We start from the raw sequence: 113,565 nt of genomic DNA on the forward strand, positions 1-113,565 counted from the left end.
TAGATGGTTGCGCGGTGACCGAATGCCGGGTCGCGATCGATGGAGTTGAACAGCCCCATCCTCGTCAACCACAGCGACGCGCGAACTACCTCGTCCTCGGTCAGCGATTCTCCCGGCCAACAGACCGACGCCCCGACGACGAAGGCGCCGAGGACCGGCACCGGGTTGTCGAGGACATCTTCGTTGTGCGCCCATTTCAGCACCGCCTCACGCACCGCCCATTGCCGGTCGGAGTAGCCCGGTGTCGTTCGCGCGGCACTGTCCATCCGCAGCATCGCAGGCTTTTCCATCACGTCACTCCCTATTTCCGAACCGAACGGCCCGTGTCATCACGGCCCGCCCATATCGCTGAGCCGACGGGCCCGGCCGGTCCACCGGCCGGGCCCGAATACGCGAGCTGTCAGTCCTGCTCGGCGGCGCGCTGACGTGCTTCGTTGGCCGATGCCTCCAGCCGTGCCTTCTCGGCTTCGGCTTCCTTCTCCGCGACCTCGCGCTGTGACTCGGCCTTGTCCTGCTGTGCACGGCCTTCGCGCAGCAAGGAGTCGTCGCCCACCACGGCACCCGCGACTTCCTTGGCTTTGCCCTTCACACCCTCGACAACGCCCTTGACTCCGGCCCCTACTCCACTGTCGTTCTCAGACACGTCTGTCCCTTCGATCGGCCCAACGTTTCCCCGTGTGACGCGAGCGCAACCCGGGGCACGGCAGCTCACGACTGCCGTTTACAAGATAAACATATATCCGTTTACCTTGTAAACCACTGTGTCGAAATCTGCAGGGCGGGGTGCGTTGAAAACGGCCGGAACATCCCGGTACCCTGGGGTTATGGCGGCGTGGTGGAGTACCAGAGCCGGAAGATTTTGACAGGAGCTCTGCCCTGAGCGAGGACACGATCGACTCGGGCGCCGAGCTGCGCGACAACGGTTCACGGGACGGGGACGCTCGACGCGCCCCGCGCCTGGACCGGGTCCTGATCCTGGAATCAGCGATTGCGCTGATCGACCAGGAAGGCCTGGGGCATCTCACGATGCGCCGTCTGGGCTCGTGGCTGGGCGTCGAAGCCATGGCCCTGTACCGCTACGTTTCCGGGCGTGACGACCTGCTGGCCGGTGTGGTCGATCACCTCGTCGACCAGCTCTACGAGCAGAACCTGATGGAGCCCGACGAAGAGGGCGGCAGCTGGCAGGGGTATCTGCAGCGCCTCGCGCACGGCGTGCGCCGCGTCGCGATCGAGCACCCCGAGGTCTTCCCGTTGATGGCCTCTAGCCCACCGCAGGCGCCCTGGTTGTGCCCGCCGCTGCGCAGTCTGAACTGGATGGAATCCTTCCTCGAAACCATGCTCCACTATGGCTTCGACGATCGTCAGGCAGTCCAAATCTATCGGTCTTTCGCGACGTTCCTGCTCGGCCACCTCCTCCTCGAGGTAGCAACCAGGGGGGTCGAGCTGAGCCCGATCACCACCGCCGAGCCCGGACAGCACGAATCATCGGAGCTGGCCGACTACCCCCACGTCTATCGCCTGCAGAGCCACCTGGCAACCAACCGCTCGGCCGATGAATTCGAAGAATCTCTCGAGGCATTGCTCGATCGGCTCGAAGGGATGCGCCGCGCTCGACAACGCCCGTGAGTGGTGGTTCGACATGCCGTAGCCGCGGTCCGATCGGTATGAATCAGTGGCTCCGGCGCAGGACAGCCTCGTAGAAGCGGATCCCCTGTTCGAGCGCGTCGACGGTGAGACGCTCGTCGGTGGCGTGGATGAGGCCCCGTGCTTCGGCGTCGAGCTCGAAAGGGTAGAAGCGGTAGACATAGTCGCTGATCTTGGCGAGGTGGCGCGCGTCGCTGGCGCCGACAACGAGAAACGGTGATGTCACCGTGCCGGGAAATGTTTCGGCTACAGCCAGTTCGACCCGTTCGAACGCGGGACCTTCGGTGGGAGAGATCGGGGTCGGTTCGGAGGAATTGAGAATATCGAGCCGGACTTCGGGGTCGTTGATCAGCTTGCGGACGCGTTCGACGGTTCCGGCGACGGTTTCCCCGGTGAGGATGCGGATATTCAGTACCGCGCGCGCTGATTCGGCCATGACATTGGTGCCCTTGCTGCCTTCGAGCACCGTGGGCACCGCGGTGGTGCGGATCATCGCGTTCATCAGCGCACCGGAACGGGTCATGAAGGTGGTGGTCAGCCACTGCAGCCTGTCGGCTCGTGCGAGCACCGCGCCGAGTGGGCCACCGGAGTGTGCGCCGATGATGGCGAGCATCTCCCTGATCGGCGGCGTGAGCTGGGGCGGAAAGGTGAAGTTGTCCAGCTTTACCAGGGCACGTGCGATGCGGGTGGTCGCCGGATGCTTACCGGGCATGGAGGCGTGGCCGCCGGGGTCTACCGCGGACAGTTGGAGGTCGAGCATGCCTTTTTCGGCAGTGCCGACCGCGGCGATCTTCTCCTTGATCGGGAACAGGTCCCCCGCCACGCCGCCGCCCTCGTCGATGACCAGGCCGGGCACGATCTGCTGTTGGCGGAAGTACTCCACCACGGTGGGGACGCCGTCGCCGGCGACTTCCTCGTTGTGCCCGAACAGCAGATAGACGTCGCGATCGGGTGTGAACGCCTGGGCGAGAAGGTCTTCGACGGCTTCGCAGATGCAGACAAGCGGGCCTTTGTCGTCGATGGCGCCGCGGCCCCAGATCGCGCCGTTCGCGACGGTGCCCGCGAACGGCGGGTGCGTCCAACCGTCCGGATCGCCGGGGGAGACGACGTCTTGGTGCGCCATGAGCACGATCGGGTCCGCGGTGGACCCGGTGTCCCAGTGGTAGACCAGCGTGTGGTCGGCGAAGATCTGCTTGCGCAATTTTGTGGCAATCAGTGGGTACAGGGTGTCGAGTGTCTCGCGGAATGTCACGAATTGGGCCCAGTCGGTGTCCTTCTCGTCCTGGGTGGTGACCGTCGGGATCTGTAGCAAGGTGGCGAACCGCATTACCGCGCGGTCGATGTCGATGGTGCCTTCCGGCATACCGATGTCCTCTCCCGAGAATATGCACCCTCTGTGTGTCTATCCCGGCTCCGAGCCTATACCTCGACATTGTGCACAACCGCTGTTCCGCGGCTACCGACGGCGATATCGCCGGGTTCTGGCGGTGCGTGGGGTGGACCTCTTCCCTTGGTTCGGGAGGCGGAGCTACCGTAAATAGATGACCGAATCTGCTGACGTCATCGTCGTCGGAGCCGGACTCGCCGGATTGGTCGCCACGGCTGAGTTGGTCGACGCCGGCAAACGGGTGCTCGTCGTCGAGCAGGAGAACATCAACAATGTGGGCGGCCAAGCATTCTGGTCATTCGGCGGACTGTTCCTGGTGAACAGTCCGGAGCAGCGCAGGGTCGGCATCAAAGACTCATATGACCTTGCGATCCAGGACTGGATAGGCAATGCCGGATTCGACCGCGAGCGCGAGGACAAATGGCCACGCGCATGGGCGCAAGCCTTTGTCGAATTCGCCGCCGGTGAAATGCGCGGTTGGTTGGCCGAGCGCGGCTGGAAGGCGTTTCCGGTCGTTGCCTGGGCGGAACGGGGTGGCTACGGCGCGTACGGGCCGGGCAACTCGGTGCCCCGTTTCCACATCACCTGGGGAACCGGGCCACGGATCGTCGAGATCGTCGAGTCTCGCGTTCGGGCCGGCGTCGACCAGGGGTTGGTGGAATACCGGTTTCGACACCAGGTCGACGAACTCGTCGTCACCGGCGGCACGGTCAGCGGTGTGCGTGGCACCGTCCTCGAGCCCTCGGACGCGGCGCGAGGCGTCGAGTCGTCGCGGAAAGCGGTGGGCGAGTTCGAGTTCAGCGCGCAGGCCGTGATCGTCACCTCCGGCGGTATCGGGCACAACCGCGAGCTGATCCGGCAGAATTGGCCCACGCGCATGGGCCGCGTGCCCGAGCACATGCTGGCCGGCGTTCCCGCCCATGTGGACGGTCGGATGCTGGCGATCTCGGAGTCCGCGGGCGCGAGCGTGATCAACCGGGACCGGATGTGGCACTACACCGAGGGCATCATCAACTACGACCCGGTGTGGCCCAACCATGGCATCCGCATCGGTCCGGGACCGTCATCGCTGTGGCTGGACGCGACCGGAAAGCGGCTCCCCCCACCGCTGTTCCCCGGCTTCGACACGCTCGGCACGATGCAGCACATCAACCGGACCGGATTCGACTACACCTGGCTGGTCCTGGACCAGAAGATCATCGAGAAGGAGTTCGCGCTGTCCGGCCAGGAACAGAACCCTGACCTGACCGGCCGCAACATCAGGTTGTTGCTGGAACGGGTGAAGAAGGGGGCGCCGGGTCCGGTCGAGGCGTTCAAACGCAGAGGTGCCGATTTCGTGGTCGAGGACACCCTGGACGACCTGGTGCGTCGGATGAATGAGCTGGCAGGCGACAACGTGCTCGATGTGGCGAGTGTGAAGCGTGAGGTGACCTCGCGGGATCGCGAGTTCGGCAACGCGTTCAACAAGGACCTGCAGATCGCGGCGATCCGTGCCGCGCGTGCCTACCTGCCCGACAGAATCACGCGAGTGGCCGCACCACACAAGCTGCTCGATCCCAAGGCAGGCCCGCTGATCGCCGTCCGGTTGCATCTGCTCACCCGAAAGACGCTGGGCGGCTTGGAGACAGACCTCTCGTCGCGAGTGCTGGGGCCGGACGCAGCGGTGGTCGAGGGCCTGTACGCCGCTGGTGAGGTCGCGGGGTTCGGCGGTGGGGGAGTGCACGGGTATCGCGCGTTGGAGGGCACCTTCCTGGGCGGATGCATCTTCTCCGGGCGTGCCGCGGGCCGGGCGGTCGCTGGTCGGCTGTGAGGCCTCCTGGCGCGGCAAGAATGCGCCGAGGCGAGTTGGAGCTGTCGGCAATTGCAGGGCTTCTCACCGGGTCCGCTGACGCCACGATCCGCCCAGCTCAGCAGGGCGAATCAACTCGGACCGGTAGGCGGTTGAGGTACGTCGCAGCCGAAAAGTCTTCCCGTCGCGGCAGACAGCGGAGACCCGAAACTGCTGGCCGCCGACCGACAGTGGACAGAACCTTGAGTCGAGGTGGCTGGCAGCGCAGTGTGCGAAACGGTTGTTCCGCAGGGGGTTCACACCGGACCGGGAACGCGCGGAAGCCGCCTGATCACGAAGTTGTCACGCCGAAGCAGGAGTCTGTGCACCGGTGTCGACCTCATGACATAAGCTGTGGCCCCGGCACCGTGATGTCCGTGCCGTGTTCTGTGCTCGACGGAGATGCCCGCAGTTTCGATTTAGATCTGTCGGGTCGAACATCACGCTCTTCTGCTCACGATCCGCTGACAAGCGGTGTTGCGCTCCATCCGTGGCGATTGTGCTGTTCGGTTCGATAGCTGCCCTGGACGGATCACCTCGCACGAAGGATCGGTATGAAGAGCGGAAAACGCGCGTGGATTGCAGCACTCACGGGAACCCTGGTGGTCGTTGCCGCCGGGGTCGTGGCCACACCGACGGTAGGGGCCCAGCCGCCGCAGTTGAAGGTGGCGGGGGGTGACATCGTCCGTGCCGATGGTTCGGCGACGGCGGTCACGATTCCCGGCCCGGGCGGGCCGATACCGGCACGATCCACCCGCCTCGTCTACACCAGCAACGACACCCACGGCGCGCCGAAGACGGTGGTCGGCACCTATCTGGAGCCGACTCAGCCCTGGACCGGCCCGGGCCCGCGACCACTGGTGGCCTACGCGGGCGGCGCACAGGGGCAAAGTGCCGACTGCTCGCCGTCGGCGATGCTGGGGCAGGTGATCCGGTACCAGCCGCCTGCCGACGTGGTGTTCGAATACGACATCATCGCGATCTATCAAATCCTGGCGAGCGGGATGCCGGTGGTGATGACCGATTATCACGACTTCGGGGTACCGGGAGTGCACGACTTCCTGAACCGCAGGACGCAGGCGTACGCGGTGCTGGATTCCGCGCGCGCCACGCTGCGGCTGCCCGGTTCGGGGCTCGGCCCGGATTCACCGGTCATCATCTACGGCTACTCCCAGGGCGGGATGGCCTCCGCTGCCGCCGGCGAACTGCAGGCCGAGTACGCACCCGAACTCAACGTGCGCGGGGTGCACGTGGGCGGGCCGGTGGTGGGGCCGCAGGATTTCATCGTGCGCAGCGACGGTAACCCCGGCGTCGCGCCTGCGATCGCGTGGGTGCTCAACGGAATCGCCGCCGACTACCCCGACACACGCCCGGTACTCGACGCCGAGCTCAACGACACCGGTAAGGCGATCCTGCACGACTCCATCGGCACGTGTGGGGGCGGTCTCTCCGAGACTTTCGTCCAGCCCCAGGACACGGCGCGGTGGACGACCAGCGGACGGCCGCTCACGGCCGTGATCGACGGTTCCCCCGAGTTGAAGAAGGCGTTCGACGAGCAGCGGCTCGGCGGGTCCGCTCCCGCGGCGCCGGTGCGCGTCTACTCGGCCAGGTACGACGACAAGGCCGCGTACCCCGCCGCGCGTGATCTGGTCGCGCGATGGTGTGGTGGTGGTGCGGCGGTACTGCTGGATGCGGACGACACGGTGCCCGCGATGTCGGGCGTCTTGGGCACCCACGATCTGGGCTTCTTCCCGTCGCTGACGAGTTCGCAGCCCTGGATGGTCGATCGCCTCGCCGGCGTGCCCGCTCCGGTGAACTGCGCGGCGCTGCCCTAGCCGCGCCGATCTCCATCGACCTCGAGCCCACGCCGGTCGGCCGCATCGCCCCACTAGCAACTCCGGTGGCTGCGATGCGGTCAGGTGAGGATGCGGGGAATGAATCTGACTTTTTCGGACGGGGCGGTCTCAGCGGGTCGCTGACAGGCCGCGATCGCTGCGCCCTGCCCCAGCGTCCCATCTCGGCCGGCAGCGTCATCCAGGCGCTGCCGCGCACACCGCGACGGGACTCGGTCGGATCCTCTTGTGGCGGGTAAGAGTGTCGATTTGCACGGCTCCCGTTCGACCTAGGTAGGAGATGGCCTGGTGAGGGCCGGACAACTACTCGAGCGAGGAACCACATGACGATCAACGATCTCGATGTTCTGCTCGGCTCCTGGGAACTGACCGGGCGCACCCACACGTCGGACCACGACGACATCGCCGGGGTTCTCACCGCGACCCGCATCCTCGATGGCGGGCTCCTGCAGCTCGACGGCACCATGCTGATCGGTGACACGCAGATCCACAGCCTCGAATTGATCTGGGCGGAGGAAACCACCTCGGACTTCGCCGCGCATGTCTATTCCGGTTCCGCTGCTCCGCTGAGCTACCGGTGGAGCCGTCGAGGAGACACCCTCGTCCATGCCGGTCTGGGTATGACCTACACCGGCACCATCAGCTCCGACGGTGCCACGATCACCGGCACCTGGTTGCCCGACCCGGACCGTCCGGACATGGCCGGAGCTGCCTACGACGCCACCATGCGCCGGGTGGATCGCGCGGTGCTGTCAGGAGAATGACCAGCGATGCGGCTACCAGTTCCCGGCGGGCGAGCCTGAGCGGCTCGCGCGCAGCATGCGGATGGCGCGCAGGGCGTGGGGCGGTTCGCTTCCGAAACTTGCGGATCCGCCGAGGTAGTGAGTGACCAGGTCGGGGGCGGAGTGGTCTTCGAGGCTGGTGAAGCCGAGGGCTCGCAGCTGGGCGGCAATATCGTCGGGCGTGAAGTAGCTGTACACGGGTTCGCCGACGTCGGCCAGTCGATCAGCACGTGCCTGCTGGTGCGCACTGTCTTCGTCGGTGTTCGCGGGCTGTAGGTAGTCGAAGACGACCTCGACCGGCTGGCTCTGACCGGCGATGTATTCGAGAGTGGTGTGGGCGGCGTCGGGAGTCAGATAGAAGACGACGCCGAGCCACACGAAGACGGCCGGTTCCGTCCGTGTGAATCCGGTGGATGCCAATCCTGCTGCCAGCGTTTGTGTTTCGAAATCGACCGGCACAAAGGCCAATGTCTCAGGGCGGTCGATTCCGGCGGCGGTCAGACGTTCGCGTTTCCACGCTTGGGTGGCGGGGTGGTCGACCTCGAAGACACGCAAGTCCGGAAACGGATTGCGATAGGCGAACGTGTCCAGGCCTGCGCCGAGGACAACGACCTGCCGCACACCCGCGGCGACGGCCGCGGCCACGACGTCCTCGGCGAAGCGTGCGCGTGCGGCGAAGAACAGCCGACGGGGCCGATCGCTGGCCCCGTCACCGAGGTGATCGGTTGTGGGCGTGCCCAATTCGGCCAGTTCCTCGGCGGTGACGCCGAGCAGACGTGCCGCCAGAGGATCGGTGAAGATCAGCGGTCGGTCAACGACCTGGTGATAGGCGCGGGCGTAGGCGGTGATGAGCGCTGTCCGGCTGGGTCCGTCGTTGTCCATGTTCAGAACCTACTTGCGAATGCGGCACACGCTCTATGAACTCACTCACGCCATCCGTGACAGTTCTACTGATCCGCTGCGTGCACTGGATCCAACTGCCGGACAAAGACGCAGCGGCCGACCTCCACACCGAGGCCGACCGCCGCGAAGTTCAGTCCGAGATTCGTTTCTCGGGACCATCCAGACGCAGATCAGGCAGACGCAGATCAGGCAGACGCAGATCAGGCAGACGCAGTTCGGACCGACTGCCAACGAAGCGGATGCTCAACACCCCGTCCGTGACAACGACTTCCGGCTCACCACCCGGTCCAGCCCGGCAGCGCTGGTCGGGTGGTCCCAGGTGGTTACAGACCTAATCCGGTGCGTAGGGTCGGCCAGGAACTGTGGAGTGCGTCTTGCCAGTAGGGCCATGCGTGGGTGCCGAACAGGGTGTAGCGCACGGTCGGTGTGAGGCCGGCGGTGCGCATGGTCTTTTCGACGGTGCGGGTGCAGTTGAGTGCGCCTTCTTCGAGGCTGATCGCGCCGAACAGGTCGATGGGGTAGGAGAAGCTGGGGTCGAAGTCGACGTCGGCGGGGCCTGGGGTGCCGCTGCCGACCGACATGTAGACGGTGGTATCGCGGAGTGCGTCGAGGTGTTCGGTCGGGTCGTGGGCTGCCCATCCCGGGTCCAGCGATCCGCCCCACATGTTGTCGGGGTTGCCACCTCGGTTGTGGACGGTGGCGCGCACCATCGGTTGTCCGACGCCTGAGGTGAGCAGGCAGCCGCTGTAGACGCCGACGGCTCGGTAGAGTCCGGGGTTGCGGAAGGCCAGGGTGGCTGCCGCGTGGCCGCCCATCGACAGTCCCGCGACTGCGTTGTTGCCGTTGCCTTTCAGTTCTCGGTCGATCAGTGGTGGTAGTTCGTGGGTGAGGAAGGTTTCCCAGCGGTTGTGTCCGAGGACGGTGTCGTCGTCGAGCCAATCGGTGTAGAAGGTGCCGCCGCCGCCGATCGGCATGACCACGTTGATGTTCTTGTCGGCGAAGAAGCGGGTGGCGTCGGTGCGTAGGGTCCAGGTGCTCTGAGTTTGGTTGTTGTCGGCGCCGGTGCCGTCGAGCAGGTACAGCGTCGGGCGTGGGGCGGTGCCGGTGGGGTGCAGGATGTCGAGTCCGACGACGCGGCCCATGGCGGGGGAGAAGACGTAGAGCTGCTCCCAGCGGTCGCTGCGGGTGATGCGATGATCCACTGTCGCGGTGGCCGCGGAGGCGACACCGGGTGCGGTGAGTGCGGCGACGATGCCGAGTGTGGTGACCGAGCCGAGTAGTCGGCGGTGCAGGGTGCGGAGTCGAGTTGGTGACGCTGTCATCAGGTCCTCCCGGCCACGGTCGGTTGCCGGGCCACAAGGCTAACCGGTGAAAACTCGAATCTTGTTACGGTAGAACAGGTTCCGCTGCTTCGTCGTGTTCTCGGCGACGTCGAATGCGATGCGCATCACCCACGTCTTCCGGCCGATCGGCGGTGTCGGTGCGGCTCAAGGGCTTGCCGGTGATATCGGGGTGGTGGCGAGCCGGACGATCAGGTCGACTGTGAAGTCGAACTCGCGATCGCGGTCGAATCGGGCGAGAAACGGTGCGGCGAGTCCGATCTGCGGCAGCCCCGATCCTTCGAGCGTGGACTGACGCTCGGCGATTTGGGTGGGGTCTTCCGACCCGAACGTCGGTCCGGCTGCGGCCTCGCGCAGCAAGGTTCCGATGAGCGTTGCCAGCAGCGTGCGCATGAGATGGACCGCCTCCTCGGGGCTGCGGCCCGTGCGTCGTAGCACGGTAAGGATTCCTTCGACGGGGGCAAGGCCGACTGTCGAGGAGAGTTGGCGGGTCAGCACCAGCGTCGCGGCCTGGGGGTGGGCGAGGGTGATTCGGCGGAATTCGTTGGCCCACGCGCGAATATCGCGCTCGATCGAGTCGGTCGATTCCGGCGGGCGTAGTTGTTCGAGTACATGCTCGGCGACAGCGTCGAGCAGATCGCCTTTGTCCTCGACGTAGTGGTAGAGGCTTTTGGCGTCGACCCCCAGGACCCGGCTGACCGACCGCATGCTGACGGCGTCTGTGCCCTCGGCGTCGATGACCGAGAGCGCGGCCTCGCGGATCGCGGTGCGTGAAAGCTGGGCCTGAGTCTTCGGCGGACGGCCTCGTCGGGGTTGCCGCAGGCCTGTTGTCGCGTCGGTCATGGCGTTCATTAAACCCACTCTTGCATATTTCCACGGTGTGGGTTTAATCTGCCATTAATCCCACACCGTGGAATTAATGACGTGAGGTGAAATCGATGCGGATGCCCTGGCATCAAGGCGATGTGCTGGATCTGGCGAGTGTTGGTGTGCGGGTCGACAGCCTGACCGACCTCTCGGCGATCTCTGGTGGTCCGGGTGCCCGGCTCACCGCGATCCGGGCCCAGGCGGTGGCGTTCAGGCAAGAGTTCCTCGGAACCGGCACTCCCGACAGCGTCACGACCTGTGACCTGGTCACCCTGCCGTATCCGACACGGTTCGGCTTGTTCCGCGCGTCCCGCGCGATAGCGCCGTTCCTCGCGATCACCAACCGGATGTTGGTCATCAGGTGGCGTGCGAGCGACGGGACGCCACGGGTGCTGCTCTTCGAGCCCAGCGATGTCGAACTCGGCCGCTACACGCCGTACTTCGACAAGCTCGCCGAACGGACCCCCGCCATGGTGTCGAAACGGATGGTGACCGAACACGGCACTGTGGTCGAGCACCTGTCCCGCCTCGGAATCGATCCGGCCGAGGTCGATTATCTGATGTTCGACCACCTGCATACCCAGGACCTGCGCCGCTGGATCGGCACCACCACGCACCAGGCCGACCTCGGCGAGCAACCGAAACCCGTTTTCCCGCGCGCGAAGGTCATCGTGCAGCGTGACGAACTGGCCGCGATGGCGGATCTGCACCCGATGCAGCGCCCGTGGTATCAGCCCGGGGCCTACCGCGATGTGTCGCCGGAGTCGTTCCTGCCCATCGACGGGTCGGTGGTGCTCGGTCCCGGCGTCGCGGTGGTGAAAACCCCCGGCCACGTCTTCGGCAACCAGAGCTTGGTGCTCCAGACCTCCACCGGGGTCTGGGTCAGCAGTGAGAACGTCATCGCTGCGGAATGCCTCACCCCGGAGTTCTCCCGGATGCCCGGGATCGCGCGTTGGGCGCGGGAGTGGGGACAGGAGATCGTGCTCAATGCCAACACCATCGAAACCACTGTCGATCAATACAACTCGATCATCTTGGAGAAGACGCTGGCCGATCGAAGCCAACGTGATTCCCGCTTCGTGCAGTTCTTCCCGTCGAGCGAGCTGACAGCGGCGTGGACCAATCCTGGTACCTCACCGACATTCACCCACGGTGCGATCACGCACCGGTGACCTCAGGGCCAACCAGCCATTCCACAATGCTGTGAAAGGAATCCCGCACATGCGTGCACTCATCGGCGGCGCCGGACCCCACTGGCAGCTGCGCGATATCGATACTCCGCACCAACTCGGTGCGGTCCGCATTCAGGTGATGGCCGCCGGGCTGAACCGCGCCGACCTCTACGCCCTGGAAGGTAACTACTCTGCCAACTCCCAGCAGCCGGGTGAATTCACCGCGGGCATGGAAGTAGCGGGCATTGTGGAGACGTCGAGTCCGCTCGCACCACATCTGTGCGCGGGGACTCGGGTCATGGGGATCACGATCGGCGGCTTCGCCGACTACGCGCTGTGTGATCCACGGTTACTCGTGCCCATCCCTGAGGGGCTGAGCTTCGAGGAGGCCGCGTCCTTGCCGATCGGGCTGATCACCGAACACGACGCGCTGGTCAGCCAGGCGGGTTTCGTCGCGGGCAACAGCGTGCTGATCGTCGGTGGGACCAGCTCGATCGGGCTGGTCGGCATTCAACTCGCCAAAGCACTCGGCGCGAGCACCGTCATCGCGACCACCACCAGCGCGGACAAGCGAGACGCACTCACCGCCGCGGGCGCAGACCTCGCTGTCGATACCACCGGTGAGGATCTCGCGGCAGCGGTGGCATCCGCGACGAACGGCAACGGCGTCGATATCACCCTCGACCATGTCGGCGGTGAACTCTTCGCGCAGCTGCCCGCTGCCACCGCGATCGGCGGCGCCATCGTCAGTATCGGCCGACTTGCCGGCGCCACGACCACCCTCGATCTGGACACGATCGCTTTCCGTCGCCAGCGACTGCTCGGCACTACCTTCAGCATCCGCACCCGTGCCGAGCTGGCCGAGGTAGTCGCCGCGCTGACCTCGCAGGTTCTTCCCGCGGTCGCCGCGGGAACGATCAGCCCACGCGTGGACGCCGTTTTCGCCCCCGAACAAGCCGAGCACGCGGCCGAGCGGCTCCGGCGGAATTCGGCGGTCGGCAAGGTCATCTTGTCCTTCGCCGACGCGCATACCGGGCCCGCTCCGGCACCGTCACCGCGGGCCAACATGTTCGGCACCATTCGCCAGATCGGTTATGTCGTCCGTGATCTCGAGTCGTCCCTGCGCGGATTCATCGACAGCGGAATCGGGCCCTGGTTTCATCTGCGCGGCCTGCGGCCGGGGAACTTCACCTATCGCGGTGAGCCGTCGGGCATGGTGATGGATGTCGCGGTCGCCAACAGCGGCGACATCCAGCTCGAGCTCATTCAGCCCGTGAACGCGGAACCGTCGATGTACAAGGACTTTCTCGACGCCGGCCACGAAGGCGTGCAGCACATCGCCTACTGGGCGGAGAACTATCAGGAACTCTACGACCGAGCGCTGGCCGCCGGGTTCACTGTCGGACAGGAAGGCGAAATCGGCGGTCCGACAGGTCGATTCGCCTACCTGGAGACCGAACATCATCCCGGCACCGTCGTCGAGATCTCGGATCTGAGCGGATCGAAGAAGTTCGTCTTCGACCTGATCAAGGTCGCGGCGGCGAACTGGGACGGCACCCACCCGATCCAGGTCATCGATCCGGCCTTGCTCAGCGGCGATCCCGCGGCGATGGACGAGATGAAGGCAGCACTGGGCGGATGAAGGTCCATCACCTCAACTGCGGAACCATGCACCCACCCGCGACTCCCGGCGGGCTGGTCTGTCACGTGCTGCTGGTGGAAACACCGCGAGGGCTCGTGCTCGTGGATGCGGGCCTGGGGTTACAGGACTCCCGTTCTCCGGGGCCGAGGTTCGGTGCGGGCCGCTGGTACGTCCGACCCGTCTTCGACCCGGCCGAGGCCGCGATCACGCAGATCCAGAGGCTCGGCTTCGATCCCCACGATGTGCGCCACATCGTGCTCACCCACTTCGACGCCGACCATGCCGGCGGTTTAGCCGACTTCCCTTGGGCCCGGGTGCACCTCACCGCGGCAGAGGCCTTCGCTTCCCGGCATCCGCGCACGCTGATCGAACGCGGCCGCTACCTCCCCGCACAGCGCTCCCACCACCCGGTCCTCGTCGAGTACACACCGGCCGCGGGGGAGTCATGGCGCGGGTTCGCCGGTGCGGAAGAGCTCACCGGCATCTCACCCGGGATCGTGCTGATCAATCTCCCCGGCCACAGCCGGGGTCACGCGGCGGTGGCGGTCGACGCCGGTGATCGCTGGATTCTGCATGTCGGCGATTCCTTCTATCACCACGGCCAGCTCGATGGGTCCCGTTCCGCGCCAAGGGCTCTCACCGCGATGGAACGTGTCATCGCCGCCGACTGGACCAGGGTCAAGGCCAACCACGAACGTCTCGCCGAGCTGTGGACCGCCGCCGACCCCGACCTGCTCCTGATCAATGCCCACGATCCGTACCTACTCGATCGGGCACTGGGACGCCGCTGAATCCAGCTCGCCGGGCGCATGCCTCGGCGAACCCTTCGAACAGAAAGCGAGATCGCTATGAGCCGGATCTTCGGCAGTGTCACCCAAATGGGCTATGTCGTACGCGACATCAACGCAGAGATGCACCGATGGATCGCACAGGGCGTAGGCCCCTGGTTCTATGTCCACGACGTAGCGACCGACTACTTCACCTATCGCGGCAGCGATTCGCCGATGAAAATGAGCGTGGCGCTGGCCAATTCGGGTGACGTGCAGATCGAGCTGATCCAGCCACGCAACGACGCGCCGTCGCTCTACCGGGAATTCCTCGACTCCGGGCGCGAAGGCTTGCAGCACATCGCCTACTGGACCGACAACTACCAAGCGCTCTACGACAAGGCGCTGGCGCTGGGCTACGAGGTAGGCCACGAAGGGTCGATCGGCGGTGACCTCGGCCGCTTCGCCTACTTCGACACCGAGAAGACCTTCGGCCACATCATCGAAATCTCCGACATCAGCGGCCCCAAAGGCCAATTCTTCCGCTACATCCGGGAAGTCGCGCAGACCTGGGACGGCAGCGAGCCCATCCGCGGCGAAGTCGACAAGCTCGCATGACCACAGAAGAGAACACCATGACGACCATCAACTTCCCCGACCCCGCGGCCCTGCCCGACGCGCTCCGAGAAGCGCTGTCCACCCACACGGCCAACATCTATCGTATGGTCGCTCACTCCCACGGCATGGGCCTGAGCTTTCTGACCATGGCAGACGCCATGCTGCAAACCAACTCTGTCCCTTTCCCGCTGCGCGAGCTGGCGATCTTGCGCGTCGGCCACGTCTACGCAGCGCCCTACGAACTGCACCACCACGAGAAGTTCGCGCGCGCGGTCGGGCTCAGCGAGGACGCGATCGCCGCTGCCGCCACCGGCGGCGGCGAAGGGCTCCGATCCGAGGAAGCTGCCGTGCTCCGCTGGACGGATACGATCCTCGACCAGCACACGCTCGGCGCGGTGGCTCGGACCGAAGCGCTGGAACTGTTCAGCGTCACCGAACTAGCCGATTTCGTCCTCACCGTCGGGTTCTACCAACTCGTCTGCAACTTCCTCAACACCTTCGAGGTCACCACCGAGGGCGAAGCGTAGGCGCGGCGAGGGCCGATATGACGATGCCCCGAGCTCGATCGAGTTCGGGGCATTCGGCCGCAGAGCCGCTGTGAAGGCGGGGACTGCTGTCACAGTGACAGATCAGTCTAGGCCCCGGGAGGGCTGCTCGCTGAGTGTGAGAATCAGCGACGTCGATCGTGACAACTCTCCGCGTGCCCGCGTCAGCGCAGGATCTCCCCCCATGCCGAAAACGGGGGTAGCTGTCTCAGTCAGTTGGCGGCAGTCTGGATCGGATCGGATCTTTGGAAGGTATTTGGCCGTGAAGTCGGGGGCATCTTGTGCAGAGTAGGGCTGGAACTGCCTGTTTAGGCAGTGCGCTCGCGCCTTAGCTGTCTGGGTCAATGAGTGGGAAATCCCCGTGAACCGTTGACGCGGGGCTCGCGAGCGGTCTAGTATTCCTACTCACACGTAGTAATACTTCTACGTAGTCGTAGAAAATGGATTGGAAACCCTGCAATGGCAACAATTGCTTCCTTGCGTGAGTGGCTGTCGCTTCCCCCACTGACGCCCGCGGAGGACTACGGCTTCTTCGGTCCGGAGTCGGTCGCGTGGCAAGTCTGGAGTTACCCGACCAGTTTGACGATCGGCTTCCAGCGTGCGGTGGTGATCGAGGAGCTGGATCCGGCGCTGGTGGCCTCGGTGGACGCCACCCATGCGATCTACGACCGTCCTCGTACCCGATACGACCGCACGCTGCGATATTTCGCTATGGTGCTGTTCGCCGACAGCCGGTCGACCGCGCACGCGGCCGACATTCTGGTGAAGATCCACTCCAAGGGTATCGGCGTCGACCCCGTCACCAAGCAGTCCTACGACGCGAACAATCCGCAGTCGCAGCTGTGGATCCACCTGACGGCATGGCATTCCATCCTCGTCGCCTACGAGAAGTACGGTCCCGGCCGGCTCAGCGAGGCCGACGAACTGCAGTACTGGGCGGAGTGCGCGCGAGCGGCGGAACTACAGACTTGTGACCCGGCGGACGTGCCGCGCACCAGGGCCGGGATCAGCGAGTACTTCGAGCAGATGCGCCCGCAGCTGATCGGGTCCGACATCGCCCGCAAGGCGATGCGCCACCTGCTGCAGGCGGAGGTGATGATGCCGGAGATCCCGCTCCTGGTCCGGCCGATGTTCAAGATCGTGTACGCCTTCCTGCGCCGGGGCACCCTGGCCACCATGCCGCGATGGATGCGGGAGATGGCCGGATTGCCGAAGGGCAGGCTGCTCGACGCGCTCGTCACGACGCCGATGAGCGTTGCCTTCACTCTGGTGAGTCTCAACGCGCGCCTGCAAATTCAGCTGCTGCGCTTGATCTCGCCGATGACGGTGGCGGTGGCGGGTCCAGTGCTGCTGAAGATTCCGCCCGCGAGCACGACCACGATGACCCCTCGGCAAGCGCAAGAGCTCTACGGCTACGACATTCCCGCGCTCGCCCATCAAGCGCTGCGGGACAAGCAGCGGGCCCGGGTCTTCGGCCGCGGGGAAGCGCCGGACGACCAGGGTCTGATCGAGTCCCAGGCCGTGCTCGGCGAGATCGCGTGAGGGGTGCGTTCTGATGATCAAAGAACTGCTGGGCTATCGGATCAGCCTTCGCCAGCTCATCTTCCTCGGCATCGCCTTCGGAGTGCCGTACTTCCTGATCGGGCTGTTCTGGCTGGGGGCCCACCATGAGCACCTCGACGATCTGCACGGCTTCGACAAGCTGTTCTCGGCGATCGGTGAGATCATCGCCTGGCCGCCGTTGGTGATCTCCGATATCCAGCTACGCTGACGCCGGTCAGTCGGGAAGTGTCTCCGTGTTGTCGGCCTGCCAGGCCGAGACCACCGATCCGCCGGACGGGATGATCCGAGTTCCCGTGTCGTCCTTGGGCAAGGTTCGAGTCAGTGCCCGCACCGCGGGTCGAAGTGCTTGGGGAGAAGCGAGTTCCGGATTCGACAAGACCAGCCTGCCGAGCGATTCGATGAACCCGAGCATGACGCGACTGGCCAGTTCGACGTCCACGTCCTTGGGGCCACCGCGCCGCGCGATGCCCGTCTCGAGCAGTTGGGCGCAGCGCGCGATGACCTTCTCCCTGGCATCGGCGAGCAGTCCGCGATAAGAGGCAGGGGCTCCGTCGGCGGGCATGAGGATCAACCGCCAGCGAACCGGATCGTCCTGGACCGCGGTGAGGAAGGCGATGACCGCTTCCTCGTACTCCACGTCCGGGTCGGAATCGTCGAAATCCGCTGGTAATGCCTCGAGGACCTGCGCGATTCCCCGGGTGTGTTCGCGCCGCAACAGCGCGTCGAGCAACTGGGGCGCGGTGGGGTAGATCGCATACAGCACAGGTTTGGCGACGCCGGCTTGTTTGGCCACCGCTTGCATCGTGAGCTCGGCCAATCCGTCACGACCGGTGACCTCGCGGGCCGCGTCCAGCAGCTGCTCGCGGCGTTCCTCCGGCGGTAGTCGCGGGCCGTTGCGACGCCGCGGCCGGGCAGGTTGCGGCGGGGCGATCCGCCAGACGCCGTCGGTGCCCTCTTCGATGCTCATCAGGAAATGATCCCCCAAAGCTCTGGTGCCGCGTGAGCGGCGCTGTTAGTGTCCACATATCTACTTTAGCGTAGTAATTCATAACTACGGCAACGTAGAAAACTTCCGGGGAATCCAGGCGTCGCACCGAGCTCGTGCCTCGGAGCCGCGCCGGCAGCAAATCGGTCCGACCCATCAGCAACCGGCGAGAGTGAACAATCGTGCAGCAGCCGTCGACCAGGATTTCTGGTGAATTCGATACCGGGACAACAGCTCCGCCAGGAGGCGGTGATGCCCGTGATCAGGTCGTCGCCTTCGGGCTGACCTACTGGCGCGAACACCCGCAACGCGCCGTCGAGACGGCCGGGCGCCAGGTCCTGATGACCGGCCGGGCACTCGCCGAACTGGTCCGCGCCCTGTTCACCCGGCGGTTTCCCACCACGGAATTCGTCAAGCAATGCGCGTTCATGGCCAGTGTGTCGGCGACACCGACCCTGCTGGTCGCGATTCCCATCGCGGTGGTGGTGTCGATCCAGGTCGGCTCGCTCGTCAGCCAGGTCGGGGCGACCACCTTCATCGGCGCGGTCAACGGACTGGGAATCATCCGTCAGGGCGCCCCGCTCGTGACCTCGCTGATGATCGCCGGCGCGGTGGGGTCGGCGATCTGCGCGGATCTCGGTTCGCGCACCATCCGGGAGGAGATCGACGCCATGGTCGTGATGGGCGTCGATCCGGTCCGTCGCCTGGTCGCCCCCCGCCTCGCGGCGGCGGTCGTGGTCAGCACCTTGCTGTGCGGGCTGGTCGTGTTCGTCGGCTTCGCGACCGGCTATGTGTTCAACGTCTATATCCAGGATGGGACGCCGGGCTCGTACATCGGTACCTTCGCCTCGTTCGCGGTGGCCGGCGATCTGGTCGTCGCCATGGTCAAGGCCACGGTCTTCGGCGCGCTGGCGGCGATCATCGCCTGCGACACCGGGCTGCACACCCGCGGCGGACCGGCGGGCGTGGCCAACGCGGTGAACTCGGCGGTCGTCAACTCCGCGATCGTCCTGTTCGCGGCCAACATCATCCTCACGCAGCTCTACAACGCTGTGTTCCCGTCGAAGGTGCTCTGAGATGGCCTCGGGTTACGTGCCACCCCTGCTGCGTCCGGTGCGCCGGCTGCGCGCCGCCGCCGCAGCGCCCGCGACCGTTCCGGTGCGCCTCGGTCATCAAGGACTGGTGTTCCTTCAAGCAATCGCCGCGATTCCGTTCGTGCTCAAGCACTATCGGAAGGAGCTGCTGCGGCTGATCACCGATGTGAGCTTCGGCAACGGCTCCTTGATCGTCGGCGGCGGGGTGATCGGCGTCGTGGTCATCCTGTGCGGGTTCGGCGGAATCACCGTCGGCATGGAATCGCACACCGCGCTGAACCTGCTCACCATGAGCCCGCTCACCGGCGCGATCTCCGGATTCGCCACGACGCGGGAGTTGGCACCGCTGCTGGCGACCCTGGCTTTCGGCGCCCAGGCCGGGTGCCGATTCACCGCGCAGCTGGGTTCGATGCGGATCTCCGAGGAGATCGACGCCCTGGAGTCGATCGCCATCCGGCCGCTGCCCTACCTGATCACCACGCGCATGCTGGCGGCCGTCGTCGCCATCGTGCCGCTCTACACCGCGGGCCTGGCCATCGCCTACATCGCGACGAGGTTCACCGTGGCCTTTCTCGGCGGGACGACGCTGGGCACCTACGACCACTACTTCCACCAGTTCCTCGACCCGGTGGACGTGGCCTACTCGATCCTCAAGATCATCGTCTTCGCCGCCGTGGCGACCTTCATCCAGTGCTACTACGGCTACACCGCGGCGGGCGGACCCGAAGGCGTCGGAGTCGCGTCCGGCCGGGCGATCCGGATGACCATCGTCACGGTCGTGTTCATCAATCTCCTGTTCTCCCTGTCGATCTGGGGGATCGACCCGGGCATCAGGATCACGGGATAGGCCTCGATCATGATCATCGACCCCAGCGGGCGTGGCCCGAGCGCGCTGCGCCTCGGCCTGCTCGGCGTGCTCATCGGCGTGCTCATCGCCACCACCGTCTACCTGCTCGGACTGCGCTACAACGGCAAGTTCCTCGACACCGTCGAGGTGACCGCAGCCATGACCAGCACCGGCGACGGCGTCCCCGCGCGCGCCGACGTCACCTTCCGCGGCGTGCTGGTCGGCCAGGTCGCCCGCACCGACATCGCCGCCAGAGGTGAACGCCAGAACATGCTGTTGCGCATCGAACCGCCGATGGCCCAGCGCATTCCCGCCACGGTCACCGCCCGGGTGGTGCCGAACAACATCTTCGGCGTCACGGCGGTGGAACTCATCGACAACGGACCCTCGCCGGATCGGCTGCGCGACGGAGCGACCATCGCGCAGGACACCAGCGAGGTGGGCGCCCAGTTGCAGACGACCCTGACCACCCTGCGGACCGTCCTCGACGCCATCGACCCGATCCGGCTGGCCACCGTCCTGGGCACGCTCGCCGACGCGCTCGACCCCAGCTACCGGATGCCCGGCTCCACCATCGAACGACTCGACACCTGGACCACACAGGTCAGGGCGACGCCGGGGATCGGCGACCTGCTCGGCGACCTCGGCGCCGCGGCGTCGGCGGTCAACGAGTCGGCGCCGCAGCTGGTCGACACTCTCGTCGCGTCGGTGACCGCGGCGCGCACCCTCACCGAGAAGCGGGCGAATCTGATCGCGCTGCTGACCGCCGCCCGCGGCGCGGTCGGGGTCACCAACACCCTGTTCGAACGCAATCCGGAGGCGGGCCCGGAACTGGTCGGCGGGCTGCACGAGACCTTCGGCGCGCTGGCCGCCGACTCCGGCGCCATCGGCGCCGCGGTCGCCAACCTCAATACCGCGCTGAGCAGGCTGGCGACGGTCTTCAACTGGGGACCCGACCGGCAGATGCGCTGGGCCGTCGACGTGAGCTTCACGCCCTTCACCCAGTACACCGCCGCGGACTGCCCCCGCTACGGCAACCTCGCCGGGCCGCGATGCGGCGGCCCCTCGGTGCCGTATACCGCGCCGGAACAACATATTCCGACCCAGCTGCTGCCGCGGCGGCTGGAAGCGGCAGGCCCGCCGGCCGTCGTTCCCGGTCTCCCCACGCTCCCGGCGATTCCCGGCCTGACGGCCCCGGCCTCCGCGCCGGCGTCCCTGCAGGGCGTCGAGGCCATCGAGGCGCTCGTCGGGCGACCGCCGAACGCCGCGCAGCTGGTGCTGCTCACGCCGGTCCTGGCCGACGGTGCAGTGCAGCTCACCTACTCCAACCCAGCGCCAGGGGGGAACTGACATGATGAAAACCCGCACCGCCGTGCTGATCCTGACGCTGTTCGTCGGACTGGCACTGGTCGCGAGCTACACCATCTTCTCGACCTTGCAGCGCGGAGTCAGCGGCGACACCGTCCGCTATACCGCGACATTCGGCAATGTCCTCGGGCTGCGCGTGGGCGACGACGTCCGGATGGCCGGAATCCGGGTCGGCCGCGTAGATTCCATCGAACTCGGCGCGGATCGGCGCGCGTCGGTGGTGCTGCGTGTGCAGTCGCGCCAGCAGCTCACCACCACGACCAAGGCGCTGATCCGCTATCAGAACCTGATCGGGCAGCGATATGTCGCGCTGGCCGCCGGAGACCGAGGCGGGGACCGGCTGCCGCCGGACGGGGCGATTCCCTACGAGCGCACCGAATCGTCCTTCGACGTGTCCACGGTGCTGGCGGGATTCGAACCACTGTTCGCCACCCTGGAGCCCGACGACATCAACTCGTTGTCGCACACGCTGATTCAAGCGCTGCAAGGTGACGGAGTGTCGCTGAGCGCGCTGGTCACCCAGGCGGCGCAGCTCGCCAGTACCTTCCGCGACCGCGACGAGATCCTCGGCCAGGTGATCACCAATCTCGGTGGCGTGGTGGAGGGTCTGGCCCATCGCAGTGGCGAGCTGGAAACGCTGATCACCCAGACCCGCACGCTGACGGTCGATCTCTACGAGCAGGGCACGACGCTCGCGACCGCGGTCGACCAGGCGTCGGGGTCGACCAGGCAGCTGGCCGATCTCATCACCCGGATCAGACCCGGGCTCGCGCAGGCGCAACAGTCCGCGAACGAAGGTGTGCGCCTGCTGATCTCCAACGGCGCACGACTCGACATCACCGCCGCCGAACTGCCTTTCGTCCTGGCGGGTCTCGCCCGGATCAGCGGCAACGGCACCTACATCAACTCCTACGTCTGCAGTCTGGATGTCTCGCTGTGGGGTGTGCTGCTTCCGCCCGGGATGTTCAACCAGATCGGTGGCAATTCCCATTCGGAGGTATGCCGGTAATGAACTCCCCCCGACCACCCGAGCTCCTGCGACCGCTGGTGTCCGTCGTGCAGCGAATGTGGCAGGCGATACCGAGCTATTCGGGCAATCGCCACTGGTGGCTCGGCCTCGGCGCGGGTGCGGCGGTGGTGGTCCTGCTGTTCGGTTCGAGCGCGCTCACCCAGTTCGACCTGGGCAATCGGACCGTGTACGCCGAGTTCGCCCAGACCGCCGGGCTCCGCCAGGGCGACAGTGTCGATATCGCGGGCATCGAAGTGGGCACGGTGAAGTCGACGCGGCTGGCGGGCGACCGGATCGAAGCCGCGCTCTCGATCGACAACGGCATCCGGATCGGCGACGACGCCAAGGCCGCGATCAAGATGTCGACGATCCTGGGCCGGATGCATGTCGAGCTCGATCCCGGCGCGGTCTCGGCCCCCGAAAGCCGCCGAATTCCCCTGGACCGGACCGAAGTTCCGTACAACCTGGCCAAGGTCGTCAACGACGGCAAATACACCCACTCCTTCGAGCACCTCGAACGAATGGACCCCGTGGCCTTGCGGGCCTCGCTGGACGCACTCGCCCGGCAGATGGGGGACTCGCCGCAATTGACCGCGGCGGCACTGGATTCGGTGGGTTCGCTGGCCGCGGTCATCAGCGATCGCCGGGACGAGGTCGAGCAGCTGCTGCGCAATATCGACAAGGTCTCGAGCGTGGTGTCCGACAACCAGAACGCCGTGCTCGTGCTGTTGACCCGTGGTCAGGCCATCGGTGACGCGGTCGCCCGACGACAATCCTTGGTCACCCAGCTCCTGGACAGTATCGCCGCGGTCTCGAAGGACCTGCAGGCGATGGGCATCGACAACGGGGGACAGCTCGCACCGTTGATCGCCGATCTGAACACGATGTCGACGGGCCTGCAGAACAACAAAGCCAATCTGGACAACCTGTTCCAGATCATGCCGGTCACGCTCCGGCAGTTCAACAACACTCTCGGAAACGGCCCCTACGGGGAGATCTATCTGCCATGGATGTTCCCCGACAACTGGCTGTGTGCCGTTCAGGCCGTGGAAGGTTGCCGCTGATGCGCACGACATTCGTCCGGATGGCTGTCCTGGCCGCTGTCGCAGTCCTGTTGTCGGGCTGCTCGGCGCTGCCACAGAGCCTGACCTCGCTGCCGGACCGGCTGCTCGGCACGGAGAAGACGATCACGGCGGATTTCGAGAATGTCGCCGGCCTGTACGTCGGCAACGAAGTGTCCGTTCTCGGGATGCCGGTGGGCCGGGTGACCGAGCTGGTCCCCAAGGGCGAGTACGTGCAGGTGCACATGGTGGTCGATCCCGAGGTCGACCTGCCCGCCGACGTGATCGCGGCGCTGGTCTCCCCGCAGATGATCACCAACCGCCACATCGAACTCACCCCCGCCTACACCGGCGGCCCCACCTTGCTCGACGGCAGCCACATTCCGTTCGCCCGCACCAGGACACCCGTCGAGCTGGACCGGATTCTCCGCAATTTCGACGACATCGGAAAGGCGCTGGCGGGCAACAACTCCGACGGTCCGATGGCGAGCCGGGTGCTGTTCCCGCTGCTCGACGGCAACGGTGACCGCATCAGGGAGACCCTGGACGCGCTCTCCGGCGCCTTCGAGGTGACCCTGGCCAACAAGGACCAGATCTCCAACGCGATCGTCCGGCTCAACGACGTCACCCAGATCCTCGCCGACAACGACGCGACGGTCCGCGACTTCAGCGCCCGGCTCACTCAGCTGGTCACCCTGATGCGCGAGCAGTCCCCGGGGCTGCAGGCGGTGCTCACCCAGATCAACGACTTCGTCGCCAACACCAGCGCTGTCGTCGGGGAGAACAAGCAACCGCTGACCGACGCATTGCTGCGACTGATCACGATCACCGCGCAGATGCGCGACCACGCGCGAGGACTCACCGAGATCGTCGACATCGCCCCGCTGTTCCTCGGCAACCTGGGTAACGCGGTGAGCCCCGAAGCCCGGGCCGTTCGTCTTCACCTGCTGACGGACAAGAGCCTGCTCGACAATGAGCTGCTCTCGCTGTTCTGCCAGCGGGTCGAGCTACGGGCCGACGGCTGCCGAACCGGCAGGCTGCAGGACTTCGGCCCCGATTTCGGGCTGTTCGCCGCGCTGCTGGGACTGACCCGATGAGCCGGCGTCTGTGGCGTGCGGCGGTGCTGGCGGTGGCGGCCTGCTCGGTCGCCGGCTGCACGGTGACCGTCGACTCCATGCCCTTGCCCAAGCCCGGTCTCGACGGCCCCACCTACACGGTGCGGGCGCTGTTCGACAACGCGCTGAACCTGCCCGATCGCGCGCACGTGAAGACCGGCGGCACCGACATCGGCGTCGTCACCGGCCTCGACACCACCGATTTCGTGGCGACGGTCGAGCTCGAGATCCGCGCGGACGTGCGCCTGCCGCGCGGATCGCGGGCCGAACTCCGTCAGCCGACACCGCTGGGCGACATCTACGTCGCCATCGTGCTGCCCGAACTCCGTTCCGGCACACCGATGCTGGCCGAGGGAGACGTCATCGACAAGGACCACACCTCGGCGGGCGCCTCGGTCGAGGAACTGATGATGTCGCTGTCGATGCTGCTCAACGGGGGTGCGCTCAGCCAGGTCGCCCGGATCACCAGCGAGTCGAACTCGATGTTCGCGGGACGCGGGCCCCAGCTCTCGCATCTGCTCACCGAACTGACCGCGACCCTGACCGCGCTCAACGAAAGGACCGGCCAGATCGACGCCGTTCTGCACGGTCTCGACGCGCTCAGCGCCACCCTCAACCAGCGCAGGGCCGAGCTCGGCCAGGCCGCGGATACCTTCCCGCCGCTGATCTCGGTGCTCACCGAGAACAACCGGGCGATCACCGAGCTCACCACCGAGGTCTCGACCACCCTCGGCGCGCTGGGCGAGTTCACCTCCACCAGCAGCGCCGACTTCGTCGGGCTCTTCGACAGCGTGCAGGCTCTGATGACCGGCTTCACCCAGATGGGCGACAACCTGGCGGGCGCGCTCGACCAGCTGCACGCGCTGAACCCGTCGCTGCTGGCCACCACCCAGGGCACCAGCCTCGCCGTCGCGGCGACGATCTCCTACCTCAGCGTCGGCGCCCTGACCGACCCGAACGGGAGCAGGCTACCCGACGGATCGGACCCCGGCGCCTTCGTCGGCAGTCTCGCCGAGGTCCTCGCGCGGGTCCTCGGCCGGTTGCAGGGTGGCGGGCGATGAACGAATACCCCCGTGGCGGTGTCCGCTACACCGTGGCGCTCGTCCTCACCTTCGGCATCTGGTTCGCCGGGGTGGCGCTCGAAGTCGCTGCCGAATTGCTGCTCCGGGCGGCGGCCTGGGCGAACCGGCACGTCAACGGCATCGCGGCCGCGGGCCTGGTCACGACGCTGCTGGTCAGCGGCGGCTATCTGCTCGTCGATGTCGTCCGGGTCGATCCGCTGCGGGACACCTTCACCGTGCGAGTGGAACTGGCCGGGTCCGGCGGGCTGCTCGAGCATTCCGATGTCACGTTCCGCGGCGTGCGCGTGGGCACGGTGCGGTCCTTGGAGCTGTCCGAGACCGGCGTCACCGCCGTCGCCGACATCGATGCCGGCTATCACGTTCCCGCGGGCGGCGCGGTGGTCGTGGCCCGGTTGTCGGCGGCGGGGGAGCAGTACCTCGATATCCGGCCCGATTCCAACGACGCCCCCTATCTGGCCGACGGCGCGGTCGTCGAGCTGGACCGGACCTCGACGCCGGTCACCATCGACGAGTTCCTCACCAACACAGCCGATTTCATCGGCGGCTTGAATCCGCAGCGCCTGAACGTCATCGTCGCCGAACTCGACAAGGCGCTGGCCGGCGGGCCGAACCAGCTGCGCACCGTGATCAGCGGGATCAGTCAGGCCATGGTGGGGATGACGGAGTTGCTTCCGCAAACCCGCAATCTCGTCGAGAAGCTGTCCGTCATCGCGGAGACGACCTCGCACGCCCAGCCGGACCTGCGCACTCTCGTCGAGGGGTCGGGAGTGTTGTTCGGGCAGTTCGCCGCCGCCGACCAGGAACTGCGGCGCCTGCTCGACCTCGGACCAGGACAGCTGGCGACGCTCGGCGGCGTGGTCGCCGAGACCACCGACCCGATCACGAACCTGGTGACCAACCTGCGCGCCATCACCCGGGCCGCCCGGCTGCGCACACCGGCGCTGACGGCGCTGTTCCCGGCTCTGCGATCGGGCACAGCCCTGCTCGGAGTTCCGGCGCACGACAACGCCTTCCACACGATGGTGGACATCTGGCCGCGACCGTTCTGCGAGTACGACACCATCCCGGTCTCGCCCGCCACCGTCTCCGACGGCAGCGTCCGGCTCTACAACTACTGCATCACCAGCGATCCCGCGCAGCAGGTCCGCGGGTCGGCGAACGCGCCACGACCCGATACGCCCGACAACACCGCCGGACCGCCGCCGGGCAGCACCGGCGACGAGCGATCCGTGCCGCTGCCCGGCCGTTGATTCCCCTGCTACCGAAAGGAACTCCATGACAGACACCGACGAATCGACAGCCCCCGCGCCGCCGGAATCCGAGGAAACCGATACCGCGGCACCACCATCCACCAGCCGGAACCGCACCACCGCGATCGTGGTCGCCCTGGCAGTCGCCCTCGGCATCGGCGGAACGGCCGCCGGCGGCTACTTCGGCTGGCAGAACCACCGCGCGAGCGAACTCGAGCGATCACGCACCGAGGCACGGGCGGCCGCCTGCGCGTACGGCTCGGTGCTGTCGACCTACAACGCCACCGATCTCGACGCCTACTTCGCCGCCGTGCTCGACCGGGCGACCGGCGCGTGGAAACAAGAATTCGAGTCCACCAGTGCCGATCTGCGCGAAGTCCTGATCCAGGGCCGAGTGCAGTCGACGGCGGGCACCGTCGACTGCGCGATCGCCACCAGCGGTACCGACACCGCTGAGGCGCTCGTCGTCGTCGACCAGTCCGTCGCCAGCGTCGGCACCCAGCAGCAGCCCCGCCGTGGTCAGCTGTCGATCACGTTGTCGCTGGCGAAGTCCGGCGACCGATGGCTGACGAGCAAAGTCTCCTCGCCCATGCTGCGCACCACACCGTGAACCCGTCTCCTCCACTCCCGCGACAAGGACTGCGCTGCACATGGTTTGGCTCGTTCTCCTCGGCACCGCACTCGGGGCCCTCGTTGTGGCCGCGGTCGGCGGTCTCGTCGTTCTGCTCGTCCTGCAGCGCCGCGCCGCACGGCTGCTCGGCGCCGAGACCCCGCCGGTCGACGACCACGCGATCCGGCTGATCGAATCCCGGCGCCCGACCTTCCAGATGTCGGTCGAGCAGGACTTCGCCGCCATGCCGTGGGAAGTGTGGTCCGCACTCGAGGACGGCGCCTTCACCTGGATCCCGATGATCGACGGCGTCACCTACCATGACCAGGAACGTGGTCCGGGAACCGTCCGCACCCTCGACGCCATCGTCTTCGCCGCCGCGGAACAGGTCACCCGCCGCGATCCACACACCCGGCTGAGTGTGGCCGGCATCAAGACCTCGATCCCGCTGCTGGTCAAGTCCTACACCATGGACTTCCACCTTTCCGAAACGCCCGAGGGGACGACGGTTCTCCGGTGGACGATCGCGGGGAGGCCAGCTGTCTTCGCTTTCCTCCGACTGAGCTGGACCGCGTTCTTCATTCGCCCGTTCGTCCGGGTCGTTCTCGGGAGATGGGCGAACTACTACCGCTGAAAGGCACGATGTGGAGCCGGTTCCGAATTTCGATGCCGGGGTCAGTCGGGAGATTCTCAACTACTTCGGCACCTGCGGCGCCTGTGGCTACCCGGCGCAAGCACACGCGGTCAGTATCTTCGCCGACGGCCACATCGTGACAAGGGTCATCGCGACCTGCGGATTGCCGTGTGGTTGGCGGGGAGTGTCCGACCGGACCACGATGACCTGACCGCCTGACGTTCATCGGACTCGTGTCGTGAGCAAGGCAAGCGAGTAGTCGAGTACTCGTGCATGCCGTGCCTGCTTGGCGCACTCTCGTCTCATTGCACGAGAGGAGCGGGCGATGCGATGCGAATCCGATCGGTGTGACGCGGCGCGCGGTCGAGGTCGTCTCGGCGCTTGTTCGGCCGCTGGAATCACCCCTGGATGGCTGGTGATCGTGACCGCGGCCGCGATTGCGACGGTATCGGCTGGATGCGTCCGCCCCCCGCCCGAATCGCTCTCACCCGCACCGACAGCCGCGAATATTACGGATTCGGCATCGGAACCGGGAGGGCAATCGCCTGGCAGCGGCCCCGCGCCCGGTGGACCGATCGGCCAGGACGGCGCGGGAGCTCCCGCGCCCGGCGGTCCGGTAGGTCCGTACTCCCCACCTCCTGCCGGCGGCGCACCACCTCCGGATAAGCCGGGTGGCGGAAACCAGGCGAAGGGTTCACCGGTCAAAATCCCGTCTTTCCAGGAGAAGGGTTCTCCGCTCACCGCGGACTTGAAGGGACGCATCGATGCCGCGTTCGCGTCGGCCTGCCAGGAGGCAGGCCATGCAGCGGGTTGTGTCGAGCTCGCCTACACCATCACGTTGCCACTGGAATCCGATTGTGCGTATTCGGGATTCTCGCCGACCGACGGGGCGACCGTCGAGGCTGGGACGACCGTGACGGTCCAGCTCTCCGGTAAACAACCTTGCCCCATCAGCGGCGGCGGAGACGGTACCGGCGGTGGCGGTGGCGAGACGACAGAGGGCGGCGGCACGACTGGCGGCGGCACGACTGGCGGCGCTACGACAGAGGGCGGCGGCAAGACTGGCGGCGGCACGACCGAGGGCGGCACCGGCGGCACCGGCAGTACCGGCGATGGTGCGGGCACTGGCAACAGCAAGTCCGGGGGTGGTGAGACGGCCCCGGGCACCGGCAACAGCGGAGCCACGAACGGCGGCACCGATCATCCACCAGCACCGTCCGGTGGATGATCGGCAACTGATAGGACGACGATATGGGCTCTGGATTTCGTCCCGCCGGGACCGCGCGTTCTGGACGCGCCACACACCGGTCGACGGGTGTTCCCCGACCCGCGCAGCCACCGCAAGCCTCGACCTCGGCTGCACCGGGAGACACCGGGCTGTCCCGCCTCAGCCTGATGATCCGCAACTTCGCTGCGCCCACTACGTTGATCACCGCACTGCTGTTCTTCTTCGGCTGGTCCCACGCCTACTGGTTTTTCGACTACTTCGGCGTGAACGCCACAACACTTGGCCTGACCACCCAGGACTACTTGATGCGCAGTCAGGATTCCCTGTTCATCCCGCTCGCGGCGAGCGCTTGTCTGTTCACGGCATATCTCTTCTGCCGCAGAATGTTCCGGGAATTCGCGCTGCCGCGGATCAGTCCTGAGAATCGCCGCAGACTGGTGATCGCATCGATGGTCGCCGGCTTCGTGCTCGTTGCCGCCGGACTGCTCACCATCGTGATCTCGACACCGCTGAGGATGGTTGTCGGAGCGCCGGGCCTGTGCATGGTCGGTGGAATCTTTCTGATCGTTTCCGCCGTCCGATCGAGACGCACTGATCAGGCCAGCACCGAATCATCGGCAGACGTCCTCACCGCCGGAGAATGGGGCGCTGTGTTCGTTCTCGTCGGTGTCGGGCTCTTCTGGGCGGTAGCCGATTACTCGGCCGCCGTCGGCACCGGCCGAGCGATCGAGCAGGTCGAAACGTTCGCCGAACAGCCGAGCGTGTCGGTCTATTCGGACAAACGCCTCGGGCTGGCGGCGCCGGGCGTCGTGGAACTCACCTGCCCAGCTCCCGACGCCGCCTACCACTTCCGTTACGACGGCCTCAAACTCATCCTGCAATCAGGAAACCAGTACCTGCTGCTCCCGACGTCCTGGAGCCGTACGCACGGAGCAGCCTTCCTTCTCCCTCGATCCGACGCGAACCGAATAGATTTCTTCCCTCCGCAAGCCATCCCACCCGCACACAGTTGCGAGTGAGTAGAGAACCATCGCCATACTGGATCGCCCCGGTGCCGGCGCGGAGGCACCCCGCCGGCACTGCCGTGGGTGGGATCAGTAGGTGTACAGGTCCCAGCCACCGGCCACCTCGACGCACTCCCACTGCGCGCCGCCGGTGGTCGGTGAGGCGCCGTCGGCGGCGCAGGCTTCGAAGGTGGCGTAGCTGCCGACGAAACCGGTGTGCAGCACGGCGGGCGCCGCCGAGGCCAGACCTGCGCCCGCGACGGAGGCCGCGGCGATCACGGTGGCGGTGATGACGGACTTGAAGCTCATGGTGTTCCTTTCGTAGCAACCCGGTGGTGTCCGGGGCAGGACCAGAGAACCTCAGTGCGCGTGAGATTTTCGTGAGGTCGCCACGCCGCGAACCCGTGCCGGGCGTGCCCTACTCTCACTACTCGTGCGTGTGCTGGTGGCGGAGGACGACGAAGGACTGGGCCAGGAGATCGCGTCCGGGCTCCGAGTAGCCGGATTCGCGGTCGACCTGGTGAATCTGCTCGTCGACGCCGATCTGAAGATCTCGGTGAACACCTACGACGTCCTCGTCGTCGACCGGGGAATGCCCGACGGTGACGGCTTGCGGTTGCTCGCGGCACTGCGCGCGCGTGGCTGCCCGGTGCCTGCCCTGGTGCTCACCGCGCGCGACGAATTGTCCGACCGTATAGCCGGATTCGAGCACGGTGCCGACGACTATCTCGGCAAGCCTTTCGCGCTCGCCGAGCTGGCCGCCCGGGTCAGGGCGCTGTGCCGTCGCCGCGATCATCCCACCCCGGCGCTGCTCCGGTCGGGCGACATCGAGATCGATCTGCCGCGCCGCAGGGTGCGACGCGCGGGCATCCTGCGTTCGCTCACGCCGAAGGAATTCGCGGTGCTGGAACTGCTGGCGACACGGGCGGGCGCGGTGGTGTCGCGGTCGGACCTGATCGAGGCGTGCTGGGACGAGATGGCCGAACCGAATTCCAATGTGGTCGACGCGGTGATGGCAGGCTTGCGGCGCAAGCTCGGAGCCCCTCCGGTGATCGACACGGTGCGCGGTGCGGGCTTCGTCCTGGGCGGCGTCGCGTGCGAGTCCTGATCGCCACCTCCGACCCACGTCCCGCGGTGGCGCGGTTGCACCGGGCCAGGATCGAGCTCACGGTGCTCATCACCGCGATCACCATGCTGTGCTTGATCGTGCTCGGCCTGGTGGCCGCCGTCATCGACGCGCGGTCCCGTGACAATGCCCTCGACGCGGATCTCGACCGGGTGCTGACGGGACTGGGTCCGCGTCTCTACCTCGACGAGGACGACGCCGTCGACACCACGGATCTGCCCGGTGACGAGCTGGTCGGCGGCGAGATCGCCATCCTGGTGCTGACGGCCGACGCCACCGGCGGTTGGACGGTCCACTACGGACACCTCCGATCGCACATGCCCGCCGAATCGGGGATCGCGGCCACCGCGGACGCCGCTACCCAGGCGCCGGGCGACACGATCTACCGCGATTCGATCGACAGCGCAGGGCGCCGGGTCCGCTTGGCCGCCGCGACCTTCGGCTGGGAGGACTCCGACCGCGAGGCGGTCCTGATCACCGGCGCCGACCCCGACGCGTGGGACCGTGGCCGCGCACTCCTGCTGTGGGCATTGACGGTCGGCGGCACGGTGATGGTGGCGGCCGCCGCGGTCGGCGGGCATCTGCTGTCGGGGCGGAGCATGCGTCAGGCGCTGGCGCTGGTCGAGGAGAGGGAACGTTTCCTCGGCGACGCGGCGCACGAACTGCGCACTCCGCTCGCCACGCATCGGCTCGTCACCGTGCCGCGCGCACGCACACCGGCCGAATCCGAACGGGTGCTGGCCGATGCGAGGGCTCTCGGCGCGAGGATGGAACGGGTGGTGGCAGGTCTGCTGGCCAGGGCTCGCCTACAGTCGGGGGCGGCCACGCTGGAGCGGGTGCAGCTGCTGCTCGATCAGCTGACCGAGTCGGTGGTCGAGGAGTTCGGCGCCGACCGTCTCGTGCTGCGCGCGGAACCGACTGTCGTGGTGGGTGACCCAGGTCTGCTCGGCCTGGCGATCCGCAATCTGGTGGAGAACGCGCTCACCCACGGCGCGGTGAATCCGCGGGTGCCGGTGGAGGTCTTCGTCGGCGCGGGCCGGGTCTGCGTCCGTGACCACGGCACCGGGCTCGCACCCCAGCTGTCGTCGAATCCGTTCGAGCGCGGGGTCAGTGGCGGTCGTGGCAGCGGCATCGGCTTGGCGCTGGTGGCCTGGATCGCCGAAGCGCACGGCGGCACCGCCACCATCGAACCGGTGGCCGGCGGCGGGACGATCGCCACCCTGGTGCTGCCACCGCCGGGCGCCGCGATCTGAACGGTGTGCCCGCCGTGACGGCTGCCGAGCAGCCCGTAGCACTCTTGCGTGACTAACTGTAAGTAATACAGTATGCTTGCTCACGTCATGTCGGGCGGCTGCGGGCGACCTACGCCGCCATGAGTCCGGAGTCGATTCGGCAGGTGATGTCGAGTGGCAACTGTAAGAGCCGGTAGGCGGATGGTGGTCATAGCGTGGCGGTCGGGAGGAGTGGGATGGTTCGTCGGAACTCGCGTCGCGGCTGGACCCTGTCCGCACGCTGGTGGCTACGGCACGGACATTCCTACGGCGCCGCGATCGGAGGGGTGTCCGACTGGTCGGGCAGTCCATAAAATCTGAATTCCCTGCATATTATTTGTCGATCGGAAATATACGCCGATGCGTAGTGAGAGCTCGCCCACTATTCTGGGCGGGCAAATTGTCGTGCCATTTAACTAAATGGTCGAATTGGCTCGAAAAATAATTCCAGAATTCTGTTGACTAGACCGTGTGACGTCACGCACACTCGGGAATGGCAATTGGGCGGTGTTACCCGAATGGAGACGCGCGAACCGATGGTAAACGGATTTGATCCGGCAGCAGACAAGCGCCGTGAAAGGCGAGCGGTGAGCTCGGAGCGGTCTGTCATGCCGGCGAGCAGAGAGGTCGCCGCGTGGTTCCGCGGCTATCTCGACCGGCATCCCGGTGTTGCCATCGGCACTGTCGGTGGCCAATTCGTCCTCGGTGTTCGTACGGTGCAATATCTGCTGGTCGACCTCTTCACGGGGAAATTGGCTGTGCGGGAAACCCTGGCGCAGGGGGCCTTCATGGCTTCGGCGGCCGTCTTGCCGACAATCTTTGTCGCCCTGCCGATCGGGGTCACGCTCTCCATTCAGTTCGGACTGCTGGCCGGTCAGGTCGGTGCCACCTCCCTGGCGGGGGCCGCCAGCGGCTTGGCGGTCATCCGGCAGGGCGCCCCGATGGTGGCGGCGCTGCTGATGGCCGCGGCCGTCGGGTCGGCCATCTGCGCTGACCTGGGATCGCGGAAGATCCGAGAGGAACTGGACGCCATGGAGATCATGGGCGTCTCGGTGATCCGGCGCATGGTGGTTCCGCGGTTTCTGGCGGCGATCGTCATCGGCGTCTCGCTGACCGGGGTGGTGTGCTTCGTCGGTTTCGTGGCGGGCTATGCCTTCAATGTCTTCGCGCAGGGCGGTGCGCCCGGGAGTTTCGTAGCGACGTTCGCCTCGTTCGCTACGGTGGGGGATCTGGTGTTGACTCTGGTAAAAGCGGTGGTCTACGGCGCGATAGTCGCGGTGGTCGCCTGTCATAAGGGTCTTACGACCAAGGGCGGATCCGCCGGTGTCGCGAACTCGGTGAATTCAACGGTTGTTTCCTCGATCCTGTTGCTCATGATCGTTAATGTGTTGTTCACGCAGCTGTTCATGATGTTGTTTCCCAGGCAGGGCTTGTAATGGCATCCACCTATTACCCGTTCGGCACCAGATCGGTGACGACATATGCGAAGAAATTCGGCGTCGTATTCATGCGCCTGGGGCACATGCTCACCTTCTTCGTGCGTGCCGCCGGGTCGATTCCGGTGATGCTCCGCAATTATCGAGTCGAGTTCATGCGGACTCTGTCCGACATCGCATGGGGAAATGGATCGATCGTCGTCGGCGGCGGAACCGCGGGGGTCATCATCATCCTGGGCGCGGCCGGTGGCGCTATTATCGGGCTGGAAGGCTACAACGCCTTGCATCTGCTCGGTATGGAGCCCGCGATCGGCTTGGTCGCCTCGACGGCCTCGACGCGCGAGTTGGCGCCGATCATGGCCTCACTGGCCTTCGCGGCGCAGGCAGGTTGCCGGTTCACCGCACAGCTGGGCTCGATGGGTATCTCCGAGGAGATCGACGCCATGGAGTCGATGGCGATCCGATCCATTCCCTATCTCGTCAGCACCAAGCTCTTGGCCTCCGTAGTAGCGATCGTGCCGCTGTATCTGCTCTGTTTGGCGGCCAACTATGTGGCTGTCGAGATGGTGGTCGGTATGTCGGGTGGGCTGTCGATCGGGACCTATCGTCACTACTTCCAGCTCGTCTTGAACGGGCCCGACATCGTCTACTCGCTCGGCAAAGCGATTGTCTTCGTGCTACTCACCACCACGATCCAGTGCTACTACGGGTACTACGCCGCGGGCGGACCTCAGGGCGTCGGCATCGCGGCCGGCCGTGCCATGCGCGCGGCGATCTCGGTGATGATCGTCGTCAATCTCATGCTGACCATCGCTCTGTGGGGCATCGGGGCCAGCGCGCGGCTGGGAGGGTGAGATGTCGGTCTTGTTCGACAAGGACGGACGCGGTCCGTCGAAATTGTCTCTGTTCTTGCGGGGATTGGTCGCGTTCGCGCTGATCGTCGGTGGGCTCACCGTCGTGTACATGAAGTCGACCGGGTCCTTCGAAGAGAAGGCCGAGGTCTCTGCCCTGCTCGAACAGGTGGGTGACGGCCTGCCGCCCAACTCGGACGTGAAGTTCCGCGGTGTGCTGGTGGGGACTGTCACCGAAGTGACGCCATCGATCGACGGCGGCCGCAATCGGGCCCGACTCGAGCTGGAACCTCGTCTGCTGGTGAGCATTCCGGACTCGGTGACCGCGCGGGTTGTTCCCAGCAACATCTTCGCGGTGTCTTCGGTGCAGCTGGTCGACAACGGTCCTGGACGACCGCTGCGGGCCGGTGCGCAGATCCAGCAGGACACGAGTTTGTCGACGGTGCAATTGCAGACAGCACTGACCAAGCTGCGAACCATCGTGGCGGCGACGGCGCGGATCAGTACGAGCGACACGGTGGGAGTGCTCGCCGCGGTCGCCAAGGCCACCGACCGGCGCGGCGCCGACCTCGTGCGCGCCGGTGCCCAGCTCGATCACATCACCAGGGAGCTCGCCGCCCAGATCGCGCCGCCGGGTGAGCCGTCGACGATGGCCGCGCTCACCGAATCGGTGCAGGGTTTGGCCTCGGCGGCACCGGATCTCCTCGATGCCCTGCATTCCGCGGTCGTCCCCATGCGTGCTGTCGTCGAGCAGGAGGCCGCGCTGCGCAACCTGCTCACGGCGGGCACCGCCACGTTGTCGACCGTCGGCGGCGGATTGGACCGCCACGTCGAGGAGATGGTGACGGCCACCGATCAGCTCACTCCGGTCCTGGATGTCTTCGCCGCGGGCAGTTCGAACTTCGGTCCCATCGTGGGCAGCATCAAGAACTTGTCGGACGTGTGGTTCGCCGAATTCTGGAACGAGGAGACCAAGAACGGGACCGGCAAATTCCAGATCAGGCTGACCCCGGACACCGCGTACACGCGGGCGGACTGCCCCCGCTACGGCGATCTCGCCGGCCCGAGCTGCGCGACAGCGCCGCTGACGACCTCGGCCGAGCCGCTGCCCGCGTCGCTCGACCCCCGCACCATGCCGAAACCTGTGCTGACCCCGCAGATGCAAGACCTCATCGGCCGGGTGCTCGCGGGCGGTGCCAACAGCGCGGAACAGGTGCTGGCCCAACTACTCACCACCGGTGTCCCCGGAACAGGAGGTGCCCCACGATGAACCAGCATCGTCGTTCGGTGGCCGGACTCAGCGTCTTTCTCGTCGTGGCGTTCGCCCTCATCTCGATGACCTTCGTAACCCTGAATCGCGGCATCGACGGCTCGACGAAGCCGTATTCGGCGATCTTCACCGATGCCACCGGATTGCGGGTCGGCGACGACGTGCGGATGGCCGGGGTACGCGTCGGACGTGTCGACGCGGTAGAACTCGCCGGTACCCGAGCCCGGGTTCGGTTTCGGGTTCAAGATGCCCAGCACCTCTACGGCGACACCGTGGCCGCCATCACCTATCAGAACGTCATCGGACAGCGCTACCTCGGTTTGTCCCGTGGGGAAAACCACGTGGACTCCGTCCTCGCGAGCGACGGGGAGATCCCGGTGGAGCGTACCGAGCCGTCCTTCGACCTCTCGGCGCTGCTCAACGGATTCGAACCACTGTTCAGCGGTCTCGATCCCCAGCAGGTCGACAATGTCACCGCCGCACTCGTGCAAGCGTTGCAGGGCGACGTCGGCTCGCTGACCCGGCTGATCGAGCAGATGTCCACGCTGGCACAGTCTTTGGCCGGTCCAGACCAGGTGCTCGGCGCGGTCATCACCAATCTCAACCAGGTCGTGCAGAACCTGGCGGGCCGACGGGCCGAACTCAGCACCTTGCTGAGCCGAACCCGGACCATCGTCGAGGGGCTGGCGCGTCACCGTGACGAACTGATGACGACGTTGACCGAGGTCTCGGGAGTCGCGGACCGGATGGCGACCGTCGTCGCCGAGGATCGGCCCGCGCTCGAGCGACTGATGAACCGGGAACCTGGGTTCACCCGGCATTTCGAGCAGAACAAGGATCAGTTCGCCTACCTGGGATTCAACCTGCCCGCGCTGTTGAAGGGCATCGCCCGCGTCAGCCAGGAAGGCGCGAACCTCAACGTCTACCTCTGCAATCTCGGCTTCACCGCGATCCCAGCGCTCTCGGAATTGATCCCGGCGATCGTCAGAATGGCCACCCCGGCCGGAACCGTTCAGCAATCGCCGATCTGTAGGTGAGGCAATTCATGACACTATCGACTCGAATTCGGCGGCTGAGCGCCTCGTACGCCCGCCCGATCGAAGAACAGAGCCCGCGCGCGCTGGGGCTCGTGGCGCTGGCCGTACTGGTCGTGTTGCTGGCGTGCGCGCTGGGCTGGAACACCCTCGGTGTCGGCGAGCGCAGCTACGACGCCGAGTTCGCCCAGGCAGCCGGGCTGCGCGTCGGTGACAGCGTCACGGTCGCCGGCGTCCAGGTCGGTGCGGTGACCGGCCAGACGCTGGTGGGTGACCGCGTCGTGGTGCGGATGCGGATCGCCGGCGACGTACCGCTCGGCACGGAGACCACCGCCGCGATCAAACTGACCACGCTGCTCGGCGCCCGCTATGTCGAGGTGCGCCCGGCCGGTCCCGGCGAGCTGCGTGATCGTCGGATCATGCTGTCGCACACCGCTGTTCCCTACGATCTGCAACAGTCGCTGGAGAACGCCACCACCACGTTCGAACAGGTCGACGCCGCGCAGATCAGCCGCTCCCTCGACACCCTGGCCACGCAGCTCGACGGCGTGCCGGCCGTCCTTCCCGGCGTGCTGACCAATATCAGGACGTTGTCGAGCATTCTGGGCAGCCGCCGGAACGAATTGGGTTCCTTGCTGACCGGGGTGCGTGAGCTGACCGCCATGGTCAACAGCCAGCAGTCCGATGTCGAAGTGATCGTCGGTATGGGTCGAGACCTGTTGACCGACATAGCTTCCCGGCGGCAAGCGATCGAGTTGCTGATGTCGGCGACGACTCGACTGGTCGAGCAGGTCCGCGGCATCGTCGTCGATGACCGGGCGGATATCGACCAACTACTCACCGGACTCAACGGGCTGCTCGGCAGCCTCGCCCGCCACGACGACCTGCTGCGCAATACCTTGCAGATCCTGCCCGTCGCGGTCCGCAACCTGACCAACGCCTCCGGCAACGGAAACTCGGTGGACTTCAACGCGCCCGGCGGTGTGCTCGTCGACTCGTGGATGTGCGCCCTGAGCGGACACGCCGAATTGGCCCAGTTGCCACAGTATTTCGGAGATTGTCGATGAGAACACTGATGAAGCTGGTGCGGGTCGTCACGGTGCTCGCAGTTCTCGGGTTCGTCGGTTGCGCGAGCGCGCCGATGCGAAGCGGACCCGACGACATCACGGTGGTGGCCCATTTCGACAGTGCCGCAGGACTGTACGTCGACAACACGGTCGCGATACTCGGGATGCCGGTCGGCGAGGTCACCACGATCGTGCCGCGAGGAGCCTACGTCGAGGTGACCATGCGGGTGGACGGCGAAGCGAAGATCCCCGCGGACGCGATGGCGGTGACGGTATCGACCTCGGTCCTGACCGACCGGCACGTGGAGTTCACCCCCGTGTATCGGGGCGGGGAGATGCTGCGCGACGGGACGACACTCGGATTGGAGCGCACCAGAACGCCGGTAGGGGTGGATCGGTTGCTGGCCATGGCCGACGGCCTGTCCGGTGAGCTGGGCGGCGAGCAACCCGGTGACGGTCCGATCGCACGGATACTCGCCGTCGCCTCGTCGGCGACCAGCGGCAATGGGCAGCAGATGCGCGCGACCATGGATGAATTGTCGCGGGCGCTGCGCCTGGGTGATGACGCGGGAGCGGGGACCCGAGACTCGGTCACCCAGATCACGCAGGAGCTGTCGGTACTGGTCGCGGCGGCCGCCGACGGTGATCAGACCATCCGTGAATTCGGCGCGGCCTCGGGGCAATTGGGTGAGATGTTGACCCAGCTCGAGATCGGATCGGGCGCTACCGGCGCGCAGATCACCGCGGTGATGCGGCAAGCCGACGATCTGCTGATGGCCAATCGGGAGCCGTTGCGCCACGCGGTCGCCGACACGGGAACCGTTGTCAAGGCGCTCGCCGACTATCGCGACCAGTTGGCCGAATTCCTCGACCTGACGCCGATGTTGCTGGCCAACGGCTACAACGCGGTCGATCAGGAGGCAGGCGGTGCGCGCATCCACGCGCTCCTCGACCGGGTCGCCTTCGACGGGCAGATGGTCAAAGAGGTGTGCAACATCCTCGGGCTGCGCCAACTGGGTTGCAGCACAGGAACTCTGCAGGATTTCGGACCCGATTTCGGTATCACCGACATGTTGGAAGCGATGAGTAGGTTGCCTCGATGAGAACCAGGAATTCCGTGCTGACGACGGCGGCGCTGGCGCTCGCCGTGGTCACGGTGACCACCGGATGTGGCGTCGGGCTCGACGACTTGCCGCTGTCGGCACCCGGGTCGGGCGAGTCCGGCTACACGATCAACGCGACGTTCGCGAACGCGCTGAACCTGCCGGCGAAGGCGAAGGTCCGGCTGGCGGGCGCCGACGTCGGCGAGGTAGCCGAGATGTCTGTCGCCGACTACAAAGCCAAGGTGGCGCTGCGTATTCGGGCCGATGTCGAACTACCGGTCGGCACTCGGGCGCAGCTGCGCACCGCGACCCCGCTCGGCGATGTCTACGTGGCGCTCGACGCACCGATCGATGCCACACCCTCGACCGCCGCGCTGCGCGACGGAGATGCCATCGCGTTGCCGGAGACCTCGGCCGCGGCGACCGTCGAAGAATTGCTGACCACGGCCTCGCTGCTGGTCAACGGCGGTGCCATCCGCAATCTGACCAGCGTCGTGAACGGACTCGGGCGCGCGGTCGGCGATCGAGGCGACAACCTCGGTGGGCTGCTGGATCAGTCCACCCAGCTGGTCACGGCCCTGGCCGCCCGTTCCGACGACATCCGGCTCGCGCTGACCGAAACAAATCGGCTGGTCAGCGAATTGGCCACGCACCGCACTGTGATCGACGAGTTCATCAGTGCCGCGGGTCCCGCGTCCACCGTCATCGAGGCGAACGCGCAGCAGGCGCTCGCACTCGTCCGGCAGGTCGACGATGTCAGCGCTCAACTGGCGAAGTTCCCGGTTCTTCGCGGTGGTGAGATCGGCGGGCTGATCGCGAATCTCGACCAGATCTCCGCGGGGCTCAACGACGCCATCCTGAATCCGAACGCGAGCCTGGCCGCGATGAACGCCATGCTGCCGACCATCATCAGGCTCTCCAGCGGAACCTCGGCGCACGGCGATGTCGACCTGCAGGACTTCGCGATCGGGGCGCTCGCCGACCCCGGCCACCAGGCCGATCCCGGCAACCGGATACCCGACGCGAGCGATTGGCAGGCACTGGTCGGTTCGCTCACCTACACCCTGCTCGCACTGCGCGAGCGCGTCCTCGGACCCGGCCGATGAGCGCCGTCGGCGGGCTCGCCGCACTCGGTTCGACGGTAGCGGATCTGCCCGCGCGACTGCTGGTCGGCGGGGTGCGCGGGGGACATCCCTACCGACTCGCGCTCTCCGCGGTGGCGTTGGCCATGGTCGCGGTCGCCGGTGCGACCTATCTGGTGTTCGGTGCGCTCGGCTTCGATCCCTCGGCCTCGACGATCGCGGTGCGGGTGCATCTGACCCAGTCCGGTGGACTGTTGCCCGGCCAAGACGTCACCTTGCGCGGTGTGCCGATCGGTGAAGTCCGGTCGGTCGAGTTCGAACCGGGCGGCGTGGTCGCGGTGGCCGGCATCGACGCCGATGTCCGGGTGCCCGCCGACGGCACGGTCGACGTGACGAGTTTGTCCACGGCCGGCGAGCAGTTCCTCGACTTCCGGCCCACGCGCTCGACCGGGCCGTATCTGAGCGACGGCGCGGAGATCTCCGCGGACAAGACCTCCACGCCCACACCGCTGTGGCAGATGCTCGGCACGCTCGATTCGAGCTTGGCGCAAGTGGATCCGGCCCAGCTCGCCGCCGTGGTCGCGGAGCTCGGTGTCGGGCCGGAGGGACCGCGCAAGCTCACCGACCTCCTCGACGGCGGGATCTTTCTGGTGTCGACGCTGGATTCGGTGCTCCCGCAGACCGTCGCGCTGATACACGACAGCAAGACCGTGCTCTCGACCCTGGGCCGTGGATCGACAGGGCTGCAACGGTTCTCCGCCGACGCCGCGCACTTCATGCGTGGCGTCGAGGTGAAGACCGGCGGTTTCCCGGAGTTCCTCGACGCGGCGCCGGGGACGCTCACCGCCTTGGACACCGTGCTGGCGGACAATTCCGCCGCGATGGTCGGTCTGTTGACCAACCTCTCGACGGTGGCTCAGGTGACGAATACCCGGGTACCGGCCATGCGGGAGTTCTTCTTCCCGACTCAGCGTGCCGGATCGGCCCTCGACGCGTTGGCGACGGTGATGCACGACGGCGGATTCTGGGGGCTGGTCAGCCTGTATCCGCGCTACACCTGCGTCTACGACCTGCCGCGCAAGCCGCCGTCGGTCGGTGACTATTCCGAACCGTATCTCTATACCTACTGCCCAGACGGCAATCCGTCGATCCTGGTCCGCGGCGCGGACAACGCGCCGCGCCCGCCGGGAGAACGCCTGCCCGGCCGTCCGCCCGCGGGCGAGCCGGCCGATCGCACCGCCGACCCCACGCCGATCGGCCCCTGGTCGTTGCCCCTGCCGTTGCCGTTGGCCGAGTCCGGCCAGACGGTTCCCGCTCCACCCCGATGAGGAATCCGAGATGAACCAGAAGACCGACTCCACCGATAACCCGACCGCTGACGAGCCGACCACCGACGTCCCCGTGGAGACGAGTCAGGCGCAGTCCGCCGACCAGGCCGCGGACCCTGCCGCGAACGCGACGACCCCGGCCGCCGAACCCGAATTCGTGATGCCGTCCAAGTGGGCGATCCGTCGGATGATCGCGACCGTGATCTGGAAGAAGATCCGCATCCCGCTGCTCGTGCTGGTGGCGGTGGTGGCCGTGGTCACCGCGGCGATCCTCGGGTGGAAGCTGAAGCAGGACAACGACACCGACGCCGCGGCCGCCGCCGGACTCGACGCCGCGCGGGCGTACGCGGTGACCTTGACCAGCGTCGACTCCGGCAACCTCGACCGCGATTTCACCGCGGTGCTCGACGGGTCGACGGGGGAGTTCAAGGACACCTATACGCGGTCGAGCGGGCAGTTGCGTCAGCTGCTGCTGGAGAACAAGGCGACCGGCAAGGGGACGGTGCTCGATGCGGCGGTGAAGTCGGCGACGCCGACGAAGGTCGAGGCGATCCTGTTCGTCGACCAGACGGTGACCAACACGGCCTCGCCCGATCCTCGCGTGGACCGCAGCCGGGTGATGATGACGATGGAGCTCGTCGATGGTCGCTGGCTCGCGAGCCGGGTGGCGCTGCCCTGACCTCCGCGCTGGTCACGCCCAGCCCGCGCAAACACTGTGCGGGCGGGAGTGTCGCTGTTACAGTTGGTATTACTGGAACGATATCTGTTGTCCGTTTATCTGTGTGTGCGACAGCGGGTTCGATGTGAGTGCGGAGGCGCGGATGTCACAGGTTGTCGGGTTGAGTGAAGCCGGTCGAACCGGTGAAACGACAGACCCGGATGAGCTGGTCGCGATCCTGGAACGACAACGTCAGTCATTCCTGCGTGAGGGCCCGGCATCGGCGGCCGTGCGGCGCGACCGGATCGACCGGCTGCTGGCCATGGTCCTGGACAATATCGACGATTTCGTCGAGGCGATGTCCCGCGATTTCGGGACGCGATCGCGGACCGGGATGCTGTTCGCCGAGATCATGGGGATGCTCACCGCTTTCGAGCACACCCGATCACAGACCGAGCGATGGATGCGTCCGATCCGGCCGAACCGCCTCGCCCGGCTGTACGGCATTCGCACCGAAATCCATCCCTCGCCCCTCGGGGTGGTCGGCATCGTCGGCCCGTGGAACTTCCCGCTGCAACTGGTCGTGGTGCCCGCGGCTTCGGCGTTCGCCGCGGGCAACCGCGTGATGATCAAGATGTCGGAGATCACCGCGCACACCGCCGAACTGACCCGCTCGCTGGCTGGGCGCTATTTCCACCAGGACGAACTCGCGGTGGTGACCGGCGGGCCCGACATCGGCGCGGCTTTCACCCGGCTGCCGCTGGACCACCTCTTCTTCACCGGGTCGACCGGAGTCGGTCGCCTCGTGCAGCGCGCCGCCGCCGAGAATCTGGTCCCGGTCACGCTCGAACTCGGCGGCAAGAATCCCATCGTGGTCGGGCCCGACGCTGATATCGACCGTGCCGCTAATCGGATCGCACGCGCCAGAATGGTCAATGGCGGCCAGGTCTGTGTCTGTCCCGACTATGTTTTCGTTCCGGCGAGCCGGATCGAGCGATTCGTCGACAGCTTGCGCACCGAATTGCGCGCCATGTTCCCGTCGATCCTGGACAACGACGACTACACGGCCTCGGTCGACACCGCCAACTACCACCGGGTGCTCGCCCTCGTCGACGATGCCCGAGCTCGGGGGGCCAGGGTGGAATCACTCGCACCGGCGGGCGAGGAGTTGCCCGATCCGGTCGCGCGGAAGATCGCGCCCACGCTGATCCGTGACGTCGACGACGACATGCGCATCGCTACCGAAGAGATCTTCGGTCCGGTCCTGTCGATTCGGCCCTACACCGATCTCGACGACGTGATCGACTACGTCAACGCGCGGCCTTCGCCGTTGGTCGCCTACTGGTTCGGTCCGGACCGCAAGGATTTCCGCAAGTTCGTCGACGGCACCCGCAGCGGCGGGATCGCGCGCAACGAATTCGCGATCCACATGTTCTCCGAGAACGCGCCCTTCGGCGGTGTCGGGCACAGCGGGATGGGCGCCTATCACGGGAAGACCGGCTTCGACACGTTCAGTCACCTGCGCACGGTGGCGGGGACCGATCTCCCGTTCGCCATCACCGGCAGAGCGGCGCCGCCCTTCGATCCGCGGACGGCGAAATTCATCGATCTGGCGTTGCGGGCCGCGCGCTGGCGTGCGGGACGTCGAGTGCGTGGACGCCTGCCTCGACGTGAGCCGACCAGCTGAGACGCCGTCTCCACTACTTCCACCACAACTTACGGGCGTGCGTGAGCGCACCACCGATTATCGAGGAGTTACGTTGTCCCCTTCCGCGACCGGGTCCGACTCGACGCAATTGACTCTTGTCGGCGCCGCCGACGCTGCCGCCGCGGCGCTCCCGGATCGGGACATCATCATCCAGGGCGACCACCGGCACACGTACGCGCAAGTGGCCGAACGATCCCGGCGGCTCGCGGCTTACCTGCATGCTCAGGGGCTGGGATGTCACACCGAGCGTGCCGAGCTCGAACCCCACGAGGTCGGTCAGGACCTGCTCGGCATCTACGCCTACAACGGCAACGAGTATGTCGAGAGTTTGATCGGGGCGTTTCGCGCGCGCGTGGCGCCATTCAATGTGAACTACCGCTACGTCAAGAGCGAACTCCAGCACCTGCTGGCCGATGCCGGCGCCACAGCGCTGGTCTACCACGCGACCTTCGCACCGCGGGTGGCCGAGATCCGGTCCGATCTGCCGCATCTGCGTGTCCTCATCCAGATCGCCGACGATTCCGGCAACGAACTGCTCGACGGGGCCGTCGACTACGAAACGATCATCGCCGCAACGGAACCGGTGGACCCGCCGGTGACGCCCTCACCGGATGATCTCTACGTGCTCTATACCGGCGGTACCACGGGGATGCCCAAGGGCGTGCTGTGGCGCCAGCACGACATCTACATGGCGGCCTGCGGCGGGCGCGACATCAACACCGGCACGCAGGTGAGTTCCTACGAGGAGATCGGCGCGCGCGCGGCGGCGAACCCCGGCGTCAAACTCATGCTGTTGCCGCCGCTGATCCACGGTGCGGCCCAGTGGGCGGTACTCACCGCCATGACGACCGGTCAATCCATTGTGTTCTCCCCGGTGGTGGATCGGATCGATGGCGCCGAGATCGTGCGGACGATCGAGCGCGAACGCGTCGCGATCGCCATCGTGGTGGGCGATGCCATGGCCAGACCGCTGCTCGCCGCGGTGGAATCGAAGACGGCCGATGTCTCCTCGCTGGCCGCGCTCGCCAACGGTGGCGCGGTGCTCACGCCGCAGCTCAAGCAGCAGTGGATCGAGGCGGTGCCGGGTTTGGTGGTGCTCGACGGCGTCGGATCGTCGGAAACCGGAACCCAGTTGCATCATGTCTCGGCGGCGGGCTTCGTCTCGACCGGAACCTTTTCCGCGGGCCTGGACACCAGGGTCGTCGCCGAGGATTTCAGTACCGTTCTGGAGGCCGGCCATGACGGTCTCGGCTGGCTCGCGAAGCGTCAGTTCACCCCGCTCGGCTACAAGGACGACGCGGCCAAGACCGCGGCGACGTTCCCTGTCATCGACGGCGTGCGCTTCGTGCTGCCCGGTGATCGTGCGCGCCACCTCGAGAACGGGACGATCGAACTGCTCGGTCGCGATGCCGTCACCATCAACTCCGGCGGCGAGAAGATCTTCGCCGAGGAGGTCGAGTCCGCGATCGTCTCCCATCCCGCGGTCGCTGATGTGCTGGTGGTGGGGCGTCCGAACGAGCGATGGGGTCAAGAGGTCGTCGCGGTGGTGGAACTCGTGGCCGAGGCGACCGCTGATTTCGACGAGCTGGTAGGCCACGCGGCGCAGTCGCTCGCCCGCTACAAGCTGCCCAAGGCCGTGGTCTTCCGTTCCGCGATCAGCCGTAGCCCGGCCGGGAAAGCGGACTATCGCTGGGCGCGTGAACAGGTCACCGAACTCTGATCGAACGACCTCGGACGGCACCGATCTCGTGGTGGCGTCCGAGGTTTCGGCACGACATTTTGCGATCCCACCGCCCATACGGCACCACTGCACGTGGTGCCGTATGGGCGCAACGGGTCAGAGTTCGATGGCCGGACCGACGGTCAGCGGGGCGACGAATCCGCCGTCGACGTGAATGTCCTGGGCGTTGACCCAGCCGGATTCAGGTCCCGCGAGGAACGCGATCACGGGAACGATGTCGGCCACGGTGGCGTGCCTGCCGATGGTGGCCTTGACCGAGTCGAGCACTTCCTTGCCCATCGACGCTTCGAAGTCGGTGAGAATCGGCGTCTCGGTGGGGCCGGGGCTGACGGAGTTGACCCGGACGCCGAACTTCTGCCAGGCGGTCGGGGCCAGGCGCTTGGCGAAGATGATCGACGCTTGCTTCGACGTGCTGTAGACGGGGTACGCGGGGTCCTGCGTCGCCTGCCACCGCGCCACGGCGTCGGCGTCGGTCGCCGCCAGCAGGCCCGCGAGATCGCCGATTCGCTGCTCCCAGCCGAGGGCGGCGACCGAGGCCACGGTGACGATCGCGCCGCCCTGGCGCAACAGCCCCAGCATGCCGGTGGTGAACAGCCGCATGCCGAGGTAGTTCACCCCGAGGACATCGGCCGCGGGCGCGGTGCCGGGTACACCCGCGACGTAGGCCAGCGCGTCCCAGTCCGCCCCGATGCGCCCCAGCAGGGCCGCGATCTCGCCCGCGTCGCGCAGATCGCACTGTTCGTGCCGGCTGGCCGGTGTGTCGTTCGCGTGCAGATCGACCGCGAGTACGTGGTCTCCCCGCTCGTGGAAGTGCGTCGCGGTCGCCGCTCCGATGCCGGACCCTGCTCCGACGACGACGATCCTGCGTTGCTGGGCGACCATGGATTCCACCGTTCTGATGCCCGATACGGCATCTGTTACAGAAAGCTTGACAGTAAGGGTAACTATAAATCAGTCTTGTGGGCGAGACAACGTCCTCGGCACGCTCTGTGTGTGCGATGGGGCGAGTGCCGGGATGCCGGCCGAGGAACGGAAAAGGTGCTGATAGTGATGCCGATCGTTGATGAGGCCGCGAACGTTCTGGCCGAACCTGCCGCCTACGCCGACGAGCCGCGCTTGCACGCCGCGTTGGCCGCGTTGCGGGCGGACAAGCCGGTGGCGCGCGTGGAAGTGGCCGGATACAAACCGTTTTGGGCGATCACCAAGCACGCGGATGTGATGGCGGTGGAGCGGGCGAATCGTCGGTTCACGAACTGGCCGCGTCCGGTGTTGATGACCGCGGAGTCCGACGAGATGCAAGCCGCCGTGGGGATCCGGACGCTGATCCATATGGATGATCCGCAGCACCGTGTCGTACGGGCGATCGCGGCGGAGTGGTTCGCGCCCAAGGCGATGAAGGCGATGGGTGAGCGGATCGAGGAGCTCGCGAAACGCTACGTGGATCGGATGCGGGACACAGGGGGTGAGTGTGATTTCGTGTCCGAGATCGCGGTGAATTTCCCGCTGTACGTGATCATGTCGTTGCTCGGGGTGCCGGAGTCGGATTTTCCGCTGATGTTGAAGCTGACTCAGGAATTGGTGGGTAGTGACGACGACGAGCTGAAGCGATCGACGCCGCCGGATGAGGCGATGAACGCATTGGTGGAGATGTTCACCTTCTTCCAGGCGCTGACCGAATCGCGGCGGGCGAACCCGACCGATGACCTGGCGTCGATGATCGCGAACGCGAAGGTCGACGGCGAACCGTTGTCGGATGTGGACATTGTTTCGTATTACGCGATTATCGCGACCGCGGGCCACGATACGACGAGTAGCAGTATCTCGGGTGGTGTGCGGGCGCTGATCGAACATCCCGATCAGTTGGATCGGTTGCGGGCTGATCCAGGTCTGATGCCGGGCGCTGTCGAAGAGATCATCCGGTGGGTGACGCCGGTGAAGGCGTTCATGCGTACCGCTGCTGAGGATTCGGTCGTCAACGGGGTTTCGATCCCGGCCGGTGATTCGTTGTTGCTGTCCTACGCTTCGGCCAATCGTGACGAGGACGTTTTCGAAGATCCCTTCCGGTTCGATATCGGGCGTGATCCGAACAAGCATGTGGCGTTCGGTTATGGTGTGCATTTTTGTTTGGGTGCGGGGTTGGCGCGGATGGAGATCAGCAAGTTCTTGGGGGAGTTGTTGCCGCGTTTGCGGTCGATCGAGTTGGCGGGGGAGCCGGAGTTGACGGCGACGACGTTTGTGGGTGGGTTGAAGCATTTGCCGATACGTTTCACCATCGACTGACCGAATACCTGTGCCTCACCCGGCCGCCGATACCGGCGCCGTGCGCACAGAACACGACTCGAGATTCATCGGAATACACACGAGGCCGCACCGAGGGGTGCGGCCGGAACACAGAGGTTGAGAACTATGCCCAAACCAGTCATCGTCAGTGCGGTCCGAACCGCGATCGCGCGATCGTTCAAGGGCGCGCTCGTGAATGTGGCGTCGGAGACGCTCGCCATCGAGATCCTCACCGAGGCCGTTCGGCGCTCGGGCATCGACCCGACCCACATCGACGACGTGATCCTCGCCGAGCTGAACTACGGCGGCGGGGACCTCGCCCGGCACGCGGCTGTGGCCGCGGGGATGCTGAACGTGCCAGGCCAAGCAGTCAATCGGCACTGCGCGGGCAGTCTCACCTCGATCGCGAACGCGGCCGCGCACATCGGTGTCGGGATGGAGCGGGTGATCGTGGCCGGTGGCGTGCAATCACTGTCGACGGCTCCCCTGATGAAGTGGCGGGTGCCGGGGTCGGGGCCCGAGCTCGAATTCAAGGAGCCGTGGATTCCCCCGTCGCACCCGGAAACTCCCGACGCGCCCACCATGGACATGGCGATCACCGTCGGTTGGAACACCGCGAAGAAGGTCGGGATCAGCCGTCAGGAAATGGACGACTGGGCACTGCGGTCGCATCAGCGCGCCATCGCCGCGATCGACGAGGGCCGATTCACCGACGAGATCCTGCCGTTGAAGGTCGCCCAGCCCGACGGCTCGGTCCTCGATTTCGCCATCGACGAGCATCCGCGCCGGGAGACGACCGCCGAGCGGTTGGCCGCGCTGCCCGTGCTGCATCCCGAAATCGAGGGGTTCTCGATCACGGCGGGCAACAGCAGCGGCATCAACGACGCCGCCGCCGCCGTGACAGTGACCGCTGACGACTACGCCGCGAGTGCGGGCCTGGAGGTTCTCGCGACAGTGCGTGCCTGGGCGAACGTGGGTGTGACACCGGCGGACAACGGCATCGCCGCGGTGAACGTGATCGGCAAGGTGCTCGACCGCGCCGGGTTGACCGTCGGCGACGTGGCGCTGTGGGAGATCAACGAAGCGTTCGCCTCGGTGCCGATCGCCGCGTGCCGCGCGCACAACATCGACGAGGAGCGGGTGAACTTCTCCGGCAGCGGATGCAGTCTCGGCCATCCGATTTCGGCTTCGGGCGCCCGCCAGGTGGCGACCCTGATCTACGAGCTCCGCCGTCGCGGCGGCGGCATCGGCGTCACCGCGATGTGCGCGGGTGGCGGCATGGGCGGCGCCCTCGTCATCGAAGTCTGAGTGCTTTCACCGAGAGAATGGAGATATCTGTGTCGGACGCAGTGCTAGTGGAACGGCGCGGGCGAACGCTGGTGATCACGATCAACCGGGCGGACGCGCGCAACGCGATCAATCTCGCCGTCAGTCAGGGACTCGCCGACGCCGTCGACGAGCTCGACGAAAGCCCCGAGCTGTCCGTCGCGGTCCTGACCGGCAGCGGCGGAAACTTCAGCGCCGGAATGGATCTGAAGGCATTCGCGGCGGGGGAGTACCCCTACGTCGCCGGTCGCGGCCTCGGATTCACCGAGAAGCCACCGGTCAAGCCCATCATCGCCGCCGTCGAAGGCTACGCGCTGGCCGGCGGCACCGAGTTGGTGCTGGCCACGGACCTGGTCGTCGCGTCCACAACCGCGCGGTTCGGGGTTCCCGAAGTCAAACGCGGTCTGGTCGCGGGCGGCGGTGCGCTGTTGCGGCTGCCGCAGCGCATTCCCTACCAGAAGGCGCTCGAATTGGTCCTGACCGGTGACACTTTCACGGCAGACGACGCCGCCGCGTGGGGTTTGGTCAACGAGGTGGCCGAACCGGGAGGGGCCCTGGATCGGGCGCTGGCTCTGGCCGACCGGATCACGGCCAACGGGCCGATCGCGGTCGCGGTGACCAAGGAGGTCATCGTCAAGGCGGCCGAGTGGAGCACCACCGAGATGTGGCGCAAGCAGCTCGAGCTCATCGCCCCGGTCTTCGGGACGAAGGACGCGCAGGAAGGCGCGAAGGCGTTCGCGGAGAAGCGAACTCCCCAGTGGACGGGCACCTAGGCCAACGTGCCGCCCACCCATCATCAACCCATGAAGTGAAGGAGACGCAGTGTCGTTCGAAGGTGAAGTAGTTCTGGTGACCGGTGGTGCCGGTGGCCTGGGTGACGCGACGGTGCGCAAGTTGCACGCCGAAGGCGCGGCCGTTGTCATCGCCGATGTCAACGACGACAAGGGCAAGGCGCTGGCCGAGGAGCTGGGCAACAAGGCCGTCTATGTGCGCACCGACGTGCTCGACGACTCGACGATCGAGGAAGCGTTCGCCGCGGCCGACGAACTGGGCACGCTGCGCTACGCGGTGATCGCCCACGGTGGTTTCGGAGTGCTCGAGAAGGTCGTCAACCGGGACGGCACGCCGCACACGTTGAAGGGCTTCACCGACACGATCGGGCTGTACCTCACGGGTACCTACAACGTGCTCCGGCTCACCGCGGCCAAGATCGCCAAGCTGGAACCGAAGGAAAGCGGCGAGCGCGGCGCGATCGTCATGACCAGCTCCATCGCCGGCTACGAGGGCCAGATCGGTCAGTCGGCCTACGCGGCGGCCAAGGGCGGTGTGATCTCGCTGACTCTGACCGGCGCTCGCGACCTCAGTGCGGTGGGCATCCGGGTGAACAGCATCGCTCCGGGAACGATGCACACCCCGATCATGGACTTCCTCGGCGAGGAGAAGCTCGCGAAATTCGCTGCGGCGGTGCCGTTCCCGAAGCGGCTCGGCGCACCTGCCGAATACGCGTTGCTGGCTCAGCATCTGCTCGAGAATCCGTATATCAACGGTGAAGTCGTGCGAATCGACGGCGGGCAGCGTTTCCAGCCCAAGTAGATTCGCCGCCATCCTTGTCGATGGACAGTCGCCGATGGCCGCCACTTCGAATGCGGAGTGGCGGCCATCTGCTGTTCGGGCGGGTTCCGGCTCGGCTACAGCTCCGTACGTCCGCGATCAGAGCGGTATGGAAATACACATCGCAGTCTATCCCGTAAGTGAAACCGTTGTCTTATCGTCAACGTGTTGGATCACGGTACGAAGATGTCTGTCAGCGCAGGAGCGGATCGCGTGGCATTCCGAGAATGCGTTCCGCGATCTGGTTCCGGGTCACCTCGGAGGTGCCGCCCGCGATGCTCATCGCTCGGGCGCCGAGCAACATGAGCCCTGCCATGGCGGCGTCACCGTCGGCCAGTGCGATATCGGGGCCGAGCAGCATCGCTGTGATGGCTGCGTACTCGCTGAAGTGTTGCGCCACTTTCAGTTTGGTGATGTTGCCCTCGGGGCCCGCGCCTGCTCCTTCGATGCTGCGGACGGCACGGCGCAGGTTGAGCAGACGCAGGGCGTGGGCTTGCGCCAGGTATCGGCCCACGCGGACGTCGGTATCGGCCGAGCGCGATCGGTGCCGCTCGACCAGGCGCAGCAGCGTGCCGGAGTCTGCGTTGCCGGTGCCCGAGCCACCGCCGATGCTGACCCGCTCGTTTCCCAGCGCCGCTCGCGCGACGGCCCAACCATCGTTCACGGCACCGACCACGTCGGCGTCCGGCACGAAGACCTCATCGAAGAACACCTCGTTGAATTCCGAGCTGCCTAGAAGCATGCGCAGTGGTCGCACCTGTACGCCGGGAGCCGTCATGTCGACGATCATCGTGGTGATGCCCGCGTGTTTGGCGACGTCGGGGTCGGTGCGAACGGTGGCCAGACCGCGCCGGCTGTAGTGCGCGCCGCTGGTCCACACCTTCTGGCCTGTGATTCGCCAGCCGCCGTCGACCCGCGTCGCCTTGGTTTTCACGGCGGCCGCGTCGGAACCGGCGTCCGGCTCGGAGAACAACTGGCACCACACCTCCTCCTGGCGCAGCGCCCGGTCGACGAATCTGTCGATCTGGCTCGGCGTCCCGTGCTGGATCAGGGTCAGAACGACCCATCCGGTGATCGAATAGTCGGGTCGCCTGAGTCGGACCCGTGCGAACTCCTCGTCGATCACCACCTGCTCGACCGCGGTGGCCGAACGGCCCCATGGCTTCGGCCAGTGCGGCATGACGTAACCGGTGGCGATCAACTCCGGCAGGCGGATCGATTCGTCCATCGCGGCAATGCGCTCGACATCCCCACGGATCTCGGCGCGCACCTGGTCGGCTTCCGTGGGCAGGTCGACGGTACTGGTGCGGTCGACCCCGGCCGACGTCAGGGCGAAGACATCGGCGGCGGGCGCGTCACCACCGATGAGGGCGCGTAGCGTCACCGCCCGCCGCAGATGCAGGTGTGCGTCGTGGGCCCAGGTGAACCCGATTCCACCGTGCACCTGAATGTTCAGTTCGGCGTTGTGGACATAGGCGGGCAGCGCGATCGTCGCGGCGGCCGCGGCCATCAGCTGGAACTGACGCTCATCGTCGGCTGCCGCGCGTGCGGCGTCCCAGACGGTCGCGACCGCGGACTCCGCCTCCACCAGCATGTTCGCGCAATGGTGCTTCACTGCCTGGAACGTCGCGATGGGTCGCCCGAACTGCGTGCGGATCGCGGCGTATCCGACAGCGGCATCGACACAATCGCCTGCCCCGCCGGCCGCCTCGGCGGCGAACAACAGCCGCGCCCGCGCCACCGCGGCGGCGCGTGCTCCGGCGAGAACCTGGTGCGGCTCGACCGAGACGTCGTGGAGGACCACGCGTCCACTCCGTCGGGTCGGATCCATATTCGACGGTGTCTGTACCGAGATGCCCGCGGCAGCGCGTTCCAGGATCACCACGTCGTCTCCGGCGCAGATCAGCAGCAGTTCCGCCGAATCGGCACCGAGAACGATTCCCGCGCGACCGTGCGCGCGTCCCCGGTTGTCGATGGTGACCTCGCCGCCGAAGCCCACTGCGGCGGTGACTGTTCCGTCGACGAGTCCGGGCAGGAAACGCTCGTGCTGTTCGGTACTGCCAACGGCCGCCACCACCGCCGAGGTGATCACGGTCGAGACGAACAATCCCGGTGCGATCGCACGGCCCAACTCCTCGACGACCACCACCGATTCGGGCAACCCGTATCCGGAACCGCCGTACGCCGGGTCCACATGCAGACCGAGCAATCCCAGCTCGGCCAGTTGTGCCCAGAACGCGGGCGGGTCCTCTGTCGCGGCGTCGAGCAGTTCGCGCGCCGCCTGTCTCACCGCGCGGTCGGTGGCGAACTTCCGGGTGACCTCGGCCAGCGTGCGGTGTTCGTCGGTCAGTGCGATACCCATGAATACGTCCTCGGGGGCTGAGTCGATCGAGCGTTCGCGGGCAGGGAGGCTGTGATCGTGACGCGAACGAAGAGGTATTTACAGTATAGCTTTCGGTATGCCTGACGTGGGGAAATGCGGATCGGCGCCTTCGGTCAACCGGGGTCCCGTGGATCGCGGTTCGCGAATTCGTTGACGTGGTTCAATGACATATGTCAGTATTACCGACATGGTCACAGGTAGGACGATCAGCGACCTTCTCTCCTGAATTGACAAGGGGGAGAGGGAATTTGGTGACTACCCCATGAGCTCTGTGCGCGCCTGATTGACGCGAGTCAATGACGGGAGTTAGCTCGCCGCATGAGCGAAATCCAGGACAAGCCTCAGGGGCGACAGGCCCAACGTCTCCACACACGGAAGCGAGTGCTCGATGCGGCGGTTGCGGAATTCGGTAGAGCGGGCGCGGCCGAGGCCGACATCGCCACGATCGTCGAGGACGCGGGCGTGGCACGCGGAACCTTCTACTTCCACTTCCCGACCAAAGAGCACGTGCTGCTCGAACTCGAACAGCGCGAGGAGAAGCGCATCGCCGGGGAACTCGGACGGTACCTGCGGACACCGCACGATCTCGCGGGAGTGCTGGCGAAAGTCGTCCGGCTGGTCGCGGCTCTGGAGCGGCGATTGGGTAGCAAATTGTTCAAAGACCTACTCGCCGTGCACTTCTCACCGACCCGACCGTTGGACGACACCTGGCGAGAACATTCCGTGATCGCTTTGGTCGCCCAGGAGATCGAACAGGCCGCCGAGCGCGGTGAAGCGCAACTCGTCGTCGAGTCGTACCACAGCGCCGTGTTCTTCCTCATCGGCTTGTACGCCCTGCTCACCAGTACGAGCGGCTCGAAAGCGCTGCGCACCGCGGTGCTCGCCGACTACGTGACGACGACGCTGCGCAGCCTGGAGCCCCGATGACGCTGCCGCACCACACGATCCGCCGACAGATATGGAAACCCGATCATGCTTCTCGATCTCGTCCGACTTCTCCTCGCCTGGGGCGCGGTGGTGCTGATCATCGCCTTCTGGTACTGGATCCTGAGCAATATCGGGACATTCTGATCATGTGTACGGCTCCTGAACCGGCATGTACCCGCGGAGATCCACCGTGACCGCCACCCGGCCCGCCGCGTCGGTCGAACGCAGCTGCGCGGTGACGGCGGTCGCGCTGTCGGGTCGCCGCCGCGAAGGCGTCCGCCTGGTGACCGGCGAGCGGCGCGGCTTCGGCTTGAGCCCTGGACTCGGCATCGTCCATGTGCCGTATCCACAGCCAGTGCCCGACTGGAACCACACGACAGTGACCTGCGGCATCGCCCTGCAGTGTTCGCCGTCCAAGGACCGGATCGCGCGGTATCCGCTGCACGAGTTGTCCCCGCGGGAGCGCGGTGCGCTCTCGATCGTGGAGGGCGACGTCGCCGCGACCTGGGCCGGTGAGCGGTTTCCCGGACTGGTACCCGAGCTGCGCCGTCGGCTGCGCGCCCTGGAGTCCACCGATCCCGACCTGTCGGGCGAGGACATGATCGAGCGTGCCGTCGCGCTCGCTCGGTCATCGGGTGTGCTGGGGCAGTACCCGCTGCTCGGGAGCCTGCCGCTGGCCGTTGCGCCGCGTAGTCGCGTGTCGATCGCGGCGCGGCGGATCTACGGCCGGATGCCGTGGACCTCTACCCGTACCGACAGCTACCGCGTGTGGTCGGTACCGGTCGGCGGTGAAGGCGGCAGCCGGGCCTCGAACCTTCCGCCGCCGAGCCGACCCGAGAACGAGGACATCGAGATCCGCGCCGACCAGCGCGCGGGGATCCCCTATCCGGAGTGGAACCAGTGGACGTCGAGTTTCCTGCCCGACCACGTCGCCGTCCTGGAACGCCGCCAACCCACCTCGTCGAGCCCGATCGCGCCCGCCGCACCCGAGGTGCGGCGCTGGTTCGAGGAACTCACCCATCGGTCCATGCGCGGTGGCCTCGTGGACGGGTCCGACCTCGACATCGACCGCTACATCAGCCACTACGTCGACACCCAGGTCGGTGCGACACCGCAACCACGGGTGTTTCGTGAACTGCTGCCCAGTGCCCGCGATGTCACGACCGCGGTCCTGCTCGACGGCAGTTCCTCGCTCGGCGTCAACGGAGGCGCGACCTTCCGGTTGGAACTGGACTGCGCGGACGCTCTCTCGCGGGCCATGACGGTCGCCAGGGAACGGCACGCGATCTTCGTGTTCACCGGCAATACGCGTCATCGCGTGGAAGTCCGGTGCCTGAAGGACTTCGACGACCGGACCTTCGTCGATGTCGGTGGGCTCGGGCTGGCGGCCGGTGGCTACACCCGCCTCGGCGCGCCACTGCGGCACCTGACCAGTCGGCTGCTCGACCAACCCGCGCAGCGTCGCCAGCTCATCATCATCGGCGACGGCCTCATCTCCGACGAAGGGTACGAGGGCCGCTACGCGTGGGCCGATGTGGCGCACGCCGTCGAGGAGGCCGTCACCGCCGGGATCGCCGTCTACTACATCGGCATCGGACCCGTCCGAGTCGATCCACTGCCCGAAGTCTTCGGGCCCACCCGCTCGCAACGGATTCGGCGGGTGGAGGAACTGCCCCGCGTTCTCGCACATATTCACCGAGAGTTGGTCGACCTATGACATCTGATTCCTATTTCGCCGGTGGCGGCGAGGTCGAACTGTTCGAACGAGCGTTCCAGCAACGCCTTCCGGTCATGCTCACCGGACCGACCGGCTGCGGTAAGACCCGATTCGTCGAGCACATGGGCTCGCTGCTGGGTCGCCCGGTGGTCACCGTCAGCTGCCATGACGACATCACCAGCTCGGATCTGGTCGGGCGGTTGCTCGTCACCGGCGGTGATGTGGTCTGGAACGACGGCCCGCTCACCAGGGCCGTGAAGGGTGGGGCCATCTGCTATCTGGACGAGGTGATCGAGGCACGCCACGATTCGCTGGCCGTGCTGCATTCGCTCGCCGACCACCGGCGCGCGCTCTACCTCGACCGCGCCGATGAGGTGGTGCAAGCCCCCGAATCGTTCATGCTCGTCTGTTCCTACAACCCGGCCTACCGCAGTTCGCTCAAGGTCCTGAAACCGTCGTTTCGGCAGCGCTTCGTCACCATCGCGATGGACTACCTGGCGCCCGAGCGCGAAACCGACGTGGTGGTGACGGAATCCGGCGTCGATCGGGCCGTGGCGACGCGATTGGTGCACTGCGCGAACACCATTCGTGGCGCGGACGAGATATTCCACTTCGAGCCACCGTCGACGCGCGTCCTGGTGGCCGCGGCCCGGCTCATCGCCGCGGGCGCGCGCGAGATCGACGCGGTGCAGGCCTGTGTGCTGGCGCCGCTGAGCACCGATACCGCCATCGGTGACGGCCTGCGCCAGATCGCCACCGCCGGTCTGCTCGCCGGCGAAGAACCCGTGTGACCACCTCGAGGAGAACACTCTCATGAACGAGCAAGACCGTAGACGTAAGCGTGCGCTGATCGTCTTCCAATTCACCATCTATGGGTTTCTGCTGCTGATGTTCCTCATCCAGTTGCGGATGCTGATGACCAGTGACTGGTAGGAGAAAAATATGAATCTGCCGACATTCGTCAAGCGCCGTACCGGATCGGGGAATCCGCCGAGTTCCGATATCCGGACCGCCGGAAGCTATGACGAGCACGAAGCGGAAAGCCGGGCGAGCCAGCGCCGTGCCGACGTCTGGCTCACCGCGGGCACGGCACTGATGGGCACCTATGTTCTGGGCCTGTTCGGACTACCGATCTTTCTGCGCGGCGTCTGGTTGCAGCGCCGCGCGCAACAAGAGGGTTTGTCCGTGCGGCCGCTCATCGTCACGCTGATCGGGTATCTCGTCATCCTCGATGCCTTCCTCAACAGCGTCGGCTGGGTGCTCGATGTCTTCGCCAGCCACACCTTGGTCACGCGGGTCTTCTTCACCGCCTGGGGCAATTTCTTCGACGCGGGCTACTGGTGGCACTACAACGAGCTCTGGATCGGCGGCGCGGGCGCGCCCGGTGAGAAGGGCTGGGAGTTCGCCTGTGTGCTCGTCGTCTTCCCGATGCGGATCGCCGCCGCGATCGCCTTCCTGCAGATGAAGCGGTGGGGCCATCAGTGGCTGATCGTCACCTGCTGGTTCGGGGTGGTCATCTGGGTCGGCTACATCGTGAACATGACCGTGTACGCCGATATCCGTTTCGACGGTGTCGTGCTGCCGGTGTTCGGCTGGTGGCTGTACGACATCTTCTACATCACGCCATTCCTGGCAATTCCCTATCTGCACACGGTCAATCGCGAGATATTCGCCGACTGACCGCGGTTCGACTCGATTTATCTGCTGAAGGAGAGTTTCGCGATGAGCACACCATCGTCCGAATCGGGATCGGCTCCGGCGGAAGAACTTCCGCTGGGAACCACGCCACCGTTCGCGCGCATGCATCGATGGCTCAAACGGGGAATCATGGTCTGCCTGGTCGCGCTGGTGGTCGAAGGGGCTTTCACCGTGCCGGCGCTCGCGCTCTGGTACGGCTGGCCGACCCTGTCGCTGCAGGAGATCTGCGACGAGATGATCAAGGTCCGCTACGACGACGACACCTTGGAATGCCAGTATCCCGCCGATTTCAACGCACCGCCGCTCGGCGGGCAGCCCGAGGCGGCCGGGCAGACCACCGCACGTGACGAATGGGGCGTCCAGCCCAAACCCGGTTGGGACCACATCGGATTCCGGGAGCTCGTCCATCGCCACAACGAGCGGATCGCTCGAGAAGGCGGTGGCCGATAGTGCGCGATTCGGTACTCACTGCCCGAGCCGTCGGATCGGCGGTGGGGCAGGCGGTGCGGGTCGCGGTGGACCGCGCGGTGCCGGGAGGCGCCGCGCGCGTGCCGCTACGCGTGGAAGATGTCACCGAGGCCTGGCTCGCCGAGGTCTTCGGGGTGGCACCGGAACGGATCCATCGGATACGTGTCGTGGAATCCCACTCCGGGACCGCGGCGCGGGCGCGCATCGAGGTGAGCGCGGACGCCGATATCCCCGAGTTCCTGTTCCTGAAACTGCCGCCGCGCAACTATTCACAGCACGTGCTGATGAACCTGTTCAGTCTCGGGTCGCGTGAGGTCAGCGCCTATCGCGTACTGGGCGACGCGCCGCCGATCCGGGTGCCGCGCTGCTATGCGACCCGTTCCGACCGGGTGCGGGGTCGCGATGTTCTGGTCTTGGAGGATCTGTCACCGACCGCGCGTTTTCGGACGGTCGTCGATCCGCTCGGCCGCGACGAAGCGGAGGCTGTCGTCGACGCCATGGCGGATCTGCATGCCGCCTTCTGGCGTGACCCCGCGGGCGCGGCGGGCCCACGGTCGGAAGTGGAAACCCAGCTCGGGCTCCTGATCCGGCGCCGTCTGCTCGGTGAGCTCACCGGACCCGCCGCGGACCTGGTCCCGGCGACGATCCGGGAGCAGATCCGGATCTTCTACGAGCGGGGCAGGGAGATCGACGCCTTCTGGGCGCGTCAACCGCAGACCTTGATTCACGGTGACCCGCACCTGGGCAACCTGTTCTTCGAGGACGCGGGACCCGGCTTCCTGGACTGGCAGATCTCGACAACGGGTTGTGGCATACGCGATGTCGCCTACTTCGCGAACGCGTCGGTGGAACCCGAGTTGCTGCGCGAGATCGAACGCGGACTCGTCGAGCGCTATGCCGCCCGGCTCGACGCCGCCGGCATCGCGGTAGATCCTGAGCGGCTGTGGACGCTGTACCAGGTCGGCATCACCGAGTTGCTGCTCGCCATCGTCTGCACCGCCGAGGCGGGCGAACGAATGCAGTCGAGCGCGGTGACCCGGTGCGGCGTCGCGCGGGCCGTCGCGGGCGTCGAGGCGCACAACAGCCTGGTACTGCTCGCCGCATTCCTCGATGGCAGGCGCGTCTGAGGTCGGGCGCGCCGGAAGGCTGCTGCCGCCGAATCCGATTCGGCGGCAGCGCAAGTCGTTGGGTCAGTGGGTTGTGGTGGTAGCGGCGCTCGGTTCGGGGTTGGCGATGGGCAGTCCGAGGAAGCGGCGGGCGTTGTCGCCCATGAAGTCGTAGGTGCGCTGGACGTCCATGCCTTCCGCGTATTTCCAGAAGCCCTTCGGCTCGGCCAGACCCTCCGGATGCGGGTAGTCCGAGCCGAAGAGGACTTTGTCCCAGCCGACGGTGTCGACGACGTCGGCCACGCACCCTTCCCAGAACGGGCTGACCCAGATATTGCGGCGGAACACCTCGTGCGGGTGCTCGGGGAAGTTCTGCGGCATCTTCTTGTACAGGTCTTCGAAGTCGTGGAACAGCGGGTAGATCCACGAACTGCCGTTCTCGACGCTGGCGACACGCAGCTTCGGGAAGCGGGTCAGGGTGCCGTGGCAGATCAGACTCGTGATCATGTCGGAGATCTCGCGGTGGCCCAGCGCCATCCAGCGGAAGGGGCTCTGCGCCATGAAGTTCGCGGTGTGCGGCGGTTCCCAGGAGGCAATGTAGCTGTCCAGCGGGGGGTAGCTGGCGTGCAGCACGATCGGCAGGCCGGCGGCCTCGACATCGCGCCAGAACGGATCGAATTCCGGCAACGCGGGTGAACGCCAGCCGTGCAGGCCGTTCACCGGGCCCGGCTTGATCAGGGCGACCTTCGCGCCGTTGTCGAGGATGTACTCCAGTTCGCGCTGGGCCGCGTCCACCTCGGACAGATTGATGATCGGGGTCGAGTAGATCCGGTCGGCGTAGTTGTAGGACCAGTGCTCGGCCATCCACTGGTTGAGCGCGTGGATGATCGCCAGGGTGAGCTGTGGATCGTCGGCCGCCGAATGCTCGACCAGACTGGCCAGCGTCGGATAGTTGAGGGCCTCGACGACTCCTTGGCGGTCGAGCTCGGTGATCCGGTCCACCGGATTGCGGGTGGCCGCGGGTGCCTCGATCGCGGGTCCCTGCATCTCACGCAGCGTGAGCCCGTCGGAGTTCTCGCCCGCGAAGAACTTCTCGTGCGCGCCGGGCGCGGCGACCCGCTCGAAGGTCGGGTTGGGGATGAAGTCGGTGACCTTGTTGTTGATCACGATCCGGGTCTGCCGACCGATCTGCGCGAACTGCACCGCACGCGCGTACTGCTCCGGCAGATACTTCGTCAGCGAGTCCGGGGTCTCGTACATGTGCTGGTCGGCGTCGAAGATCGGCGCATCGCGGAATTGCTCCTCGGTCCGGCTCGCGGTCGGGTCGGCGGTGTTCGTCATCTGGTTCCCTTCCATCACTGCAGTCTTAGCTACTGTAATGCATACAGTATAAGTTGTGGTTCACCTGGCCGGTACGGCGTCGACATGGAACCTGAGTAGGGCCTCCTGGGCGAACGAGGCGACCAACGTGCCGTCCGCCGTGAAGACGTCCCCGCGTCCGAAGCAGCGCCCGTGTGCGATCGTCGCGCCGTAGTGGCGCAGGAGCAGCCAGTCGTCGGTGGCGAACGGCCGGTGGAACCAGACCGTGTGCGAGGTCGTCGCCGAGGTGAACGCGGTGCCGTTTCCGCGTTGGTCGATACCGTCGAACGGGCGCAGCGCGGTGCCGATCACGTTCAGGTCGGTGGAATAGGCCAGCAGCGCCGCGGCCGAGCCTTCGTCGTCGAGGGTGGGCATCCGCATCCACAGGTCGTAGTCGGTCCGTCCGCAGCCGGGGGCGTCGAGATCGGTGACCGACCTGGTGTCCCAGGGGAGTAGGTCGAATCGGACACGGTTCTCGGGGCCCGGCAGTGAGGCGGTGGGGGGAAGGGGCTGGTAGGACGGGCCCGCTTCGGCGGCGTGGAGCGAGACGGCGCACGTGGCGATCGGGCGGCGGCCCTGCGTCGCGGTCACCGTCAGCGCACCGAACGAGCGGCCGTCGTGCAGTAGATCGGCGAGGTAGTGAACGGGGGTGTCGGAGGTGCCCTCCCGGAGGAACGACGCATGGAGGGATTTGACCGCTTTGCTCGGGTTCGCCGCGTTCGCCGTGCGCACGAACTGGCCGAGCAACTGCCCGCCGAAAAGGCGCCGGTGGGGCAGGTGCTGGTTCGACCCCTCGAAGGTGTGTGGCGGACCGGTCGGGCTCGATCCCGCGCCATCGGTGGGCGATGTGGGTATCGAGCGAAGTTCGAGGCAGGCCGCGAGGTCGTTCCAGATGTCTTCCACGGGAAGATTGTAAGTCATACGGTAATAGTTACAGTATATCTCTGATCTGCACTCGGGATCGAATTCTCTCACCTATGGTTGTGGCAACAGTATGAGTGTCAGGTTCTCGCGGATGTCGAGGTGATGGTCGATGACGAACTACAAGGATTTTCGGCGCAGGTCGCCCACGATCGGCGACCGGCGATCGTCGGCGTCACCCGCCGCCGACGAGCACGACGCGCCGCCGATCCCCGGCGAGGTGGTTCGGACCATGAGCTACGACCTGCTCGACTATTTCGCGAAATGCCCACGGTGCGGTTACGCGGCGCAGGCAACGGAAACGGTCCGGGCCTTCTCGAGCGGGTTGGTCGAGCGCAGGCTGTATCGCACGTGCGGGTTGCCGTGTGGTTGGCACGATTCCTCTACCCAGGTCGCCGACACGGTTCCGGCGGTCGCGCTCCCCGCCCCGTAGCCGCCGATCACGACGCTCACGCGAACAGTGCGCGATCGACGGCATCGGCCGACGGCTCGCGTAGTACCTGTTCCAGCGGCGCTCGCAGCACGACGAGATCCGCGGGCGCCCCCCGCCGAATCCGGCGTGGCCGCCCACCCGGGTCGTCGAGGGGGGTGAGGTATCCCGCGAGTGCCTGTGCGGGCGTGAGGCACTCGCCCGCGTTGAGGGTCGCGCCGGTTTCGGTGGATCGGCGACTGGCCGCGGCGATCACTGCCCACGGGTCGAGCGGGCCATAGGGCGAATCGCTGGACATGGCGAGGGGGACACCCTGCGCGAGCAGGCTTCGGCAGCGATACAGGTCGTCGAGGTCGTCGGGTTCGACGTGGTCGAGGTAGTAGTCGCCGCGCTGGGACAGAAAACCCGGTTGGGTGATCACCCGCAGGCGGTGGCGGCGCAGATCGGCGATGCTGTCGGCGGGAACCAGCGCCGCGTGCTCGACGCGGTCGCCCGGGAAATCTCCTGCCACATCCAGGGCCGCGAGCAGCAGGAACAGCGCTGCACGGCTGACGCAGTGGACGGCCACCGCCCGCCCGCCGCGGTGGGCGGTGCGAATCCGATCCACCAGCGCGTCGAACTGTGGGAGTTCGGAGTCGGCGATGACGATCTTGTACGGTCCGACGCTGACCCGTTCGGGCAGTGGCGTGACGCTGTGCGCGGGCTCGCCGCGCAGGGGGACCCCGAGCAGGTGCAACCGCTGCGGCAGGTCGCCCCCGGTCACAGCGGTGACCAGCGCGGCTGCCGAGCGGGCCGACAGATCGGGGGTCGCGTCGGTGACACCGGTGATGCCGTAGCCGGTGAGGGTGGTGCCGAGCGCACCGAGGTGCGGGGGCCTCGCGGGTGGCAGCCGGGTGCGTAACCAGGTGTCCGCGCGCCAGATCCGGCCCGTCGGGACACCATCGGCAGTGCATTCGACGCCGGGATGCGCCGCGTCGGTGATCTGCGCTGCGACGAGCGCGGCGGTGTTGAGGATCCACATCGCGCCACTGCGGTGCTGTACTCGCACCGGTCGGCTGCCGTGCAGGGCGTCGAGGGCGAGCGCGTCGAGATCGCCCGCGACGGTGTCGACATAACCGACGCCGCGAACCCAGCCGTGCTCGTCGGCCGATGCCTCGGCCAGGGCAGTGCCCAGCGCGCGGCGGTTCGGGACGGCCGGTGGGCCGCAGCCCACCGATGCCGCGTCGGCGGCCGTGGCGTGCAAGTGCAGGTGATGATCGTGGAGACCGGGAATGACGGCACCACCGCGCGCGTCGATCACCTCCGTCGCCCCGTCCGTGGACAGCGACCGTCCGATATCGTCGATCCGGCCGTCCCTGATCCGGAGATCGAGACCGGGGATGCCGTCGACCTCCGCGTCGAGCACGATGACGACCCGGCCGCGCGCGGGTCGGCGAGTCCGGCTGGAGTCGTCGGTCACGGCACCGGAATCCTCAGCGACCCGAGTACGCGCGCCGTATCGGCGCCGGACTCCGCGGCGGGGCCGATCATCTTGCGGGACAGTGGTTTCGCGACCGGAATCGGTCCGTTCTCGGACTCGACGAACCAGGTATCACCGCGCTGCGCCGTGCGCGGGACCGGATCGGCGGTCAGCGTGCTCGCGACGACATCGGTCATCGAGATGTCCCACAGCACGCCGCGCCCATCGGCCGGCGCCGACATCGCGAGTACGGCGGCGGTCAGGCCGGTGAGTGGGTCGGCGATGGCGTCGCCGACGAAAGCCGGTGTGCCCGAATCGGGCTCGAAGGCAACCAGCCCGGCGGCCGCGGCGATGTCGTCCCCGAAACCGATCCGGTTCGACGCCCGACCCGCGGCGGTGATCGACACCCAGCTCGCCCCGCGCGCGACAGCCGCCTCGGCGTCGAGCCCGAAACCGGCGAGCGCCCGGGGCCGCGACGCCTCGATGACGATGTCGGCGGCGTCGACCAGAGCCCGCAGCGCCGACCTTCCGGTGCGCTCGGTGGGATCGAGAACCACCGACTCGTGGTCGTGATGCAGGAGCGCGTAGAACTCCGGGCCGCCGCGGCGGGCGCCGTCGGGCCGTCCCGGGGTCTCGACCTTGACCACGCGCGCGCCTGCCAGACCGAGCAGATGGGCGCACAGCGGGCCCGCCCACAGGGCGCTGAAGTCGACGACGAGCAGCCCCTCGACCGGCCTCGGCGTCATCGGTGACGGGCAGTGTGCGGGCTCGTCGGGCCGCACCGGACCCGCCGCCACGCCGAGGAGTTCGGCGCGTTCGAGGAGTTCGTCGCCGCGATGCGCGCGTATCCAGTCGGCGAGCGCGGGCCACGGATCCGCCGCGTCGAGATCGTCGCCGATCAGCGCGCCGAGCAGCAGCGGATCATCGGGTCGGGCGCACGACACCGCCGCCCACCCGTCCGAGGTGCGCAGCAGTCGGCAACGGCCGCCCGCCGACACCGTTCCCCGGCGCCGTAGACCGGTGAGCGCCGCGCGTTCGCCCAGTAGCTGAGCCCCGTCGACAGTGACCGTTCGCTCCGAGAACGCGGCCAGCGTCGAGGACAGCTCCCTGGCCCTGGTGGCCGCGCGCCCCGGCGGCACCAGGGGCGGTCCGTCCGGGCGACCGGAGAGGGCGACCACGCCGCTCGCCGCCCAGTCCGCCGCGGGCGGACCGGGAACCGGCGCTGTCGTTGGCTGCACGGCTCGATAGTAGGTCGCGGGGCCCGCCCGGTCTCGGTCATCACCGAGCCGACACCGTGTCACTATTGCGCGGTGAGCCGTGAAGCGACTGATCTGGCCTCGGATGCCATGGAACTCGACATCAGCCCGCAGGGTATGCCGAGAAATCCGGTGCTGGTCATCGCGCTCGACGGGTGGGCAGGGGAGTCGCCCGAGCGGATCGCCCGGGTCGCCGAAGCACTGGCAGGCTCGCTGCGCCTGTCGATCGGGGTGTTGCGTGGACCGGCCTCCCCGCGTCTGGAGCCACTGTTGCGCGCGCTCACCCTGACGCTGGCCGAGGATGCCGCGAGCTCGCCGATGATCGTCGACCATCCCGACCCCGAGGCGGCGGTGCGGCATCTGACGGAAGCTGTGCGGCGCAATCCGCAAGCGAGCGTGGCGCTGGGGCGACTGCTGCGCCAGACCGCGGTGCCCGATACGACCGCGGCCCTCGGCGCGGAAGCCGCGCTCTACTCGATGCTGCTGGCGGGCACAGAGTTTCGGCGGTGGCTCGCCGAACGCGGCGGGCCGAAACCGGTGAACTTCCCCGATCGGCCGCTGGTGCGGCTGGACCGCGAAGTCGACCTGCTGTCGGTGACCCTCGACCACCCTGAGCGCCGCAACGCACTGAGTGCCCCACTGCGTGAACAACTTCTGGAAGCCCTGCGGCTCGCCGAACTCGACGACAGCATCGAGCGGGTGCTCCTGCGCGGTGCGGGTCCGGTGTTCTGCAGCGGCGGCGATCTCGATGAATTCGGCACCGCCGTCGATGTGGTCGCGGCGTATCAGGTGCGGCTCGAACGGGGGCCGTGGCGGGTCGTCGACCGGCTGGGCGAGCGGGTCTCGGCACAGGTCCACGGCGCGTGTATCGGGGCGGGCATCGAGCTGTCGGCTTTCGCGCACCGACTGGTCGCGGCGCCGGACACGTACTTCCGGCTGCCCGAGATCGCGATGGGGCTGGTTCCCGGAGCGGGCGGCACCGTCAGCGTCCCGCGGCGGATCGGACGCTGGCGCGCGGCCTGGATGATGCTGACCGGCGATCGGATCGACACCGGTACCGCGTTGCGGTGGGGGCTTGTCGACGCCATCGAGTAGAGAGTTGATCGCTGCTCCCGTGAGGCATACTGAATGTATTACAGTAATGCCTTGTAGGACCGTGTCGTGTTGCCGGCTGTCGACAGTCCGCGGCGAGGTCCCACGGGAAACGGCGGTTCGCTCGAATGAGGTGGTTGCGGAATGGATTTGGGATTGCGGGGCGCGGCAACGGTCGTGGTGGGCGGTAGTCGCGGGATGGGGCTGGCCACAGCACGCTGCCTGGCGGAGGAAGGCGCCAGGGTCGCGGTGATCGGCCGGTCGGCCGACGATGTCGAGCGGGCGAGCGTCGACTTGGCACAGCGGGGGAGTACCGACGCGATCGGACTTGTCGCCGACGTGCGCGATACCGGCCAGGTGGCCTCGGTCTTCACCGAACTGGAGCAACGGTGGGGTGGCGAACTCAACGCGCTGGTCAACACCGTGGGACCGAACGTTCAGGGCACGGTCGAGGAACTGTCCGACGATCAGTGGCACGAGGCGGTCGACCACGGTGCGCTCGCCATCGTGCACTGCGTCAACGCGGCGCTGCCGCTGCTACGCAAGGCGCAGTGGGGACGGATCGTGAACTTCTCCGCGCATTCGACCCAGCGCCAGACCACCTCCCTGGTCGCCTACACCGCGGCGAAGGCGATGGTGACCAGCATCTCGAAGAATCTGTCGCTGTTGCTGGCGGAGGAGGAGATCCTGGTCAACGTGGTGTCGCCGGGCACCTTCGTCACTCCCGCGCTCACCGGCTGGGCGCGTTCGGTCGGTATCGACGACGACGATCCCTACCGGCTCATGGAGGCGATCGGCGCGCACTTCGGGCACCCCGCGCAGATGCCGAGAGCCGGCTTGCCCGAGGAGATCGGCCCGGTCGCCGCGTTCCTGGCCTCGCGCCGCAATTCGTACATGACCGGCGCCAACGTGAATGTCGACGGCGGCTCCGACTTCGTCTGAGCCACTGTCGGTTTCGGCCGGACCCGCGAAGGGTCCGGCCCTCGCTGACCTCAGAGCCGATAGTCGCGCAGCACGCCCTTGCCGATGATCCGCTTCTGGATCTCGCTGGTTCCCTCGCCGATCAGCATGAACGGAGCCTCCCGCATCAGACGTTCGATCTCGTACTCGGTGGAGTATCCGTAGCCGCCGTGGATGCGGAAGCTGGCCTGGGTGACCTCGTTGCAGAACTCGCTCGCCAGATACTTGGCCATGCCCGCCGCGACATCGTTGCGCTGCCCGGAATCCTTGAGGCGCGCCGCGTTGACCATCATCAGATGGGCTGCCTCGACCTTGGTGGCCATGTCCGCCAGCGAGAATCCGATCGCCTGATGTTCGACGATGGGTTTACCGAAGGCCGAGCGCTGCTGGGCATAGCGCGCGCCGAGTTCGAACGCGCGCAGCGCGATTCCGCAGGCGCGGGCCGCCACATTGACCCGCCCGACCTCGATGCCGTCCATCATCTGCTTGAAACCCTGACCGGGTTCGCCGCCGAGGACGGCGTCGGCCGGGACGACGTGGTTGTCGAGCAGCATCTCGGTGGTGTCGATGCCCTTGTAACCCATTTTGTGGATCTTGCCGGGAATGCTCAGTCCGGGAACGACCTCACCGAATCCGGCGGGTTTCTCGAGCAGGAAAGTGGTGAGATTGTCGTGCGGGCGTTCGTGACCCTCATCGGTGCGGACGAGGGTGGCGACGAGCGTGGCCGTGGAACCGTTGGTCAGCCACATCTTGCGACCGTCGAGCGTGTATTCCCCCGAGTCCCCACGCACGGCCTTGGTACGGATGGCGGCCACGTCCGAACCGAGTTCGGGTTCGGACATGGAGAACGCGGCGCGCACTTCGCCGGTGGCCATGCGCGGCAGGAAATGCTGCTGCTGGGCCGTGGTGCCGTGGTGGGCGAGCAGATAGGCCACGATGAAATGGGTGTTGATGACGCCGGAGACGCTCATCCAGCCGCGCGCGAGTTCCTCGACACACAGGGCGTAGGTGAGCAGCGATTCGCCGAGGCCGCCGTACTCCTCGGGGATCATCAGGCCGAACAGCCCCATCTCCGCCATCCGGTCGACGATGTCGTGCGGATAGGTATCGGTGTGTTCGAGTTCCTGGGCGACGGGAATGATCTCCTTGTCCACGAATGTGCGCACAGTGGCCAGTATTTCGGTCTGCACCTCGGTGAGGCCGTGGGTTTGTCCGAGTTTCATCGGGAAATCCGTTCGGTGGAATCGGTGCCTGCGTGGCGTGAATCGGCGGCTGCGGTGGGCTCGGCGTGGGTCACAACACCACCACCGTGAGGGTTTCGGCCACCAGCGCCGGTTTGTCCTGCTCCTCGTCCTCGATGACCCATCGAACGGTGAGCAGGCACCGCGACTTCTCGACCGACAGGTCGAGCGGGGTCGCCGACGCCCGTATCCGGGTGCCGACACGCACAGCGGATGGGAAGCGAACCTTGTTGCTGCCATAGTTGATTCGCGCCGTGCCGAATCCGATGGCGTAGAGGTCGCGGCCGAGGAACGGCAGCATCGACAGGGTCAGGTAGCCGTGGGCGATGGTGGCGCCGTAGGGGCCGTCGGCGGCGCGGGCAGGGTCGACATGGATCCATTGATCGTCACCGGTGCATTCGGCGAACGCGTCGACTCGTTTCTGGTCGATCGGGATCCACGGTCCCGGCCCGACGGTATCGCCGATCGCGGCCGAGAGGTCATCGAGTGAGGTGAAGGTGCGCGCGGCCATGATCACACCACCCGCTCGAAGACGGCGGCCAGGCCCTGGCCGCCGCCGATGCACATCGTCTCGATCCCGTAGCGCTGTTCGCGTCGGTGCAGTTCCCTGGCCAGGGTGGCCAGCATCCGCCCGCCGGTGGCGCCCACCGGATGTCCGAGAGAGATGCCCGAGCCGTGCACGTTCGTGCGTTCGAGATCCCGGTCGCCGAACTTCCATTCCCGCATGACGGCGAGAGCCTGCGCCGCGAACGCTTCGTTGAGTTCGATCAGGTCGATGTCGGAGAGGGAGAGCCCCGCGTGGCGGAGCGCGGCGTCGGTGGCGGGGACCGGCCCGATCCCCATGACATCGGGTCGCACGCCGGCCACTGCCCACGACTTCAAGGTGACCAACGGGGTGAGGCCCAGTTGTTCGGCAGTCTCCCTGGTGGTCACCAGACACATCGACGCCGCGTCGTTCTGCCCGCTGGCGTTGCCCGCGGTGACCGTCGATTCCGGATCGATCCCGGCCCGAACGGGTTTCAGCGCGGCGAGTGATTCGAGGGTGGTGTCGGCGCGGGGGTGCTCGTCGGTGTCGATCACCGAATCGCCGCGCCGCGAGGAGACCGTGACCGGAATGATCTGCTCGGCGCTCGCACCGCTGTGGGCGGCATCGATGGCACGCTGGTGGGAGGTGACCGCCAGCCGATCCTGTTCTTCCCGGGGGATGGCGTAGGTCCGGCGCAGGTTCTCGGCGGTTTCGAGCATGCCGCCGGGCACCGGATAGTCCTTGCCGCCGGCGGTTTCGCGTCCGCGAGCCAGCGCATCGTGGACCCGGACCCCGCCACGCGCACCGCCCCAGCGCATATCGAGCGAGTAGAACGGGGCGTTGGTCATGCTCTCGACACCACCTGCGACCACTACCTCACTGGCACCACTGGTGACCTGCATGACCGCCTGGATCACCGACTGCAAACCGGATCCGCAGCGTCGATCGATCTGCATGCCGCCGACGGTCACCGGCAGCCCGGCGTCGAGGGCCACGACTCGGCCGATGGCAGGCGCCTCGCTGTTGGGATAGCAGTGGCCCAGGATCACGTCGTCCACGACAGCGGGGTCGATCCCGGTACGCTCCAGCAGCCCGCGCAGGGCGATGACACCGAGATCGACCGCGGTGAGCGAGGAGAACACCCCGCCGTAGCGTCCGATGGGGGTGCGGACAGGTTCACAGATCACTGCTTCACGCATGGGTTCGGTCTCCGTCATGGTCGAATTCGGCGGTCAGAACGGTGTGTTCGACAGTTCGGTCGGTGCCGTCACCGGTACGGACGGCGAGTTCGAGTTCGAGGTCGACATCGGCGTCGCGACGCTGGATGCGGGCCGGTTCGGCGCAGAACAACGGCGCGAGATTGCGGTGACGCAATCGGGCCGGAGTCGCCTGCGGCCGTTCCCGTCGCAGGGTCTCGGCCATGGCCAGGGTCATGAGTGGTCCGTGCACCACCAGCGCCGGATATCCCTCGACGCCGGTCGCGTAGGGCCAGTCGTAGTGGATACGGTGGGAATTGGCCGTGGCCGCGCTGAAACGCATCAAGACAGTGGGATCTGTGCGCAATTCCCAGTCCCATTCGGCCACGCGTCGCAATGGTCTACCCGCTGCCGCGGGGGCGGGCGGTGTCGGGATGCGGGCACCGGGTTTCGGGGCCTCGCGATAGATGAGATTCTGGCGTTCCACCACAGCGAGCGTGTCCGCTCCGGTGTAGAGCCGGATTTCGACATCGACCACCACCAGCGGTCCCGTCCGCCCGTTCTTGGGCGTCACCGCGACGACTCGCGCTTCGCGCCGCACCGTCGACCCGATGGTCACCGCCTCGTGCAGTACCACGTCGCCGCCGGCGAACATGCGCCGCGGCAGCTCGACGGGAGGAAGGAACGAGCCACGGGCCGGGTGTCCGTCGGTCCCGATCGAGGACGACACGGGCCAGCGGGCCAGCGCCGCCCAATGCCACAGCGGCGGAAGTGGATCGCCCGCTCCGATCGAGGGTGCGCCGGAGTCGAGGACCGCGCTCAGCGCTGCGACCGGTGCCGGATCGACGTATTCGTCGGTGACGACGGTGTGTGCCTGCCACTCGGTCACATGAACCGCCCGCCGGTCACTTCCAAGGTGGTGCCGGTCATATACGAGGACAGGTCGGAGGCGAGGAAGAGCGCGACGCCGGCGACCTCCTCCGGTTCACCCGCCCGCGACATCGGGATCTCCGCCATCTTCTGGTCCCAGACGTGGCCGGGCATCGCCGTGGTCATCGGCGACCGGATCAGGCCGGGTTGGATCGCGTTGACGCGCACCCCGAATCGGGCCGTTTCCTTGGCCGCCGCCTTGGTCAGACCGATGATGCCCGCCTTCGCGGCCGAATAGTTGGTCTGCCCGGCCATGCCCACTTTGCCCGAGAGCGAGGAGATGTTGACGATGCTGCCACGCCCTTGCTCCCGCATGATCGTGGCGGCGAGTCGGGTCCCGTGCCAGCTGCCCTTCAGGTGCACTGCCACGACCTGGTCGAAATCGTCCTCGCTCATCGTGCGCATGGAGGCGTCGCGGGTGATGCCCGCGTTGTTGACCATGACATCGACCGAGCCGAATTCGCCGGTCGCGGTGGCGAGCAGCGCCGAGACATCGGCGGCGCTGGTCACGTCGCAGCGGACCGCGCGAACAGCGTCCGAGCCCAGCGCCTCCTGTGCCGCGTCAGGATTCAGGTCGCCGACGACCACTCGCGCACCCTCGCGCAGGAAGGTCGACGCGATGGCAAGGCCGATGCCCTGCGCCCCGCCGGTGACGACCGCGACGCGGCCCTCGAGAAGTGACATGGTGTGGAATCCTTTCGGCGATGCGCATTCAGTACTGCGTCGAGCCCAGGTCGACCGCGATCTGGGCGGCGGTGATGTAGCGGGACTCGTCGTCGGCCAGCCAGCTGACAGCGGCGGCGACGTCCTCGGGCATGGCCACCCAGTCCGGGAGGAACGGTGTCGTCATGTGTCCGAGTTGAGGATTGGATTCGAGCGCGCGGCCCAGCGCGGCGACCATGTCCCCGCTGCCCATGGGTGTCAGCACGGCGCCCGGATGCACACTGTTGACCCGGATCCGATGTTTGCCGAGTTCGGCGGCCAATCCCCTGGCGATACCGGTCACCGCGTGTTTGCTGGCGGTGTAGTGAACCATGAACGGCTGCATCTTCAGCCCGGCGGCGGAGCTGATCAGGATGATCGAGCCGCCGCGCCCACCGTTGATGATGTGGTCGGCTCCGGCGATCGCGGTGTTCCAGGTGCCGGTGACATTGATGTCGATGACATCGCGAAACGACTCGGAGGTGATCTCGTTCCACCGCTGCGGGATACAGATGCCGGCGTTGGCGACGACGATGTCGAGCCGTCCCAACGTGGCGACCCCGTCGTCGACAGCGGCGCGCAACCCGTCCAGGTCGCGGGTGTCGACGGTGGCGGCGACGATGCGGCGGCCGGTCGCTTCGACCAGTCGTACCGTCTCCTCGAAATCCTCTGGCGTGGCCGAATCGTAGGGAACCGCGGCGGGCAGCGGGCCTGCGAGATCGACGGCGATGATGTCGGCGCCCTCGCGCGCCAGGCGCACCGCGTGCGCCCGGCCTTGTCCGCGCGCTGCGCCGGTGATGAAGGCGACCTTGTCGCTGTGTCGGCCGGTCACGTTTTCTCCTCGGGCTGTCGGGCGCTCACGGATCGTGTGGGACAGGGGTGGTGATCCCCGCCCGCGGATACAGCACCAGAACTCATTATCGTATGTTTTATCGTAAAGACAACAGTATTGCGTCAGGACACCTTATGGCCCGACCGTTCGCGGTGCAAGAACGACCGCGTCGGGTTCGGGCCCGCTGTTACAGTTGCCATTACTGGATTACTGTCTATTCGCGAATCGTCGCATCGTTCTCGGTGGCGAACGGGTGTCATCGCGAGGGAGGAGCGGCGCGGATGTCGAAGGTTGTCGGGTTCATCGGAGCAGGTCAGATGGGCGAGCCGATGGTGGTTCGACTGGTGGCGGCAGGTCATCGGGTCGTGGTGTACGCGCGGAAGGAGGCGGTGCGGGAACGGCTGCGGGCGGCGGGAGCCGAGGTCGTCGACTCGGTGCGGGAGGTCGCGGTCGCGGGCGAGGTGATCATCGCGTGCCTGTTCTCGGATCACCAGCTACGCGAGGTGCTGTCGGGGCCGGAGGGAGTGCTCGCGACGGCGCGGGAAGGTGCGGTGGTGGTCTCGCACACGACCGGTGCGGTCTCGACGATCACCGAGCTGGCCGGTGCGCGACCAGACGGTCCGGTCCTGCTCGACGGACCGGTCAGTGGATCGGCCGACGACATCGCCGCAGGGCGGCTCACGGTCTTGCTCGGTGGGCCGTCGGACGCGGTCGAGACCGTCCGGACGGTGCTGTCCGCCTACGCGAGCACCCTCTTGGCCACCGGTGCGCTCGGCAGCGCCCTCGGTGTGAAACTGGTCAACAACGCCCTGTTCGCCGCGAACGCCCAACTGGTGGCTGTGGCCGCCGAAGTCGGCCGCAAGCTGGGCATCGAGGAAGCGCAGCTGCTGGAGGCGCTGTCGGCGGCCAGCGGCAACAGCTACGCGGCCGATTCGATTCGGCGCACCGGCGGTCTGGCGAAATTCGAGAAGCGCGCCGCGCCGTTCCTGCGCAAGGACGTCGCCGCCTGCTTGACCGCGACCGCCGACCTCGGCATCGACCTCGGCGGTCTGGGGGCCGCGATCGCCGACGGTCCGCTCGACTTGAGCTGACGTCGGGCGGACCGGGTCGGCCACAGCCCTGCAGCGGTGGCCGACCCGGCCGGTCGTTACTCGGCGGCTCGCTCGGCATTCTTGATCAGCCCGCCGCCGATGATCAGGCGCTGGATCTCGCTGGTGCCCTCGTACAACCGCAGCAGCCGGACGTCACGGTAGATCCGTTCCACGGCCACATCGCGCATGTACCCCGTGCCGCCGTGCACCTGCACCGCCGAATCGGCTACCCGCCCGGCCATTTCGGTGCAGAACAGTTTGGCCACCGACGGGGCGACCCGCCGATCCTCGCCCGCCACCCAGGCGCGCGCGGCGTCGCGAACCAGGGCGCGGCCCGCCATCACTCCGGTCTGCATATCGGCCAGGTGAGCCTGGACCAACTGAAACCGCCCGATGGGGGTGCCGCCCTGGGTAGCGGTCGCGGCGTAGGCGACGGACTCGTCGAGCGCCCGCTGCGCCGTGCCCACCGCTAGTGCCGCGATATGGACACGACCCCGCGCCAGCGAGGTCATCGCCGCGCGGTAGCCGATGTCCTCGCTACCGCCGACGAGTGCGTCGGCGCCGACGCGGACATCGTGGAAATACACCTCGGCGGTCCACGCGCCCTCTTGGCCCATCTTGCGGTCCTTGGGGCCGACTGTCACGCCGGGGGCGTCGGCGGGAACCAGGAACACCGAGATGCCCGCACCGTTCTCGTCGGCCGGACGGGTGCGGGCGAAGACGACGAACAGATCGGCGACCGGTGCGTTGGTGATGAAGCGCTTCTCGCCGTTGATGATCCAGCCGTCACCCGACCTGGTCGCGCTGGTGCGCAGCGCCGCGGGATCGGACCCCGCACCGGACTCGGTGAGCGCGAACGACGCGACGACAGCGCCGGAGGCGATGTGCTCGAGCCATCGAGATTTCTGTTCCTCGGTGCCGAACCCGACCAGGACCTGACCGGCGATACCGTTGTTGGTGCCGAACAGTGAGCGCAGCGCGAGCGTGGTGTAGCCGAGTTCCATGGCCAATTCGACGTCCTGGGCGAGATCGAGTCCGAGGCCGCCCCATTCCTGGGGGATCGCGTAGCCGAACAGGCCCATGGCCTTGGCCTGACGCGCGATCTCGTCGGGCATCCGGTTCTGTTCGGCGATCTCGCGCTCTCGCCCGACAACCACGTTTCGTACGAAATCCTTGGTCTGCGCCAGTATTTCGCGGAAGTCCTCCGCGGTGACCGCGCTGATGGCGGTGGATGCGCTCGTCATGGCAGGGCCTCCTCGTCACGGCGCTTCGCGGCCGTGGTGCTCGATGTGTCTGGTGGGCAAGTGGCCCGATGCGCCGTCTTGACCGGACGCACGTAATGTCTAACATTACTGTAATACCAGCGGTAAGTGATACGGGAGCTGTGTCGAGCATCGTGCTCACGGCGCGGACCTCGATGGACAGGGCGGTAAAACGATGACTGCGTACGACACGGGCGTGCTGATTCTCCGAGTGTGTCTCGGCCTCACCATGGCCGCGCACGGCTACCAGAAGTTTCTCGGGGGTGGGCGGATACCGGGCACCGCCCGCTGGTTCGACAGCATCGGGATGCGGCCGGGCATCGTGCACGCGCGCCTTGCCGCGAGCAGCGAGATCGGCGTCGGCCTCGCGCTGGCCTTCGGGTTGCTCACACCGATCGCGGCCGCGGGGTTCGTCGCGCTCATGCTGGTCGCCGCCTGGACGGTGCACAGGTCCAAGGGCTTCTTCATCGTGGGAGAGGGCTGGGAGTACAACCTGGTGCTGGCGGTGGGCGCGGTGAGTGTGGCCACCCTCGGTCCCGGCCGGATCAGTCTCGACCAGTTGATCTTCGGCACCGACCGGGTGGACGGCTGGTGGGGATTCGGCCTCGCCGTCGGCCTCGGCCTCGCGGCCGGGGTCGGCCAGCTCGCACTGTTCTACCGGCCGCCGGCTCCCGCCCGGTCCTGAGTGAATCACGGGGCGACAGATGTCGATACAGGATCACGACGAGAGCTCCGCCGCGACCGAGCTCGTGACAGCACTCGCCGAGGGGCTCGCGGGCTTCGGCGAGCGGCCGTGCATAGAGTTCGAGCGGCGCTGGTATTCCGGCAACGCCGTGCGAGCCTACATCCACCGGATCACCGCGGAGTTGGACCGTGCGGGCGTGCGCGCCGAGGACCCGATCGGGATCGTCGTCCGCAATCGGGTGCCGCACGCGGCCGCGATCATCGGGTTCATCACGCAACGTCGTCCGGTCACGATGATCAACTCGTATCAGTCGGCCTCGGGCATCGCCCGCGACATCGAACAGACGCGTCCGGTCGCGGTGATCGCCGATCGGCGGGACTGGACGGCGCCGGTTCTGGCCGCCTGCGAGCGGGTGGGCGGTGCCGGGATCGCGGTGGCGCTGGAGGAGCCCTCGGTCGAGACCGTCGTGCACGGTGACCGGTCGACCGGCCGAGTCGCCGATCAGGTGACATCCGTGCCCGGCTTGCACATCCTGACCAGCGGAACGACCGGCCCACCCAAGCGGGTGCCGATCCCCCTGTCGGCGTTGGGACATACGGTCCGCACCATGACCGGCGGGGTGACCGTCGCCGATCCCGACGATCCGCCGGAATTGGTGTACTGGCCGTTCGGGAGTATCGGTATCTGTCAGCTGCTCGCGGCGCCGTTCCTCGGTAAACGCATGGTGTTGCTGGAGAAGTTCACGGTCGAGGAATGGGTGCGGGCGGTCAAGACCTACCGGGTCACTCGGACCGGCGTGCAACCGACGATTCTGCGCATGCTGCTGGAAGCCGAGGTGCCGCCGCAGGACCTGTCGTCCCTGGAATATCTGCCGGGTGGATCCGGCCCGCTCGAGCCGGAACTGCGTGCGGAATTCGAACGCCGCTACGCCATTCCACTGCTGTGGGCCTATGGCGCCACCGAGTTCGCCGGCTCGGTGTGTGCGTGGACGCCGCAGTTGCACAAGCGATTCGGTGCGACCAAGGCCGGCAGCGTCGGTGTGCCGCTGCCCGGAGTGCGCGTGCGCATCGTCGACGCGGTGACCGGTGCGCAGGTGGGTGTCGGCGCGACGGGACTGCTCGAGGCCGAGGTGGCCGCGCTCGGTGCCACCTGGGTACGGACCACCGATCTGGCCTCCGTGGATGCCGACGGGTTCGTGACGATTCACGGGCGAGCCGACGGCGCGATCAATCGTGGCGGTTTCAAGATCCTGCCCGAAACCGTGCGTGCCGCCCTGCTCACCCATCCTGCGGTACGGGATGCGTGTGTTGTCGGCGTCCCGGACAGCCGATTGGGTCAGGTACCTTTCGCCGCCGTGCAGCCGCGTCGCGAAGTGCCGAAACCCGCGGAAGCGGACCTGATCGCACACCTGCGAGACCAGCTGCCGAGCCACCACGTGCCCGTCGCGATCGCCGTCGTCGACGATCTTCCGCGCAATGCCGCGCTGAAGGCCAGGACGGACGCGGTGGCCGCCCTGTATGCCGGGCGTTGACATCGACGGGGTCTCGGCGCGACTGGTTGATCGCGCCGGAACCCGGCCGATGTCGAAGGCGTAGCGCCCGTTCGGGTGCTAGCTGCCCGTGGTCGCCGATCCGTCCGTCGCGAAGCTCACCGTCGCGAAATTCACGGTCGCCAGCGCCGCCAACGCGCCGTCCTCGCCGTCGAATACCTCGACCTGGACCACGATCGACCGTTTGCCCGCGTGCACGATCTTGCTCACCGCGCGCGCTGTGCCCTCGGTGATCGGGCGGAAGTACCGCACGCTCAGATCCGAGGTGACGATACCGGCGTTCGGCGGCCGGGACTCCAGGGCGAGGGTGCCCGCCGCGATGTCGGCCAGTGTCGCGATCAAGCCGCCCTGCAGTCCGCCGGAGGTGTTGACGACGTGCGGCGCGACGGGCAGCTCCCAGATGAGCGAGCCGTCGAGGTCGGTCGCCTTGCGGAAGCCGATGTGGTCGAGTAATCCAGTGATCTCTCGGATGGTCGACATCATGTCGGATCACCACTTTCGGAATGTGGCCGTGGGCCGATGGGGGTTGCGGTGAAGTGCGCACGGACCGCGGACAGGTCCGCCTTGCCCGACGGGGTACGCGGAATCGCCTCTACGACAGCGATTTCGGTGGGGATCTCGTAGCGGGCCAATCGAGTGCTCAGGTAGTCGACCAGCTCGTCGACCTCGGTGTGGCGACCCACGCGCAGCTCGACCATGGCGACCGGGGTCTCGCCGAGCCGGTCGTCGGTCCTGGCGACGACCGCCGCGCCGCGGACCGCGGGATGTTCCTCCAGCGCGGCGCGCACATCATCGGGCATGATCTTGAATCCACCTCGGATGATGGCCTGATCGGCACGTCCGAGAATCCAGAGGAACCCCTCGGCGTCGATGCGGGCGATATCGGTGGTCCGCACCCAGCTCGCGGTGGGACCGAGCTGGCCGGGAGCGACCTCGAGCAGGCCGGGCACGTCGGGCCCGAGCGCGGTGCCGTCCTCGTCGACCACCCGCAGGCGGGCGCCGCCACTGGCCCGGCCGACGCTGCCGCGCTTGGTATTCCAGAACTGCCGGTGGTCGGGAAGCGTCCAGCCGGCGACGCCGCCGCCGAATTCGGTGGCGGCATATGACGTCAGGACCGGAATGCCGAACTTGTCCTGGAAGGCATCGGCGTCGGCGGCCGACAGCGGCGCGGTGCCCGAGGTGACCACCCGGACGCCGTCGAGATCCGCGGGGCCGAGGTCGGAGTGCAGCACCATCCGCAGGGCGGCGGGTACCAGTGACACCGCGCCCGGCCGGTGCGCCCGCACCGCCGCCGCCCAGCGGTCGAGGTCGAAGCGCGGCAGGAAGACGAACGGCCTGGCATCGACTACACACTGCAGAATGCGGAAGATCCCGCCGATGTGCACCAGCGGAGCATTGACGATCGCGACGCCACCGCGCGGTGCGGTCGGTGCGGCGGCCTGCTCGAAGTCGGTGCCGATGACACTGCGCGCCAGCATGTCGTAGGTGATCTCGACGCGCTTGGGTGGCCCGGTGGTCCCGCTGGTGAGCATGCGGACGGCGATTCCCGGCAACGGGGTGCCCGCGTCGTGCTCGCCGATCGACTCGCTGGGGATGGGTGCGGTGTCGAGGTCGGCGATGGTCACGGTCGCGGCCCCCGGCCCGACGAGCCCGGCCAGGTCCGCCTGCCCGCCGATCACCAGTGGCAATTCGAGCGCGGCGATATCGGAGCGAGTGCGGTCGTCGCCACGGGAGGGGTTGATCACCACGACGGTGCCGCCGCTGAGCAGCACGCCGAGGAACGCGGCCACGTGTTCGGGGCGGTTGCGCAACAGGATGCCGACCTGGCACGGCGTTGTGATCAGCGCGCTGACGCGGCGCGCGGTCTCGGCGAGTTCGCCCCAGCTGTGCCAGGTTCCGTCGAATTCGATGGCCCGTGAACTCGGCGCCAGGTCGAGGACTCCGGCGATGCGCCCGCTCAGTGGATGGTCGTGGGTGTCGGTCATCAACGAATCCTCGGTTCGGTCGAAATGCCGCGGCGTTGTGCATCCCCCGCGGCGGCGGCGAGTTCCGCCTTGGCGATCGGGTTGCCCAGGCGGGTGTAGATCAGGCCCTGATCGAGTGCGGCCCGGTAGGGCTTGTCCAGCGATTCCCAAATCGCCTTCACCGTGCCCTGGGTCGCCGTCGGCGGCTTGGCCGCGATGCCGGCGGCGATGGCGTGCGCGCGTTCCCAGAGTTGTTCGCGGGTCACGATTTCGGTCACCAGGCCGATGCGCAGCGCGGTCTCGGCGCAGACCCGTTCGTCGTTACCCATCAACGCGATGCGCAGGGTCTCCCCGAGCCCGACCCGGCGCATGAGCCCGATCGGCTCCAGCGCGCAGACCAACCCCGCCGACACATGGGAGTCGAAGAAGGTGGCATCGTCGGAACAGATCACCACGTCGGACTCGTTGACGAAGTAGAACGCTCCCGCCGTGCACAGGCCGTTGACCGCGCACACCACCGGTTTCCACATCTTCTGCCACTTGGGGCTCAACAGCTCGCCGGGGTCCTCGTGGTGCCAGATCCCGTCGGGTTGGCCGTAGGCGGACTTGATGTCGAGTCCCGCGCTGAAGGCGCGAGTGCCCGCCGCGCGCAGGACGACCGCGTTGACCGAGTCGTCGAGCCTGATCCGGCGCCACGCGTCGCGCACCTCCTCGCACATGGTGCGGTTGAAGGCGTTGAGCCGTTCGGGACGGTTCAGGGTGAGGGTGGCGACCCGGTCGTCGGCGTCGATATCGAGCGTGATCGTGCTGTAGTCGGCGCTCATCGGCACTGCCATTCCGGGGCGCGCTTCTCCACGAACGCACGTGGTCCCTCGAGCGCGTCCTCGGTGCGGGTGACCCGTTCGCGGAACGACTCGGCCAGCATCTCGGCCTCGTGCATCGGCACGTCCAGGCCCTTGACGATCGCCAGCCGAGTGCCGCGCACCGCCAGCGGCGCATTGGAATTGAGGATGTCGGCGATCTCGCGAGCCCGCTCGAGCAGGCGGTCGTGCTCGACGACCTCGGTGATCATGCCCAGTTCGTAGGCGCGCTGGGCGCTCATCCGCTCGTGCTTGCCCATCATCGCCATCCGCAGGGCCACGGTGCGCGGGAGCACCCGCGCCAGACGGACCACCTCTCGGCCCGCGACGAGCCCGATGCTCACATGGGGATCGAAGAAGGTGGCTCGATCCGAGGCGATGATGATGTCGCCGGTGGTCACCCAGTCCAGGCCCGCGCCGCAACAGATTCCGTTGATCGCGACGAGGATCGGTTTGGTCATGGTCCGGAAGGGCGGGGTGCCCTCCTGCGGAGCCTCCCACTGCTCGTAGGTCGACAGGTACGGCTTCTCGTTGAGGACCTTGCCGTCGCCGGGGATGGCCTTGACATCGGCGCCGGTGCAGAAGGCACGACCGTTCGCGGTCACGATGAGCAGCCAGACCTTGTCGTCGTTCTCGGCCTCGTCGTAGGCGGCGCGCAGTTCGGTGATCATGTGCGGGCTCAGCGCGTTGAGGGCCTCGGGCCGGTTCAGCGTGATGGTGGCCGTGTGCCCGTCTACCTCGTAGCCGATGGTGTCGAACGGCATGCATTCCTCCTGGGGGACAGGGCGTGGCCCATACTGTTAGATATACAGTAGACAATACCGTTATGGTTCTGCCAAGGTGACGTGAAGTACCGACGAGGAAAGAGTGGCGATGGCCGAGAACGGGACCACACCTTCGGGCGGCACGGGAGCCGACCGGCCCGCCGGGGGGAGTACGACCAGGGGCGTCCTCGACGGTGTGCGGGTGCTCGACTACGGCCGGTTCATCGCCGCCCCGTGGTGCACCGCGATCCTGGCCGACATGGGCGCCGATGTCGTCCGCGTCGAGAAGCGCGAGGGCGGCGAGGACCGTTGGGTGCAGGCGGTGACCGAGGGCGGCGAGGGCGGCACGTTCCTGCAGTGCAACCGCAACAAGCGGTCGCTGACTCTGGACTCGACCACACCCGACGGCGCCGAGATCACCCGGCGCCTCGTGGCAGGCGCCGACATCGTCGTCGCCAACATGCCGTTGGCCGGAATGCGGGCCAGCGGACTCGATTACGACACCCTGCGCGCGGTCAAGGCCGACATCATCCTGGCCAGCGCCACGGCCTACGGCGAGGGCGGTCCCTACAGTGACCGCATCGGTTTCGACGGTGCGGGCCAGGTCATGTCGGGCGCTACCCACCGCCAGGGCCTGCCCGAGCAGCCGATCCGCACCACAGTCCCCTACACCGACTTCGGCACCGCGATGACACTGGCCATCGGGGTCATGATGGCCCTGTTCCACCATCGCGCCACCGGCGAGGGCCAGCACGTCGAGGGCGCGCTGCTGCCGACCGCGCTGATGATGAGCAACGCGTTCCTGATCGAGCGCGACCTGCTCGGCGTCGACAAGCCGCGCATGGGCAATCGGGGAACCTCGGTCGCGCCGTGCGACCTCTACGAGGTCACCGACGGCTGGGTGCTGCTCCAGGTGGCCGGGCAGCCGATGTTCCGTCGCTGGTGCCGGTTGATCGGCCGGGAGGACCTCATGGACGATCCGCGCTTCGCCGATGACGACCTGCGCTGGCAGCACGGCGACTTCCTCAACGACCTCATGCAGGACTGGTGCCGGGGTCGGACCAAGGCCGAGGTGCTCGCTGCGCTCGAACAGTTCAAACTGCCCGCGGCGCCGATGCACAGCACCCACGACGTGCTCGAGGACCCGCACGTCGAGAAGCTGGGCTACCTCGAGCGGATCGACTATCCGGGAGCGTCGAAGCCGGTGCCGATCGTCGGAACCCCGTTCCGGATGTCGCGCACACCGGGACGGATTCGCCGGCGCGCGCCGCTGCTCGGCGAGCACACCGGGCAGATCCTGGCCGATCTCGGCTACAGCCCCGACGAGGTGGCCGACCTGCGCGAGCGGCAGGTCGTCTGATGACCACGCCGACCACCGCGCGCTACGGACAGCGCGCGCCCATCCCCCTCGAACAAGGAAGAGACAGTCGATGACCAGTTCCAGTACCGCCGAGGGCCGCGTGCTCTACGAGGTCGATCCCGATCGCAGGATCGCCACCATCACGCTGAACAACCCGTCGCAGCGCAACTCCTACAACGCCGCCATGCGGGACGGGATCGCGCGCTACCTGGACGAGGTCGCCGACGACGACGACATCACCGTCGTGCTGCTGCGCGGCGCCGAAGGGGTGTTCAGCACCGGCGCGGACATGAACAACGCCTACGGCTGGTACGGGGAGCGCCCCGCGACCAACGGCGATCGGCCCGCCAAGAGCCGGCCGAGCCAGCGCCGCCGACTCACGGTGGACCGCAAGTCCTTCGGCTTCTACCACAATTTCATGGGCTTCCCGAAGGTCACCGTCGGCGAGATCAGCGGCTACGCGCTGGGCGGCGGCTTCGAGATGGCCCTGATGACCGACATCTCGGTCATCGCGCGCGACGCGAAGATCGGCATGCCCGCGGCACGGTTCCTCGGCCCGGCGCTGGGCAGTTTGCACATGTTCTTCCATCGGCTCGGCCCGGTGCTCGCGCGACGGATGCTGCTCACCGGCGACATCATCGAGGCGGGCATGCTCGAGCACCTCGGCGTTTTCACCGAGACCTGCGATTCGGCGGCGGTCACCGCGCGGGCGCGCTACTGGGCCGAGAAGGCGGCGAAGATGCCGGCCGACGGTGTGGTGATCGCGAAGGAGGCGTTCCGGATGGTCGAGCAGAGTCAGGCCTATCAGGGCGAGGAGGTGGCGAGCTATCTGTTCCACGCCTACGGCACCAACCTGCAGTTCTCGCCGGGAGAATTCAATTTTGTGAAGACCAGGGCCGAGCACGGCACCAAGGAGGCGTTCCGGCTGCGCGACGCCCACTTCCACGTGCCCGAGCCGGAACTGGACTAGCGAGAACCTGACAATTGAGGCCCGGGTCCCTGCGGGGACCCTGGCCTCAATTGTGTTGCGGTGTCGCGTTACATCACCAGGCCGCCGTCGACCGGCAGCACCTGGCCGGTGACGAACGACGCCGCGTCGGAGGCGAGGAAGACGAACGCGCCCGCCACCTCGGCCGGCTCGGCCCAGCGCCGCAGCGGAATGCGATTGAGCATCTGCTCGGCGAACTTCGGATCGGTGCGGATCGTGGCGGTCATCGGGGTGGCCGCGGCCGGGGCGAGCGCGTTGACGGTGATCTGCTTGCGGGCGAGTTCGCGGGCCAGCGATTTCGTCATGCCGACGATGCCGGATTTGGCCGCCGAGTAATTGACCTGGCCGAGCGTGCCGACCAGTCCCGCCGACGAGGTCACATTGATGACGCGGCCGGTGCCGTCGGTCGGCAGGTACGCCAGCGCGGCCTGCGTCACGCGGAACGCGCCGAGCAGGTGGATGTCGAGCATCCGCAGCACCGATTCCTCGGTGGTGGCGGCGAACATCGCGGGGTCGGTGGCACCGGCGTTGTTCACCACGATATGCAGTGTCCCGTCGGCCAACTCCGCGGCGGCACTCGCGGCCGCATCGGCGGCGGCCCGGTCGCGAACATCGAGCGCCGCGGCGGCGGCTCGGCCACCGTCGGCGACGATCTTCTCGGCGGTGACCGCCGCGGCGGCGCCGTCGATATCGGTGACGAGGACCGCCGCGCCCTGGGCGGCCAGCGCCGCGGCGACGGCCGCGCCGATGCCGCCGGCCGCACCGGTGACCAGCGCCGATCGGCCGGTGAGATCGAAGATGTTACGGGTGGTCACAGGGCTCCTCGGAGTCGAAAAAAGCTGGGGCGGTGAACTTGCCGCGCATCAGCGAACATCGAAGGTCACCGGCAGCGAGGTCGGCGATCGGAACGGCTGGCCGAAGATGTGGGGGTTACCGTCCGGCAGCAGAGTGATATCGGTCAGTCGCGCCAGCAGCGCCTCCATGGCGACGCGCGTCTCGAGGCGGGCCAGGTGCAACCCGAGGCAGGTGTGCGCGCCCGCGGTGAAGCTGATGTGCGGGATGTGCGGCCGGAAGATGTCGAATTCCTCGGAACGCTCCCACCGGGTCTCGTCACGGTTCGCCGAGCCGAGGCAGACGTCGACGACCGCCCCCGCGGGGATGGCGACGCCCTCCAACTCGGTGTCCTCGGTGACGTAGCGCTGCACCAGCGTCAACGGCGTCTCGAACCGCAAGCCCTCTTCGATCGCTTGCGGGAGCAGGCCGTGATCCTGTTGGACCGCGGCGAATTGCTCGGGGTGGTTGAGCAATTGGAACAGCAGGTTCCCCGACGAGCGGTAGGTCGTTTCCAGGCCCGCGGGCAACAGCAGCCGGAGGAAGGAGTAGATCGCGCGATCGCTGAGCTTCTCGCCGTCGATATCGGCGGTGACCAGGTCGCTGATGATGTCGTCACTCGGAGCGGATCGCCGCTGCTCGATATGACCGAGGAAGTACTCCTTCAGTTCCTTGGACGCTCGCAGCGCCCTCGGGACGTTGCCCGCGTAGCTGATGATCGCCACGGCGGCGTCCCGGAAGAAGGGCAGATCCTCGGCCGGCAGCCCGAGCAGGCGGGCGATGACCCGGGTGGGGAACTCGAAGGTGAAGTCGCGGACCAGGTCCGCGCGTCCTTCGTCGATGAATTCGTCGATGAGTTCGTCGCAGATCGGGCGGACCACCTCGGGTTCCCACACGGCCAGCGACTGCGGCTTGAAGGCCGCCGACACCAGATTGCGGTGGGCGCGGTGCGGTGCGCCGTTCATCGCCAGGATGGTGGGGCCCATGAACACGCCGATCGTCGCGTCGTAGAGCTGGGTGCTGAACACCGTGTTGTTGCGCAAGACCTTGTTCACCGCGGACCACGACATCACGGCGTAGGTATCGGTGGGGCGCAGTTCCTTTGGGGTTCTGGAGTAGTCCATCACCGTCCCGTGGAATACGCCGCCCGCGCGCCGCCGCGCGGCGAAGAAGGGGTAGGGATCGTGGGGATCGGGAACGTCCCCCATCGTCTCTGCTCGGTCCTCAACTGGGCTGTTCACAGCTCACCTCTGGCTTCGTCACACCGTACGAGTATTGGGAGTAATACTTACTGTAAGGCATACAGTATCTGACCGACATCCGGGTCGGCAATGCGACTGTCGAGGTGGGAGCCTCGAGCGCGGGGCGGCGGGCGGTGAGAGTACCGCATCGATCGAGCGCTCCGTGGTAGTTACAGAAAGCTTGACAGTAAGGGTAACTATAAATCAGTCTTGTGGGCGAGACAACGCCGTCGGCGCGGGTGCGCGCGAGGTGGTGGATTGCTGGGTTGCCAGCTCGGAACGGGAAAAGGTGCTGATAGTGATGCCGATCGTTGATGAGGCCGCGAACGTTCTCGCCGAGCCTGCCGCCTACGCCGACGAGGCGAGGCTGCACGCCGCATTGGCCGCGTTGCGGGCGGACAAGCCGGTGGCGCGGGTGGAAGTGGCGGGGTACAAACCGTTCTGGGCGATCACCAAGCACGCCGACGTGATGGCGATCGAGCGGGCGAATCGCCGGTTCACGAACTGGCCGCGTCCGGTATTGATGACCGCGGAGTCCGACGAGATGCAGGCCGCGATCGGGATCCGGACATTGATTCACATGGATGATCCGCAGCATCGGGTGGTGCGGGCGATCGCGGCGGACTGGTTCGCGCCCAAGGCGATGAAGGCGATGGGCGAGCGGATCGAGGAGCTCGCGAAACAATACGTGGATCGCATGCGCGATACCGGCGGTGAGTGTGATTTCGTGTCCGAGATCGCGGTGAATTTCCCGCTGTATGTGATCATGTCGTTGCTCGGGGTACCCGAGTCCGATTTCCCGTTGATGCTGAAGCTGACCCAGGAGCTGATGGGCTCCGATGACGACGAGCTGAAGCGATCGACGCCGCCGGATGAGGCGATGAACGCGTTGGTGGAGATGTTCACCTTCTTCACCGCGTTGACCAACTCTCGACGAGAGCATCCGACCGATGATCTGGCGTCGGCGATCGCGAACGCGAAGGTCGACGGTGAGTTGTTGTCGGATGTGGATGTGGTGTCGTATTACGCGATTATCGCGACGGCGGGTCATGACACGACGAGTAGCAGTATCTCGGGTGGTATGCGTGCGTTGATCGAGCATCCTGAGCAGTTGGATCGGTTGCGGCAACATCCGGAGTTGATGGCGGGTGCGGTGGAGGAGATCATTCGGTGGGTGACACCGGTGAAGGCGTTCATGCGCACGGCTGCTGAGGATTCGGTGGTGAACGGGGTGTCGATTCCGGCGGGGGATTCGTTGTTGTTGTCGTACGCGTCGGCGAATCGGGATGAGGATGTTTTCGATGATCCGTTCCGGTTCGATATCGAGCGTGAGCCGAACAAGCATGTGGCGTTCGGTTATGGTGTGCATTTTTGTTTGGGTGCGGGGTTGGCGCGGATGGAGATCAGTAAGTTCTTCGGGGAATTGTTGCCGCGTTTGCGGTCGATCGAGTTGGTGGGGGAGCCAGAGTTGACGGCGACGACGTTCGTGGGTGGGTTGAAGCATTTGCCGATCCGTTTCACCATCGACTGACCTGAGAATCCCGCCCCTCCCGAATTCCCGCGCTGTCCGCGCGACCGATCACAGAAGACAGGCCACGACATGACAACTGCCAACACCTGGGACGAGACCCTCGACGATCTCGGCCGTCGCCGCGCGCGCGTGCTGGAGATGGGCGGTCCGGACCGGGTCGCCAAACACCGGGGGAAGGGCAAGCTGGACGCCAGGGCGCGCATCGAACGGCTGCTCGATCCCGGCACGTTCCAGGAGTTCGGCACACTCGTCGGCGGCGACATCGCCGCCGCCGACGCGATTGTGACCGGGTCCGGGCTGATCAACGGTGTCCCCGTCATGGTCGGCGCCGAGGACTTCACCACCCTGGCCGGCTCGATCGCTCCCGGCAGCAATTCCAAGCGCTACCGGCTGGCCGAACTGGCGGTGCGCGACAAGGTACCGCTGGTGATGCTCTTGGAAGGAGCGGGGTTCCGTCCGACCGGCGATCACTACGGTCGCACCCCCACCGATCTGCTGGCCCAGGCGCAGTGCTCGGGCAAGGTGCCGATGGTCACCGCCGTGCTCGGGCCATCGGCGGGCCACGGCGCGCTGGTCGCCCCGGTCGCCGACTTCTCCATCATGAGCAGGCAGGGCTGCATCTTCACCGCGGGCCCGCCGGTCGTGAAAGTCTCGACCGGCGAGACCATCTCGAAAGAAGACCTGGGTGGCCCCGATGTCGCGCTGCCCAGCGGTGTGGTCCACAACGTCGCCGAGACCGACGAGGACGTCCTCGACGAGATCCGCCGCTACCTGTCCTATTTCCCGCCGAGCGCGTGGTCCTATCCGCCGGTGTATCTCGCCGACGAGACCACGGGTCCGCGCGCGACACCGGAGTTGCTCGACATCGTCTCCCGGGACAACGTGCAGAGCTACGACATGCGGGCCGTGCTCGATGTCGTGTTCGACGGTACCGATTGGTTCGAGGTGCAGCCCGAACGCGGCACGCCGATCATCTGCGCGCTGGCGCATCTGGGTGGGCACCCGGTCGCGGTGGTGGCCAATCAGCCGCAGGTCCTCGCCGGTTCGATCGACACCGAGGCCGCGGACAAGGCGGCCCATTTCATCATGGTCGCCGATTCCTTCCACCTGCCGATCATCTTCCTCGCCGACAATCCGGGCATGCTGCCCGGCAGCGAGTCCGAGCGGGAGGGCGTGCTGCGCAGCGGCGCGCGGATGTTCGTCGCCCAGACCGCGGCGACAACGCTGAAACTGCATGTGACACTGCGCAAGGCCTACGGATTCGGCTCGATGGTGATGTCGCTGATCGGATTCGACGGTCAGGCGGGCACCTTCGCCTACCCGGGCGCCACGATGGGCGCGATGGGCGCTGCCGCGTTGAGCAACGCCTCCAACGCCGAAGCGGATCTGGCCGCCGAACTACGCGAGATGGAACTGAAGGCGTCCTACCATTCGGCCGAACACATGGGCTTCGACGAATTGATCCGGCCCGAGGAAACACGCGACGTTCTGCTGCGCTCGTTGCAGCGCGGCCTCTACGGGCGACAGACCCCCGCCGAGCCCGTGCAGCGCACCGTCATCATTCCCTGAACCGCCGACAGGACGAGGGCCGGACGACATCGTCCGGCCCTCGTGCTGTGTGTGCTACCGGTCGGCGTCGGTGAAGCGAATGATGCCGTGTAGCCCGTGGGTGCGGTGGATCTCCTCGTAGCCCTCGTTGATCTGGTCGAGCCGGTACTCCTTGGTGCGGGTGCCGTCCAGATCGAGGTCGCCGAGTTTGTAGAGGGCCAGCACCTCGAGGATGTCCTCGTGCGGATTCCCGCCGCCGAACAGGCTGCCCTGCAGGTTCTTCTGCAACAACGTCCGCATCGACAGCGTGAGCGGCACCTGGGCGGCCACTGCGGAGCCCATGGCGGTGAGCACACAGGTGCCTGCTCGGGCCGTGAGGTCCATCCACGCCTTGAGGTCGTCGCCGTCTCGTCGCCCCATCGACGCGATCACCTTGTGGCACATCCGTCCGCCCGTCGCGGCGGTGATGCCGGCGGCGGCGGTCGCGAGATCGGGATAGACATCGGTGGCACCGAGTTTCTCGGCCTGCGTGCGCTTCCACTCGACCGGGTCGACGACGAAGATCCGCGACGCCCCGGACAGCACCGCGCCCTGCAGCGTGGACGCGCCGACGCCGCCGAGCCCGATGATCGCGACATCCTCACCCGGCTGGATCCGTGCGGTGTGGACAGCCGAGCCGTAGCCGGTGGTGATGTCGCAACCGACGAGGCAGGCGATCTCGAACGGGATCGACGGGTCGATCTTGACCACCGAGGCCCGATGGACCACGGCGTACGGCGCGAACGCGCCGACCAGTGCCATCGGGTGCACTCCGCGTCCCCGCGCGGTGACCCGGAAGGTGCCGTCGGAGACAGCCGCGCCACCGAGCAGGCCGGCCCCCAGATCGCACAGATTGCACAGTCCGGCCCGGCACGGCCCGCACGTGCCACAGGACGGCACGAACGACATCACCACATGGTCGCCCACGGTGAGATCGTGCACGCCCGCACCGACTTCCACCACCACCCCCGCGCCCTCGTGACCGCCGAGGACCGGGAAGTCGGCCATGGCGATGTCGCCGGTGACGAGATGGTGGTCGGCGTCGCACAGCCCCGCCGTCTCCATCCTGACCTTGACCTCACCCGTCTGTGGCTCGCCGATCTCGATGTCTTCGATCGACCACGGCTGATCGCGGTCCCAGATCAACGCGCCTCTGGTCTTCATCGGTACCTCTTCATGGTGTCGGGTGGTGGGAGAGTCGGCCGGGGGTCACCGGCCGTGGAACTCGGGAGCACGGTGTTGCCGGAAGGCCGCCAGACCCTCCTTGAAATCAGCTGTGCGGCAAGCGAGTTCCAGTGCGTAGAGCTCGTTGTCCATCGCCTCGGTCAATCCCGTGACCAAATTGCGGTGGATGGACTGTTTGGCCAGGCCGAAGGCGATGGTCGGCGCGGCGGCCAACCGGGCGAGCAGTTCCTCGGTCGCCCGGTCGAGGTCGTCGGGTGCCATAGCCGCGTGGATCAGGCCCCAGTCGGCGGCGTCGCCGGCGCCGACCTTCTCGCCGAGTAGCAGCATCCGCTTGGCCCTGGCCAGTCCGACCAGGCGGGGGAGCAGCCAGGTGGAGCCGGAGTCGGGGCTGAATCCGCGCGGCAGGAACGGCTCCCAGAAGACAGCGTCGGTGTCGGCGAGGGTGAAATCGGCGGCGATCGCGAGATTGCACCCGAGCCCGGCCACCCAGCCCCGGACGGTGCACACCACCGGTAGATGCACCGTCTGGAGCAGCTCGATGACCCGGTGGGCGGTGTGGGGGATGCGTCGCACCAGATCTCCGGTCGGCGGGCGCTCGCCCGCGCTGTTGGTCGCCACCCAGTCGACACCGGAGCAGAAGTCCGCTCCGGCGCCGGTGATGTGTACGACGCGCAGCTCGGCGTCGGTCGCGGCGGCGGTGAGCGTGGCGACCAGGGTGTCGATCATGCTGGGGGAGAGTGCGTTGCGTCGGTTCGCCCGGTCGATGGTGAGGCGCAGAATCGGTCCGTCGTGCTCGACGCCCACCGTCCCCGCGTTGTTGTCGGGCGCGTTGTCGGTGGTCACTGTCGTCCCCGATTCTTCCTGTTCGATCGGTATCGGTGAGTCATACCGTTACATATACAGTAAAGACTACCGTTTGAATCTGCGACAGGTGGCGGATCGATTGCGCTCGCCGCTGGGCCGGTCTTCGACGGTTCGGGAGCGATCCTCGGACGAAACCTTGCGTCAGGCTCTACTGTTACGTATACAGTAGTCATATCTATTCGGCTTGCGGCAAGCTTTCCCGTCAGGCGGCGCGCGACACCCGCCGCTTCGTTCCGCTAGGACATCGAGGACCGAACCATGCACACAGAACAATCGAACCTCCGCGCAGGTAGCGGAGCGCTCTGTTGACCGAATGGACGATCGGCGCGGTATTCGACGAGGTCGCGGCGGCGGTGCCGGATCGGACATTGACAGTGTGCGGCGAGCGTCGCCGCACCTTCGGCGACACCGCGCTGCGCACCAGGAAGTTCGCGAACTTCCTGGCCGAGCGGGGATTCGGTGTGCACACCCCGCGCGCGGAACTGGATCGATGGGAATGCGGGCAGGATCGGATCGCGCTGCTCATGCGCAACGATCAGTATCTGGACGTGATGATCGCCGGTATGAAGGCGCGGGTCGTACCGGTCAACATCAACCACCACTACACCGCCCACGAGATCCGGGATCTGCTCGCCTACATCAAGCCGCGCGGCATCGTCTACCACCGGTCCTTCGGTTCGGTCGTCGAGCAATCCGCGCCCGAGGGCGTCGAACTGCTGGTCTCGGTGGACGACGGCAGTGACGTCCCCGAGCTGGCGGGTGCGATCGGCTACGAGGACGCGGTGGCGCTCGGCGCCGACGAACCGGTCATCGAGACCTCGCCCGACGACCTGGTGATGCTGTGCACCGGCGGCACGACGGGCAGGCCCAAGGGCGTGCTCTGGCGTCAGAGCGATATGTACGTCTCGTCGATGAACGGTGCCGATCACGAGTCGGGTGAGGGCCTGCGCCGGCTCGCGCTGATGACCGGTCACGTCTGGTTCGCGGTGTCGCCGCTGTCGCACGCGGCGGGGATCTGGACCTCGTTCGCCGGTCTGCTCGCCGGGCAGACGATCGTGCTCTACGACGACCGGCACAAGTTCGACGCGCACAGCGCACTGCGCGTGGCCGAACAGGAAAAGGTCGCGCTCATGACGATCGTCGGTGACGCCTACGCCGGTCCGCTGGTGCGCGCGTTGCGCGAAGAGTCCTACGACCTGTCCGCGTTGATGGCGATCGGTACCGGCGGCGCGGCGACCAATCCGGTGCACCGGCGTGACTTGCTCGACCTGCTTCCGCACGCGTTCGTGGTCGAGGGCTACGGGTCGTCGGAAACGGGTGGCATGGGATTCGGTCGCAGTACCAAGGGCAACGAAGTCGACAGCTTCGCGCCGATGCCGGGCGGAACAGCGGTGAGCGACGACCGCACCCGGTTCCTGACGCCGGGGGAGGGCGAGGTCGGCTGGGCGGCGCGGACCGGGCGCGTCCCGCTGGGCTACCTCGACGACCGCGAGGCCACCGAGCGCACCTTCCCCGTCATCGGCGACGTCCGGATGGCGATCCCCGGTGATCGAGCGAGCGTCGCCGCCGACGGCTCCTTGCGGTTGCTCGGGCGCGACGCCCTCGTGGTGAACACCGGTGGCGAGAAGGTATTCGTCGAAGAGGTCGAGGAGGTGTTGCGTTCGAATCCCCGGGTCGGTGACGCGCTCGTGGTCGGCAGACCGAGTGCGAGATGGGGCAACGAGGTGGTCGCGCTGGTCTGTGTCGACCCCGGCGACCGTGTGTACGCGGCGAATCGGGTCGGTCCGGCGGCGTTGCGGCAATTGTGCCGATCTCGGCTGGCCGGCTTCAAGGTGCCCAAAGCCGTGATCTATGTCGACGAGATCCGTCGGCTCGGAAACGGCAAACCGGACTACCGCTGGGCCATGCAGCGCGCCGCCGCGGAAGCCGAGGGAAACGGGGAATGACGATGCGCAAGGTCAACGACTGTCTGGTCAATGTCCACTTCGGCGAGCTCGAGCAACCCACCTGGATGCTCAAGGTCCGCGACGACTACTTCAAGGGCGCGGCGTCGATGTACGCCCAGGTCGAACTCGGTGCCTTGCTCGACGAGATGGACGAACAGGGCGTCGAGAAGGCCGTTCTGATGTATTCGATGGTGAAACCGTCCAAGACCGCGCTCGCGTTCGTCGAGGCACGCCCGGATCGGTTCTCGCTGGCGGTCAACGGCGTCGATCTCCTGCGCCCGGTCGCCTCGCTGCGTGAACTCACCGCGTTGGTGCGCGACCTGCCCGTCACCTACACCACCACCGGGGCGAGTTTCTGGGGCGACGGCCGGTATCCGCCGACCGACGCGGTGTACTACCCGCTCTACTACAAATGCGCCGAGATCGGTCTTCCGTTGTGCATGAACACCGGCATTCCTGGCCCGCCGATCCCGGGTGAGGTCCAGAATCCGATCTATCTGGACCGGGTGTGCTACCAGTTCCCCGAACTGAAACTGTGCATGATCCACGGCGCCGATCCGTGGTGGGACACCGCGATCCGGCTGCTCATCAAATACGAGAACCTGCGCTTGATGACCTCGGCCTGGTCACCGAAAAGGTTGCCGGACAGCTTGATCCACTTCATGCGCACCCGGGGGAAGAACAAGGTCATCTTCGGTTCGGACTGGCCGGTGCTCGCTATGCGCAGGCTGGTGCCCGAGGCCGAGGCCTTGGATCTGCCCGCGGACGTGCTCGACAACTACCTCTACAACAACGCGCAGGAGTTCTTCTTCGGCGACCGATCCGTCGGCGACTGACGCGCCGCAATCAGGAGAAATACGATGTTGGACCGATATGAACTGCGTCGACAGGACTACAGCCTGTCGGCGGATCAAACCGAACTCCAGGCCGTCTACGCGAAGTTCTTCCGTTCGCGGTGTTCCCTCGAGACCGTCCGCGCGGCGGAGGAGACCGGATTCGACAAGGATCTGTGGGAGCAGCTGTGCGCGACCGGCGCGACCTCGATGGCGTTGCCGGAAGCGGTCGGCGGTGACGGCGCGACCCTGGTCGAATTGTCCTTGGTAGCTGAGGAATTGGGACGGGTGATCGCTCCGCTGCCGTGGATCGATCACATCTGCGCGGCACGGTTGCTGGGCCGACTCGGCGCGCTGACCGCGGGCGAGAGTGACAGCACCGAGGTGGTCGAGGGCACACGGTTGCTCGCCCTCGATACCCGCGTCGACCCCGCGACCGGCGTGCGGCTCATCGCCGCGGGCTCGGTCGCCGACGACATCATCGTCCGTGACGGCGACGACATCGTGCGGGTGAGCTTCGATACCCGCCCCGCGAAGGTCGACAACATCGGCCGGCTGCCGATGGCCTGGGTGGACCCGGCCGCCGCCGACCGCCGGACCGTGCTGGCCAGTGGCGCGCAGGCGCTCACCGAGTACCACCGGGCGCTCGACGAATGGCGCGTGCTCACCGCCGCGGCCCTGGTCGGGCTGATCGACGAAAACCTCCGGATCGCCGCGGAATTCGCCACCACCCGCTACACGATGGGTGTCCCGATCTCGACCCTGCAGGGCATCTCCCATCCACTGGCCAATATCGCGATCACGGTCAATGCCGCGCGCAACCTGACCCGGCGCGCCGCGTGGTTCCTCGAACACGAGCCCGACACGCAACCCGGTCTGTCGGCCGCGGCGTTCGTCTTCATCGCCGAGGAGGCGCCGCGGGCGGCGACGATGGCCGTCCAGGTGCAGGGCGGACTCGGGGTCGCGACGGAAGCGGCCGCGTCGGCCTATCTGGTGCGGGCACGGGGCTGGCCGTTGGCCGCCGGTGATCTGGGCGCCAGCGCAGTGCAGGTCGCTGAACTCTTCGCCGCAGCGTCGGCCTAGGACGGAGTAGAACATGAATTTCTCACGAGTCGAACTCTCTGCCGATGACCAGGAATTCCTGGACGGCGCACGAGCCTTTCTCACCACCCATGTCACCGACGAGGTGCGTCGCCGCGATCGCGAGACCGGTGACAACTTCGACGCAGGCGTGCACGAGGCGCTCGGCGCGGCCGGGTGGCTGAAGGCGGAGCTCGCCGACGAAGCGGACGGCGGGCTCAATCGCCTGCGGCGCCGGATGTGGGACCTGGAGAAGCGGCGGGTCCACATTCCCTGGGTCACCTGGGGTACGACCGCGATCGTCTCCAAGTCCGTGCGCAAACATGGTTCGGCCGAATTGCAGGAAGAGGTACTGCCCGGCCTCGAGCGCGGTGAGATCCGGTTGTGCCTGGGATACACCGAGCCCGACGGCGGGTCCGACGTCGCGATGTGCAAGACGCGGGCGGTGCGTGACGGCGACCAGTGGGTGATCAACGGCTCGAAGATGTTCACCACCGGCGCGCACAACTGCCAGTACGTCTTCCTGATCACCAATACCGACCCCGAGGCGTCGAAACACAAGAGCCTCACCATGTTCCTGGTGCCGCTGAACAGCCCCGGCATCGAGATCCAGGGCATCCGCACCGTCGACGGTGATCGGACCAACATCGTCTACTACAGCGATGTCCGGGTCGACGACAAGTACCGTCTCGGTGAGGTGAACGGCGGGTGGGCCGTGCTGATGGGCCCCCTCAACGAGGAACACGGTGTGGTCGGCGCCGATGACGACGGCCTGCAGGATGTCTCGATCCTCATCCACCAGGGCACGATGATGGCGACCTCGGTCGAGAAGGTGGTCGCCATCGCGGCCCGTCCCGGTCCCGACGGGCGTCGTCTGCTCGACGACCGGTCGGTCGGCTATCGCCTGGGCCGCAGTATCGCGCGGATGGAAGCCGCGCTCGCCGCGCCGCACATGTTCGGCCGCGTCGCCATCGCGCAGGCCATGCGCGACATCTCACCCGAGCTGATGGACATCCTCGGCCCCGCCGCCGCGCTGCCGATCGAGACCGAGGGCGCCGCCGACAACGGCGGGATGGAATACATCTACCGCTGGGCGCCGCTGTGCGGCATCTACGGCGGCACGCTCGAGGTGTTCCGCAACATGATCGCCCAGCACATTCTCGGGCTCGGCCGGGCCAACTACTCACTGCCGGCCAAACCCAAGGCGCAGGCGAGCTGATCGCGCTCGGAAGGAGCACCCGTGGCCGAGACCACGCAACGGCCGCCGCCGCCGATCACGCCGGAGACCGCTTTCTACTGGGCCTCCGGCGCTGACGGTCGCTTGCGGATCACCCAGTGCCGCTCCTGCGCGGCGCTGATCCATCCGCCGCAACCGGTGTGCCGGTACTGCCGTGCCGATCAGCTCGAGATCAGCGTGGTCTCGGGATTCGCCACGCTGATCGGTTTCACGGTCAACGAGCGATTCGCGGTGCCCGGGCTGCCCGCGCCCTATGTCGTCGCGCAGGTCGCGCTCGAGGAGGACTCGCGAGTCCGGTTGACCACCAATGTGATCGACTGCGATCCCGCCGATCTCGTGCTCGGCCAACGGATGGCGGTGGTGTTCCAGCAGGCGGGTTCGGCCTGGCTACCGCTGTTCCGCCCGGCGGATCCGGCATCGCCGCCCGCGGCGATGCCGGTGGACCCGATCGACCCGGCCGCCGTGCGCGAGCATGTGCGGCCGATGGCCTCGCGCGAGAAGTTCGAGGACAAAGTCGCCTTCACCGGGATCGGCCGGTCCGAGATCGGGCGGCGGCTCATGGCCGACCCGCTGTCGCTGACCCTGGCGGCGTGCCGGGCGGCGGTCGCCGATGCCGGACTCGACCTCGACGACATCGACGGTCTGTCGACCTATCCGGGGTCGGGAAACTTCGGGCCCTTCTCCGAAGGCGGCGTCACGGCGGTGGAATCGGCCCTGGGCATCCGCCCGACCTGGTACAACGGCAGCGCGGAGACCTTCGGCCCCGGCGGCTCGGTGATCGCGGCGATGCTCGCGGTGGCCAGTGGTCTGGCTCGTCATGTGCTGTGCTTTCGCACGGTGTGGGAATCCACCTACGCCGAACACGTTCGCGCCGGGACGATCACGCCGTCCGGCGGGATCACCGACCCGTGGCTCACTCCGTTCGGCGCGATCTCGGCGGCGCACCTGCTCGCCCAGACCGCGCAACGGCATTTCCACCGCTACGGCACCGATCGGGAGACGCTGGGCTGGATCGCGCTCAATCAGCGAGCCAACGCGGCCCTCGACCCCTCCGCGATCTACCGGGACCCACTGACCATGGACGAGTATCTGTCCGCCCGCACCATCACCACACCGTTCGGTCTCTACGACTGCGACGTGCCGTGTGACGGTGCGGTGGCCGTGATCGTCTCGGCCAGGGAAACCGTCGCCGATCTGGCCCGACCACCGGTCTTCGTCGAGGCGGTCGGCACCCAGATCATCGAACGGCTCGAATGGGATCAGAGCACGCTCACCCACGAACCGCAGGTGCTCGGCCAGGCGGCGCATCTGTGGTCGCGCACCACCCTGGGGCCCGACGACGTGGATGTCGCCGAGCTCTACGACGGATTCACCTTCAACTGTCTGTCCTGGATCGAGGCGCTGGGCTTCTGCGGTATCGGCGAGGCCAAGGACTTCCTCCAGGGCGGCAAGAACATCGCGCGCGACGGAGTGCTGCCGCTGAACACCCACGGTGGGCAGCTCTCGCACGGGCGCACCCACGGCATGGGTTTGATCCACGAGGCGATCACGCAGTTGCGTGGCGGGGCTGGGCAGCGACAGATTCCAGCGGCCCGGGTCGCGGTCGTCAGCAGCGGTGGACTGACTCCCAGCGGTGTGATGCTGCTGCGGGCGGACTCGTGAGCGCCGAGGGCACCGGCCTGCTGCCGGAGCACAGCGCCGTCGACAGCGTCGTCACCAGGGAAGTCGAGGTCGCGGGAATCCGGATGTCGGCGCTGTGCGCCGAGGTCGCCGATCCTCGCGCCGTGCTGGTCGCCGTGCACGGCGGCGCGACGACGGCGCGCTATTTCGATCTACCGGACCGGCCGTCGCTGTCGCTGCTACGGGTCGGCGCCCGACTGGGTTTCACCGTTCTCGCGCTCGACAGACCGGGATACGGCGCTTCGGAACCGTGGGGTGAGTTGTTCGACGAGCCGCAGCGCCGCGTCGACGCGACCTATGCCGCGATCGACGCGCTGCTGGGAACGAGCGAACGCGGCGCCGGGGTCTTCCTCGCCGGACATTCGGCGGGCTGTGACCTGGCCGCGCGGATGGCCGCCGACGATCGGGGCGCCGAACTGCTCGGCCTCGAACTGGCGGGCACCGGTGTCGACAAGCGTCCCGAGGCCATCCGGGTCATCGAAAAGATCCGGAAGACGGGCAGGGCAGGCGGAATTCGCGAACTGCTGTGGTTCCCACAGGACAGCTACCCGCCGGAGGTCCTCGGCGGGCGTTTGCTGACCTCGGGCACGCCGGGCTACGAGGTCGCCGTCGTGCACGACTGGCCGACCGACTTCCCGACGCTCGCCGCCCGGATGCGTGTCCCGGTCCGGGTGACCGACGCCGAGTACGAGCAGGTGTGGCGAACCGACCCGGCTGCCCGCGCCGGGATCGCCGAATTATTCACCGCTACATCACGTTTCGTGAACAACGTGCAATACGGGTGTGGGCACAACCTGAGCGTCGGCTACGGCGCCGCGGCCTATCACCTGGGCCTGTTGTCGTTCGTGGAGGAATGCGCGCTGCGATCGACCCCCGCCCGCTACCGATCAGAAGTCGAGGAACCATAGATGCAACGAATGATCGCTCCGGAAATCTCCAACTGGCCCGCCGAGGAGTTCCACCTCGTCGGCGGATCGTGCACCGACTGCGGTGCGGCGGTGTTCCCGATCCAGGACCTGTGCCCGCGGTGCAGCCGCCCGTCGATCGAACAGATCACCCTGCCGCGCACCGGAACCCTGGTGGCCTGGACCACCCAGGGATTCCTGCCGGGCGCGCCCTATCTCGGGGACGAGACGGCCCGGACCTTCGTGCCCTTCGGCGTCGGGCTGGTGCAGCTCGGTGACGTGATCCGGGTCGAGGCCAGACTCACCGAGAACGACCCGGACAAGCTCGAATTCGGGATGGACGTCGTGCTCACGACCGTTCCGCTCGGCACCGACCCCGAAGGCGCCGAGGTTCTCACCTTCGCCTTCCAACCCGCCTGAGGGACAGGAGTTCTGACATGACCAACGAGGTAGCGATCATCGGCGTGGGGATGCACCCCTTCGGCCGATTCGAGGGCAAGACCGCCATGCAGATGGGCACCGACGCGATCCGGGCCGCGCTCACCGACGCCGGGCTGGAATGGCGCGATGTGCAATTCGCGGTCGGCGGCAGTTGGGAGGTCGCCAATCCCGACGCGATCGTGGGCATGATGGGACTGACCGGTATTCCGTTCACGAATGTCTTCAACGCCTGCGCCACCTCCGCCAGCGCCACCGAAGCCTGCGCCGACGCGATCCGGCTCGGTAAGTACGACATCGGCATCGCGATCGGGATGGACAAGCATCCGCGTGGTGCCTTCACCGTCGACCCCACTCTGGTCGGCATGCCCAAGTGGTACGGCGAGAACGGTCAATACCTGACCACGAAGTTCTTCGGGATGAAGGCCAATCGCTACCTCCACGACCACGGTATCTCTCAGGAGACCCTGGCCAAGGTGGCCGCCAAGAACTACCGCAACGGCGGCTTGAACCCGAATGCCTTCCGGCGCAAGCCGATCAGCGAGCAGGAAATTCTCGACTCGCCGATGTTCAACTACCCCCTGACCCACTACATGTTCTGCGCGCCCGATGAGGGCGCGGCCGCGGTGATCATGTGCCGGGCCGACATCGCGCACCGGTACACGAGCAAACCGATCTTCGTGCGAGCTGTCGAGGTACGGACCCGGACCTACGGCGCCTATGAGGTCAATACGACCTACGCCCCGGTGCAGGAGGATGTCTCGCCCTCGGTCTATGCCGCGCGCAGCGCGTTCGAGTCGGCGGGGGTCTCGCCCGGCGACATCGATGTGGTCCAGTTGCAGGACACCGACGCCGGCGCCGAGATCATCCATATGGCCGAAGCGGGCTTCTGTGCCGACGGCGAGCAGGAACGGCTGATCGCCGAGGGGGCGACCGAGATCTCCGGATCTCTGCCGGTGAACACCGACGGCGGACTCATCGCCAACGGCGAACCGATCGGTGCCTCCGGCATGCGCCAGTTGCACGAGCTCGTCCTGCAACTGCGCGGCACCGCGGGCGATCGGCAGGTCGGCGGTACACCCACAGCCGGGTTCGCCCTGCTCTACGGCGCTCCCGGCACCGCGGGCGCCACCATCGTCACCACATGAACGCGCCGGGCTCGGCCGACCGAGACCGAAATCCTGGAAAGTTGCCCAGCACTGGAGGTTTGCTGTGAAGGTCCCGTTCACCTGGAAGGTCACCGGCTGGTTCATGGTCGGCTGGTCGGCCGAGTTCCCGATCGGGCAGACACGCCCGTTGAAGTACTTCGGCGAGGACCTGGTCGGCTACCGCGACGAGGCGGGCGAGGTACACATCCTGACCGGCCATTGCAAGCATCTCGGCGCCCATCTCGGCCACGGCGGCAAGGTCGTCGGCGACTGTGTCGAATGCCCGTTCCATGGCTGGCGCTGGGGACCGGACGGCCGGAACAAGAACATCCCCGGCGAGGACCGCGTCAACCGTGGTCTGCGTCTGCAGGTGTATCCGGTCAACGAGCAGAACGGGTGTGTGTTCATGTGGCACCACCCGGAGGGAACGCCGCCGCAGTGGGAGATGCCCGACATCCTCACGATGTTCCCCGACCTCGGTTCCGATCCGGACGCCTACTACCGCCCGTACCCGGAGTTCTCGAGCAAGACCGAACGTGAGCCCGTGCACCCACAGGTGGTGCTCGAGAACGGCCCGGACAGTTTGCATTTCGAGTATGTGCACGGCGCGACGGTCACCCCGCAGATGCTGGACTACAGCGCGGTCGACCACACATGGAACTTCCTGACCGGATGGCCGGACGCGCGCAGTGACGACCCGAACAAGATGGCGTTGAAGATCCACGCCCAGATGTTCGGCCTCGGCGGTTCGATCAGCGCGTTCGAGGGGTCATCGAAGCACCGGCTGATCTTCGCGACCACTCCGGTCGACGACGAGTGCTCGGATCTGTTCTATTCGATCTGGTGGCCGAAGAACCCGGGTGACGACGGCGATGTGCCGCCGCCGGAAGTTCGTGCGCGGGTGGAGAAGCAATTCCTGGTGACGGTCTGGGAGGACCTCGACATCTGGCGCTACCAGAAATACGTGGAGAAGCCCCCGCTCTCGCCCAAGGACGCCAAACCGTATCTGTCGCTGCGCCAGTGGGCTGCCCAGTTCTACGACGTGCCACCGGCCGACGCCGCGACAGTATCGTCCGCGCGGTGAGCGGATGAGCGTGCGGTCACTGGCTGATCTGGTGGCCCCGGCCCATACCGCCGTGATCACCCAGGAATGCCAAGGCGCGGTGGTCGGCCCCGCAGCCGGGTTGCCCGCGCTCGCGCGTGAGGCCCGGCGGGCCGCGCTGCCCAATATCGCGACCCTGCTCCCGGCGGCCCGCGTCGCCGGGGTGCGGGTCGTGCACTGTCTGGTGTGGCGGCGTGCGGACGGTCTCGGCTCCAATCACAACGCGAAGTTGTTCGCCCTCGGGCGCCGCGGCGTCGCGGTGACCCCGGGCAGCGAGGGTGCGACCCTGCTGCCCGAACTGGGCCCGGAACCCACCGATCTGGTACTCGGCCGACAGCACGGTCTCGGGCCGATGGGCGGCACCGACCTCGACGCCGTGCTCCGCAACCTCGGTGTCAAGACCATTGTGGTGGTGGGTGTTTCGCTGAACGTGGCGATTCCGAACCTGGTGATGGACGCGGTCAACGCCGCCTACGATGTCGTGTTGCCCCGCGATGCGGTCGCGGGCGTACCCAGCGAATACGGCGAGGCGATCATCGACAACACCTTGTCGTTGATCGCCACCGTCACCACGACCGCCGAGCTGATGGCCGCTTGGCGCTGAGGCAGGCAACCTCGTCGACGACAACAAAACGGCGCTCCAGCCTTCTCTAGGCTGGAGCGCCGTTCGCGTAGGTTGTCCGATCAGTCGCTGGACGGCAGTTGCTTGGCCTCCTTGAGACCGAGCGGGATCTCGTTCACATCGAGGGTGCCTTTGCCCGCTCGCGTGACGAGCAGTTCGGCGCCGGTGTCGTGGACGTAGCGTTTGCCGACCGCGGTGCCGCCGGCGAACGCGGGATCGAGGACCGCCCCGGTGCCGGTCTCGCTGCCCAACGGCACCATCGGGGCACCGCCACAACGCAAGTCGTCGATGGCGTCGGTGGATTTGATGACGATGACCTGTGTTTCACAGACCTGGCTCGTCAGCCGGGTGCCGCTCTTGATCACGATGACTCCTAGAGGATGGACGGGGCGGAGGAGATCTCCTGGATGAGGTTGCGCCGCAGGATCTTGCCGGTCGGCGTGGTGGGAAGGTCGTCGCGGAAGACGACCCGGTCCGGCGTGCGCGACCCACGCAGATTGGCCCGCACATGGGCGCGCAGCAGTTCCGGATCAGGCGTGGCGCCGGGGGAGGCGACGATGACGGCGACGATGATCTGCCCCCACTGTTCGTCGGGCACGCCGATCACGGCGACTTCGCGAACATCGGGATGTTCGACGAGCACGTCCTCGATCTCGGCGGGAGCGATGTTCTCCCCGCCGCGGATGATGGTGTCGTCGGAGCGGCCACCGATGAACAGATAGCCGTCGGCATCGAGCTCGGCGAGGTCCTTGGTGGGGAACCAGCCCTCGGCATCGAGGACGGAACCGAGCTCGGCGTAGACCCCCGAAACCTGCGGTCCCCGGACGAACAACTCGCCGACCGCGCCGGGCGCGAGCACCGCACCGGCGGCGTCGCGGATCTGCAATTCGACACCGGGCACCGCCCGCCCGACCGAGCCGAGTCGCCTGGCGACCGCGGGGTCGTTGGACCCGTAAGCGAGTCGGTGATCCTCGGGGGTCGACACCGCGATGGTCGAACTGGTCTCGGTGAGACCGTAGGCGTTGACCAGGCCGACCTCGGGCAGCAGCTCGAGCACCGCGCGAACCAGCGGCAGCGGCGCCTTGGCGCCGCCGTAGGCCAGGGTGCGCAGCGTCGGAAGTTCGACGCCGGGCCCGGCACGGAGCACGGTGACGATGCGATCGAGCATGGTGGGTACGACCGTGGCGTTGGTGATCTGTTCCTCGCGGACGAGGTCGATCCAGCGGACCGGGTCGAACTGGCGCAGGTACACGGTGCGTCGGCCCGCGTACAGATTCGACAGCGCCGCGCTGACGCCCGCGATGTGATAAGGCGGCACACAGATCAGCGCCGCGTCGCCGGGTTCGGCGGAGGCGAACTCCACGGTGCCCATCACGTAGCCGGTGAGATTGGCGTGCGTCAGTTCGACGGCCTTGGGTCGCGCGGTCGTGCCGGAGGTGAACAACAGCACGGCGACGTCGTCGGGGGAGGCGTCCTGAACTGTGTGCTCCCCGTTGGCGGTCCGGAGGGCGGCGAGGAACAACGCGGAATCGATGACCTGTTTGCCGCAGCCCGCCACCATCTCGAGGTATTCGGAGTCGACAACGATCAGCGGGTTCGGCAGCCGGTCGATCAGGTCGCGCAGGCCGGTAGCGCTGAGGCGGTAGTTCAGCGGTGTGAACGCCACCGCGGCGCGCGCGGATCCGAACAGCAACAGCGGCAGCATGATGCCGCCGGTTCCCACGTACGCGACATGCTCGGCACCGGAGGAACCGATCAGTCCGGCCGCCCGGTCGGCCAGTTCGCTCAATTGCGCCGCGCTCGTTCGCGTTCCGTCGGAGACGACCGCGGCCCGCTCCGGTTCACTGGCCGCGACCATCTCGAGCATTACCGAAATGCTCAATTCATCACCTCATCGATTTCGGAGAAGGATGCGGCCACCCTGGTCTGCATACCGAGGGTGGCCGCGTCGTCGTGCGGTCAGCCCGCGTTCTGGGCGGTAGCCGCTTTGATCTGCGCCGCGAACGCCTCGAGCTTGTCCTCGGATGTGGAGTTCTTGTGCTTGCGGGCCTGCACGCTGACGTCGTGATCGGCCGCGGCCGCCCGCAGCGCGCCGACGGTCGCCTGCTCGCGCGGAATGTGCTGAAACGGGTCGAAGGAGTACCAGCGCATCGCGTTGAGGTGGGTCATCTTGTCGATCTCGTCGTCGGGCACCTGCTCGCGCCCGAGGACCTGCTCGAGTACCTCGGGAGCGTCGGGCCACATGGAATCGCTGTGCGGGTAGTCCATCTCCCACATGATGTTGTCGATGCCGATCTCGTGGCGCAGCCGCACACCGATCGGATCGCTGATGAAGCAGGTCATGAAGTGGTCGCGGAACACTTCCGAGGGCAGCCTGCCGCCGAAGTCCTGCATCGTCCAGGTGGAGTGCATCTCGAAGGTGCGGTCGACGCGCTCGAGGAAGTACGGAATCCAGCCGGTGCCGCCCTCGGACAGTGCGATCTTGAGGTCCGGGTAGTCCTTGACCGGGCGCGACCAGAGCAGGTCCGCCGCGGCCTGGACGATGTTCATCGGCTGCAAGGTGATCATCACATCCGGCGGCGAGTCGACCGCGGGGATGGACAGGCGTCCCGAGGAGCCGATATGGACATTGAGCACGGTATCGGTGTCGACCAGGGCTTTCCACAGCGGATTCCAGAACGGATCGTGGAAGCTCGGGTAGCCGAGCGCGGCGGGATTCTCGCTGAAGGTCAGCGAGTGCACGCCCTTGTCCGCGACTCGGCGGACTTCGGCGGCGCACAACTCGGCGTCCCAGATCACCGGCAGTGCCATCGGGATGAACCGGCCCGGGTAGGCGCCGCACCATTCGTCGATGTGCCAGTCGTTGTAGGCCCGGACCAAGGCGAGGGAGAAATCGGAGTCCTCGGTCGCGAACAGTCGTCCCGCGAAACCGGGGAACGACGGGAAGTTCATCGACGCCAGTACCCCACCCGCGTTCATGTCCTTGATGCGTTCGTGGACATCGAAACATCCGGGGCGGATCTCGTCGAGACCGTCGGGCTCGAGACCGTATTCCTCTTTCGGGCGCCCGGCCACGGCATTGAGCGCCACATTGGGGATGACGGTGTCGCGGAACTTCCAGACATCGGCGCCGTTGTCGGTGCGCACCAATTGCGGCGCCTCGGCGGCGTACTTCGCGGGCAGGTGGTTGGTGAACATGTCCGGCGGCTCGATGATGTGATCATCGACGCTGATCAGGATCATGTCGTTCTTATCCACGATCACACTCCTTAAATGATTACAGTAAGGCTTACAATATAGCTCATGGTCGGTTCAGTAGGCCATGAACAGGATTTGCTCGCGGCTGTATCGGTGGTCGGGGTGCTGCTCGGCGAGATGGCGCTGAGCGGCGGCGACCAGGTCGTCTTCATCGGTTCCGATCAGGAATTCACCGCACGGGCAGCTCAAATGCCGCTTCATGATTCGGCCCCGATCGGCGGCACGGTGCGTTCGGCGGTCACAGGATCGCCCCGCTCTCCTTCGCCGCGATGATGTCGTCCCATTCCAGGCCGAGCTCGAGCAGGATCGTCTCGGTGTGCTCGCCGTACTCGGGGGCCCGGCTCGCCGGTGCGGGCTGCTCGTCGAATTGCACGGGAGCGGAGACGGTTCGGTAGTCGTTGCCCGCGCTGTCGGTGGCTGTCATGAGATAGCCGTTGGCCGCGACCTGGGGGTCGTCGAGAACTTCGCGTGGACTCGCGATCGTCGCCCAGACGCCGGGCTCGTCGGCGAGCGCCTTCTGCCAGTCGGCGAGATCGCGCTCGGCGAAGGTCTTGCGCAGTTCGGCGGTGGCGGCCTCCTGGTTGACGACCAGGTTCGCCAGCGGCACGAACCGCTCGTCGACACCGAGATCGGGCCTGCCGATGCGTTCGCAGAATCCGCGCCAAAAACGGTCGGCTTGCAGGAGTACGAGCTGGACCCAGCGGTTGTCGCGGGTGCGATAGCGGTTCACCGCAGGATTGAGCGCGGTACCCGCCTCGCCGGCCGGAATGCGGTCGATGTCGTAGTAATCGGCTGCGGCGATATCCGGTGCGACGGCCCACATGCCCTGTGCCAGTAGAGAACTGTCGACCAGCGGGGCGTGTCCGGTGCGTTCGCGGTGGAACAGCGCGGCGGTGACGCCGCCGGCCAGCGTGATGCCGCCCTGGAGGTCGCCGAAGGCGGGTCCCTGGGCCATCGGGAATTCGGAATTCGTCGGCGTCAGCGCGTACGCGACGCCTGCGCGCGCCAGATAGCTCGCCGCGTCGAAGCCGCCGCGGTCCTTCTCCGGGCCACGGCTGCCGTGGCCACTGCCTCGGACGATGATGACGTTCGGGTTGAACTCGCGGATCTGCTCGACGGTCAAGCCGGCTCGCTCGAGTGGCGCGGGGAGCCAATTGGTCAGGAAGACATCGGCTCCGGCGATCAATCGGCCGAGGATCTGCCTGCCCTGGGTGGACTTGATATCGACGCCGATGCTGCGTTTGCCGTGGTTGCCGAGCTCCATCATGAAGTTGGCCCGCACCTCGGTGCCGGTGCCGTCGAGGCCGCCGATGGTCAGGTTGCGGCACGGATCGCCGCCGTTGGTGTCCTCGATCTTGATGACATCGGCGCCCCAGTCGGCCAGCGCGGCTCCCGCGCTGGGCACGTAGGTCCACGATGCCAATTCGACCACTGTGACGCCACTGAGCAAACCGGACATCGGTGCTCCTCTCCCGCAATTGATACGTGTCGTGAAGTACTATACGGTAATCATTACAGTTACTCATCCAGGATGGCCATCGGGAGGCAATGTGAGCGACATCGTCGAAGAGCGGACGACGCTGAGTCCGGAGTGGGGCCGTCAGGCAGCCGCCGAGGCCGAATTCCGCATGCTCATCGACGGTGAGCTGACGGCAGCGGCGTCGGGCGCATCGTTCGACAATCGCAGTCCGGCCACCGGGGAAGTGCTCGGCACCACCGCGGCGGCCGACGAACAGGACATGCTGCGCGCCATCGCCGCCGCTCGCCGGGCGTTCGACGACACCACATGGTCGACCGACCGGGACCTGCGCCGCCGCTGCCTCGAACAGCTGCAGCGCGCGTTGGAGTCGGAGCTCGAGCTATTCCGCACCGAACTCGTCGCCGAGGTGGGTTGCCCGGTGATGACCACGCAGACAGCGCAACTGGAGTGGCCGCTGGCGGAAGCGCTGCGGTACCCGGCGGGCCTGATCGACGAGTTCGAGTGGGAGCGGACTCTCGCGGGCGGCGGCGTCTTCGGCGATCGCAACCGGCGCATCGTCGTACAGGAACCGGTGGGTGTGGTCGCCGCGATCTGCCCGTCGAACTTCCCGCTCGAGGTGATCCTCAACAAGCTGGGACCCGCGCTGGCCGCCGGAAACACCGTCGTGCTCAAACCCGACCCGAACACCCCGTGGAACGCGACCAGGCTCGGTCGGTTGATCGCCGAGCACACCGACTTCCCGCCGGGCGTCGTGAATGTCGTGACGACACCGTCCAACGAGGTGGCCGGACTCCTGGCGAGCGACCCCCGCGTCGACCTCATCTCGTTCACCGGTTCGACCGGCGTCGGGCGCACGCTGATGCGCCAGAGCGCGGGCACGATGAAGCGGACCTTCCTCGAACTCGGCGGAAAGTCCGCGCTCGTCGTGCTCGACGACGCGAAGCCCGAACACGCGCTGCGCAGCGCGGTGGGGGTCTGTGTGCACGCGGGCCAGGCGTGCGCGGCGACGAGCCGGATGCTGGTGCACCGCTCGATGTTCGACGACATGGTCGCGGCGGTGGGCGCGATGTTCGCGACGGTGCCGGTGGGCGATCCGGTGCTGCCGCAGACGCTGGTCGGCCCGGTCATCAGCGCGGCCCAGCAGACCCGGGTACTCGATATGTGCGAGCGGGCGATTCGCGACGGCGCGCGGCTGGTCACCGGTGGTGGCTTGCCCGCCGATCTGCCCGCCCACCTCGCCGGTGGCCACTTCGTCGCTCCGACGGTGTTCGTGACCGATGATCCGAACTCGGCGATCGCCCAGGAGGAGATCTTCGGTCCGGTCCTGGTGATGCTCGCGTTCGACGACGACGACGAGGCGGTGCGGATCGCCAACAACAGCGCCTTCGGCCTCGCGGGCGCGGTGCTGTCACAGTCCGACGAACGCGGTATGGGCATCGCCCGTCGACTCAGGACCGGTGCGGTCGGCGTCAACGGCGGCATGTTCTACGGCGCCGACGCGCCGTTCGGCGGCTACAAGAACAGCGGCGTCGGTCGCCAGTGCGGCATCGAGGGTTTCCAGCAATACCTGGAGACCAAGACCATCGGCTCCCGGACGCCGCGACAGCGTTGAGTCGCTGTCCGGCAGAGCAATTCACCATCGAAGTACTGAAAGGTTGTCACCAGTGGGAAAATTGGACGGCAAGGTCGCGGTCATCTCGGGCGCGGCGCGAGGGCAGGGACGTTCGCACGCGGTGAACCTCGCCGCCGAGGGCGCGAGCATCATCGCCTTGGACATCTGTGCCGACCTCGAAGGCAACACCTACCCGCTCGCGCGGCCCGAGGACCTCGAGGAGACGGGCAGGCTGGTCGAGAAGGAAGGTGCGCGTTTCCATCCGGTGGTCGTCGATGTGCGTGAGCGTGGCGCCGTCTGGCAGGCGGTCGCGCAGGGGGTCGAGGCGCTGGGACGGCTCGACATCGTGGTCGCCAACGCGGGCATCGCCCCGCTGGGCAGCGGCCAGACCATGCAATCCTGGTCGGACACCATCGACACCGACCTCGTCGGTGTGTTCAACGTGGTGCAGGCGAGCCTGCCGCATCTCGGTGCCGGGGCGTCGATCATCGCCACCGGTTCCCTCGCCGCGCAGCTGGGGAGCTCGACCAAGCAGGGACCGGGCGGCTCCGCCTACAGTCTCGCGAAACAGGTTGTCGCGCACTACGTGAACGACCTGGCGGTCCAGCTCGCGAAGAAGTCCATTCGGGTCAACGCGGTGCATCCCACCAATGTCAATACCGACATGCTGCACAACGAGGGTATGTACAAGATCTTCCGTCCCGATCTCGAGGCGCCGACTCGCGCCGATGCCGAGGTGGCGTTCCCGGCGATGCAGGCGATGCGCGTGCCGTACATCGAGCCGCAGGACGTCTCCAACCTCGTGGTCTTCCTCGCCTCCGAGGACTCGCGCTACATCACCGGCAGCCAGTTGCGGGTGGACGCGGGTGGTTTCGTCAAAGCCGTGCCCTGGGGGAAGTGAGCGATGAGCGACACGACGACGGTGTACAAGCTCTACCGCTGTGTCATCTGTGGATGGGAGTACGACGAGGAACTCGGCTGGCCCGACGACGGCATCGAACCCGGCACCCGCTGGGACGACATCCCCGGGGACTGGACCTGCCCCGACTGCGGCGCCGAGAAGGCCGAGTTCGACATGGTCGAGGTCGATCGGTGACGATCGCGCGACACGGCCGGGCGGTGATCGTCGGCACCGGTGTCGCCGGCGCCAGCGCGGCCGAGACGCTGCGCAAGGAAGGGTTCGCCGGATCGGTCGTGCTGGTCGGCGACGATCCGGCGGCGCCGTATCGTCGCCCGATGGTCTCCAAGGAACTGCTGTCCGGCTCGGTCGGCGAGGAGAAAGCACGGCTCAAGCCCGCTGCGTTCTGGACGGACAAGTCGATCGAGCTGCGCACGGGTGTGACCGTGCTTTCCTTCGACACCGCCTCGGCCTGTGTCGAGCTCGACGACGGCGACCAGCTCGGCTATGACGCGCTGATTCTCGCGACCGGGGGCAGGCCGCGACGGCTGGACCTGCTGCCCGAGGCCGAGACGCTCCGGCACCTGCACGACGCGGCCCGACTGCGGCAGATCCTCGATCGCGTCGGCGCCACCGGCGCCGTACCGAGTGTCCTCGTCGTCGGCGGCGGACTGGTCGGTCTGGAGGCGGCGGCCGCGGTACGTACTTTCGGCGCCGACGTCGTGGTGTTGGAGGCCGCGGACCGGGTGCTCGGACGGGTGGTGCCGGCCGAGGTCTCGGCGAGCTATGAGCGTCTGCACCGGGATCGAGGGGTCTCGGTGAACACGGGAACACGGCTCGCGGCCGCGCACAACGAGAACGGCCGGACCCGCGTGTTCGCCGAAGACGGCCGGGAATGGGTCGCCGACGTGGTGATCGGCGCGGTCGGCATGACCCCTGATACCGAACTGGCGGTCCGCGCGGGCCTCGCGGTCGATGACGGCGTCGTCGTCGACGAGTTCGGGGCGACCTCGGCACCCGGGGTGTACGCGGTCGGTGACGTCGCGCGGCTGCCGAACCGCATTCTGGGTGGTACCGACCGGATCGAGCACTGGAATCACGCGCAGGCCCACGGCGCGGCCGTCGCGCACACGGTATTGGGCGCGAGGGTGCCCTACGAAGAAGTTCCGTGGTGTTGGACCAACCAGTTCGGTCGCAACCTCCAGATCGCGGGCTGGCCGGGGTACGGCACGGAGACAATCGTCTACGGCGACCTCGATGCCGGGCCGTTTCTCGCGCTGACCCTGGTCGAGGATCGCCTGGTCGGAGTGCTCGGTGTCGGTAGGCCCAAGGACGTCCGCGCAGCCCAGACCCTGATCAAGAACGGCCCGTATCTGCCGAGAGCCGCGCTCGCGGCAGACAACCTCGATTTGGTGGAGTTGGCCTCGGCGCCAGAGCAATTCGCCGCATCAGCGCGGGAATAGGCGCTCGTACAGCTCGCCTGCATCGGGTGCGCGGAACTCCGACCGACCGCCGCTTCTAAACCGAAGCGGCGGTCGAGTCGTTTCAGGAGCGCACCATCGCTGTCCGTGCCGCGGCGAGCAGATCGGCGTGATCGGTGAACTTGACCCGTGGTCGGCCGGTCGCCGTGCCGGCGGACCGCTCGGCCAGGTCAATGGCCTTCCATCCCGCGCGGTCGACGACATCGGGCTGCCGCTCGTTGACCAGTGCGGTGAGCGCGGCCCGATCACCGGTGGGCGCGGTGAGTCGGCCCGCGACGAAATCGGCGACGAGGTGCTCGACGGTCTCCGCCGAGTCGACGCGGTTGGAGCCGATGACACCGCGCGGCCCGCGCTTGATCCAGCCGCTGACATAGACGCCCTCGATCGGGCAGCCGTCCGCGCCGATGACGCGACCGTGCTCGTTGGGCACCACGCCCAGTGCTTCGTCGAAGGGCAGATCCGCCACGGCGACTCCGCGATAGCCGATCGAACGCAACACCAGGCCGGTCTCCACCCGCTCGGTCTGATCGGTGGCCCGTGCCACCCGTTGTCCGTCCCGGTCGATCAGTTCGTTGCGGGCGAACTCGAGGGATTCGACCCGCTCGCCGCCGTGGATCTCGATCGGAGAAGTCAGATAGCGGAACACGATCCGTTTGTTCTCGGGGATGGCCGGGTCACGCGAGTATTCCTCGGCCAGTGCGTACTTCAACCGCGGTGACGGCCCGGCGTCCGGGTGGTCCAGGGCAGCGCGGTCGACCGGGTCGAGCACGAGGTCGGCCTCGTCGATGATCACGTCCACACCGTCGAGATGCCGCAGCGCCATGAACTCCGGACTCGTGTAGGCGGCCTGCAACGGGCCGCGCCGCCCGAGCAGCACGACCTCACGGATGTTGCTCTCGCGCAGCGCGGCCAGGGCATGGTCGGCGATATCGGTGCCGGCCAGCTCGTCCGGTGACACGGTGAGCACGCGGGCCACGTCGAGGGCGACATTGCCGTTGCCGACGATCACCGCGCGCGGCCCCGAGAGGTCGAAGACGCGATCGGCGTAATCGGGGTGGCCGTTGTACCAGGCGACGAATTCCGTGGCCGAGTGCGAACCGGGCAGGTCCTCGCCGGGCACGCCCATCCGGCGGTCGCTCGACGCGCCGACGGCGTAGAGCACCGCGTGATGGTGGTCCATGAGCTCGGCGTGTGAGATGTGTTCTCCCACTCCCACATTGAGGTGAAAGCCGATGCTGTCGCCACGGAACGCGGAGTCGAACAACTGGGTGACGGTTTTGGTGCCCGGATGGTCGGGTGCCACGCCGGCGCGCACGAGTCCCCATGGTGTCGGCAGCTTGTCGAAGATCTCGACCTCGGCCGAGCAGCGCCGCCGTAGCTCATCGGCGGCGTAGCACGCGGCGGGGCCCGCACCGACGATCGCGACCCGGAGCGTGTCGAGACCCGTCGGTAGCCGGGGCGTTGGCGCGATCGAATCGAACGTCGAGCCCAACGGATGATGCTGGAAATAGCTGGCGTTGATATCGCGGAACCGGGCCAGCGACGCGGTCAGGCTGTCCTCGGGGAAGATGGCCTCGACCGGGCAGGCGTCCGCGCACGCACCGCAATCGATGCAGGTGACGGGGTCGATGTAGAGCATTTCGGCCGTCGCGAATTCGGGGTGGTCCGGCCGAGGGCGGATGCAATCGACCGGGCACTCGGCGACGCAGGTGGCGTCGTTGCAACAACGTTGGGTGATGACATAGGCCATGTGTGCTGCTCCTTCGGGAGGGTGGAAATGCCAAGTCGCTCGGCGGATCGGGTCCGCATCCGCTGGCGCCCGACCTCGACTGGTGATATTACTGTAATGGCAACTGGAAGGGTTTCATCAGCGTCTCGACAGCAGTGCGCGATGCGGACGAGACGGTGAGCCGGTAGAGAACCCGCGTGGCTCGCCCTGCCCTTCGGCGGAATTCGAGTCGGGGTCGAACAGATTGGAGCCGGTGATGCCGGACAGTGACAGGCCACTCGCGGGCAAGACCCTGATCATGTCGGGCGGCAGCCGCGGCATCGGGCTCGAGATCGCCAAGCGGGTGGCCGCCGACGGGGCGAATATCACCCTGATCGCCAAAACCGATCAGCCACACCCCAAGCTGCCGGGCACTGTGCATACCGCGGCCGCGGAGATCGAACAGGCCGGCGGCTCGGTTCTCGCGGTCGTCGGTGATGTGCGCGACGACGCGGTGGTCGCGGCGGCCATAGATCGAACGGTCGAACGCTTCGGCGGGATCGACATCGTGATCAACAACGCATCGGCGATCGACCTCGCCACCACCGAGGCCCTGTCGATGAAGGCCTACGACCTGATGCTCGACATCAATTGCCGGGGCAGCTTCTTGCTGTCCAAGCTCGCTATCGCGGCCCTGCGGAAATCGGCACTGGCCGAGCGCAACCCACACATCCTGACTCTGTCGCCCCCGCTGAACCTCGAGCCACGCTGGGCCGGAGCCCATCTCGGCTACACCATCGCCAAATACGGTATGTCGCTGACGACGCTGGGACTGGCCGAGGAACTGCGCGCCGACGGCATCGGCGTGAACTCGTTGTGGCCGCGCACCACGATCGCCACGGCGGCGATCCGGAACCGGGCCGGTGGCGAGGAGCGGATCGCCACGTCACGCACACCGGCGATCTGCGCCGATGCCGCCTACCTGGTGCTCACCTCACCCGCCGAACACACGACGGGCAACTTCCTGATCGATGAGGAAGTCCTGGCCGAGCACGGGATCACCGACCTGGACAGGTATCGGGCGGTTCCGGGGAACGCGCCGCTGACCGTCGATCTGTTCCTCTAATGCGGGAGTGCGACAAATGACGGAAGAGCTTGTGCTGCATCAGCTACGGCGCGACGGGGTGTGCACCCTGACGCTACATCGACCCCATCGCAAGAACGCGATCACCATCGGACTGTGGACCGCCCTGCGCGAAGCTCTGGACACGATCGCGCACGACCCCGCGGTGCGGGCGGTGGTTCTGACGGGGGCGGGCGGATCGTTCTGTTCCGGCGCCGACGTCACCGACAGTGATCCCTATGCCGCGCCGTTCGCCAAGCTGCAGGCGATCTCGGACGTCGCCCAGCGCCTGCACGATCTGCCGATACCGACCGTCGCCAAAGTGCGCGGTGTCGCGGTCGGCGCCGGATGGAATCTGGCACTGGGGTGTGACCTGGTCGTCGCGACGCCGGACGCGACGTTCTCCCAGGTCTTCGCCCGTCGTGGGCTCTCGCTGGACTGCGGAGGTTCGTGGCTGTTGCCCAAGCTCGTCGGAGTGCAGCAGGCCAAGCGGCTGGCGCTGCTGGCCGAGACGATCGATGCCGCGGCGGCGCTCGACCTCGGTTTGCTCACCTGGGTCACCCCCGAGCCCGAGATCGATGACTTCGTCGACCGGATCGCCGACCGGCTGGCGGCCGCCCCGCCGATCGCCGTCGCGCAGACCAAGGCCCTGCTCAACGAAGGCGCCGACCGGACGATGCACGAGGCGCTGGCCAGTGAATCGCGTGCGCAAGCGGTCAACTTCGCGACAACCGATGTTCCCGAGGCATATGCGGCGTTCGCTCAGAAACGCGAAGCTGCCTTCACCGGGGCATGGAACGTTCGTCGTCCGCCGAGCTGACGGCGATCGAGCCGGATGCCGATATGTCGCTGGTTATTCGGCTTTGGCGGCGGACCTGCTTCGTCGCGGGGCGGCGACCTTCTTGGCTGCGACGGTCTTTTTGGCTGCCACCGTCTTCTTCGCTGCGACGGTCTTCTTC

At 66.9% G+C, this 113,565-nt stretch carries 108 protein-coding genes (2 of these 108 running past the window's edge); 72 read left to right on the forward strand and 36 right to left on the reverse strand.

What is annotated here, in order from left to right; translation table 11 throughout:
* Together ACFQ9R_RS21865 and ACFQ9R_RS21870 are read right to left on the reverse strand one after the other, a co-directional pair.
* On the reverse strand, positions 1-290 hold the 5' portion of the coding sequence (locus ACFQ9R_RS21865) for a hypothetical protein (protein ID WP_378992842.1). 151 nt of this gene lie to the left of the window's left edge; only the first 290 of its 441 coding nucleotides appear in the window; the start codon lies at positions 288-290; its stop codon lies off the left edge, out of view.
* A 110-nt stretch (positions 291-400) separates the two neighbouring features.
* Positions 401-643, reverse strand: a complete 243-nt coding sequence (locus tag ACFQ9R_RS21870; protein WP_378992843.1) for a CsbD family protein — start codon at positions 641-643, stop codon at positions 401-403.
* A gap of 266 nt (positions 644-909) precedes the next feature.
* On the opposite strand from ACFQ9R_RS21870, the gene ACFQ9R_RS21875 reads away from it, so the two are divergent.
* Positions 910-1,626: a TetR/AcrR family transcriptional regulator gene (locus ACFQ9R_RS21875; RefSeq protein WP_378993007.1), complete on the forward strand. Its 717-nt coding sequence runs from the start codon at positions 910-912 to the stop codon at positions 1,624-1,626.
* A gap of 43 nt (positions 1,627-1,669) precedes the next feature.
* Here the strand turns inward: ACFQ9R_RS21875 and ACFQ9R_RS21880 are convergent, their stop codons facing one another.
* On the reverse strand, positions 1,670-3,007 hold the full coding sequence (locus ACFQ9R_RS21880) for a M20/M25/M40 family metallo-hydrolase (RefSeq protein WP_378992846.1): 1,338 nt from the start codon (positions 3,005-3,007) through the stop codon (positions 1,670-1,672).
* 178 nt (positions 3,008-3,185) lie between these two features.
* Here ACFQ9R_RS21880 and ACFQ9R_RS21885 point away from each other — a divergent pair, with 178 nt between their 5' ends.
* The 3 genes from ACFQ9R_RS21885 (at position 3,186) to ACFQ9R_RS21895 (ending at position 7,476) form a co-directional block, all read left to right on the forward strand.
* The gene (locus tag ACFQ9R_RS21885) at positions 3,186-4,841 is read left to right on the forward strand and encodes an FAD-binding dehydrogenase (RefSeq protein ID WP_378992847.1); all 1,656 of its coding nucleotides are present in this window, start codon (positions 3,186-3,188) and stop codon (positions 4,839-4,841) included.
* Between the two features lie 572 nt (positions 4,842-5,413).
* Entirely contained in the window at positions 5,414-6,694 is a 1,281-nt protein-coding gene (locus tag ACFQ9R_RS21890) for a lipase family protein (protein WP_378992849.1), read from the forward strand.
* Between the two features lie 341 nt (positions 6,695-7,035).
* On the forward strand, positions 7,036-7,476 hold the full coding sequence (locus tag ACFQ9R_RS21895) for a hypothetical protein (protein ID WP_378992850.1): 441 nt from the start codon (positions 7,036-7,038) through the stop codon (positions 7,474-7,476).
* A gap of 12 nt (positions 7,477-7,488) precedes the next feature.
* Here the strand turns inward: ACFQ9R_RS21895 and ACFQ9R_RS21900 are convergent, their stop codons facing one another.
* From ACFQ9R_RS21900 to ACFQ9R_RS21910, 3 genes are all read right to left on the reverse strand, one after another.
* Positions 7,489-8,376, reverse strand: a complete 888-nt coding sequence (locus ACFQ9R_RS21900; protein ID WP_378992851.1) for a class I SAM-dependent methyltransferase — start codon at positions 8,374-8,376, stop codon at positions 7,489-7,491.
* Between the two features lie 344 nt (positions 8,377-8,720).
* Complete coding sequence (locus ACFQ9R_RS21905) at positions 8,721-9,719, reverse strand: alpha/beta hydrolase (protein WP_378992852.1); 999 nt, start codon at positions 9,717-9,719, stop codon at positions 8,721-8,723.
* A gap of 165 nt (positions 9,720-9,884) precedes the next feature.
* Positions 9,885-10,589: a TetR/AcrR family transcriptional regulator gene (locus ACFQ9R_RS21910; RefSeq protein ID WP_378992854.1), complete on the reverse strand. Its 705-nt coding sequence runs from the start codon at positions 10,587-10,589 to the stop codon at positions 9,885-9,887.
* 86 nt (positions 10,590-10,675) lie between these two features.
* On the opposite strand from ACFQ9R_RS21910, the gene ACFQ9R_RS21915 reads away from it, so the two are divergent.
* The 7 genes from ACFQ9R_RS21915 to ACFQ9R_RS21945 all read left to right on the forward strand — a co-directional run bounded on the left by ACFQ9R_RS21915 (position 10,676) and on the right by ACFQ9R_RS21945 (position 17,119).
* On the forward strand, positions 10,676-11,776 hold the full coding sequence (locus ACFQ9R_RS21915; RefSeq protein ID WP_378992856.1) for a hypothetical protein: 1,101 nt from the start codon (positions 10,676-10,678) through the stop codon (positions 11,774-11,776).
* A gap of 49 nt (positions 11,777-11,825) precedes the next feature.
* Positions 11,826-13,418 (forward strand): zinc-binding dehydrogenase, encoded by a 1,593-nt coding sequence (locus tag ACFQ9R_RS21920; protein WP_378992858.1) that lies wholly within the window; start codon positions 11,826-11,828, stop codon positions 13,416-13,418.
* Positions 13,415-14,209, forward strand: coding sequence for an MBL fold metallo-hydrolase (locus tag ACFQ9R_RS21925; protein ID WP_378992859.1), 795 nt, complete (start codon positions 13,415-13,417; stop codon positions 14,207-14,209). The genes ACFQ9R_RS21920 and ACFQ9R_RS21925 overlap by 4 nt, the downstream gene beginning before the upstream one ends.
* Before the next feature lie 87 nt (positions 14,210-14,296).
* Positions 14,297-14,803: a VOC family protein gene (locus tag ACFQ9R_RS21930; RefSeq protein ID WP_378992860.1), complete on the forward strand. Its 507-nt coding sequence runs from the start codon at positions 14,297-14,299 to the stop codon at positions 14,801-14,803.
* On the forward strand, positions 14,800-15,330 hold the full coding sequence (locus ACFQ9R_RS21935; RefSeq protein WP_378992861.1) for a carboxymuconolactone decarboxylase family protein: 531 nt from the start codon (positions 14,800-14,802) through the stop codon (positions 15,328-15,330). The genes ACFQ9R_RS21930 and ACFQ9R_RS21935 overlap by 4 nt, the downstream gene beginning before the upstream one ends.
* Positions 15,331-15,807: 477 nt before the next feature.
* On the forward strand, positions 15,808-16,890 hold the full coding sequence (locus ACFQ9R_RS21940) for an oxygenase MpaB family protein (RefSeq protein WP_378992862.1): 1,083 nt from the start codon (positions 15,808-15,810) through the stop codon (positions 16,888-16,890).
* A gap of 13 nt (positions 16,891-16,903) precedes the next feature.
* The gene (locus ACFQ9R_RS21945) at positions 16,904-17,119 is read left to right on the forward strand and encodes a hypothetical protein (RefSeq protein ID WP_378992864.1); all 216 of its coding nucleotides are present in this window, start codon (positions 16,904-16,906) and stop codon (positions 17,117-17,119) included.
* 6 nt (positions 17,120-17,125) lie between these two features.
* Here ACFQ9R_RS21945 and ACFQ9R_RS21950 read toward each other — a convergent pair whose 3' ends face one another.
* Positions 17,126-17,878 carry a TetR/AcrR family transcriptional regulator gene (locus ACFQ9R_RS21950; protein ID WP_378992866.1) on the reverse strand — a complete coding sequence of 251 codons (753 nt, stop codon included), beginning with the start codon at positions 17,876-17,878 and terminating at the stop codon, positions 17,126-17,128.
* 299 nt (positions 17,879-18,177) lie between these two features.
* Between ACFQ9R_RS21950 and ACFQ9R_RS21955 the strand changes: the two genes are divergently transcribed.
* The 12 genes from ACFQ9R_RS21955 (at position 18,178) to ACFQ9R_RS22010 (ending at position 30,213) form a co-directional block, all read left to right on the forward strand.
* Positions 18,178-18,972 (forward strand): MlaE family ABC transporter permease, encoded by a 795-nt coding sequence (locus tag ACFQ9R_RS21955; RefSeq protein WP_378993009.1) that lies wholly within the window; start codon positions 18,178-18,180, stop codon positions 18,970-18,972.
* Between the two features lies 1 nt (position 18,973).
* Positions 18,974-19,837 (forward strand): ABC transporter permease, encoded by an 864-nt coding sequence (locus tag ACFQ9R_RS21960; protein WP_378992868.1) that lies wholly within the window; start codon positions 18,974-18,976, stop codon positions 19,835-19,837.
* A 9-nt stretch (positions 19,838-19,846) separates the two neighbouring features.
* The gene (locus ACFQ9R_RS21965; RefSeq protein WP_378992869.1) at positions 19,847-21,187 is read left to right on the forward strand and encodes an MlaD family protein; all 1,341 of its coding nucleotides are present in this window, start codon (positions 19,847-19,849) and stop codon (positions 21,185-21,187) included.
* A 1-nt stretch (position 21,188) separates the two neighbouring features.
* A complete protein-coding gene (locus ACFQ9R_RS21970) occupies positions 21,189-22,214 on the forward strand; it encodes an MCE family protein (RefSeq protein ID WP_378992870.1) in 1,026 nt (341 codons plus the stop codon).
* Positions 22,214-23,278: an MCE family protein gene (locus ACFQ9R_RS21975; protein WP_378992871.1), complete on the forward strand. Its 1,065-nt coding sequence runs from the start codon at positions 22,214-22,216 to the stop codon at positions 23,276-23,278. The genes ACFQ9R_RS21970 and ACFQ9R_RS21975 overlap by 1 nt, the downstream gene beginning before the upstream one ends.
* A complete protein-coding gene (locus ACFQ9R_RS21980) occupies positions 23,278-24,372 on the forward strand; it encodes an MCE family protein (protein WP_378992873.1) in 1,095 nt (364 codons plus the stop codon). Before ACFQ9R_RS21975 ends, ACFQ9R_RS21980 begins: the two co-directional genes overlap by 1 nt.
* Positions 24,369-25,451, forward strand: coding sequence for an MCE family protein (locus tag ACFQ9R_RS21985; RefSeq protein ID WP_378992874.1), 1,083 nt, complete (start codon positions 24,369-24,371; stop codon positions 25,449-25,451). The genes ACFQ9R_RS21980 and ACFQ9R_RS21985 overlap by 4 nt, the downstream gene beginning before the upstream one ends.
* Complete coding sequence (locus ACFQ9R_RS21990; protein ID WP_378992875.1) at positions 25,448-26,722, forward strand: MCE family protein; 1,275 nt, start codon at positions 25,448-25,450, stop codon at positions 26,720-26,722. Before ACFQ9R_RS21985 ends, ACFQ9R_RS21990 begins: the two co-directional genes overlap by 4 nt.
* A 25-nt stretch (positions 26,723-26,747) precedes the next feature.
* Complete coding sequence (locus ACFQ9R_RS21995) at positions 26,748-27,332, forward strand: hypothetical protein (protein WP_378992876.1); 585 nt, start codon at positions 26,748-26,750, stop codon at positions 27,330-27,332.
* Positions 27,333-27,372: 40 nt separating this feature from the next.
* Positions 27,373-27,966, forward strand: a complete 594-nt coding sequence (locus ACFQ9R_RS22000) for an SRPBCC family protein (protein WP_378992877.1) — start codon at positions 27,373-27,375, stop codon at positions 27,964-27,966.
* 748 nt (positions 27,967-28,714) lie between these two features.
* Positions 28,715-29,194, forward strand: a complete 480-nt coding sequence (locus ACFQ9R_RS22005) for a hypothetical protein (protein WP_378992878.1) — start codon at positions 28,715-28,717, stop codon at positions 29,192-29,194.
* Positions 29,195-29,361: 167 nt separating this feature from the next.
* The gene (locus ACFQ9R_RS22010) at positions 29,362-30,213 is read left to right on the forward strand and encodes a hypothetical protein (protein WP_378992879.1); all 852 of its coding nucleotides are present in this window, start codon (positions 29,362-29,364) and stop codon (positions 30,211-30,213) included.
* Between the two features lie 75 nt (positions 30,214-30,288).
* On the opposite strand, the gene ACFQ9R_RS22015 is transcribed toward ACFQ9R_RS22010, so the two are convergent.
* Positions 30,289-30,507 (reverse strand): hypothetical protein, encoded by a 219-nt coding sequence (locus ACFQ9R_RS22015; protein ID WP_378992880.1) that lies wholly within the window; start codon positions 30,505-30,507, stop codon positions 30,289-30,291.
* A gap of 124 nt (positions 30,508-30,631) precedes the next feature.
* Between ACFQ9R_RS22015 and ACFQ9R_RS22020 the strand changes: the two genes are divergently transcribed.
* The 13 genes from ACFQ9R_RS22020 (at position 30,632) to ACFQ9R_RS22080 (ending at position 45,852) form a co-directional block, all read left to right on the forward strand.
* Positions 30,632-31,306, forward strand: coding sequence for a winged helix-turn-helix domain-containing protein (locus ACFQ9R_RS22020; RefSeq protein ID WP_378992881.1), 675 nt, complete (start codon positions 30,632-30,634; stop codon positions 31,304-31,306).
* Positions 31,294-32,577 (forward strand): sensor histidine kinase, encoded by a 1,284-nt coding sequence (locus ACFQ9R_RS22025; protein ID WP_378992882.1) that lies wholly within the window; start codon positions 31,294-31,296, stop codon positions 32,575-32,577. Before ACFQ9R_RS22020 ends, ACFQ9R_RS22025 begins: the two co-directional genes overlap by 13 nt.
* A gap of 626 nt (positions 32,578-33,203) precedes the next feature.
* Positions 33,204-34,031: an MlaE family ABC transporter permease gene (locus ACFQ9R_RS22030; protein ID WP_378993011.1), complete on the forward strand. Its 828-nt coding sequence runs from the start codon at positions 33,204-33,206 to the stop codon at positions 34,029-34,031.
* A complete protein-coding gene (locus ACFQ9R_RS22035; protein WP_378992883.1) occupies positions 34,031-34,885 on the forward strand; it encodes an ABC transporter permease in 855 nt (284 codons plus the stop codon). Before ACFQ9R_RS22030 ends, ACFQ9R_RS22035 begins: the two co-directional genes overlap by 1 nt.
* A gap of 1 nt (position 34,886) precedes the next feature.
* Positions 34,887-36,152 (forward strand): MlaD family protein, encoded by a 1,266-nt coding sequence (locus ACFQ9R_RS22040; RefSeq protein WP_378992884.1) that lies wholly within the window; start codon positions 34,887-34,889, stop codon positions 36,150-36,152.
* The gene (locus ACFQ9R_RS22045) at positions 36,149-37,189 is read left to right on the forward strand and encodes an MCE family protein (protein ID WP_378992885.1); all 1,041 of its coding nucleotides are present in this window, start codon (positions 36,149-36,151) and stop codon (positions 37,187-37,189) included. The genes ACFQ9R_RS22040 and ACFQ9R_RS22045 overlap by 4 nt, the downstream gene beginning before the upstream one ends.
* Before the next feature lie 8 nt (positions 37,190-37,197).
* The gene (locus ACFQ9R_RS22050) at positions 37,198-38,253 is read left to right on the forward strand and encodes an MCE family protein (protein WP_378992887.1); all 1,056 of its coding nucleotides are present in this window, start codon (positions 37,198-37,200) and stop codon (positions 38,251-38,253) included.
* Positions 38,250-39,356 carry an MCE family protein gene (locus ACFQ9R_RS22055; RefSeq protein ID WP_378992889.1) on the forward strand — a complete coding sequence of 369 codons (1,107 nt, stop codon included), beginning with the start codon at positions 38,250-38,252 and terminating at the stop codon, positions 39,354-39,356. Before ACFQ9R_RS22050 ends, ACFQ9R_RS22055 begins: the two co-directional genes overlap by 4 nt.
* The gene (locus tag ACFQ9R_RS22060) at positions 39,353-40,462 is read left to right on the forward strand and encodes an MlaD family protein (protein ID WP_378992891.1); all 1,110 of its coding nucleotides are present in this window, start codon (positions 39,353-39,355) and stop codon (positions 40,460-40,462) included. Before ACFQ9R_RS22055 ends, ACFQ9R_RS22060 begins: the two co-directional genes overlap by 4 nt.
* The gene (locus tag ACFQ9R_RS22065) at positions 40,459-41,766 is read left to right on the forward strand and encodes an MlaD family protein (RefSeq protein WP_378992892.1); all 1,308 of its coding nucleotides are present in this window, start codon (positions 40,459-40,461) and stop codon (positions 41,764-41,766) included. Before ACFQ9R_RS22060 ends, ACFQ9R_RS22065 begins: the two co-directional genes overlap by 4 nt.
* Before the next feature lie 10 nt (positions 41,767-41,776).
* Positions 41,777-42,445 carry a hypothetical protein gene (locus tag ACFQ9R_RS22070; protein WP_378992893.1) on the forward strand — a complete coding sequence of 223 codons (669 nt, stop codon included), beginning with the start codon at positions 41,777-41,779 and terminating at the stop codon, positions 42,443-42,445.
* A 142-nt stretch (positions 42,446-42,587) separates the two neighbouring features.
* Entirely contained in the window at positions 42,588-44,111 is a 1,524-nt protein-coding gene (locus tag ACFQ9R_RS22075) for a coniferyl aldehyde dehydrogenase (RefSeq protein WP_378992895.1), read from the forward strand.
* Positions 44,112-44,184: 73 nt separating this feature from the next.
* Positions 44,185-45,852, forward strand: coding sequence for an acyl-CoA synthetase (locus ACFQ9R_RS22080; RefSeq protein WP_378992897.1), 1,668 nt, complete (start codon positions 44,185-44,187; stop codon positions 45,850-45,852).
* Positions 45,853-45,969: 117 nt separating this feature from the next.
* Here the strand turns inward: ACFQ9R_RS22080 and ACFQ9R_RS22085 are convergent, their stop codons facing one another.
* Complete coding sequence (locus ACFQ9R_RS22085) at positions 45,970-46,755, reverse strand: SDR family oxidoreductase (protein ID WP_378992899.1); 786 nt, start codon at positions 46,753-46,755, stop codon at positions 45,970-45,972.
* A gap of 168 nt (positions 46,756-46,923) precedes the next feature.
* Here ACFQ9R_RS22085 and ACFQ9R_RS22090 point away from each other — a divergent pair, with 168 nt between their 5' ends.
* From ACFQ9R_RS22090 to ACFQ9R_RS22105, 4 genes are all read left to right on the forward strand, one after another.
* A complete protein-coding gene (locus tag ACFQ9R_RS22090) occupies positions 46,924-48,153 on the forward strand; it encodes a cytochrome P450 (protein ID WP_378993013.1) in 1,230 nt (409 codons plus the stop codon).
* A gap of 126 nt (positions 48,154-48,279) precedes the next feature.
* Complete coding sequence (locus ACFQ9R_RS22095; RefSeq protein WP_378992900.1) at positions 48,280-49,461, forward strand: thiolase family protein; 1,182 nt, start codon at positions 48,280-48,282, stop codon at positions 49,459-49,461.
* 29 nt (positions 49,462-49,490) lie between these two features.
* Positions 49,491-50,252 carry a crotonase/enoyl-CoA hydratase family protein gene (locus ACFQ9R_RS22100; RefSeq protein ID WP_378992901.1) on the forward strand — a complete coding sequence of 254 codons (762 nt, stop codon included), beginning with the start codon at positions 49,491-49,493 and terminating at the stop codon, positions 50,250-50,252.
* A 49-nt stretch (positions 50,253-50,301) separates the two neighbouring features.
* Positions 50,302-51,072, forward strand: a complete 771-nt coding sequence (locus ACFQ9R_RS22105) for an SDR family oxidoreductase (protein WP_378992903.1) — start codon at positions 50,302-50,304, stop codon at positions 51,070-51,072.
* A 211-nt stretch (positions 51,073-51,283) separates the two neighbouring features.
* On the opposite strand, the gene ACFQ9R_RS22110 is transcribed toward ACFQ9R_RS22105, so the two are convergent.
* Positions 51,284-53,452 carry an acyl-CoA dehydrogenase gene (locus tag ACFQ9R_RS22110; RefSeq protein WP_378992904.1) on the reverse strand — a complete coding sequence of 723 codons (2,169 nt, stop codon included), beginning with the start codon at positions 53,450-53,452 and terminating at the stop codon, positions 51,284-51,286.
* 339 nt (positions 53,453-53,791) lie between these two features.
* On the opposite strand from ACFQ9R_RS22110, the gene ACFQ9R_RS22115 reads away from it, so the two are divergent.
* From ACFQ9R_RS22115 to ACFQ9R_RS22140, 6 genes are all read left to right on the forward strand, one after another.
* Positions 53,792-54,400, forward strand: coding sequence for a TetR/AcrR family transcriptional regulator (locus ACFQ9R_RS22115; protein ID WP_378992905.1), 609 nt, complete (start codon positions 53,792-53,794; stop codon positions 54,398-54,400).
* A gap of 169 nt (positions 54,401-54,569) precedes the next feature.
* Positions 54,570-56,117, forward strand: a complete 1,548-nt coding sequence (locus tag ACFQ9R_RS22120; RefSeq protein WP_378992906.1) for a nitric oxide reductase activation protein NorD — start codon at positions 54,570-54,572, stop codon at positions 56,115-56,117.
* Positions 56,114-56,908 (forward strand): CbbQ/NirQ/NorQ/GpvN family protein, encoded by a 795-nt coding sequence (locus ACFQ9R_RS22125; protein WP_378992907.1) that lies wholly within the window; start codon positions 56,114-56,116, stop codon positions 56,906-56,908. The genes ACFQ9R_RS22120 and ACFQ9R_RS22125 overlap by 4 nt, the downstream gene beginning before the upstream one ends.
* Positions 56,909-57,059: 151 nt before the next feature.
* Positions 57,060-57,797 (forward strand): hypothetical protein, encoded by a 738-nt coding sequence (locus ACFQ9R_RS22130; protein WP_378992909.1) that lies wholly within the window; start codon positions 57,060-57,062, stop codon positions 57,795-57,797.
* A 42-nt stretch (positions 57,798-57,839) separates the two neighbouring features.
* Positions 57,840-58,265 (forward strand): hypothetical protein, encoded by a 426-nt coding sequence (locus ACFQ9R_RS22135; RefSeq protein WP_378992910.1) that lies wholly within the window; start codon positions 57,840-57,842, stop codon positions 58,263-58,265.
* The gene (locus ACFQ9R_RS22140; RefSeq protein ID WP_378992911.1) at positions 58,265-59,410 is read left to right on the forward strand and encodes a phosphotransferase family protein; all 1,146 of its coding nucleotides are present in this window, start codon (positions 58,265-58,267) and stop codon (positions 59,408-59,410) included. Before ACFQ9R_RS22135 ends, ACFQ9R_RS22140 begins: the two co-directional genes overlap by 1 nt.
* Positions 59,411-59,473: 63 nt before the next feature.
* Here the strand turns inward: ACFQ9R_RS22140 and ACFQ9R_RS22145 are convergent, their stop codons facing one another.
* Both ACFQ9R_RS22145 and ACFQ9R_RS22150 read right to left on the reverse strand, forming a co-directional pair.
* Positions 59,474-60,730: an amidohydrolase family protein gene (locus ACFQ9R_RS22145; protein WP_378992913.1), complete on the reverse strand. Its 1,257-nt coding sequence runs from the start codon at positions 60,728-60,730 to the stop codon at positions 59,474-59,476.
* Between the two features lie 60 nt (positions 60,731-60,790).
* Complete coding sequence (locus ACFQ9R_RS22150) at positions 60,791-61,651, reverse strand: acyl-CoA thioesterase (RefSeq protein ID WP_378992915.1); 861 nt, start codon at positions 61,649-61,651, stop codon at positions 60,791-60,793.
* 130 nt (positions 61,652-61,781) lie between these two features.
* On the opposite strand from ACFQ9R_RS22150, the gene ACFQ9R_RS22155 reads away from it, so the two are divergent.
* The gene (locus ACFQ9R_RS22155; protein ID WP_378992917.1) at positions 61,782-62,102 is read left to right on the forward strand and encodes a hypothetical protein; all 321 of its coding nucleotides are present in this window, start codon (positions 61,782-61,784) and stop codon (positions 62,100-62,102) included.
* A gap of 16 nt (positions 62,103-62,118) precedes the next feature.
* On the opposite strand, the gene ACFQ9R_RS22160 is transcribed toward ACFQ9R_RS22155, so the two are convergent.
* Both ACFQ9R_RS22160 and ACFQ9R_RS22165 read right to left on the reverse strand, forming a co-directional pair.
* Complete coding sequence (locus ACFQ9R_RS22160; protein WP_378992919.1) at positions 62,119-63,558, reverse strand: amidohydrolase family protein; 1,440 nt, start codon at positions 63,556-63,558, stop codon at positions 62,119-62,121.
* Positions 63,555-64,796: a CoA transferase gene (locus tag ACFQ9R_RS22165; protein ID WP_378992920.1), complete on the reverse strand. Its 1,242-nt coding sequence runs from the start codon at positions 64,794-64,796 to the stop codon at positions 63,555-63,557. The genes ACFQ9R_RS22160 and ACFQ9R_RS22165 overlap by 4 nt, the downstream gene beginning before the upstream one ends.
* A 72-nt stretch (positions 64,797-64,868) precedes the next feature.
* Here ACFQ9R_RS22165 and ACFQ9R_RS22170 point away from each other — a divergent pair, with 72 nt between their 5' ends.
* Together ACFQ9R_RS22170 and ACFQ9R_RS22175 are read left to right on the forward strand one after the other, a co-directional pair.
* Complete coding sequence (locus ACFQ9R_RS22170; RefSeq protein WP_378992921.1) at positions 64,869-65,909, forward strand: enoyl-CoA hydratase/isomerase family protein; 1,041 nt, start codon at positions 64,869-64,871, stop codon at positions 65,907-65,909.
* A gap of 141 nt (positions 65,910-66,050) precedes the next feature.
* The gene (locus ACFQ9R_RS22175; RefSeq protein WP_378992923.1) at positions 66,051-66,848 is read left to right on the forward strand and encodes an SDR family NAD(P)-dependent oxidoreductase; all 798 of its coding nucleotides are present in this window, start codon (positions 66,051-66,053) and stop codon (positions 66,846-66,848) included.
* Between the two features lie 50 nt (positions 66,849-66,898).
* On the opposite strand, the gene ACFQ9R_RS22180 is transcribed toward ACFQ9R_RS22175, so the two are convergent.
* The 6 genes from ACFQ9R_RS22180 to ACFQ9R_RS22205 form a co-directional block, all read right to left on the reverse strand.
* On the reverse strand, positions 66,899-68,089 hold the full coding sequence (locus ACFQ9R_RS22180) for an acyl-CoA dehydrogenase family protein (RefSeq protein WP_378992925.1): 1,191 nt from the start codon (positions 68,087-68,089) through the stop codon (positions 66,899-66,901).
* A 70-nt stretch (positions 68,090-68,159) separates the two neighbouring features.
* The gene (locus ACFQ9R_RS22185) at positions 68,160-68,618 is read right to left on the reverse strand and encodes a MaoC family dehydratase (protein WP_378992926.1); all 459 of its coding nucleotides are present in this window, start codon (positions 68,616-68,618) and stop codon (positions 68,160-68,162) included.
* Positions 68,619-68,620: 2 nt separating this feature from the next.
* Positions 68,621-69,832: an acetyl-CoA C-acetyltransferase gene (locus ACFQ9R_RS22190; protein WP_378992927.1), complete on the reverse strand. Its 1,212-nt coding sequence runs from the start codon at positions 69,830-69,832 to the stop codon at positions 68,621-68,623.
* Positions 69,825-70,718 carry a hypothetical protein gene (locus tag ACFQ9R_RS22195; protein WP_378992928.1) on the reverse strand — a complete coding sequence of 298 codons (894 nt, stop codon included), beginning with the start codon at positions 70,716-70,718 and terminating at the stop codon, positions 69,825-69,827. Before ACFQ9R_RS22195 ends, ACFQ9R_RS22190 begins: the two co-directional genes overlap by 8 nt.
* The gene (fabG, locus tag ACFQ9R_RS22200) at positions 70,715-71,443 is read right to left on the reverse strand and encodes a 3-oxoacyl-ACP reductase FabG (RefSeq protein WP_378992929.1); all 729 of its coding nucleotides are present in this window, start codon (positions 71,441-71,443) and stop codon (positions 70,715-70,717) included. Before fabG ends, ACFQ9R_RS22195 begins: the two co-directional genes overlap by 4 nt.
* A gap of 28 nt (positions 71,444-71,471) precedes the next feature.
* Positions 71,472-72,293 (reverse strand): mycofactocin-coupled SDR family oxidoreductase, encoded by an 822-nt coding sequence (locus ACFQ9R_RS22205; protein ID WP_378992930.1) that lies wholly within the window; start codon positions 72,291-72,293, stop codon positions 71,472-71,474.
* Positions 72,294-72,574: 281 nt separating this feature from the next.
* On the opposite strand from ACFQ9R_RS22205, the gene ACFQ9R_RS22210 reads away from it, so the two are divergent.
* Positions 72,575-73,384 carry an NAD(P)-dependent oxidoreductase gene (locus ACFQ9R_RS22210; RefSeq protein ID WP_378992932.1) on the forward strand — a complete coding sequence of 270 codons (810 nt, stop codon included), beginning with the start codon at positions 72,575-72,577 and terminating at the stop codon, positions 73,382-73,384.
* Between the two features lie 56 nt (positions 73,385-73,440).
* On the opposite strand, the gene ACFQ9R_RS22215 is transcribed toward ACFQ9R_RS22210, so the two are convergent.
* A complete protein-coding gene (locus ACFQ9R_RS22215) occupies positions 73,441-74,628 on the reverse strand; it encodes an acyl-CoA dehydrogenase family protein (RefSeq protein WP_378992934.1) in 1,188 nt (395 codons plus the stop codon).
* A gap of 193 nt (positions 74,629-74,821) precedes the next feature.
* Here ACFQ9R_RS22215 and ACFQ9R_RS22220 point away from each other — a divergent pair, with 193 nt between their 5' ends.
* Positions 74,822-75,331, forward strand: coding sequence for a DoxX family protein (locus ACFQ9R_RS22220; protein WP_378992935.1), 510 nt, complete (start codon positions 74,822-74,824; stop codon positions 75,329-75,331).
* Positions 75,332-75,350: 19 nt separating this feature from the next.
* The gene (locus tag ACFQ9R_RS22225) at positions 75,351-76,862 is read left to right on the forward strand and encodes a class I adenylate-forming enzyme family protein (RefSeq protein WP_378992936.1); all 1,512 of its coding nucleotides are present in this window, start codon (positions 75,351-75,353) and stop codon (positions 76,860-76,862) included.
* A 78-nt stretch (positions 76,863-76,940) separates the two neighbouring features.
* Here the strand turns inward: ACFQ9R_RS22225 and ACFQ9R_RS22230 are convergent, their stop codons facing one another.
* The 4 genes from ACFQ9R_RS22230 to ACFQ9R_RS22245 are packed head-to-tail and all read right to left on the reverse strand — an operon-like array spanning position 76,941 to position 80,468.
* A complete protein-coding gene (locus ACFQ9R_RS22230) occupies positions 76,941-77,363 on the reverse strand; it encodes a PaaI family thioesterase (protein WP_378992937.1) in 423 nt (140 codons plus the stop codon).
* Positions 77,360-78,865 (reverse strand): class I adenylate-forming enzyme family protein, encoded by a 1,506-nt coding sequence (locus tag ACFQ9R_RS22235; protein ID WP_378992938.1) that lies wholly within the window; start codon positions 78,863-78,865, stop codon positions 77,360-77,362. Before ACFQ9R_RS22235 ends, ACFQ9R_RS22230 begins: the two co-directional genes overlap by 4 nt.
* Positions 78,865-79,680 (reverse strand): enoyl-CoA hydratase/isomerase family protein, encoded by an 816-nt coding sequence (locus ACFQ9R_RS22240; protein ID WP_067447008.1) that lies wholly within the window; start codon positions 79,678-79,680, stop codon positions 78,865-78,867. The genes ACFQ9R_RS22235 and ACFQ9R_RS22240 overlap by 1 nt, the downstream gene beginning before the upstream one ends.
* The gene (locus ACFQ9R_RS22245; protein WP_067447006.1) at positions 79,665-80,468 is read right to left on the reverse strand and encodes an enoyl-CoA hydratase/isomerase family protein; all 804 of its coding nucleotides are present in this window, start codon (positions 80,466-80,468) and stop codon (positions 79,665-79,667) included. Before ACFQ9R_RS22245 ends, ACFQ9R_RS22240 begins: the two co-directional genes overlap by 16 nt.
* 109 nt (positions 80,469-80,577) lie before the next feature.
* Between ACFQ9R_RS22245 and ACFQ9R_RS22250 the strand changes: the two genes are divergently transcribed.
* On the forward strand, positions 80,578-81,828 hold the full coding sequence (locus tag ACFQ9R_RS22250; protein WP_378992939.1) for a CaiB/BaiF CoA transferase family protein: 1,251 nt from the start codon (positions 80,578-80,580) through the stop codon (positions 81,826-81,828).
* A 70-nt stretch (positions 81,829-81,898) separates the two neighbouring features.
* Positions 81,899-82,798, forward strand: coding sequence for an enoyl-CoA hydratase/isomerase family protein (locus ACFQ9R_RS22255; protein WP_378992941.1), 900 nt, complete (start codon positions 81,899-81,901; stop codon positions 82,796-82,798).
* A 68-nt stretch (positions 82,799-82,866) separates the two neighbouring features.
* On the opposite strand, the gene ACFQ9R_RS22260 is transcribed toward ACFQ9R_RS22255, so the two are convergent.
* Entirely contained in the window at positions 82,867-83,631 is a 765-nt protein-coding gene (locus ACFQ9R_RS22260; RefSeq protein WP_378992942.1) for an SDR family NAD(P)-dependent oxidoreductase, read from the reverse strand.
* Between the two features lie 48 nt (positions 83,632-83,679).
* Positions 83,680-84,855 (reverse strand): cytochrome P450, encoded by a 1,176-nt coding sequence (locus tag ACFQ9R_RS22265; protein WP_378992944.1) that lies wholly within the window; start codon positions 84,853-84,855, stop codon positions 83,680-83,682.
* 334 nt (positions 84,856-85,189) lie between these two features.
* On the opposite strand from ACFQ9R_RS22265, the gene ACFQ9R_RS22270 reads away from it, so the two are divergent.
* Together ACFQ9R_RS22270 and ACFQ9R_RS22275 are read left to right on the forward strand one after the other, a co-directional pair.
* Positions 85,190-86,419, forward strand: coding sequence for a cytochrome P450 (locus ACFQ9R_RS22270; protein WP_378993015.1), 1,230 nt, complete (start codon positions 85,190-85,192; stop codon positions 86,417-86,419).
* 69 nt (positions 86,420-86,488) lie between these two features.
* Positions 86,489-87,988, forward strand: coding sequence for an acyl-CoA carboxylase subunit beta (locus ACFQ9R_RS22275; RefSeq protein ID WP_378992945.1), 1,500 nt, complete (start codon positions 86,489-86,491; stop codon positions 87,986-87,988).
* A 54-nt stretch (positions 87,989-88,042) separates the two neighbouring features.
* Here the strand turns inward: ACFQ9R_RS22275 and ACFQ9R_RS22280 are convergent, their stop codons facing one another.
* Complete coding sequence (locus tag ACFQ9R_RS22280; RefSeq protein ID WP_378992946.1) at positions 88,043-89,170, reverse strand: NDMA-dependent alcohol dehydrogenase; 1,128 nt, start codon at positions 89,168-89,170, stop codon at positions 88,043-88,045.
* A gap of 45 nt (positions 89,171-89,215) precedes the next feature.
* Positions 89,216-90,034, reverse strand: coding sequence for an enoyl-CoA hydratase/isomerase family protein (locus ACFQ9R_RS22285; RefSeq protein ID WP_378992948.1), 819 nt, complete (start codon positions 90,032-90,034; stop codon positions 89,216-89,218).
* A gap of 326 nt (positions 90,035-90,360) precedes the next feature.
* Here ACFQ9R_RS22285 and ACFQ9R_RS22290 point away from each other — a divergent pair, with 326 nt between their 5' ends.
* The 10 genes from ACFQ9R_RS22290 to ACFQ9R_RS22335 all read left to right on the forward strand — a co-directional run bounded on the left by ACFQ9R_RS22290 (position 90,361) and on the right by ACFQ9R_RS22335 (position 101,028).
* On the forward strand, positions 90,361-92,001 hold the full coding sequence (locus ACFQ9R_RS22290) for an AMP-binding protein (RefSeq protein WP_378992949.1): 1,641 nt from the start codon (positions 90,361-90,363) through the stop codon (positions 91,999-92,001).
* Positions 91,998-92,837: an amidohydrolase family protein gene (locus ACFQ9R_RS22295; RefSeq protein ID WP_378992953.1), complete on the forward strand. Its 840-nt coding sequence runs from the start codon at positions 91,998-92,000 to the stop codon at positions 92,835-92,837. Before ACFQ9R_RS22290 ends, ACFQ9R_RS22295 begins: the two co-directional genes overlap by 4 nt.
* A 27-nt stretch (positions 92,838-92,864) precedes the next feature.
* Positions 92,865-93,917, forward strand: coding sequence for an acyl-CoA dehydrogenase family protein (locus ACFQ9R_RS22300; RefSeq protein ID WP_378993016.1), 1,053 nt, complete (start codon positions 92,865-92,867; stop codon positions 93,915-93,917).
* Positions 93,918-93,930: 13 nt separating this feature from the next.
* The gene (locus ACFQ9R_RS22305; RefSeq protein WP_378992955.1) at positions 93,931-95,133 is read left to right on the forward strand and encodes an acyl-CoA dehydrogenase family protein; all 1,203 of its coding nucleotides are present in this window, start codon (positions 93,931-93,933) and stop codon (positions 95,131-95,133) included.
* A gap of 21 nt (positions 95,134-95,154) precedes the next feature.
* A complete protein-coding gene (locus ACFQ9R_RS22310; protein ID WP_378992957.1) occupies positions 95,155-96,813 on the forward strand; it encodes a zinc ribbon domain-containing protein in 1,659 nt (552 codons plus the stop codon).
* A complete protein-coding gene (locus tag ACFQ9R_RS22315) occupies positions 96,810-97,739 on the forward strand; it encodes an alpha/beta hydrolase (protein ID WP_378992958.1) in 930 nt (309 codons plus the stop codon). Before ACFQ9R_RS22310 ends, ACFQ9R_RS22315 begins: the two co-directional genes overlap by 4 nt.
* Positions 97,740-98,156, forward strand: coding sequence for a Zn-ribbon domain-containing OB-fold protein (locus ACFQ9R_RS22320; RefSeq protein ID WP_067446981.1), 417 nt, complete (start codon positions 97,740-97,742; stop codon positions 98,154-98,156). It abuts the gene before it with no gap.
* A gap of 17 nt (positions 98,157-98,173) precedes the next feature.
* On the forward strand, positions 98,174-99,322 hold the full coding sequence (locus tag ACFQ9R_RS22325; protein WP_067446979.1) for a thiolase family protein: 1,149 nt from the start codon (positions 98,174-98,176) through the stop codon (positions 99,320-99,322).
* 64 nt (positions 99,323-99,386) lie between these two features.
* Entirely contained in the window at positions 99,387-100,406 is a 1,020-nt protein-coding gene (locus tag ACFQ9R_RS22330) for an aromatic ring-hydroxylating dioxygenase subunit alpha (RefSeq protein WP_378992960.1), read from the forward strand.
* A gap of 4 nt (positions 100,407-100,410) precedes the next feature.
* Positions 100,411-101,028 carry a cysteine hydrolase gene (locus tag ACFQ9R_RS22335; RefSeq protein ID WP_067446975.1) on the forward strand — a complete coding sequence of 206 codons (618 nt, stop codon included), beginning with the start codon at positions 100,411-100,413 and terminating at the stop codon, positions 101,026-101,028.
* An 80-nt stretch (positions 101,029-101,108) separates the two neighbouring features.
* Here ACFQ9R_RS22335 and ACFQ9R_RS22340 read toward each other — a convergent pair whose 3' ends face one another.
* The 5 genes from ACFQ9R_RS22340 to ACFQ9R_RS22360 form a co-directional block, all read right to left on the reverse strand.
* Positions 101,109-101,411: a hypothetical protein gene (locus tag ACFQ9R_RS22340; protein ID WP_378992962.1), complete on the reverse strand. Its 303-nt coding sequence runs from the start codon at positions 101,409-101,411 to the stop codon at positions 101,109-101,111.
* Between the two features lie 8 nt (positions 101,412-101,419).
* Complete coding sequence (locus tag ACFQ9R_RS22345; RefSeq protein WP_378992964.1) at positions 101,420-102,928, reverse strand: class I adenylate-forming enzyme family protein; 1,509 nt, start codon at positions 102,926-102,928, stop codon at positions 101,420-101,422.
* Between the two features lie 77 nt (positions 102,929-103,005).
* Complete coding sequence (locus tag ACFQ9R_RS22350) at positions 103,006-104,304, reverse strand: amidohydrolase family protein (protein WP_378992965.1); 1,299 nt, start codon at positions 104,302-104,304, stop codon at positions 103,006-103,008.
* 54 nt (positions 104,305-104,358) lie between these two features.
* The gene (locus ACFQ9R_RS22355) at positions 104,359-104,505 is read right to left on the reverse strand and encodes a DUF1059 domain-containing protein (protein WP_378992966.1); all 147 of its coding nucleotides are present in this window, start codon (positions 104,503-104,505) and stop codon (positions 104,359-104,361) included.
* 37 nt (positions 104,506-104,542) lie between these two features.
* Positions 104,543-105,763, reverse strand: coding sequence for a CaiB/BaiF CoA transferase family protein (locus ACFQ9R_RS22360; protein ID WP_378992967.1), 1,221 nt, complete (start codon positions 105,761-105,763; stop codon positions 104,543-104,545).
* 169 nt (positions 105,764-105,932) lie between these two features.
* Between ACFQ9R_RS22360 and ACFQ9R_RS22365 the strand changes: the two genes are divergently transcribed.
* Genes ACFQ9R_RS22365 through ACFQ9R_RS22380 form a run of 4 tightly spaced genes read left to right on the forward strand, consistent with a single transcriptional unit; the run spans position 105,933 to position 109,757 of the window.
* Positions 105,933-107,396 carry an aldehyde dehydrogenase family protein gene (locus ACFQ9R_RS22365; RefSeq protein WP_378993018.1) on the forward strand — a complete coding sequence of 488 codons (1,464 nt, stop codon included), beginning with the start codon at positions 105,933-105,935 and terminating at the stop codon, positions 107,394-107,396.
* 52 nt (positions 107,397-107,448) lie between these two features.
* Complete coding sequence (locus ACFQ9R_RS22370; protein ID WP_067446961.1) at positions 107,449-108,297, forward strand: mycofactocin-coupled SDR family oxidoreductase; 849 nt, start codon at positions 107,449-107,451, stop codon at positions 108,295-108,297.
* Between the two features lie 3 nt (positions 108,298-108,300).
* Positions 108,301-108,492 (forward strand): rubredoxin, encoded by a 192-nt coding sequence (locus ACFQ9R_RS22375; RefSeq protein ID WP_378992968.1) that lies wholly within the window; start codon positions 108,301-108,303, stop codon positions 108,490-108,492.
* Positions 108,489-109,757, forward strand: a complete 1,269-nt coding sequence (locus ACFQ9R_RS22380; protein ID WP_378992969.1) for an NAD(P)/FAD-dependent oxidoreductase — start codon at positions 108,489-108,491, stop codon at positions 109,755-109,757. Before ACFQ9R_RS22375 ends, ACFQ9R_RS22380 begins: the two co-directional genes overlap by 4 nt.
* Positions 109,758-109,839: 82 nt before the next feature.
* Here ACFQ9R_RS22380 and ACFQ9R_RS22385 read toward each other — a convergent pair whose 3' ends face one another.
* Positions 109,840-111,525: an FAD-dependent oxidoreductase gene (locus ACFQ9R_RS22385; protein ID WP_378992970.1), complete on the reverse strand. Its 1,686-nt coding sequence runs from the start codon at positions 111,523-111,525 to the stop codon at positions 109,840-109,842.
* 235 nt (positions 111,526-111,760) lie between these two features.
* Here ACFQ9R_RS22385 and ACFQ9R_RS22390 point away from each other — a divergent pair, with 235 nt between their 5' ends.
* Positions 111,761-112,609, forward strand: a complete 849-nt coding sequence (locus ACFQ9R_RS22390; protein ID WP_378992972.1) for an SDR family oxidoreductase — start codon at positions 111,761-111,763, stop codon at positions 112,607-112,609.
* Positions 112,610-112,625: 16 nt separating this feature from the next.
* Complete coding sequence (locus ACFQ9R_RS22395) at positions 112,626-113,426, forward strand: enoyl-CoA hydratase/isomerase family protein (RefSeq protein WP_378992973.1); 801 nt, start codon at positions 112,626-112,628, stop codon at positions 113,424-113,426.
* Between the two features lie 33 nt (positions 113,427-113,459).
* Here the strand turns inward: ACFQ9R_RS22395 and ACFQ9R_RS22400 are convergent, their stop codons facing one another.
* Positions 113,460-113,565, reverse strand: partial view of a TetR/AcrR family transcriptional regulator C-terminal domain-containing protein gene (locus tag ACFQ9R_RS22400; RefSeq protein WP_378992975.1) — the final stretch only. The gene runs 779 nt beyond the window's last position; 106 of the gene's 885 nt are visible here — the last part of the coding sequence; its start codon lies beyond the right edge, outside the window — the gene reads right to left on this strand; the stop codon is at positions 113,460-113,462.

The organism is Nocardia sp. NPDC056541, assembly GCF_042794235.1.
Taxonomy (GTDB): domain Bacteria; phylum Actinomycetota; class Actinomycetes; order Mycobacteriales; family Mycobacteriaceae; genus Nocardia.

What these genes read in the sequence shown, in the direction of transcription:
- ACFQ9R_RS21880 (WP_378992846.1), bottom strand. Translation starts at nt 3,007, where the DNA reads ATGCCGGAAGGCACCATCGACATCGACCGCGCGGTAATGCGGTTCGCC.
- ACFQ9R_RS21885 (WP_378992847.1), top strand. Translation starts at nt 3,186, where the DNA reads ATGACCGAATCTGCTGACGTCATCGTCGTCGGAGCCGGACTCGCCGGA.
- ACFQ9R_RS21890 (WP_378992849.1), top strand. Translation starts at nt 5,414, where the DNA reads ATGAAGAGCGGAAAACGCGCGTGGATTGCAGCACTCACGGGAACCCTG.
- ACFQ9R_RS21895 (WP_378992850.1), top strand. Translation starts at nt 7,036, where the DNA reads ATGACGATCAACGATCTCGATGTTCTGCTCGGCTCCTGGGAACTGACC.
- ACFQ9R_RS21900 (WP_378992851.1), bottom strand. Translation starts at nt 8,376, where the DNA reads ATGGACAACGACGGACCCAGCCGGACAGCGCTCATCACCGCCTACGCC.
- ACFQ9R_RS21905 (WP_378992852.1), bottom strand. Translation starts at nt 9,719, where the DNA reads ATGACAGCGTCACCAACTCGACTCCGCACCCTGCACCGCCGACTACTC.
- ACFQ9R_RS21910 (WP_378992854.1), bottom strand. Translation starts at nt 10,589, where the DNA reads ATGAACGCCATGACCGACGCGACAACAGGCCTGCGGCAACCCCGACGA.
- ACFQ9R_RS21915 (WP_378992856.1), top strand. Translation starts at nt 10,676, where the DNA reads ATGCGGATGCCCTGGCATCAAGGCGATGTGCTGGATCTGGCGAGTGTT.
- ACFQ9R_RS21920 (WP_378992858.1), top strand. Translation starts at nt 11,826, where the DNA reads ATGCGTGCACTCATCGGCGGCGCCGGACCCCACTGGCAGCTGCGCGAT.
- ACFQ9R_RS21925 (WP_378992859.1), top strand. Translation starts at nt 13,415, where the DNA reads ATGAAGGTCCATCACCTCAACTGCGGAACCATGCACCCACCCGCGACT.
- ACFQ9R_RS21930 (WP_378992860.1), top strand. Translation starts at nt 14,297, where the DNA reads ATGGGCTATGTCGTACGCGACATCAACGCAGAGATGCACCGATGGATC.
- ACFQ9R_RS21935 (WP_378992861.1), top strand. Translation starts at nt 14,800, where the DNA reads ATGACCACAGAAGAGAACACCATGACGACCATCAACTTCCCCGACCCC.
- ACFQ9R_RS21940 (WP_378992862.1), top strand. Translation starts at nt 15,808, where the DNA reads ATGGCAACAATTGCTTCCTTGCGTGAGTGGCTGTCGCTTCCCCCACTG.
- ACFQ9R_RS21945 (WP_378992864.1), top strand. Translation starts at nt 16,904, where the DNA reads ATGATCAAAGAACTGCTGGGCTATCGGATCAGCCTTCGCCAGCTCATC.
- ACFQ9R_RS21950 (WP_378992866.1), bottom strand. Translation starts at nt 17,878, where the DNA reads ATGAGCATCGAAGAGGGCACCGACGGCGTCTGGCGGATCGCCCCGCCG.
- ACFQ9R_RS21960 (WP_378992868.1), top strand. Translation starts at nt 18,974, where the DNA reads ATGGCCTCGGGTTACGTGCCACCCCTGCTGCGTCCGGTGCGCCGGCTG.
- ACFQ9R_RS21965 (WP_378992869.1), top strand. Translation starts at nt 19,847, where the DNA reads ATGATCATCGACCCCAGCGGGCGTGGCCCGAGCGCGCTGCGCCTCGGC.
- ACFQ9R_RS21970 (WP_378992870.1), top strand. Translation starts at nt 21,189, where the DNA reads ATGATGAAAACCCGCACCGCCGTGCTGATCCTGACGCTGTTCGTCGGA.
- ACFQ9R_RS21975 (WP_378992871.1), top strand. Translation starts at nt 22,214, where the DNA reads ATGAACTCCCCCCGACCACCCGAGCTCCTGCGACCGCTGGTGTCCGTC.
- ACFQ9R_RS21980 (WP_378992873.1), top strand. Translation starts at nt 23,278, where the DNA reads ATGCGCACGACATTCGTCCGGATGGCTGTCCTGGCCGCTGTCGCAGTC.
- ACFQ9R_RS21985 (WP_378992874.1), top strand. Translation starts at nt 24,369, where the DNA reads ATGAGCCGGCGTCTGTGGCGTGCGGCGGTGCTGGCGGTGGCGGCCTGC.
- ACFQ9R_RS21990 (WP_378992875.1), top strand. Translation starts at nt 25,448, where the DNA reads ATGAACGAATACCCCCGTGGCGGTGTCCGCTACACCGTGGCGCTCGTC.
- ACFQ9R_RS21995 (WP_378992876.1), top strand. Translation starts at nt 26,748, where the DNA reads ATGACAGACACCGACGAATCGACAGCCCCCGCGCCGCCGGAATCCGAG.
- ACFQ9R_RS22000 (WP_378992877.1), top strand. Translation starts at nt 27,373, where the DNA reads ATGGTTTGGCTCGTTCTCCTCGGCACCGCACTCGGGGCCCTCGTTGTG.
- ACFQ9R_RS22010 (WP_378992879.1), top strand. Translation starts at nt 29,362, where the DNA reads ATGATCCGCAACTTCGCTGCGCCCACTACGTTGATCACCGCACTGCTG.
- ACFQ9R_RS22015 (WP_378992880.1), bottom strand. Translation starts at nt 30,507, where the DNA reads ATGAGCTTCAAGTCCGTCATCACCGCCACCGTGATCGCCGCGGCCTCC.
- ACFQ9R_RS22030 (WP_378993011.1), top strand. Translation starts at nt 33,204, where the DNA reads ATGCCGGCGAGCAGAGAGGTCGCCGCGTGGTTCCGCGGCTATCTCGAC.
- ACFQ9R_RS22035 (WP_378992883.1), top strand. Translation starts at nt 34,031, where the DNA reads ATGGCATCCACCTATTACCCGTTCGGCACCAGATCGGTGACGACATAT.
- ACFQ9R_RS22040 (WP_378992884.1), top strand. Translation starts at nt 34,887, where the DNA reads ATGTCGGTCTTGTTCGACAAGGACGGACGCGGTCCGTCGAAATTGTCT.
- ACFQ9R_RS22045 (WP_378992885.1), top strand. Translation starts at nt 36,149, where the DNA reads ATGAACCAGCATCGTCGTTCGGTGGCCGGACTCAGCGTCTTTCTCGTC.
- ACFQ9R_RS22050 (WP_378992887.1), top strand. Translation starts at nt 37,198, where the DNA reads ATGACACTATCGACTCGAATTCGGCGGCTGAGCGCCTCGTACGCCCGC.
- ACFQ9R_RS22055 (WP_378992889.1), top strand. Translation starts at nt 38,250, where the DNA reads ATGAGAACACTGATGAAGCTGGTGCGGGTCGTCACGGTGCTCGCAGTT.
- ACFQ9R_RS22060 (WP_378992891.1), top strand. Translation starts at nt 39,353, where the DNA reads ATGAGAACCAGGAATTCCGTGCTGACGACGGCGGCGCTGGCGCTCGCC.
- ACFQ9R_RS22065 (WP_378992892.1), top strand. Translation starts at nt 40,459, where the DNA reads ATGAGCGCCGTCGGCGGGCTCGCCGCACTCGGTTCGACGGTAGCGGAT.
- ACFQ9R_RS22070 (WP_378992893.1), top strand. Translation starts at nt 41,777, where the DNA reads ATGAACCAGAAGACCGACTCCACCGATAACCCGACCGCTGACGAGCCG.
- ACFQ9R_RS22075 (WP_378992895.1), top strand. Translation starts at nt 42,588, where the DNA reads ATGTCACAGGTTGTCGGGTTGAGTGAAGCCGGTCGAACCGGTGAAACG.
- ACFQ9R_RS22085 (WP_378992899.1), bottom strand. Translation starts at nt 46,755, where the DNA reads ATGGTCGCCCAGCAACGCAGGATCGTCGTCGTCGGAGCAGGGTCCGGC.
- ACFQ9R_RS22090 (WP_378993013.1), top strand. Translation starts at nt 46,924, where the DNA reads ATGCCGATCGTTGATGAGGCCGCGAACGTTCTGGCCGAACCTGCCGCC.
- ACFQ9R_RS22095 (WP_378992900.1), top strand. Translation starts at nt 48,280, where the DNA reads ATGCCCAAACCAGTCATCGTCAGTGCGGTCCGAACCGCGATCGCGCGA.
- ACFQ9R_RS22110 (WP_378992904.1), bottom strand. Translation starts at nt 53,452, where the DNA reads ATGGGTATCGCACTGACCGACGAACACCGCACGCTGGCCGAGGTCACC.
- ACFQ9R_RS22115 (WP_378992905.1), top strand. Translation starts at nt 53,792, where the DNA reads ATGAGCGAAATCCAGGACAAGCCTCAGGGGCGACAGGCCCAACGTCTC.
- ACFQ9R_RS22120 (WP_378992906.1), top strand. Translation starts at nt 54,570, where the DNA reads ATGTACCCGCGGAGATCCACCGTGACCGCCACCCGGCCCGCCGCGTCG.
- ACFQ9R_RS22125 (WP_378992907.1), top strand. Translation starts at nt 56,114, where the DNA reads ATGACATCTGATTCCTATTTCGCCGGTGGCGGCGAGGTCGAACTGTTC.
- ACFQ9R_RS22130 (WP_378992909.1), top strand. Translation starts at nt 57,060, where the DNA reads ATGAATCTGCCGACATTCGTCAAGCGCCGTACCGGATCGGGGAATCCG.
- ACFQ9R_RS22135 (WP_378992910.1), top strand. Translation starts at nt 57,840, where the DNA reads ATGAGCACACCATCGTCCGAATCGGGATCGGCTCCGGCGGAAGAACTT.
- ACFQ9R_RS22145 (WP_378992913.1), bottom strand. Translation starts at nt 60,730, where the DNA reads ATGACGAACACCGCCGACCCGACCGCGAGCCGGACCGAGGAGCAATTC.
- ACFQ9R_RS22155 (WP_378992917.1), top strand. Translation starts at nt 61,782, where the DNA reads ATGACGAACTACAAGGATTTTCGGCGCAGGTCGCCCACGATCGGCGAC.
- ACFQ9R_RS22175 (WP_378992923.1), top strand. Translation starts at nt 66,051, where the DNA reads ATGGATTTGGGATTGCGGGGCGCGGCAACGGTCGTGGTGGGCGGTAGT.
- ACFQ9R_RS22180 (WP_378992925.1), bottom strand. Translation starts at nt 68,089, where the DNA reads ATGAAACTCGGACAAACCCACGGCCTCACCGAGGTGCAGACCGAAATA.
- ACFQ9R_RS22185 (WP_378992926.1), bottom strand. Translation starts at nt 68,618, where the DNA reads ATGGCCGCGCGCACCTTCACCTCACTCGATGACCTCTCGGCCGCGATC.
- ACFQ9R_RS22190 (WP_378992927.1), bottom strand. Translation starts at nt 69,832, where the DNA reads ATGCGTGAAGCAGTGATCTGTGAACCTGTCCGCACCCCCATCGGACGC.
- fabG (WP_378992929.1), bottom strand. Translation starts at nt 71,443, where the DNA reads ATGTCACTTCTCGAGGGCCGCGTCGCGGTCGTCACCGGCGGGGCGCAG.
- ACFQ9R_RS22210 (WP_378992932.1), top strand. Translation starts at nt 72,575, where the DNA reads ATGTCGAAGGTTGTCGGGTTCATCGGAGCAGGTCAGATGGGCGAGCCG.
- ACFQ9R_RS22215 (WP_378992934.1), bottom strand. Translation starts at nt 74,628, where the DNA reads ATGACGAGCGCATCCACCGCCATCAGCGCGGTCACCGCGGAGGACTTC.
- ACFQ9R_RS22220 (WP_378992935.1), top strand. Translation starts at nt 74,822, where the DNA reads ATGACTGCGTACGACACGGGCGTGCTGATTCTCCGAGTGTGTCTCGGC.
- ACFQ9R_RS22225 (WP_378992936.1), top strand. Translation starts at nt 75,351, where the DNA reads ATGTCGATACAGGATCACGACGAGAGCTCCGCCGCGACCGAGCTCGTG.
- ACFQ9R_RS22230 (WP_378992937.1), bottom strand. Translation starts at nt 77,363, where the DNA reads ATGATGTCGACCATCCGAGAGATCACTGGATTACTCGACCACATCGGC.
- ACFQ9R_RS22235 (WP_378992938.1), bottom strand. Translation starts at nt 78,865, where the DNA reads ATGACCGACACCCACGACCATCCACTGAGCGGGCGCATCGCCGGAGTC.
- ACFQ9R_RS22240 (WP_067447008.1), bottom strand. Translation starts at nt 79,680, where the DNA reads ATGGCAGTGCCGATGAGCGCCGACTACAGCACGATCACGCTCGATATC.
- ACFQ9R_RS22245 (WP_067447006.1), bottom strand. Translation starts at nt 80,468, where the DNA reads ATGCCGTTCGACACCATCGGCTACGAGGTAGACGGGCACACGGCCACC.
- ACFQ9R_RS22250 (WP_378992939.1), top strand. Translation starts at nt 80,578, where the DNA reads ATGGCCGAGAACGGGACCACACCTTCGGGCGGCACGGGAGCCGACCGG.
- ACFQ9R_RS22255 (WP_378992941.1), top strand. Translation starts at nt 81,899, where the DNA reads ATGACCAGTTCCAGTACCGCCGAGGGCCGCGTGCTCTACGAGGTCGAT.
- ACFQ9R_RS22265 (WP_378992944.1), bottom strand. Translation starts at nt 84,855, where the DNA reads ATGGGGGACGTTCCCGATCCCCACGATCCCTACCCCTTCTTCGCCGCG.
- ACFQ9R_RS22270 (WP_378993015.1), top strand. Translation starts at nt 85,190, where the DNA reads ATGCCGATCGTTGATGAGGCCGCGAACGTTCTCGCCGAGCCTGCCGCC.
- ACFQ9R_RS22275 (WP_378992945.1), top strand. Translation starts at nt 86,489, where the DNA reads ATGACAACTGCCAACACCTGGGACGAGACCCTCGACGATCTCGGCCGT.
- ACFQ9R_RS22280 (WP_378992946.1), bottom strand. Translation starts at nt 89,170, where the DNA reads ATGAAGACCAGAGGCGCGTTGATCTGGGACCGCGATCAGCCGTGGTCG.
- ACFQ9R_RS22295 (WP_378992953.1), top strand. Translation starts at nt 91,998, where the DNA reads ATGACGATGCGCAAGGTCAACGACTGTCTGGTCAATGTCCACTTCGGC.
- ACFQ9R_RS22305 (WP_378992955.1), top strand. Translation starts at nt 93,931, where the DNA reads ATGAATTTCTCACGAGTCGAACTCTCTGCCGATGACCAGGAATTCCTG.
- ACFQ9R_RS22320 (WP_067446981.1), top strand. Translation starts at nt 97,740, where the DNA reads ATGCAACGAATGATCGCTCCGGAAATCTCCAACTGGCCCGCCGAGGAG.
- ACFQ9R_RS22325 (WP_067446979.1), top strand. Translation starts at nt 98,174, where the DNA reads ATGACCAACGAGGTAGCGATCATCGGCGTGGGGATGCACCCCTTCGGC.
- ACFQ9R_RS22335 (WP_067446975.1), top strand. Translation starts at nt 100,411, where the DNA reads ATGAGCGTGCGGTCACTGGCTGATCTGGTGGCCCCGGCCCATACCGCC.
- ACFQ9R_RS22355 (WP_378992966.1), bottom strand. Translation starts at nt 104,505, where the DNA reads ATGAAGCGGCATTTGAGCTGCCCGTGCGGTGAATTCCTGATCGGAACC.
- ACFQ9R_RS22360 (WP_378992967.1), bottom strand. Translation starts at nt 105,763, where the DNA reads ATGTCCGGTTTGCTCAGTGGCGTCACAGTGGTCGAATTGGCATCGTGG.
- ACFQ9R_RS22365 (WP_378993018.1), top strand. Translation starts at nt 105,933, where the DNA reads ATGCTCATCGACGGTGAGCTGACGGCAGCGGCGTCGGGCGCATCGTTC.
- ACFQ9R_RS22375 (WP_378992968.1), top strand. Translation starts at nt 108,301, where the DNA reads ATGAGCGACACGACGACGGTGTACAAGCTCTACCGCTGTGTCATCTGT.
- ACFQ9R_RS22385 (WP_378992970.1), bottom strand. Translation starts at nt 111,525, where the DNA reads ATGGCCTATGTCATCACCCAACGTTGTTGCAACGACGCCACCTGCGTC.
- ACFQ9R_RS22390 (WP_378992972.1), top strand. Translation starts at nt 111,761, where the DNA reads ATGCCGGACAGTGACAGGCCACTCGCGGGCAAGACCCTGATCATGTCG.
- ACFQ9R_RS22395 (WP_378992973.1), top strand. Translation starts at nt 112,626, where the DNA reads ATGACGGAAGAGCTTGTGCTGCATCAGCTACGGCGCGACGGGGTGTGC.